Here is a 115,343-nt window from a genome sequence, read left to right on the forward strand (position 1 = left end):
ATAAACAGAGCTGACGACATATTGTAGGCAGTACTGTCTTTCTCAATCTGCTGCAATATATACATTCTTTTTTGAGCCGAAGATGCCTCATAATATTCCTTGTCTTCAATTTTCTTTATTTCCTCATATGCAAGCTTTTCTCCGGAAACTATAAAATCACTTATAGATTGTATAGTTCTAAGATTAAATATATCTTTTAAAGAGATTTTAGTGTTAAGCTCATTATATATTTTTGTCACCATTACAGTAGCTTTCAGGGAATCTCCTCCCAATTCAAAAAAATCATCATATTTATTTATTTCCTCTACACCCAGAAGTCTTTGAAATATTTTCACAAGAATTAACTCAATTTCGTCTTTCGATATTGCATTTTTAATATTTCTGTCAAGCTCTTCACCACAGTGTTGATTTTCTTCCATATAGAGCTTAGACTCTTTATTCTCTAGCTCTGGCATACCTTTTAGGTATAATTCCAAAGGATATGTGGACACTATTAATTGTGACAGAATATAGTCCGGCAAATTACTGTCCAAAATCCGCTTTAAAACCTCGATACCCTCAGTAGTAAGCATACCCGTTTCCAGATTTACCAGAGAATTACCATTTTTCAAAGACTCTACTGCCATACCAACTTCTTTCCAGCTGTCCCAATTGATAGATACCGAATATATTCCAGCCTGATTGGATTGATATTGAGAGAAAGCATCCAGAAAGCTATTTGCTGAAGAATATCCAATCTGACCGTAGGGTGCGATAATGGAATTCAATGATGAGCATAATATAAGGAAATCAAGCTTGTTGTTTTCTATAAATTTATTAATTTCCAATGCTCCATAAATTTTGGGAGCAATAACACAATCTGTTGTCGCTCTGTTTCTTAGCTGAATCATACCTCCATCAGGTAGTCCGGCACCATGAATAATTCCGTTGACTTCACCAAATCGTTCATGAATTATGGACATGGCTCTACTCATCTGATAAGTATCAGAAACATCAGCATTAATCAGTAAAACTTCTGCTCCTGATTCTTGCAGTCCTTTAATTTTAATGATTTTATCCGATAATTTACAATCCTTTTCAGAAGAGTTTAAATAGTCATCCCAATTTTCACTTGGTGGTACCTCCGTACGTCCTATTAATACCAGCTTTGCCCGTACGGTCTTAGCCAAATACTCTGACATTGCCAGACTAATGCCGCCAAGACCTCCGGTAATTACATATACACCGTTTTCCCTCAGACGTGATGGTATCCCATGGCATTCTTTTAATTGTATTGGCTTAAAGTTCTGTACCCAGCGGTATTTCCCCCTATACGCAACCAGTGGGTCATCCGTGCTGACTGTCAATTCTGAGAACAAACAATTTATAAGCTGCCGCTCCTTTATTTTATCTGTTTGAGGAAGATCGATATCAATACCTGTACACTTAATATTATGGTATTCCTTCGGTATAGTTTTTATTGGTCCAATAACAACTGATTTCTCCGGGTTAACGCTCTCTTCCCCAGTCACTATATGCATATTATTAGTTACTACTTTAATGGATACCTTTTCTAAAAAGTTTAATTCGCCAATTGCTTGGACAATGTAAATTAATCCATATAACCCCATATCAACTGCGTTTTTAACTTTACTTTTATCCAGTTTGCAAGGGGTATCATCTGTTAAAGTCCACAAATACAAGATTACATCCGGAGTAAATTTTGATTTGTCCAAATCAATAAACAAACTTTTGTAGTCTTTATCCTTCACAGGGTTAATAAAATAGCTGCAACGAGTTTCCTTGTAAAACTCAGCCCCCACCCTTACAATTCTTAAGTTACAATTTGATAACTCCATACTTTCTATCAGCTTACTGCTAAATTCAAGTGTATTTGTAAAAACCAGTATATTCTTCCCAGTGTCAACACTTATATTACTATATGGTAAATCTGTACGCTCCCAGGACGGAATAGAAAACCAGTTATTAATATCTTTCTTCTTATAGGTTTGAGTTAGTTTTTCGTAACTTTGATTATAGTCCATATCAATCCAATAACGTTTACGTTCAAAAGGATAGGTAGGTAAAGGTATACGTCGCCTTTTTTCATTTTTATAAAACTGGTTCCAATCTATTTTTACTCCCACGCACCACAATGTTCCCAATTGGTTCAAAAGAAACGCCATATCTGATGGAGCTTCCTGAATTGAATTAAACAAATTCATAATTTGACTTCTGGGAGACTGCTCTTCTACATCTTCCCTAACATGTCTTATTAGATTAACAACCGGAGTCCGGGGGGTATAGTCTTCATGCAGTCTGACCGAAGTATTCAATGTCCACCCGGCTCCCACTTCAATAAATACAGTATTATCATTTTTCAGTAATTCAGTAATCCCATCTGCAAACCTTACTGTTCCTAATATGTGTTCTGCCCAATATTCGGGGGCAGTCGCCTCCTTAGCAGTAATCCATGTACCCGTTACATTTGAAATATATGGAATCTTAGGCTTATTCAATTTTATTCTTTCTAATTTATTCAAAAAGGATGGAATCATTGATTTCATTGCGGAAGAATGAAAAGCATGTGAAACAGGCAGCCTTATTCCCTGGAGCCCCATCTCATTTAATTGTTTTTCGAACAGCTCCATAGCTTGTTTACTTCCTGATACAACGCAGACTGAGGAACTATTCACCGCTGCTAACGATATCTCCTCAGTTAAGAGTGGCCTCAGCTCTTCTTCTGAAATCATAACACTGAGCATTATTCCGGCAGGCTGTTCCTGCATAAGCTTTCCTCTTAATACAATCAAATCTAATGCATCTTCTAATGTAAACACTTCAGCCAAACAGGCAGCGACATATTCTCCTAAGCTATGGCCAATTAGAGCATCAGGTTTAACGCCCCATTTTATCAGGCTTTTAGCTAATGAATATTCCAGAATAAAATTTAAAGGTTGCGCCACCAACGTATCTGTAATACTGACATTGTTTATATTGTTGAATTTGTCCATAGGAAACAGGATATTTTTAATATCAAAATGCAACATGGGTTTTAAAACAGCAAAGCAGCGGTCCATCTCCTTCCGAAAGTATGGATCACTTTGGTAAAGTTCCAACCCTATATTTATGTATTGATATCCCTGACCCGGGAACATAAATACAACAGTATTCTGGTCTGCTTTCGCAATTTCAGCAATATATGTTTTATTTAATTCACTAATGGCACCTTTTACATTTTGGAATACCACTGCTCTTCTGTATTTGAATTGAGTTCTTCCTATCTGCATTGTATATGCAAGGTCAGGAAGGCTTATATCCGGATTTTGTTCCAGATAATAAGCCAAGTTCCCTGATAGCTTATCAAGGGCATTCTGAGTTTTTGCAGATAATGGAATCATGCACCAACTATTTTTACTTGCTGGCTCATAAAGTATTGGTGCTTCTTCAAGAATAATATGCGCATTAGTACCACCAATCCCAAATGAACTTACTCCTGCCCTTAGTGGGTATTTTTCATTTTCCCATTTGTTCAAACGTTTATTTACAAAAAAGGGACTGTTATCAAAATCAATGCTTGGGTTAGGATTTTCATAATGTAGGCTTGGCGGCAGCTCTCGATTTTTCAATGCCAGTACTGTTTTTATAAATCCGGCCACCCCCGATGCAGCATCGAGATGACCTATATTTGTCTTAAGCGCTCCAAGTGCGCAGTATTGTTTCATATCCGTATTAAAAGCAAATTTTAGTGCTTCAAGCTCTATAGGGTCACCAACCGGTGTCCCTGTTCCATGAGTTTCAATATAGCTTATGCTTTCCTCTTCCACTTCAGCCATCATCAATGAATCCCTGATAACTTCCGCTTGTCCCAAGACACTTGGGGCTGTAAATCCTACTTTTCTGTTTCCGTCATTATTAATCGCACTTCCTTTAACTACAGCATATATATGGTCACCATCATTAATAGCATCTTCCAAGGTCTTCAAAACTACAACTCCTGCTCCATTACTCATAACCGTACCTCTGGATTTTTCATCAAAGGTACGGCAATGACCGTCTGGAGATAGCGTCATACCATCCTCGTATTTATATCCGGTTATTTGAGGCAGCATTATGGAGACCCCGCCTGCCAACGCTATGCTGCATTCACCGTTTAGCAGACTTTGACATGCCATATGAATTGCCACCAACGAAGTTGAGCATGCCGTCTGTAATGTTATTGAAGGACCTTTAAAATTCAATTTATAGGCTATAAGTGTGCTCAAGCAATCTCTGTTAGATAATATAGTTTTGGTCAGCATATCTACATCCGAGTTCCCAAATAACGAAGCCCTCTGCCTCCAATGAACATTATCCGAGGCTCCTGCATATAAGCCAATTGGTTTTTTATAAGAAAAAGGATCATACCCTGCATTTTCCAAGGCTTCCCAAACACACTCAAAAAACACACGTATTTGAGGGTCCATTACTTCCGCCTCACTTGGTGTATAACCAAAGAAATATGGATCAAAATATTCCGCATTAGAAACCATACCCTTTGCTTTTACATATTCCGGGTCATTCAAACAATTAATATCAACCCCGTTTTCTATTAATTCACTATCAGAAAAGAAGGAAATGGATTCAATTCCATTTTTCAGATTGCTCCAAAATTCATTGATGTTATTTGCCCCCGGAAACCTGCCGGCTAATCCGATAACCGCAACTTCGAGCCCATTTTTATTATTAATCTCTTCCATGAATTTCGTTCCTCTTTTCTCTTTGTAGTAAAATATTCTTTTTATTCCTTCGTTTACTTACAAAATCTGATGATTCTTCATCTGTTATAGAATATTGTGCTTCATCCCGCTTAAACAAGTACCTGCTTAATGATGAAATTGTCGTATTTGCATATAAAGACACTATGGATATATCTACATTAAGCACCGCTTTTAATCTTTGCCTTAACTGAATTAAATGCAATGAATAAGCACCCAAATCAAAGAAATTATCATCACGTCCAATATCCGGATATCCTAATATTTCCTTTAAAATATCTGTGAGTTTTGACTCAATATCACTTTGTGATGTAATATCCTGTAGATTCAGACTTTCTTCCGGATTGTTACTTTCTTCCGACTTAATTTTGAACTGTTCATGTTCCATGTCCCATATCCTTTTAAGGTATGCTTCTAAAGGATATGGGGATATTAGTACTTGAGCTAAAAGATGATTGGGCAGATTACTGTTCAGGATTCTTTTGAAAACCTCAATGCCTTCTGAAATAAGCATTCCATTTTCCAAATTGTCAGAAGAATGTGCACAAGCCAAATTTACAGCCATTCCCGTTTGTTTCCAAGTATCCCAATTAATAGATGCAGTGTATGTATGCCCCTTGTTACATTGATGCTGAGAAAAGGCATCCTGAAAATTATTTGCCGAGCAATAGCCTATTTGACCAAACGGCGCAATTATAGAGCTAAGAGATGAGCAATATATCATGAAATCAAGTTTGTTGTGTTCAATAAATTTGTTAATTTCCAATGTGCCTTGAATTTTTGAAGACATGATGCTGTCTGTTGTTTCTCTGTTTCTTAGTTGAATTAATCCACCATCAGGTAATCCTGCGCTATGAATAACTCCATTAACTTCTCCAAATCGTTCATGGATTACAGACATGGCCTTACTCATCCGGTAATTGTCGGAAACATCCGCATTAATCGGCAGAACCTCTGTCCCCAATTCTTCTAGCTCTTTGATTTTCATAATTTTATAAGCTAATTTGCTATCCTTTTCAGTAGAGTTTATATAGTCATCCCAGTTTTCCCTTGGTGGTATCTCCGTACGTCCTATTAATACCAGCCTTGCCCTGACGGCTCCGGCCAGATATTCCGATATGGCCAGGCCAATACCGCCAAGGCCGCCGGTAATCACATATACACCATTTTCCCTTAGTCGCCATGGCACACCCTTGCATTCATTCAGTTGTATTTCATCAAAACTCTGTCTCCAGCGATAATTACCTCTGTACGCAACTAGTGGTTCATTATCTGTAGCTGCCATCTCCGCCAATAAACAGTTTATAAGCTGCTGTTCTTTTGCTTTATCCTCCTGAGGAACCACAATATCTATACCGGTGCATTTAATATTGGTATATTCCTTTGGTATAGTTCTAATGGGCCCGGCAATAACAGCCTTCTCAGGATTAATATTTTCTTCTCCGCTTACCATGTGCATACTGTTAGTTACAACGTTAATGGATATTTGATCAGGTATATTTAACTCCCCGATTGCCTGAGCAATATAAATCAAACCGTAAAAGCCCATATCAACCGCAGTATTGACTTTATCCCAATCCGACTCATGAAGATTATCTTCCGTTAAAGTCCACAAGTATAAGATAGTATCAGGAATATTTTGTGATTTGTACAGTTCCCTAAACAAGTTTTTATAATCATCACTTATATCAGGGTTAATAAAATAACCGGATTCAATATCCCTATCCTGGCAAAATGAAGCCCCGCTTTTTACAAATGTTAATTGCTTGCCTGCTGATTCTAAACTTCCTGCTAAATTGTTGCCAAAATCCGTTTGGTCTATAAAAACTAATATATTTTTAAAGGTTTTAAAATCTTTACTGCCATAAGATAAATTCCCACGCCTCCAGATTGGAATGAAAAACCATTCACCCACCTCTCTCCTTTTGTAATTGTCAGTGTACCTGAAATCAAGGGTCTTTAAATAACCACGGTGCTCTTTATCAATCCAATAGCGTTGCCGTTGGAATGGATAGGTGGGCAGTGGAATCCTTCTTCGTTTGCCATTCTTGTAAAACTGCTTCCAATCTATCTTTATTCCGGCACACCAAAGCCTGCCAAGTTGAGTTAAGATAAAGGACATGTCTGATGCTTCTTCGGGTAAGGATTTAAACAAAGCTGAAATATTAAGTCTCTGAGATTGTCCTCCTCTTTCCTCCTTAGAGTGCCTAATTAAATTGACAACTAAAATGTCAGGTGTACAGTCCTCGTGCAATTTCACTGATGTATTTAATGTTCGTCCCGCTCCTATTTCAATAAATACTGTAAAGTTTTTTCTAAATAATTCACCGATACCATCTGCAAATCTTACTGTACCGGTTGTGTGTTCCGCCCAATATTCCGGATTTGTGGCATCTTGAGCTGTAATCCATGTACCGGTTACATTTGAGATATAAGGTATATCAGGTTTTTTCAATTCAATTCTTTCTAACTTATCTTTAAATAATGGAAGCATTGCGCTCATTGCATTGGAATGAAAAGCATGTGAAGCCGGTACCTTCATACATTCATATCCCATTTTATTTAATTTCTCTTCCAGTAAATCTATAGACTCTTGACTACCGGATACAACACAGATCGAAGAACTGTTTACTGCTGCCAATGATACTTCTTCAATTAATAGTGGTTTCAGTTCAGTCTCAGAAATCACTACACCAAGCATTCCGCCTTTTGGCAGCTGCTGCATAAGTCTTCCCCTTAATACAATTAAGTCCAGTGCATCCTCCAAAGTGAGCACTTCCGCCAAACAGGCAGCAACATATTCACCTAAACTGTGTCCAATTAAAGCTTCCGGTTTTATTCCCCACTTTATCAAGGTTCTAGCCAACGAATATTGTATAATAAAATTTAATGGCTGAGCTACCAGCGTATCTGTAACTTCCATATTATCGGAACTGTCTTCAGGAAAAAGTATGTCTTTAATGTTAAAAGTCAGCATTGGCTCTAAAATACAAAAGCAATTATCCATCTCTTCCCGGAATGCCTGCTCGCTTTCGTAAAATTCCCTTAACATATTTACATACTGGTATCCTTGTCCTGAAAACATAAATACGACTTTACCATTATCCTGTTTTGCAATTTCAGCAGTATGGTTTTTATTTAACTGATTAACAGCATCCTGTAAATCCTGAAATACCACCACTCTTCTATACTTTAGCTGAGCCCTTCCCACCTGCATCGTATATGAGAGATCTGAAAGATTTATATCCTGGTTCCGCTGCATATACTCAGCAAATTTTCCCGACAGCTTGTCAAGAACACCCGGAGTTTTAGCCGACAAAGGCAACATATACCACCTCCCGGATTCTTGAGTACTCTCAGTTACAGGTGATTCTTCCAGGATAACATGGGCATTGGTTCCTCCTATTCCAAATGAACTAACCCCAGCACGTAAAGGATATTCTTTTCTCTCCCAGTCCCGCAATGATTCGTTTACATAAAAGGGGCTATTTTTAAAATCAATCTTTGGGTTGGGACTTTTATAATGCAGACTTGGGGGTATTTGTTTATTATATAAAGATAATACCGTTTTAATTAAACCTGTAACACCTGCAGCAGTGTCCAAATGTCCACAATTGGTTTTTACTGAACCAATTGCACAGTAATTCCTCTTTGTTGTGTTGAATGCCTTCTTTAGTGCCTCGATCTCTATTGGATCCCCTAAAGCAGTTGCCGTACCATGGGCTTCTACATAGCCGATAGTCTCAGTACTTACTTCAGCGAAATGACAAGCCTCTCTTATAACCCGGGCCTGCCCCTCAACGCTTGGCGCAGTATACCCTACTTTTCCGGCTCCATCATTATTGATTCTGCTCCCTTTTATTACTGCCCATATGTGATCTCCGTCCTTTACAGCATCTTCCAGCCGTTTTAAAACAACGACTCCGGCACCTTCTCCAGAAACGGTCCCACTGGCTTCTGCATCAAAGGACCGGCAGTGACCGTCACTTGACATTATCATTCCTTCCTGAAACAAGTACCCGTTTTTATGAGGGAAAGTTACAGATACTCCTCCCGCCAAGGCTATATCACATTCTCCTTCTAATAATTTCTGGTATGCTACATTTACTGCTACCAGTGACGTTGAACATGCAGTCTGTACAATCATGCTCGGGCCTCTCAAATTAAGCTTGTATGATATACGTGTAGTCAGGAAATCTTTATCAGCTAACTGGTAATTACTAAATAAATAAGATGTATTACTCTGATTGGTATAATCAGACACTAATGTCTGCCAGACTGTATTGTTTGATGCTCCTGCAAAAAGTCCTATTAAGCCCCCATACGAGTAAGGATCATATCCGGCGCTTTCCAGTGCTTCCCATACACATTCATGAAATATTCGAATTTGGGGATCCAAAAGTTTCGCATCACCTGGTGAGTAGTCAAAAAAAGCAGCATCAAAGTACTCAGGTTCACCTATAATTCCCTTGGCTTTAATATAATGAGGGTTTTTAAGCAAGTCCTCTTCTATTCCCTCTTCTCTAAGCTCATCATCTGTAAAATGAGTTATAGATTCTATTCCATTCTTTATATTTTCCCAGAATTCATTAACGCTAGCTGCTCCAGGGAACCTGCCGGATAAGCCAATTACCGCTACGTCTTTGTTTATCAATCTGTCGTTCTTGTTTATATTTAATTCTTCTGGATCTTCCTGCCCATTATTCAAATAATTCATTAGGGAACTGATTGTTGGGTACTGAAAAAGAGTTGTAGTAGATATTTCCCCTGCAAATTTACCCTTAAGCTTCTGATTTATGAGACTGCTCAATCTTATGATAGATAATGAGTTACCTCCTATATCAAAAAAGTTATCTGTAATTCCTATTTGCTCCCGATTCAGAACCTCCCGCCAAATATCAGCAATAACTTTTTCATAATCTGTTTTTGGAGCTATGTATTCCACTCCGGTATTAACACTGTCAGATGGCTTTGGAAGCATTTTTTTATTTATTTTCCCATTTGAAGTAAGTGGTATTTGTTCAATTTCTATAAAGTGTGAGGGTATCATATAGTCAGGCAGGCTTTTTCTTAGCCCCTCTTTTATATCTTCCATATGACATCCGGCCTGCGCTACCACATATGCACACAGGCTCCCATCCCCATTTTCGTCCTTGTTCTCCAATACCACTGCTTCCTTTATTGAAGGATTTCCAAGCAGCTGTGCTTCTATTTCACCCGGTTCTATTCTGAAGCCTCGAATTTTAACCTGATTATCCATACGTCCAAGAAATTCTATGTTGCCGTCAGGAAGCCACCGTGCCATGTCTCCGGTACGATACATTCTTTCCCCAGGCATAAATGGATTAGTCACAAATTTCTCAGCTGTAAGCTCTTGCCTGTTAATATATCCCCTTGCGAGGCCATCTCCTCCAACACACAATTCGCCACTTACCCCCATGGGTTGTAAGTTATCGTACTTGTCCAGTATATATGCAGTTGAGTTGTTTACAGGTATGCCTATTGGTATGTTTTGCTCATAAGTCTTATTTATTTTAAAACATACCGAAAATGTAGTATTCTCTGTAGGCCCATACCCATTTGTTATAATAAGCCCGGGGCATACATTTCTTACAGCATTTATGTGAGCTGGTGACAGTTTATCCCCTCCAACCAGCAGTTTTTTCAGGCCATTGAATATCTCCGGCTTTTGTGTAGAAAACTGGTTAAAAAGCGGTGAAGTAAGCCACATAGTACTTATATCGTATTTTTTTATGGCGGCGCTAAGATTTATAGGATCCAGAATAATATTCTCATCAGCTATATAAAGCTTTAATCCATTTAACAGCGCTCCCCAAAATTCAAATGTTGTAGCATCAAATGCCAACGCGCCCGTCTGTAGTATACTGTCATTTTCTTCAAAATCTATATAATTGGTGTTTTTAACAAGCCTGACCACGCTTCGGTGTTCCACCATAACGCCTTTTGGCTTTCCCGTTGACCCGGATGTGTACATTACATATGCAAGATGCTTCGGAGTACCTGTTTTATCAGGATTTAAAGTATTTCCGGCATATAGATTGCTATCGCTAAGATTTACTATGTACCCGGCAAAATCTGTTTTACCTATTAGATAATCACATGTTAGCAATATACCTGTTCCACTGTCTTTAAGCATAAAATTTATTCTTTCCTGCGGGTATCGAGGATCTATAGGAAGGTAGGCACCTCCTGCCTTCAGTATACCTGTTATGCCTATTATCATTTCTATTGAGCGTTCTGCAATTATACCAACAATCGTATCAGGTTGTACTCCTTTTTCCCTAAGCACCCATGCAAGACTATTTGACTTATCATTTAACTCCCTATAAGTAAGTTTACTTTTTTCAAACACTACTGCTATATTATCAGGAGTCTTTTCCACCTGTTCCTCAAATATTTCATGTATAGTCTTATCCTTGGGATAATCTTCCTTTGTATTATTAAATGTATATAATATTTTTTCCCTCTCTTCGTCAGTGATGATATTCAACTCTGAGAGCCTGGTATTCAAGTCCGCGGTGATGTTGCTCAGGATATTTGTGAAATGCTTTGAAAACCTTTCTATTGTTTCTTTACCAAACAATTTTGTACAGTATTCAACTTCGAAAGCAATCTTCCCATTCTGCTCCCAAGCGTTCAATGTAATATCAAATTTTGATGTCCTGTTTTCCACTGTTTGAGTTATGATCTTCAAGCCGTTAACCTGAATATCCCTGCTATTTGTATTTTGAAGAACAAACATAGTATCGAATAATGGATTCCTGCTCATATCCCTTTTTATGTTAAGCTTGTCAACCAATTCTTCAAACTGGTAATCCTGATTTCCATAGGCCTTTATGCAGCTCTCCCTTACTTCTGCCAGAAATTCATTGAAGGTCTTTTCGCCTGAAGGATAGTTTCTCATGGCAAGTGTGTTTACAAACATGCCTATTATATCCTGCAAATCCGCATGAGGCCTGCCTGCTACAGGTGATCCCACTACTATATCTTCCTGACCTGTATACCTGTACAGCAGAGCGTTATATGCTGCAAGCAGCACCATGTACAACGTCGTACCTGTTTTCTTTGCAAGGCTGTTTACTTTCTGTGATATTTCTTCATCCACTTCGAAGGCTATCCTATCCCCTTCAAAGCTTTGCACCGGTGGTCTTTGGTAATCTGTTGGCATATTCAATACAGGTACTTCATCCTCGAATTTATGCAGCCAGTATTCTTCCTGTTTCTTTATACCTCCGGTCCTTAATAGTTCATTTTGCCATTGTGAAAAGTCCTTATATTGTATCTTGAGTCCTGCCGGTTCCTGTCCTTCATACAACTGGGAAAACTCCCTTACAAGTATGTTAACTGATGTACCGTCTGATATTAAATGGTGCATATCAAACATCAACAGGTGCCTGTCATTTCCAATTTTGATAAACCCTACCCGCAAGAGCGGTGCCTTGTTCAAATCAAACGGACGGATAAATTCATTTACTATTCTGCCTGCATTATCCTCACCGGACTCAAAATAGTCTACTTTGAACTCTGCTTCTCTGTGTACCTTCTGTACCGGTTCACCATCTGACATTTCAAATGATGTTCGCAGAGTTTCATGCCTCCTTATTAGAGCTCTGAAAGCATCCTCAAATCTATTTGTATCCAGTTTGCCCTCCATTAGTATAGTACAGGGCATATTGTAGCTTTTACCTGCTCTCTCAAATTGATTCAATATATAGAGTCTCTTCTGTGCAGCAGATACAGGGTAGTATTCTTTTTCGCCTGCAGGAATTATTGATGAATATATACTCTCATCAGTACTTTTTATATATGCAGCAAGCCCCTTTACTGTGGGCAGATTAAAAATCTCCCTCAAAGGCATTTCTACGTTAAACTCTTTGTGTATCTTTGAAACAAGCAGTGTAGCCTTTAATGAATGTCCTCCAAGTTCAAAGAAATTATCATTTATACCGACCCTCTCAACTTCAAGGACCTCCTGCCATATTGTTACCAGCTCTTCTTCAATTCCATTTGTAGGAGCAATATAAGGGATGCCTGTACTTATATTGCCGTCAGGTTCCGGTAATGCCTTCCTGTCAATTTTCCCATTGTGTGATAGTGGTATATCATCAAGATGTATGAAATATGGCGGTACCATATAGTCTGGCAGTTCACCAGATAAATGGCCTCTTAACTCTTCAAGACTCAATTCGCTGTCAGACACATAATATGCACACAGGTACTTCCCGCCATCACTGTCATCTTTTGGGATTACAACTGCCTCTCTGATCTGCCGGTGCTTCAGAAGCTGTGTCTCTATTTCACCAAGTTCAATTCTGAAACCTCTTATCTTCACCTGGTGGTCCATACGTCCCAAATACTCTATGTTGCCGTCAGGAAGCCACCGTGCAAGGTCACCGGTGCGGTACATCCTTTCGCCCGGGATAAATGGATTTGGCACAAATTTTTCTTTTGTAAGCTCAGGCCTATTCAGGTATCCCCTTGCAAGCCCGTCACCGGCAATACATAGCTCACCCGGAACCCCTACAGGCAGTAAATTATTATATGCATCAACAATGTAAAGTTGAATATTGTCTATTGGCTTTCCTATAGGTATGCGCTCAAGCTTTTTATTACTTGAACAATCAAAGTATGAAACGTCTACCGTTGCCTCTGTAGGTCCGTATAAATTATGAAGCTTTGCTCCGTAGTTTTTATTTATGTATTTGTTAAATTTCTCTATCTGGCTTAAAGTTAAAGCTTCACCACTTGCATATACCTGTCTTAATCCTGACACCCTTTCAAATTCCTTAAAATGTTCAAGGTACTCTAGGAAAATTTTTAACATTGAAGGTACAAAATGTACTGTAGTTACGCTATATTTCTCTATTGCATCAGCAATTTCGCCCGGGTCTTTTTCACCTCCGGGTATCAACATACATACCCTTGCTCCGAAATGTCCCCACCAGAAAAGTTCCCAAACAGATACGTCGAATGTACATGTCGTTTTCTGTAATATCACGTCCCCGGGTCCTATCGGATACATCTTTTGCATCCAGTTCAGTCTGTTGATTACTGAATAATGTTCTATCATAACACCCTTTGGATTTCCGGTGGAGCCTGATGTATATATGACATATGCAAGATTACCGGATGTACTTGTATGACCGGGGTTGGAAATATCCCTATGATAAAGGTTTTCATCTTCTATGTTCAGAATGGTTACAGCTAAGTCTGTTTTTGCCTTAAACTTTTCCTGCATAAGTATTATCCCAGCACCACTGTCACTAATTATGTAGTTTATTCTGTCGTTGGGAAATCCGGGATCTATGGGCAGGTACGCGCCTCCGGCTTTGAGTATCGCATATATGCCTATTATCATCTCTAGTGAACGCTCTGCCATTATTCCAACGATTGCATCGGGTTTTACTCCTTTTTCTATCAGTACCCTGGCAAGACTGTTTGCCTTGTTATTCAGCTCACGGTATGTCAACTGATTGCCCCTGAATACCACAGCTATATTATCCGGAGTCCTTTCCACCTGTTCCTCAAATGCTTCATGTATAGTCTTATCCTTGTGATAGTCTGCCTTTGTATCATTAAATCTGTATAATATCTCTGCTTTTTCTTCTTGGGAAAGATAATCCAAACCTGTAACGTCTTTTGTGCCGTTCATTAACACTTCATTTATAAGATTATTAAAATGCCTGACTATGTTCTTCATAGAGAATATATTGTCAAAAACCCCCAATTGGTAATCAAAATCAATCTTAACATCATCTTCCGAATCAAATTCCCTAATAAACACAGACAAAGCATTTTTTTCATTCCAATGAGTCAATGCCTCCGAATGAGCCGGATGCCCGCAAAATATAGAATCATGGCTATGTTTTTCATATGACAGAATTATGTCAAAAACACTTTTCTTATCCTCCGTGTTCCCGCCTAGTTCATTGAGAATTTCACCAAGGCTAAGTTTCTGGTGCCTATAACATTCTTTCAAATTTTCTCTTATTTTTTGCATCAAATTAGTAAAGTTTTGTCCACTATGAATTGAGATTGTGAGAGGGATTATATTTACAAAAAGACCTATTGTGGATTTAAATTTTGAGTTTCTCCTGTTTAATATAGGTACGCCTATAACAAGCTCGTTTTTAGAACATACTCTGCCAAAATAAACAGCCAGTATCCCAAGAAAAAAATGAAATGCAGAACATTTATTAACTTTGCAAAATTCAATTATTCTGTTGTAAAGGTGTTGTTCTACAACTATTGACTCTCTGGAACTTGTAATAAGGCTGCTGTCATCTTTATTGACAATAATTTTTCTTGGTATAAGTGGTTCCGGCAATCCTTTTAACTTTTCTCTCCAGAATATTCTATCTTCCGCATTTCTATAATTGTAATCTTCAAGTATAAAATCGATATATGAGTATGTATTTTTTACAAAATCCTGTCTTTCAGATAACAGGGCAGTGTATATTTCCCTCACCCTTTTGCCTATAAGTGAGAAGCCATATCCATCTGTTATCAAATGATGTGCTTTGCAGAAAATATAATAAAGATTTTCACCTGCTTTAATCAAGCATGAAGTAAACAAAATATTATTATAAATATTATATGGCATCAGCATTTCATTAGCCATCCAATTTATACTATATTCTGACGGATTTTCTTCGTTTGAAAAATCATACACTGAAACAGCATATTCTATCTGCGTTAAAAACCTTTGATAAGGTTGTCCGGATTTCTCAAAAAATATTGTTCTTAGTGCATCATTTTCTTTCATAAGATAATCTATAGTTTCCTGAAAAATTCGTAGATTAATTTCACCTATAATCTCTGTATACCCGCCTATATTATAAAATGGCTTATCAGGATATAATATTTGTTCAATCCATATATCCTTCTGGTATGAGGTGAGTGGATATTCTTCTGTATGTATAAACATAAGCTTAATTTCGCCCCTCTCGTGTCATATTAAGTAAGATTGAGCTTTATATAGTCCGGCATTGCATTTATATTTGAAAGGTCATTCTCAAAAACTACAAAGCTGCCTTTTTCCTGAATCTCCTTAAATCCAGCAAATTTATATGTTACATACATTATTCTGTTTCGGTCAGTGGAATTAAACTCAGCATCAATACACAGTACTTGAGGAAACATATGCCTTACTTCATCCCTTTCAAACTCCTGGTCATCGACGAAGGCAATGGTGTCTATTCCTATATTTATTGACTTCGCGATGTTCTGTATAAATGAAGATTTTGTATTCCAACCTATTTGGGGATATAGAAAATATTCCGCCAAACCAAATTCCTCGAGCTTTTTCATTGCGACGTTATATTCATTTTTACTCGCAACAGACTGTAGTATTCCTCTGCTGTCCATTACTTTTATTAATTGAACAAAATCTTCATGCAATGTCACATTTTCATCCTCAAGTAATACTCCGTCCCACAGTGTATTATCCAAGTCCCAGACAACACATTTTATTTTCTTTACTTCTGTTTCACCCTCGGCCATATAACCCTCCCCCTAAACCTTGGTATTTCTAAAGGCATGGGTGGCAATCAGTACTTCGTGCATCTGAGTTGTGCCCTCGATAATCTCATTTATCCTTGCATCTCTGTAATATCTCTCAACAGGATATTCACGGGAGCAGCCATTTGCACCGTGAATTTGCACTGCATCGTTTGAGACCTTATTTACCATTTTTGAAGCAAAATATTTTGCATTCCATGTCTCCATAATAGAGTCAGGGTCTCCTACATCTTTTAAGTAGCCAGCATTAAGACACAACAGTCTTGCAGCTTTTATGTCGACAACCATTTCGGTTATCAGTTGCTGTATCAGTTGATTCTGACGTAAAGGAGCTCCAAACTGTTTTCTTTTTCTAGAGTATTCCAAGGACTCTTCAAGGCATGCATGCCCAAGTCCTACACAACCCCAAGCAACTGTATACCTTCCATAATCCAAACTATTCAATGCAACATGGGATAGACCAGTACCTATTTTCCCCACAATATTTGCTTCGGGTATACTGCATTTTTCCATAAAAAGCTCAGCTATCATCGAAGCACGGCAACCAATTAAACCTGTGATAGGGTTCGTTGAAAAACCAGGGCGTGTTCTCTCTACTATAAAGGCTGTAGCCTTGTCTTCACATTTGGCAAAAATGAGGAAAATATCTGCGACCTGTCCCATTGTCGTCCATTTCTTACGTCCGTTTAATATGTATTTGCCATCCTCACAAACCGCAGTTGTCTCAACACTTTTGGCATCACTTCCCACATTTGGCTCAGTCAGCCCGAAAGCTCCGATAACCTCACCTGAAGCCATCTTCGGTAGCCATTTTTCCCTTTGTTCGTTTGTCCCCCACCGCAGAATAGCTAAAGCAACCATTCCATGAACTGTCAGGAGACCTCTGATGGATGAACACGCCCTGCCAACTTCTTCATTCAGAAGTCCTATAGTAATCATATCCATACCCAAACCACCATACTCCTTTGGTATCATAGAACCTAAATAGCCTCTATCTGCCAATTTCTTAATCAGTTCAGGCGGAGTTCTCTCCTCCAGATCATTTTTTGCCGCATAGGGAAAAATTTCTTCAGTTGCGAAAGTGTGAAACGCCTCCTGATTGTCCAACTGATCTTTTGTCAGTTCAATTTTCATACTTTTACCCCCATAAAAATTATTTAGCTCCTATCCTTTATAACAACCATTTTGCTTACTGCTGACAAAATCGGCAATAGCCTGGATAGACCTAAAATTATTTATATCAAGATCCTCGTTTTCCACTCTTAACCCAAATTCCTTTTCCAAAAACATTACTAATTGCATCGCAAATAGAGAGTTTACAAAGCCAAGAGCAAATATGTCATCATTATCATCTAATTCATGCTTTCTAAAAAAACGATTAAGAAAAGTCCTTACTTTAATTTTTATTTCTTCCATTAATTTTTCTTGTATAATGAACACCTAAGGAAATTCATTATACTTTTCCTTTCTTTTTTTATTTTATATAATCAGTATAGACGCTGCCGATTAGTTAATTTTTCTACAGCAGCTATTTGCCTGACTATTTCCTTAGGAAACTCTAACCACGGCTCTATGTTGAGCGAAATTGTGCCTGTAGCATTTCTTGAATATAAGCACAAAGAGAATCAATGCTAGATGTAATAATAGCCGGAAACATTTTGTCCATCCTGCTAAAATCCGATTCAAATAGTATTAGTTGATTTAGTTGATTTTCCGGTAGAAATAAATACTGCTCCAATAATATTATCTATTGCAGCAGCTGGTTGTATGAATGATAGATGAAATTTTGATAAATGGAAAATGTTAAACATAACCCTGATTGGCATGTTTTCTATTATTGACCTCCTGACCTTTTATGTATTTAATTTAATTACATATGATGAAATAATAAAAATGCTTGTAGCGTTAATTCTTAATATCAGATGAGAAAACAAGATGCCACAACACAAATTAAGCCAGTTAATACCATTATATCCTCTTTATTCTTTGTGTCAACAAAACACTGCCAGATATATTTACAAATTCTTTGGTTTTTACTTATATCGAAACTTGTGTTCAATCTATAAGGATATCAGGTTTGTGCTGTCAGGAACGCATTAGGCAAAGTATGAGCTGTGCAGGATGTCTTTATGATAATGCCCCAATTAAGCACTATTACAGTAACCGGATAAATGAGAGTTGACAAACCGATATTACTTCCGTAAATTTTACTAATCAAGACAAAAAAGTGTGTACAATGTACTAATTTTTTAGTTACCATCATACACACTTCGCATTATTTTCTTGTGAAATTATACTTATATTCTAACTGGCAGCGCTCGGCATCCCTAAAGGTACCCGGCTTGCTGCATAGTCGCTCTGCCCCCTTCCGGTCGCATTGCTCCTTGCGCTGCGCAATAAACGCCTTCGCTTCTTCTGCCTTCTGGCAGCGCTCGGCGTTTATTCCCACTCAATCGTAGCCATACTTTCGCAAACCCTTTAAATACTGGGGTTTCAAATAAAACATCTTCTTTTGGTGGGGTTTATGGTGGGTATTATATCAAATTGGGGAGTATATCGAATTTGTGCTTTTACACTTTCCGATGTTGTTCCACTCAAAATAATAACGTGCCGTGGAAGAGCTTGCGGGAGTGTGTTGTTAGATGATGGTGTGTCAACTAAACTAAATTTTAGAATTATTATAAGTTGAAATACTATTACTTCTTCTTTTTTCTATTTTCTGATCATCACAAATCTCTTTTAATAACCTTGATAGTGATTTCATTTTTCTATGCTCACTATCAATTAATTCTTCTCTTATCGAAACATATAGAGATGAAAACATTATATATATTCCAATTACCATGAAAATAAATAATGTTGCAAAGATAAGTATTTCTAAAGCAGAATCAAAATCTTTAACATTTTCATATTTATATATCCAACTTAAAAAATTATTCCACAAAGAAATAAATAAGGCCGCAAAAAAAGAAGGAATTATAGGAAATTTAGTTTTTAAATTATCAGCTTCCACTAAAGCTCTATCCGATAATTCTTTTATATCATCTTCATTAACAACATCACATATATTATGTATATAATTTATTAAAAGCTCTTTTTCATGTTTTCTTATAACTCGTAATACGTCATTTGTATTCCATAAAACCCCTTTTCCCTCTACATTATAGACTCTTTTAACAGTTTTTTTTGCTTTTTTATTAACTATGATAAATAATAAAAGATACGGCAATAGTATTGAGGCAAAGAACCCAATTTCAAAATTAAGTTTATAAAAATATGAAATATATATGTAAATTGAACCACATATAAGTGGTAAAACTATTAAACAGTAAAACCAGAACTTAAAATGTTTGATAACTAAATTGTATATTCGAAGATCTTTTTTATAATAATCAAATATTTCATATAACATAAATTTTTCTCCTATCATTAATAGTTTTATTAGGTTATATCTCAATTCGACGTAGTAATTCCGTTTATATCACCTTTCATCTAACGTCCAGCACTCCCGGAGCCTGCAGCCCTAATGCTTGCACTCGGTGAGCGAGTTTGGCTGATCATAGTCTAACTTGGCTAGAAAGCACTCTCTTGTATCCAAAAAAAAATGAAAAGGCACTTGTTCTCTGAAGTGCATGTCTTTTTATAAATTTCCTTCTTCCTCTGCTGATATTGGCATTACTTCATCATTTGATTCTTTACGAATTGCCCTTAACTGAACCATCTTGCTATCTCCAAGTAAAGTTAATTTCCAATATGTTGATGTATCTTTTACACTTCTTTGTTTTTTACTCTCTGTAATTAGTCCTAAAGCTCTAAATTGAATAATACAAGTATCAATTTCAGAGTTTTTAAACTTAAAGTTAAAAAGCAGCGAATCTTTTAATTTTTCTTCTTTTAAAAATTCTTTCTTCGCAATTTCTTCAAAACAAACTTTAAAACTATGTCTAAGGTTATCTTCTGTAGTTTCACTTATCATACTTGGTGAAATAGCAGAAAATATTTGGTTCCAACTTGGTCTAAAAGTACCATTATAATTTGTTTCAACAAAACCTACTCTAGGCTTTCTTATTCTAGATTGAAAGCTACAGTGTAAATCTATTCTTTCATCATCTTGCATTAAAGCTTCAGAGCCTATTGGAGGTCTCATATTTGATTCATTTATTTCTTTCTCTAATTCACTCACTCTAGACTTTAATCTTAGAAGTTCTTCCATTGATGCTTGATTCAGCAGCTTATCTGCTCTCACCCAACCAATAGTAGGATATCTTTTTACTGCCGCTGTTAATCCAATAATAACTTTAGCTTTTAACTCATCTGCATTTGACCAGTAAACACAAGTATGTTTCTTTTCTACTTTTTCTCGGAATTCTTTTAGTTTATTCCATGCAACCTCATTTATTTCGGTCTTATCTCTCGACAATTCATCCGGATTTTTATGTAATAAAGGAATAACTGGTTTATTCGTTTTTAATGCATACTCATACTCCTTCTCAGTGTATCCAATACCTTTTTCATCTACTGATCCATAGCGACCTGCAATAATAAGAACATAATAATCAGATGCATCTATTACGTCCTTTATCAATTGCCATGCCGAGTCATCTGTAGCTGGAAAAAGTTCCATGCCAGCAGGCATATGATTTAATTCAAGTACAGATTTTAAAACAGCTTGCCTTTCTTCTTGTAAATCTCTAAAAGTTGAACTAATAAAAATTTGATATCTTTTTTCCATGATATATCCATCCTTTTTTATTTATACGTTCAAAAACTTTTATGTTGTAGTAAAACGGTCGCATTTCACATAACTATTCCTTTTACAAAATACTATGTGAAAATACCCACTGGTTTGTGTATTAGCGAAATACTTCTCAACAAACAATACCAGTATAATACAATTATACATATCCCTGTTAAGACGGACAATAGAAGAAGCGTAAAGATAGTATTAAATCGAAAGAAATTCTTTAATATAGCCACGCCTAAAAGGCTATAACACCCCCTCTCACTGTAAATGGTTCGCTACACCATTTTCCATTCGATAATATTTCGTTACACTATTTTTTCAATGATTGATTCCCATTAAAGTTGATTTTTGTTTGTTCAGCAGTTTTGATATCTACATTTCCAGTCATTAACTCGGCAATAGCAGTATCAGCTCCACTCCACATATGAGCATAATGCTTTAAAGTTATTTCAGGACTTGAATGCCCCATACGTTGCGATAAAACAAGAACTGAAACATTAAACTCGTTGATTAGATATGAAGCATGAGAATGGCGCAATCCTTTAGCTTGAATTTTCTTTACATTTGCCAATTTTGCATATCGGCTAATGATCCGAGCTATTGTTGATTTAATCATTGGCAACCCATCATAACTAAAAATAAAGTCATTTTCATTACCTAAGCCTATTTCTGATTGTCGTTTACGCCATTCTTTTAAAATGTTAATAGTATCATCATCCAGGGCAATTATTCTTTTCCCATCTTCAGTTTTAGTATACGAATTTCTTTTCCAGTCATTTCGCGTTTTAATAATTAGCATATGATGGACTCGTAACCGTTTTTTACTTAGATCAACATCATTCCAGTACAAAGCGGTACCTTCATTTACTCGAATCCCAGTCATATAATATATCCATAGCATTACAAAATTCAAATGCTCATAGAAATCGCCTATATAAATCTGATTAATTACTTTTTCAAATTCCTGTTTCGTCCAATATGGGATAACAGCCTTTCCTTTTGATATTGCTTTAACCTTTTTGGAAATATTGTATTCCAGATATTGCATTTCAACTGCCTTATCTAAACTCTTTCTAAAGACTCCAAAAATTAGGCTGGCATATGATTGAGAATATCCGGTTCCACCATTTTCTTGGCTTGATAATAACCATGTACGAAAGTTTTGTACGTTCTCAACTGAAATAGAGCGAAGGGGAATAGAGCCAAATCTATCAAGTAAAATTTCAAATGTAAATTCACGAGAAGCAAATGTACTTCCTTCAACATCAGTCTGATAGTAAGGCATATACACGGTTCTCATAAATTGCTCATAAGTCATTTTGTAGTTTCCATAACTATTGACCTTATGATATTCTCTCTTTAATCGTGTTAACTCTTTGTTAGCTTCGAATGCAGAAGAAAAAGGCTTGCCATTAGCGTCTTTTCTTCCTTTTTTTCGTATTCGCCTTCCTGTGATTCTATCAATTCCAAATTCTGATTGATAAAAATAGTTGCCCTTATCATCAACGTATACACCAGGATATTTTGTTGTTTGTTGTGTTTTATTTTCCATTAGAAATTACCCACTTCTGATGTGAGAGAAACGCCTAAAATGGATTCGACTACATCTCTCGGAACTCTGCCAAGTCTTCTGTTGTTGTAATAAGGACAACCTTTCTGAACCATGATTGCTTTTGCTTGTCTGATTAGTGATACTGCTTGATAATTTTTATAACCCAGCTTAATTAAATCATCTTTGCAAATAGTCGTACTCATCAAAACACCTCCTTTATTTTTACTAGTACTCATCTTTTCTCATGAACCAATTTTAGAGAATTGCTCCCCCCCTCCCCCTTTCCGGAAAGTCCGGCCCGGCTCCAGATTGTCGCCCATGCCTGTCGGCATGTCCGAACCGTGATGCTCCGCATCCCGGTCTTGAGGTCAGCGTCTTTGACGATGACCGATTGTGCGGAGATAAATAAATAAGCTTTTGCGCTATTTATTTATCTCCTCCTTGAGAATAGAAGTAGGATTGAAGTTACCACTTCAATCCTACCTCTATTCTCTTATTCCATCTGTGGTAACCAAAACAGCAAAAAAATTGATAAAATCGTTATATTTCGCTTGTAGGCCTGTACCAGATACAGGTGGTAAATCAGACCAGAGTGTATTTAACTACGGTTACCACCGAAACAAGTGTCTAAATGCCTCTACTAAACGAGCGAAAAAGCCAATATGCCCTGCTGACTTATAACCAAGATCGCCGTCAGAATGAACAGCAGCGAGCAGTATATATATTCAAAAACATTACCGGATGCTGTGCCGGTGCTCATAACTGAGATACACAATCTGGCATCTAAAACCTTGCATATGATTCTGTAGAAAGAAAATTTCATGAGCCTTTTATGAACTCCAATCTTTCTGAGTATGGTTGGGATTACCGATACAGGAACTCCGGTGTTTGTCAAAACATCTGCCAGGTAAATGTGACTAAAATAGCCTACTATAAATGCAGTACCCAATTGAGGAGCTTCAAAGATACCTGATATGTATACTGCAATGATCGAGTACAGAATAAAGCCTTCTATAGAGTGAAGAAATGTACGGTGCGGAAGTACTGCTGTTCCCAAAATCACTATGGCAAATATATAGAGCATTACGTGATTGCCGTTCTGAAGATTATATATTACCAATGCAATTCCGAATGTAGCATATATTATAAGAACTATAAACCTTTTTAATACTGACAATATAACATTGATAGTAGTTGAACATGTATTATAAATTATTGCAATCACAGGAATCCTATTAATAAATCTTTCACTAGCTATTCCTGCAAAAATGCAGGTAAATGCTATGAGGTAAGAAATAAAGTAAACTTGATCCATTGCTCCAAACTTCTGTATAATCCACGGTATATTATGCAAAATCAGATAACCTGACGAGAAACCAATGATAAATCTCAGTAATCTGTTCAGTATTCTTTCAAGGGAAGAAGTTATTTTTGTTACTCCAAAAGTTACAGGATTAGATTGGTTGATCATACTTCTTTCGGTATCAGAATCAACTATTAGAGCTCCCAGAGCAGCAGCTCCGATAGCGGCCAGCGAAATTTTACTGTTTCCCTTGATTATCGGCATGGAGGCCATAAACGGAAGGATGGAGAAAACCAGATAATACATAATACCAAGTCGGTAGTGGGTTTTTCCAGTCATTGTGTATCTTCCTCTCAGGTTGTATTTTATTTATTTGCCAAAATACTGCTTCAGGGCCTTTTCTATAACATCCAGAACTTGTTTTTCATTTGCATCCTTCTCAAAATACTTTGAAAAATTATTTGCCGGTAGTTTAAAATATGTAGTCTTGCTAGTTGGAGCTGAAATAAGTATGTTTTTTATCTGGATAAGATCAAGCTTTTTATTTTTGCTATAATACTTCATTTCCGCTGCCTGTGACATCTTGATATTTATGTCGTTGTCATTTAGAAATGTAGCAAGCAGCTCTTGTTCTGCCTTATTCAAGTAGCTGATCTCAACAGCAATATTAAATGCTATTTTGTTTTCATCTACCATATTTAATAAAGTCTCTATAAGGTATGTCATCCTCAGGTATCTCTGTACCTGTGAACCTGAATCACCATATTCCTGGCCAACAATATCCCTGCTCTTCAAGCCTATCGAATCATCATGCTTACCCTTACGCTGCATGGCCTCCAGCTTCATTTTATATCCATAGGCTTTTTCACTAATCAACAGGTCATCCCTTTGCTGAAAATTGCTGTCTACGACAATTATAGAAGCAGTGTCGTAATCGATATCCCTCACAATACATGGCACCTTATTCAATCCGGCTTCAATTGCTCCATTCCTTCTATTATGTCCTGATAGCGTCTGCAGCCCCTCTTTTCTGATAATCAGGGGGCTAATAATGCCAAGTAGCCTAATACTTTCAACCAGTTTTTTAAATTTGTCCCCCCTGTGGGGCTTGAAAGGATGTTCGGGAAAGTCATTTAAAGTAGTAGGTTCCAGGAACTGGATTTCAGACTCAGGATTTACACCAAGTAAATCATTTAATCCTTTGTTTGCATTTACCTTTGAAGCTAAATCAAACCTAGACATTCAAAATCTCCTCCGTTAACCCTCTGTATGCATGGGCCACTATATTATTGGGAGAATACTGAAGGACACTCATTCCTTCAATCGGTGCTTCTGCAACCTTGACCGACTTGGGTATTAGTGTTTGAAAAATTCTGATATTACAACCATAGTTCTTCTCAAGTATCTCCTTTATCTGACGGGATAAAATTGTCTGCCTGTTAAACATAGTAATAAGAATTCCTTCAATTTCAAGGGCTTTGTTAATCTGCCTCTTGATTCTGGCAATAGTTTGGACAAGTAATTCTAAACCCTTCAAACTCAAGAATTCTGCCTGAACAGGTATTATTACACTATCAGCAGCAGTCAAGCTGTTAACTGTCAGCATTCCAAGGCTTGGACAACAATCAACCAGGATATAGTCATATAAATCCCTGATACTTTCCAAGATCTCCTTGAGAACATATTCGCGGGACATAGTATTTACCAGTGCAAGTTCAACTCCGGACAAAGACATGTCTGCAGGTATTATATCTGCCTGCTCAGTCTTAATTATAAATTCCTGATTGTCCGGGATCCTGTCATTATTCATTTTTTCCAGCATTACCTCCGAAAGGGTAATCAAGCCGGCTTGCCGATCATTAATCTCCGTATCTATTCCGGAGCTCATAGTCAGATTGCCCTGAGGATCCATGTCTACCTTCAGAACCTTTTTACCCTTCTGAACCAATCCGTCTGCCAGATTGGATGCTGTTGTGGTCTTTCCCACCCCGCCCTTTTGGTTTGCAATCGCAATTATTTTACCCATTTTCATAACCTCACTTTTTAAAGAATCCTTTGCTGTGTCCTACCTCTCAGCTTTTTTGTTACAATCAAGCAAAGAGTGCCTAGTAACGGAGCTAAATACACATACATATTTGTATTTTTATAATATGCAGGATACTCAAAATACCCTAAATATACTATTGCTAAAATAAAATCATAGGGAATGTGTTTTAATGCATTTAGTGAATCCGAAAGGCTATCTGTCATTAAACTTAAGATAACAAATCCAATAATCTCAGTTATACTAAATAGAACTAGAAACATTTTGATTGTGTGTGATATACCCAAATCATTTATGAGTCTTATGTACCCCCTGACTGAATACCAGCCCAGGAACACCAACTGATAATAAAAGCTGAAATTATTCATCCCTGCGAACCCTTGCCTTCATGCCACTGTATAAAAAAGGATGCCCCAGTTCATTGCAATAAAAGTAGTAGCCGGTAACGCCACTCCTTGTGGTATGCTCCACTCTTCCTGCATACCATTCCCGGCTTTCATTGTCGAAAACCTCTAAATAGTCCCCACAACTAAACGAATAACCAATGCCTTTTCCGTTATCATTCCTTATTAATTCGAATTTATCCAGATGAGAATGTTCAAGCAGTTCACCCTCAATAGTTTGCATGGAATATCTTTTCAGCTTATATACAGCTGTGCCCATATTTTCTATAACGTTTTCAAGTATTCGATATGCCTGTTTGTTCTCAAATCCTTTATTGTCGTTTTGTCCTTCTTCCCAGAAGCTTTCAATTTCGGACTTTGCACTTTTCAATCGTTCCAATGCCTTCAGATAATTACTATTCATATTCAATCCTTCCTTTCTAATAATAATCTTTTGTGCAGCACATCCATGCACTGGAATTCCAAAACAAACAATTCCAGTACATGATCTATTGCAAAAAATAATTAGTTTTATCTCAATAAAACCTTGCCGGTTCAAACTTTAATTTTCAAGTTCCTCGCAGGGGTTTAACCTCTTGGCTCCCTCCGGTATTTTCAGCAGGAATCCATGCCCGGTATATTACCGGATTAATTTAGTGTGCATCGCTGATAAGGTAAATAAAAGAACATCTATGCAATACTCTCTACACTAAAACACAGATTTAACGGCTGTAGAACCAGCTCCATACGCTACCGAATATTTCCAATTGTATTGACTGACACTTTCAGCACCTATACAATATATTTGATAGCATATTTATGTTGTCAAGGATCATAGGGTGGGCGGCAGCACAACGTGTGTGAACAGTGTGTTGGTTGTCGCCTTCTTCGTTTTCATAAACTGCTATTGCAATTTGGAGGAAAACGCCCTATAATGAAAATATAGTGGTTGCTTTGAACGGCACCTAAACAACTTTATAGTTTTTTGTAGAAACTATCGGATACTCAGTGGTTGCGACACTGGGTATTTTTCGTTGTATGGGTCTTATAACAATTCTTCTATCAGTAACCTTTTTAAACTTGATGCTGGATACCAGCAAACCTCCAATGAAGAAGCCACCTATAAAACCAAGAATGAAAACCTGAATGACGTGTGCGGTAGTATAAAGCTGCATAGCCCCACCTCCCTTCACTTTTAGTCAAAATACTTTTACTTACTTTTGTCGGTCTCCTGTATACTATCCAATTCTTTACCTTCTTTTTGATCAGTAAGAGAATAGAACTTTGTCCAATCGTAGCCGTACTTTTTGAAATTTAATGATTTAGCAATTAATTTTGCGGTATGTGGTTTAGGTGTTCTATTTCCATTTTCAATATTAGTATAGTGAGAGCCTGATATACCTAGTTGATTAGCTAGTTTTTCACACGAATCATATCCGCTTTGCTTTCTTATCTCTCTTAGCCAGTTTCTAGTCATTAACTGTTGCTCTCCTTGTAATTCATTTTGAATTATTTATTTATATTGTAATTCTTTTCGAATTATTAGTCAACTATTATTTTCCATATAATTCATATGAGTTTCTTTTTGAATGATTTTTAATATTCAAAAAGAATGAATGTTAAAATAATACATGTGGAGGATTATCTATGAAATTTAATGAGATATTAAAAAACCTAAGATATGATATTGACTTAAATCAAAAGGAATTGGCAAATAAATTAAATATTAATCCTGCAACATATAGGAATTACGAAAATGGAAATCGTGAACCTGATTTTGAAACTCTAATTTCTATTTCAAAGTTTTTTAATGTTTCAACTGATTTTCTTTTAGGGCAATCCGATATTAGAAACTATGAAAGCTTTAGTCAAAAAAAACTTGAAGAACCTGAAATTCCAGATGATGAAAAACAACTGCTTAATTCATATAGAAAATTAAGCTCAGAGTTAAAAGCAGAAATCAGAGGGGAAATTAAGGGAATTTTGAGAACCAGCCAAGAACAATCAGCTTCTTTGGAAAGTGAAAGTAGCATCAACAAAAAAATAATTTAGTTTATATTAATATGTATAGGAAATAACGTGTGTTCAACTTGGACACACGTTTAAAAATACACTTAGGAGGAAAATTTATGAAAAAAAGAATGCTAGTTCAAATTTTAGCAGGTATTGTTATTGTCTCATCAATTCCATTAATGACATCTGGTGCATCAACCAAAAGAAAAATCGATGTAATTTATCAGGGAATTAAAGTAGTAGTTGACAATGTTGAAAAGAAAATTTCCCCAGAACCATTTATTTATAATGGAGAAGTATATGTTCCTGCAAAGGCAATCGCTGGAACTCTAAACAAAAAGTATACCTTTAAAAATAATAAAGTATACATCAGTAATACCGGTTCAGCAGTAAAAGAATACAGAGAGATTGATTTAGCAAAAAAACCATACATAAGTGCTGATTCCGGTGAACTTATCAAAGTTGAAACAATAGGTGGCAAAGTTCCATCTACCAATATCTATTATAACCCAATCGAACAAGATGGTACATATACGTTGGTATATGCATTAAACGGACTAGCTAAAAGCCTGTCTTGTAATGTTGGGCATCTTAGTCAATGGGGGAGCGACACACCAGAAATGCAATTTTCATTTTATGATGAAAATGATAAGCTTTTATACTCCACTGGCATAATGAAAAAGGGAATGGATTTGTTTCCAGTTAACTTTAATGTGATCGGTGCCCTGCAAATTAAAATTAAAATAACAGTTAGTGGTTCGGATAGTATCTATGGCTCTTACCCCGGTCTGAAGGATTTGAAAATATTAACAACAGATTATTAATCGGTATCAAAACATGTGTCCGAGTTGGACACATGTTTATTTTATATTTAGTTGGAAGGGTATTTAGAATATGACGTATTAAGCCGCCAATTAATGAGTAAATGAGGAGTTTATTGTATGAGTGTTGATATTGTTCGTTTGAGAAGATTATGTGATGAAATGGCTTTTACTATTCTTTGTTTAGATGATATTAATAATATTGATATCCATTTGCTTTCAAATGAATTTTTTAAGATATCAAAATGCTACTTAGATTATGCAAAGGAATTTGGTTCAGATGATGATTTTATTATAAGAGCTGTTAATTATCTTTCATATACACATGCTATTCCTCCTTGCGGGAAAGATACTTCTTGGTTTAGTAATGGTTTATCAATATTGTTTGAATTATCATATCCGAATACTTTACATACTAAAGAATCCTCTGCAGTAATGGCAGATATAAAAAAAGGAATAAATAATTCTTTGAATAATTTACAGTTGGAGAAATAGAAATATCCAGTTTACTTGGAAATTAATTTATTATGTGCAAAGAATACTATAAATTTTTATACATAAATAATGAATTTATATAATCACGCTTTTACTTTTTTACCGAAAACAATAATTATAAGAAATTAAGATAATTTGACTTTTCTGCATATACTCTTTGTAATAACATAAAGCAAACGTCTAAAAATAGATACGAATCGATTTAAAGTAGTTCTGTGTGAGGTGTTTTTAATGACAGAGTTTAGTTTAAAAGAATACAGAAAGAATCCCCAAAATGCTAAGGAAAAAGTGTTTTTTGAATTTTTGTTTGAAAGATTTGGCGGTTTAGCATACGATGACGAGGAATTTGATAGTGAATTATTTACTATTTTTGACGAAGAGCATTTGATAGAGAGTTTTGAATATTATATAGCAAAAAACCATATTACATCCCAACAAACAGCTGAGAATTACATTACTAATATTACAACTTTTTTTGATATGTTATCTAATGATTATAATATAAAAAATGAAATATTTGTTAACAAAGAACTATATAAAAGTTTCCTCCTAAAAACAAAGTATATAATATCCAAATTGAATGAAACTAAAAGTAAGGATGTTGCCACAAGTGAGCAATATGAAGTATTAAATTACTATATTGATAACTTTCTAAAAACGCTAAGCATAGAGGATATTTATGATGAAATCAATAAATTTTATGATAAAAAATATTCAAAGAAAAAGGTTTACATTAAATCCTATAATCGTTTTGTATCAAGCATAGCAACTAAATTAGTTATGAAATATGCACTCGCAAATAGAAATATAGCCTATTTAGAGTTAAAGGATTTAGATTTGAATTATAAAATCCTCCATGTAAATGGGTTTGAACTACCGCTTGACGACCAATTAACCAATTTATTACAAGAATACATAAAGATTAGAGAGCAAGTCTTAAACATACATTCTAAACAGAAGAGTACACTATTTATTAAGGCTGATGGAGAACAATACACATTTATTTCTCGAAATGAAGAGCATGTAGATTGTACAAGACTTTTTAAAATAATGAAAGATTGCACGGGTGGTGTTGCATCAGATTTATATGCCTCAAAGCGGATTTTAGAAATGCTTGACAAAAGAATAGATATGTCTATTGTATCTAATTTAAGTGGAAGGACCACAGATAAATGCCAAGAGTTATTTGTTAGTAACCTCAGTGGGGGAGCCGATAGATTAATTCAATTTCTTAAGCAAGAAGATGAAATTATTCCAAAGAAAGTAGCTGAAAAGCAAAGCGATTATATAAGGTGTCCTTTTTGCGGAAGAGAAAAAAATGCGATTAGTGAGGAATGGATTTTAGTCCAGTTTGAAAAAGACGGGAAAAAATATATAGCTTGTAAGGGGTGCAAAGGAAATAATGGAAAGTTCCGCTTATAAAACATTTGAATTAGAAGATGAGTTAAGTCTATATATAAATTATAATGGCGTGTTAACCCTTGCAAGTGAAAGTAGGCCGGATAGCCATAGTAATAATTTGCAAAATAATGAGGAAGAGATTGATACCCAAATAAAAAAAGACTTTCTTGATGATATATATGGTGGCTTAGATATACCAGAAAGCGAAACTCAGGAAGTACTTTATGATAGAATTAGGAGATATCAAAAAATAGTAAATAGACTTAAGTTAGAATATAATTATAAATGCCAATTATGTGGAGAAAGTTTTCTTATTGATAATGGCAATTATTATTGTGAAGCTCATCATATTAATATGTTATCTAATGGAGGCTCTCAATCACCCGAAAATGTTTTAATTCTTTGTGCAAATCACCACAGGATGTTGCATTATGCAAGTAAGTTCTGTTTTGTTGGAGAATTAATTAACGATAAACGGAGCATTAAAATTGAAACACAAGAATTCATAATACAATATAAAAAAGCGTTTTTTCACGACCAGAACATTTCAGAAAAAGACATTTAAGCATAAAAAACCTTGCTTTTTACATCGTTAGAAGACTGAATTATAGCAGGTGAATATATAAACAAAGAGACAATCCTACAAAAATATGCGATTGTTGTCTCTTTGTTTATTGAGATAATTAAAAAACCTGTCTGTACCCCATACCCTTCAAGAAAACAGTGACATATTGGAAATAGCCGAATCGGATATAACAGAACATCAATCGTTTTATAGTGCTGGGATAAAATCAAGTTGTACGACAAGGTTGTCCAGATATGTCTAAATATGCACCAGCCCCAAGGTATCCCATAAAGGGACGATCCCAAAATTGCTTTGTACACAAAAACCAATACAATCGCCTAGTATCATACATTAGTTTTTGTCGTTAATAAATTTATTATTGGCTAATAATCTGAAAGTACCCCCTGTTTATTCCTGTTATTTGGCATAGGAAATGAAGTATTGTCTTCGTTCCAGTAATAATATCATCACAGTTATTAAAGATTTTCAGTAATTCCGAATCTATAATTTTCTTTTCTTGTAAATCATATTCCATTAAAACAAAGTCAAAAAACCTTAAAATATCATAGTACCCTAATGGATTGTTCGTAATCCTCAAAACTAAATCATAAAACGCCTCAAAGTAGCTTGGTGGATTCAAGTTGAATTTGGGATTCTGCTCTGGCGGTTTAAAGTCAGGTATTTGTTTTTGAACGATACTATATGCTGTTTTAAATACTGCCTCTATAATTTCTTCTCTCTTTTTGGCTGAAATCTCACTGGATATTAATCCGTCATAAACTGTAGACTTTTTTTCTTCATCAGGAAAATAATATAGTTCTTTGCATATATTTAATAGTGCATGGACAAACAAGCTTACTAATTCATAAATCGCCCATTTTAAATTAGTAGTCTGTTCTTTTGTAAAAGAGATATCTGTTACTTGTGCAAGTTGCCTTATTGCAGTTAATGTCTTTTTAATTCTAGTATAATTATCATATGTCCAGTAATCACATCCAATAAAATCAGCTATTTTCCTAAATGGCTCATTTGATGGTGCATTCAATTTTTGGAATAATATTAATTTATTACCCTGAGTATTGGGATTCCATGAACCCCTCCAATCATTAGGCTTAATAGCATAATCTGATTCAAGTTTCTCTATCGACTGTAAATCTAATACTTGAATTCCTGATTTCCTTGCATATTGTTTTGTTGAGTTCCTTACTCCACCCTTCACAAAGATAACACTATCAACATTAATAGTATTCATAACCCCTTTAATCCAAGAAATTCTTTCAAGAGGCCTTGCCTGTCCAGACTTGCAATCTGCCCAAATTGTTCTACTTGTAAAATCTTTATGTATATACGTCCCAAATACATCTAAATCGGTTATTGTATCCGCTAGATCATCTTGTGTAGTTTTAATAAGTATGCCTACTTTAGAATAGTACCCCATAGCAAACAACAATCTCTTTATACGATACTCAAGTAGGCTACCACTACTCACTTGCAGATTATTTATATTTATATTTTTATTTTTATAATTTTTCACTTTACTGTTCTGATGTTTTTTATTTAGAGGTATTTGTCCTGAGGTTTTTACCTTACTTCCCTCAGGTACTTTTTTAGTTAAAGTAACTACTTCTGAATGCATAATATTTCTTACTTCATCTGCTTTTACCTCATTAGTGTTATTGGTATGTTCAATTAAATCTAGTTGTAAATTATCTTTGCCTTCAGTATTTTCATTTGTCATTTATCACACCTCCTACTTCTATTATAATAGTTCATCTCGTAAAACCCTACTCAAATAATCTTCTGCTTCTTTAATATGTTCAGGAGACTCACCTAACTTTATTCGTGTTTCCTCAGCAGTTATAAATGTACCCGTATCAAGTACTGAGCTAAAATCTTCAACTTCAGTATCAACTTTAATATTATAACCTGCATTCTCAATAACTTTTAGTGCTTCTAATGCAACATCCTTTCGTACAAGTTCCAAGAAATATCCCGTCCTGTATCTACCCAGGTAACTATTCCATACTGATTTATGTACAACTTTTACTATACCCTTCTTCTCGAGTAATGTGTAATCCGTCGCATTAGCATCATGAGGACCAATCTCCCCATTACGAATGAGTATATTTAAAAACTTTACTGCATCAGTTATCTTTGAATATGGAGTGTAATTCTCTCCAAATCTTATTGAAGCTAATAAAAGTTTAACATCATCAAGGATATCATCATTATATGTTAATGGTTCAAGCATATTCGGACTAAAAACAAATTCTTTTTGAATTCCTCTGCTTGAAATTATTGTTATCGGGTTTATCATTCCGGTCTTTTTTGCCAGTACTAGTAATGACTCGTCTAATGGGGGTAATTTTTCAATCGGAAATCCCTGAGTTTCCCTAACTATCTCAACTACTTCTTTAAGACTCTGCTTTTTACCTAACTCAAGACTAGACACAGCCATCGCTATTTTTTGATGATTAGGCCCCCAAACATACTCGTTGCTAATAATAGCATCCTTACTTTGGGATTTACTTAATTTTTGTATTAATTTAAACTGAGTCTGTAATGCCAGAGCTAATTCTATATCGCGTTCTGCATACCCTTGTTTTACTAAAAGTTGTATCAAGTCGTTCTGGAGATAAGGTATCTTTTTGGTTTCATCCATAGTGTTAATTGCAATTCTCTCCAGATCCGAAGGATCCTGGTTCTCAAAGACTTGTCCAGCAATTTCTAATACATCTTGGTTTGAAAATATATACTCTGATATTCCAGTAATATACCCAGAAGTATCTCTAATAATTTCTACCTTTTGGTCAGATGCCTCCTCCAGTTTGGGTAATATTACTAGATGTAATTCATTTTTCTGAATTCCCACCGATCCGGCCATTTTCTCAAGTTTTTTTATTTTATTTATCTCACGATTACCTCTTATAACTCCTAAAAAACGGCCAGATTTGCCAGCAGTACTCAAATTATCGATCTCATCTAGGTTTGAACTATCTGTTGTAAATCCTTTTATATGCTTGTGAGCTGCAATTGCCCAGTACCCAGATTTAATGTTATCCTCATTTGCCATTATTATTCCTCCAATACAAAAGCTTAAAAGCAATTTATTACCTTATTTACAATATTATACAATAATTATTATTATTTTTATATATGCTTTAGCTTTTTAAAGGTTGAAATAAATTAGATAAATTGCTAATATCGGTTACTACTCCCCATGCCTTTCACTCCCGGAACACGTGCTCACATTACTGAAAAAACTGTCAAAGTATTCCTCCGGATAGTCCCTTTGCTCAAAGTTACTCCTGTTGCTTTTCTCTGTGGCAGACTTACCTGATCTTCCCTGTGTCTGAACCATGTACCCTTGTTCTACTGCCGTAACGAAAAAGCTTTCAACACTACCTATCTTCTGTGAGCCGACAATACCGGCCCAATTTTGCAAACAGTACTGAATCTTTTCAATACCCTGCTTGTTCAGAAGCTTGTGAAGTACCTTGAGATTCACATTACCTCCGGTTGTTGAGTCAACTTCCTTTTTGAGATTATTAATATCTATACTGTCATCAACAACAACATCTGTTTTTGAATTATTTTCTGTTGTTGTTATAAAAGAATTGTTTATATTATAAAAAGACTTGTTTATATTAGTACCCGATTTTTCCGTGCACGGTAAATCCGTGCACGGAAATTTAGGGGACGGCTCCTCCTTCCCCGTACCCTGATTTTTAGGGGACGGTTCTTTGTCATGTTCAGTTACCACATTTTTATGTTTTTTGCTGCTTTTCTTTTTCTCAAGTTGTTCTACCATCTCCGGATTAGCTACCGGATGACTTGTGAGGGTGTATATGTTGCTCAAAAACGTACCCTTGCCATTTTTACGCTGTTCTACAATTATGTAGCCATATGCCTTTAAAAACCGGAGGTGCTTGTAATATGTATCTTCACTTATATCCAGATCTCCTAGAATTCTTTCAACGGACGGAAACGGCTGTGATCCTCCACCTGCATAGCTGCAAAAATATGCATATATTGCTTTTGCTTGTATTGTCAGTTTTCTGTCCAGCATTACAAGTTTTGAAATCGTGCCGAAACCCTTTGAATTTACGCCTTCGGTTATAAGTATATCTCTAAAATTATCCATAATTATCCTCCAGTTTATATTTATACGCACAACAAAAAACAGCCCGTTTTCAGGCTGTTTCAGATTTATTTAAGAAAACTCAATATTTTACTGACTCTGCACATAAATCAGATCATCCGTAGCTTTACCCCTGACATAGAAAACCAGTCTTGATGTATTACGGCTATCCCAGGTGTCGATCCATTTCTCGCTTCCATAGGTTGACGCACCTTTCTTCGTTACCAGGTCAAAGCTTACAAAGGTTTTATCATCCGTTTCCAGTGGAATAACCCACTCAAATGTATAAGTGTTTCCTGAGGTTCTTGTTAATTTAACGGTATCAGTGTGTGTTTCCCCTTTGATAATATAGTGTATTCGAAATGCCGCATAATCCGGTTCACCCTGGATATCAATCCTTCCTTTTACCTTGTAACCGGCCTTGATATATGTCCTACTGTGGCCCACCAGGGAGAAATAATTTATCGGCATTTTTATGGCAGGGATATCCGTGTTGTTTCTCCGTGGATACCTGTCGATTTTGCCATCCCGGTTATCATCAATGCCCTTGCTTGTATCAAAATAATAGGATCTCCAACCTAGATCCAGCATCATTGTAACTGCAAAACCGTATCCCTTGATACCTACGAATTTATAGTCTACATTAATTGTTTCACTCATTCCCGAAGGAAGCCATGCTTTAAATTCAGCACTTCCAAACTTACCATCCGGATATGCTCCATCAGTAATATCAAGTCTAAATTCCCATGTCTTTACCGATCCTGAATCAGATATCAGCTTTATATTTCCGGAATCCGAAGTGTATGTATGACCTTCGAATAATAATTGGGTTTTTGATACATATTGTGATGTTGTAAACTTAAATACATTTGTATCACCTGTATTTATCTGTGCTGCAGCTTCCTTGCCGTTTATATATCCTTTCAGGTTTATAGGGGTTTTTACCGTGACCGGAAAAGCTATGGTCTTGCTCTGTTCTGCATTGGCTGTTATCTTAAAGAAATAATTACCGTCTATAAGGGTATCAGGTATATTATAAGGTATACTGTTCCAACTGATGTCATTTCCGCTTTTAACGCCTGTATCTGTACTGTAGCCGATATTTTTAATACCTGACACCTGAGTTCCACTTAAATTGTACAGGGCCATTGTCAAATACGGATTTGACGGATATCTTGTCCATAAATCAAAGACTTCTAGGTCTTCACTGGCCGGTAAGGTGACAGGAGACGTTGGGTTTCTGAATACTGTTTTCAGTGCCCGAAGTTTGGCTTCAAACTGCATCGGAGGTGTATCGGATAAGGTAAATGAAGCCTCCGGGACATCTGTATAGGTTGTTCCGTTTATATCCATGGTAAAAACATCTGACCAAGTGTTTTCTATGTCCTTTACATAATATCTGATTCTATATGTACCGGGGCTCAGATTGTCGGGTATTGTATAGTTCCATTCCCCGCCTTCTTTTTTCCACATAATTCTTCTATCTGATATTCCTTTGTCAGTTTTGGCTCTGGTAATATTATGATCCAGATCATAGCTAAGATCCTTCCAGGTTGTCTTATAGGTATTTGTAACCCCATCAAAATCCCAATCCAGTACTGCCTTGGCAACAGGCTTTCTGTGTACATATATATCAACCTCTGTAGCTCCGCTGTAATAGGAGTAATTATCTCCATATGCACCGGAGGGCTTGTCTTTTACCCTTCTGTATATCCGGTACTTTCCTACATTTGAAAATGAATTTTTTATATCGTCTTTCCATCCTGAATCAGCGTTTAAAACTGTTTGGGTTCCGGATTCCTGTCCTGTGGGGTTATCAAAATAGTCCTTGTCATGTACATATTGCATTTCTCTTGAAACTATTTCATCTTTTTCAAGGTCGTCTTCGCCCACATTCAGGGTAAACTGTTGATTCTGAAGAATAAATATCTGTTCAATCTCCGGGGTTTCCTCTGAAATGTATTCCAGAGCTTCATTCAAAATCTCCTGAACTGTCTTGCTTGTTGAATCTATATATTTAGCACAGTCAGGATATTGCTTCAGTATGGCGGGTGTTCCTGCCAGAATAACCTTTGCATCTGTCTTTGCCAAAACTGAATTAAAGTCTGAAATATCCGATATATTACCATCACTTATATATATGATGTATTTACTGCTTTTCCCCCGCCACGTATCTGTGTAAGGCTGCCGTACATATTTATATATAGTACCGCTGTAGTAGCCTGTATAGTTGGCAACCCACTGCATATTGGGAACCCAGTAGGAAACTGTTCTTTTTGCAGTTCCGGAATATCCTGACCAGGATCTTGTCCAGTTAAAATATCCTTCCCCATGAGTAGGGTTTATGGGATGTCCGCAAGGAGTACTTGTGTATGTATAATTCTGAATGTACATGTTACCCGAATAACCTTCTCCATCACTGTAGGAAATGCTGGATGAAGGGGTTGAACCACCATACCCATGTCCGGAAGCATAACCACCACCTGAACTTATAGTCTTGGTCTCAATTCGGGTTTCATAATGTCCAAAATCATGATAACCGCCGTTGTCTGTTACACTTGTCCTTTGCAGCTTGCCCGAATAACCGGCACTGGTAAATGAGATTTCTTCCGAAGGGTAATTTGTTCCGGTATTGCTTGATATACTTGCAGGGGTTGAATATTCATAGGTTTTCATGTCCCATATATTGACGTTGGGAATAATATTTCTGCCCAGCAATGCATTTTCCATTGTCACTCTGTTGCTGGCAATATATTCGTATTTATCCTGTGCTAAGTCCTTATCCCTCATGATATACAAATCTACGTTAGGTCTTTCAACGGGAGCATCCACGTATATATCTGAAAGCGGTTGGTAGTTGTCTACCCAAAAATCACATTCCAGACTTGCTGACTTTTTATCCGATTCGGTAACATACTGAGATAGCGTATCCTGACCATTTACACCAACAAACTCATCCTGGGCGTATATATAGAATTTGTAGTATCCAAGCTGTGTTGGAGAATATTCTGGGAAATCACTAAGACCATTCCATCTCTGAATCAGTGTGTCGACACTGCCGTTGTCGTCACTGTCATACCACAATTCTATTCTGGCACTTGCTATTTTGTCACCATCTGTACTGTTGACGTCATAGTGCCAGGCACTTATCTGATCATTTCTTGTTACTATGCTGTCAGATAGGTTCAGCTCTATATTCGGAGCAATATCCTCAAGTACCTGGAATTCCACTGTATATGGGTCAGACCATTTTCCCAGGGTGTTTTTGCACTCCAGCGTCAAGGAGTATGAACCCGGCTCTTTATATTGCAGTTGCTTTTTTAAGTCGCTATCAGTACCTTTGTACAGTTGTGAAGTACCACCGTATGACCATCTGTATTCAACTATTGGATATTTGTCCAGAACCAGTTGTATGTTCCCGTCAGCAGAGATATTTTCAACATTTATTATCCGGTTTTGCTTCCAGGAGTTCGAGGAAAGCTTAAATTGTGCAATAGGCTTTGTGGGATATACATACACATAATCCGTTGATACATATTCAACCACGGCAGCACCAAGTATCTCCTGCTTTTTATCTTCCGGTATCCCCGTCAGTACAATCTTGCTTTTATCAAGGATGTATCTGCAGATAACTTCTGCAAAGTATCCGTTTTTATCGGAAGTAGCCGGAAAGATGTAATATCCTGAAAAGAATTGGTCATAGTCAACGGCTTCCCCATTAACGTACAATTCAGTACTCTTGACTGCTGACATATCCGTATTGTCTGTAGCGTCCCGGAATAGAACTGTGTCAAATGCCACTTCACCGATGTGATTATGTATTTCAAGTGTAGGTATATCAATTACTAAGGATTCTTTTTTTGCAAGTGCTTTAAAATTGTTTGTAAGAAATTTGTTATTGCCTTCTGCCGTCTGAGTGTGGGTATCCTTATATACTACTTTTGCAGTAGCTTCCACTGCCAATAGATATTTATCCCCTGACTTTGGCAGTTTTTTTATGTCTGCTACAGTTGTTTCTATTGTAATAGTTGCAGTACCTTGGTTGTCCGCAGCACTCTTTGGTACTATCGTAACGGCTTTCTTTTGCTCATCAGTAAGTGTAAGGCCCGGGATTTTGTCTAGGTTTAATTCCCAGTTTTTTATATCCTGTCTTGTATAAAATGCACTTCTTGTAACAGGATCTTTGTAGTAGTCACTGTCTTCCAAAACTCCCTGTACTGTAAATTGAAGTTTTACTTTTTGTTTATCCATTTCTCCGTTTTCAGGTATGCTTGGCAAGGGAGAAGCAAGTGTGACATAGCACTTTATCGGCAAGTCGTACTTGTTATTTTTCAGTATTGGTATTGAAAACGTCTGATACCAGATAGAGCCGTTTGGCCTTATGTGCCACATCTTTCCGCTGCCGGAATACTGGATTGTCGGAGCCGACTGTACATATAGGTATTGATACACATTTGGGTCGTAAACATTGTTTCCGTTGGGTATTCCCTTAAATCCGTTTACCGAAGAAAAAGTTCGGAACATCCAGTTTCTCAAGCTTTGCACTATAGTCCTTTGATAACGGTTATTTATGTTATATGCTCCATCATTGTAGGTACTTATTTTTGCTGTGAGTGCTTTTTTAACTTCATTAGAAGCACTCCAGGGCTCCTTTACCCAGTTTCTTTCTTTAAATGAAGTCTCAGTTGCAACATTTATCATCCACATATTACTGAATACTTCTCCATTTACATCGAAGCCCAGGTACTTCCACTCTCCCCGGTTGGTCTTGCAGGTATCACCATGTGTTTCAGGGTTCTGTTCCTTGCCTTTGCATGTAATTCCGTTTGGTTTTAAGAAATATCCTCCGTCATAATAAATATCAGGCTGCTTATTGTCCAGGTCACTATGTATCTGATATCCGCACTTGAAATAGTTTCCTGCCACGCACTTGTAGCTACCATATACTACAAGGTTTTTTTGTGTGAACATCCTGTAGTTGAGATAATATGTATTAGTACCCTTTTTTATTGAAAATGGCACCGCACCTCCTCCAGGAAGTGTAGGTAATTGGTTGTTCTTTTTATAACTGTCGTATGTAGTCCGGTCAAAAAACTCTATACCGCCCTTTTCATATTTCAGGGATGTATAACTTCCTGTTGCATTTATCTTGAAAATCACAGGAAAAAAAGCAATAAAAAAAGCTGTACACATTATCATGCACAGCACCTTAACTAATCTGTTATTCAATTAAATCACCTTCTCAAATTTAGTTTAGTTTAAGCATCTTATCCTTGGTTATAAAATCTTTAGCCCATACTTGAAATGTAAAAACGTTACCACTATCACCATTACCACCAACAACATATATCTGTCTACCATCAACAAGGTATACACCGCTTTTCCACTCGACTCCATTTATTGCATAACTTAAATATTGGTCATGTATTTTTTTTGCCTGCTCATAATTCTTTTGAAACCATACTTTTAATAGTTCATGGCTATAACTTTTTAAGTCTTTATTATATTCATCAACTTCATAGCTTGAAATTTCATACAGCCAGCCATTTGCATTATCATATAAGCTCTCTTCTTTTCCTTTTGGTATTTGTGTTCTTTGAGATGCCATTCCAATTCCGTTCATAGGTAAAATTAATCCGTTGAAATTATAGTTCATATACTTTTTAAAGTGATCCTCACCATTGAAATAGTTTACTGCAAAGCTTTTGTATTTCTCACTGAAAGTAAAGTCTATCTTCCCTCCTGTTATCAGGTTACAGTTCTTGTACATTGTTTGTGCTGTTTCCCATATCTCCATCATTGGGAACAAGCCTTTATAAAGGGTATATTCCTTGTTTTCATAGAAGCCTGCGGTTTCATTGTCATATGCACCGTTGTTGGCATTGCTGTTTGTCCATTTGAAGCTTTCGCTGGCTGATGGAATGCTTTCCACCCTTGCCTTCTTGTCCAAAAGCTTTATTATTATGACGGATGCCTCAGCTCTGGTAAGAGTACCCTTGGGATTGAATTTGTTGTTACTTCCTGTTAAAAGCCCTACTCGGTAGCAGTCGATGACATCCTGAAGGTATTTCCCTGTGATAGTAGGATAATCTGTCATTTTAAGCTTCTGGTAGCCTGCATATACATTGTCAAAAAAGCCTTTGTTACCCTTGGACGGGTATGGGTCGCTTCCCTTTATAAAGTAATCCTTTGGAACTGTTTCATATTTTCCTAGGGTTCTTCTTGCAAGACTTGCCGCAAGTTCACGGGTAATAGGTTTTGTATAATCCTGAATTTCGCCTTTTGACAGTATACCTTCATTTAAGGCAATATCAACGAAGGGTTTGTAGTACGGTACTCCTTGAGGTACTTCCGGTCGGTAGCCTATTGCTCTGACGAGCATCAAAATGTATTGTCCTCCCAGGAGCTTTTCATCCGGCCTGAAGCTTCTGTCCGGAAAACCTGATATTATTTCAAGTGCAGATATTTTTGATATGAAATTCCTGCCCCAGTGACTTTTAATATCCGGGTACTTAGCCAGCTCAGTATCAAGGCTTGCTTGTGTCAGGCCGTTGTATTTGTCAACAAGAGGCTTCATACGCATTGCTGTTGTTGTACTGTCTGACGGATCAGCATTTTCCGCCGTTACGGGTAAAAATGCTGATAATATAATTGCTAATACTGTTATCATACATAAAAGTTTTTTTATCATTCTCTCTATTCTCCTTTTGACTCATTTAAAATTTCGTTTGACATATGTTTACATTCGATTTGATTTTGTTATAATATATATATGGTGATTGGATATCCGCAAGATGCGGCAGTCACATTACAAAGTGTAAAGTTTAAGCTTCATCACCCTGTATTGCGAGTACAGGGTGATTTTCGTTATACCAGCTTGATTATTGTTATAATCAAGGAGAGTAACGATATGAGAAACATAGAGAACATTATCATTAAAGATATTGCTTCGTATATCTTCATACCAGCCACCTCCCTTCTTTTGTAAGATGGGAATGTGACTAACGCACCCTGCATTTATCCAATCACCAAAATTGATGATAGGATTAAGCTTTGTAATATTATACCATGTATTATTTTTCCATAGAAGTTTAATTTGTACCTGATTTGTTTTTCCCGGCCCGATATTTCTCAACTATAAGTATAAAATATAATGTTAAAACTGTTATTAATAATATTGCAATTAAGTCACATATCGTAAATGCATTCTTGTTTAAAAACAATGCAGCACAGCCAACTATAAGATTATATGTATACGCTGCAAGACTGAATAAAAACCGATTTCGAGTTTTTGCTCTGATGTTGATTGATATGACTAGCAATATCAGACCTATAAACTGAAACAGAAGAAAAATAATTTCGGCTTCAGTCATCAATACCACTGTCCTTTCTTTCTATATGCGAACCTTTAAAAGCTATAAAGGTTGCAGTTCGTTTTTTAAAAAGACCGTCTATTTCATAGTTTTTAATAAAAACCATATAACAAGGTTTTTTCTCAAATTCAGTTGTTTTTGGATTCCCATTTACGTATATGGTTTCCGAATCCGGATCGGCAGCATCCCAGAATGCCAACGAATTTGTATTTATTACGGTTTCTATGGAAGCCGGATCCGTGACACTGCCGGATATATTTTTTGAATCATTTGTTATTATGTAGTTCATGTCCGTGTCGGTTGGGTTGATTATGATTATCATCATTTTTGGTATAACTTGATCTTTTCTTATACCGGCATTTGATTCCAATGTACTGAAAAAAGCAGCAGATGCCTTTTCTGTATCTATGACAATATTATCGGTAGATATTTTCCCTGTAGACTCGTCCACACCTTCAGCATAGCCTTGTCGACTGAGCTCGGTATTATTCTCCTGGACTGCAGCCGACACTGCAAAATCAATAGCACTGGCAATACATTTTTTCTTGTATGAATATAAAGAATAATCTGCTACGTTAAGTACGATAATGGCAAGTACTAGAACTATTGCCATGCTGAAAAACATGAAGCTAAGTGTTCCCTTGCTCACTATACACCTCAATTCTACATTCTGCCCTGGCTTTATAATATAAATTCTTACTATCGTCAGCACTGATTCCGCCGTTCTGCAACCTGCTGTACATTGATATGCTTCCTGATTTGATATAAACCATGAATGCCTCACCCTTGTTTAATTTTTCTCCTATTGTGTAATTAGTCAATACTACGATTCTACCCCCAGCGTATACTCCCTTTTTTAGAATAATGCTGCTGCCAACTGAGCTAAAGTCTGCGATTTTGCCAATTTTGGTCTTGAACTCGTTATAGGCTTCAGCAGTCAGTCTACCTGTAATTTTTACCTGGTAAGCTATCAGATCAACCTGATCCTTAAGATACCTCTGCTTCAGATCATAGTCCGAAATTGCAATCCCCTTAAACATTAAAAGTGCAATAAAAGGGATAATTATCATTGCTACAAATATCTTGTTCATAAACCACCTCTTTACGGTTCAGGCACTATATTGTTATTTGTCTGCTTTACCGTCATGAAAGTCTTCTCACCTCCCGTCCTGATTTCGGTTGCAATGGGTATTATCACCGAGACAACCAAGCCTATACAAAGTGCAAATAGAATTATTGATACAATTACCTTGTTCATTAATTATCAGCTCCTTCAGTAATTAAACCGTTTGTGTTATTCCATATCCAAAAACGTTATATGATACCGGAGCACTCAACGTATTGATGTCTGTCTGAGTATCGTCCAATTTGTCCTTTGCTCCCTGCCCTGCGGATTTACCGGATTTCATAATAGGAATGATAACTGCCACTATTATTGCTACCGTAAGTGCAAATAGTATTATCGCAACCAGTACTTTGTTCAAGGTTCTCACCTCCTTCCAAGTAGAATGTTTTGACTTAAACCACCTCCTTAAAATAAAGGTCGTAATGCTATATTTCATAAAAACCCCGCATGAAGTCAATTTTGCAGGGTTTTTTGGGCATAGAAAAAAGAGTTGGAGTGAACCAACTCTTTTTTTGTTATATTTCTATTAACTTTGCTGAAAAAAAGTGTTTATCTAAAATTCAGTCCCACCCCAACCGCATACTGTACATTCAAAATCAGTCCAATAACCCAAATTACGACTATTACCACATGGACAAACATAAATTTCCTTAACTCTGGTATTTTTAAACCTGGTTGTTTTTCCGCATTCAAAACAATCGTCATTGGTATAATATACATAATCATCATTATAATAAAGAGTCCACGTAGTAACACGACTACAACTATTACAGTACATATCCATCGTTTCCGAAGATTGCCATGTTTCCATAGAAGCCGGAACTGTGAATATTAATATCAGTAAAGATACAATCCTCAATAAGTTATATGTATATATTAACATATAAGGAAATTTGTGTAAACATGTCGGTTCAATGTTTGTATCTGTCTTGCATTTATCTATACATATTTAAACGCCTCGAATACCATATCCAGCATAGGCTTAAGCATTAGGTTTGCCAGTTCATACAGCAGTGGAGTAATACCCACGAATGCAGCAATATCCAGCCAGTCCATATCCTCATCGGCCGTAATCAGTATTCCCTCTGCCTTGCTCCTACGGTTCTTGGCAAGTATATCCATAGCAAGTTTTTTATCTACGAGAGAATATATTCTGATGGTATCAACCAGCTCCGACATTTTCTTATTTTTCGTTGCAGCTCTCAAGCTTTCTACAGCAAGCCTTCTATCCGTCTGAAACAGTTCTCTGCATTCTCTCATATGTTTTCTATACCGACGTGATCCTTTAGCCATCTGCTCCAGGATATCGGTGGTCTTGAATTCCTCCATGCTGCCTAAAAGCTCAAAAATGTTCTCCAGTCTGATAACCTCTTTACGGTAAACACTGCCAAGCAGGAGCCATTTCATCAATAAAAATATTTCCGGTGAAAAGAAGGAAAGTATAGCTATAAGGATAATTTTCCAATCAAACAGATTTATTCTTTTCAATGCATACCAGGTAGAAAGGAATTTTTGGACATTATACTCTATATCTTCTTTATTGGAGGAATGAATCAATCCCGGTATGATTTCTGAAAGGTGTTCCCTTTTAAACTTGTCGTCCATTTTCTCAAAATAACCTTCATGATTCACTCTGTCCAGAATAGTATAATACAGGGAATAATTGTATCCACTGTCAGGGCTGGATTTTTGAGGGTTGAAAGTCTGCAATACGTCTATATTACTACCGGCTTTTGATATGATATTCACTTTTGTGATATCAAGATTTGTATAATTTATCACGATTATAGTGACCGTAATCACCACCATGCAAAAAAATTTCACAATATACAGGGCCTGTAAAGATAGGTTTGTTTCTGAACATTTTAGCGATACCAGTCCAAATTTATTTAAAATAAAATTTTTATCTTTTGTAATGAAGTTAAGAATGGCTTTTAAGCCTCGTATTTGTGTCAAATTTTCTAAATTGAACTCTTTAAGAGTTAGAAATCTTGACTCTCTTGGATACTTGCTCATGAAGATCCCTACCACTGCCAGAAAAAGTCCAATGACAGTCAAAATAAACATTGTTCTCATAATTCACCGTCCTATTTAAGTCTAACTACATCTTTCTGAGGACTCTGACTACAACCAGGGACAGTACCGAAAAGGCTATAACTCTGCATATTGCAAGGTTTGTGTCAGGATCAATCAGGCTTACATCATTGCCTATAATCAATCTGTTAATCCAAAGTACGGCGGGTATACTGAGGATTGATGCACATACAGCGAATATCTCGTACCATAAAAGCCTTCTGTTTTTCTTTTTTTCAATACTAAGTTGCGTGGACATTGTATTGTTTAGCTTATATAGTTGTCCGATGAGATCTCCGCCGTTTTCTTTATAGTTTTGCAGCATAACAACAAAGATACTGAACCAGATATTATCGATCCTGTCTCTCATACTTTCTAACACTTTTTGGGTATCAGAACTGTCCGCGGCCTGAAGCATCAATCTACCCATATTTTTATTCACATTTCTACTACACTCTCTTAGTGCAGGCTTTATTTTGTTGTGTTCAAGGAAAGCACTTCTGAACTCATCAATCAACTTTGGAATTTGTGTGTTCATCCTGTATTTATGCAAATCAATTAATAGTGACAAAAGGTAATATGGAAGCACAATACTCATTACAATTATCATTACCTTTACATACCATAGTTGACCGATTCTATTAAGCAGTAATATCAGGGTAATGCTAAACCCTGCCATAATAACTATCATTACATTCGAAATAGTATTAAGAACTGAATCCTTTGAGAATGCAAATTCCAGATTGGTTTGATAGTGCTTTTTAATTCTTCTGATTACCGGCAATTTCATGGCGAAGGAAAAAATATATGCGAGTCCGCCTCTGCCACGTATTGGGGCATTGCTTTTATTTAGCCTGTTACTGCTTTTTTCATATACTTCCCAAAGAAGTCCGGACAACAAAAAAATTGCACCGACTGCCAGTGCAATAATGTAATAGCTATCATATTTCAGTATTTTATCCATGGGGCTCCTCCTTTTCGTAGGAAAAGCAGTCTTCATCAGGTTTCAGTACAAACAATCCCTTCAGGTATTCCCTGTCCTCCTGAGTCATTTCAAATTCCATACATGAATTCAGGGTACTTTCGCTAATGCCATTCCTGTTAACAAGGTATTTACCGCTGACTTTATCGTAAATGAATAAATCACGTATTATATAACTCATGTCTTCTTCGTTTGCAATAATCTCCGCAAATTTGTACACGTATCTGACTCCCGTGTCCCTGTCAAGTTTGATTTGGATAACAAGGTCTATTGCATCCGCAATGTCGAAGCGTGCTTCCCTGTAATCCGTGTAGAATCCAGTCTGCATCAGCAACTTTCTCAAATCATGTACAAGTCTTGGAATACTTGATGAATGGAATGTGCACATGCTGCCTCTAGCCTGCCTCAGCATTGCATTGATCATTTCAAAGGCCTCCATATGGCTCCTGACTTCCCCGAATATTACAATATCCCGGTTCAGGCGGAAAAATATCTCCATGATATCAGTAGGCGTGTACTTATCTGCGTACTGAAGCTCAATAACGTTTTTATCCTGATACTTTCCTGATATATTCAGCTCATGTATGTTCTCTGCCAATCCTATAGCCAGATCATCATCCAAATTCTTTATTACGAGTTCATCCGCTGCGGTCGTTTTTCCTGATCCCATCTCTCCTATAATGGCAATGTTTCTGCGGCCCTTGCTGCTTAATATTTTTAGAACCTCCATCATCTTTTGATGCATAAACCTGTTGCGGTCTTTCTTGCTTAATGACTTGTAAGCAAATATGCGGATATTAACTACATAGTACCTTGACAATGGCGATCGCAGGGCTGTTACCCTGGATCCGTTTTCAAGGGTTGAGTATATAATGGGATTTCCTTTGTTCATTTCCAGATTTGCGGTAGAAACTATTCTGTCCTCAATAATTTTTGTGTATACTTCATTGCTGTAAAATCTGAATTTTGAGTTTGGCACCTTACGCTTTATACCTTTGTATTGGATCCATACGTAATCACTCCTCGTTGTGGCAACTTCGTTGAGCTCACTTTCAAATATGAGCTCATCCAGAATACTGAAACCAAATAACTCCTGATATATAATCTGTGCAAGCTTCTGGAGCTTCTTTTCAAAAGTGTCGTATGTACTTATGGAAAACTTCTGAAGATAGGCTTCGATTTCAGTATCAATCGGCTTTTTTATATTATCCTGTTTATCTCCGGTATAAATATTTTGAAAATAATTCAGATGATATTGAAAGATAATTTCATCAATATTTTTATGCGTGATTTCATCTATCTCACTTAAAATAAAGAAAACCATGTTCCTGGTAGTATCTCTGGCTTGTTCGTTTCCTTCGGTTGCTTTGATTCTAAGCTCCTGTTCCCTGTCTGTTATCCGTTGCAGCTCGGAAACTTTTTCCTTGTCGCTTGTGAAGGTCTTTTTACTGGATTTAATTTTCTCTTCAATTACCGCAATCAGTTCGTCTAATTTAATCATGGTTAAAACCTCCGTGTATCCAGTTGAACAGCTGCCTTACTTTCCTTGAAGGTGTAGTACTTATTCTGCCAGTCGTTTCCAGGTTTAAGCTTTTGAGTATAAATTCACTAATACGGCTTAATTCTTTATTGTATTCAGTCGTATACTCATGAAAAGCTACCAGTCTGTTCTTATTTTTCATTTCCAGCAATTCATTACTGTCAGGAAGCATAAAAACGTTATGGAGGTTATAAAGTTTTTTAATTTCCGTGACATCAGGATATATTTGACGATAGGCATTCACAACAAAGGCTATTTCTTTACCGGCAACGAAATTCAGGCAATCCAGGATCTCCTTATCCTGATTGATTACATTGATGATATAATCGCTGTTTTCCAGTAGCATGTTTGTAAGAATATTTTCATGTCCTGAAATGGTATCAAAAAACACGATGTCAAAATTTTGTTTGAATTCATCAATGAATTTTGCATATTCAGGGAGGTTCCTGCTGACATAAGACATGTTCGTTTTCTTACTTCCGAGAAAATAGACATTCTCAATCCGTCCCAGGATTTTCAGCAGATCAATACTATTATCTTGAGATAACTTTAAATTGACAACGTCCTCAATGTTCAATTCATTATCATCTATTCCAAAAAGTTTCAATAAATTTCCGTAGTTCAAATTACAGCAGCAAACCAATATTTTCCTACTACTGTCAAGTTGCTTTAAAAGGCTGTTTACAAGCATATACAAAAAAATGGTCTTTCCGGTTTTCTTAGCCGGTGACCACACAGATATCATTTCCCCCATAATATCGCATCCTTTACTTTTTATTTTTCTGTTTGCAGAATCCCGTTCTTTATCTCATCTGAAATATTATTAGTATTAGTAGGAATAACATAGTTTTCTTTCGAAGGCAGCTGTGTTTCATCACAGTAAAGCTCGTAAGAAAGTGTGCCTGCAAGTCTGGCAGAATATATTCTTGCTCTTTGGCTACTGTTTAGTAGCAGTTTTATAAAGCCTTTTTTACTTCCAACTTCGCTTCCTTCTGTATTAATCCCCGAATCATCAAATACCATATCAACCCTGACCTTTGATAAAACTATCTGTGGTCTTCCTGATGCCTCTTTTAGCTGGACAATGATATCTACAAGGGAACCTTTCTTTACAAGGTTTGCAACCCTGTCCTCTATTGTCGCAGGTAATACGATTGCCCTGATATCATCAGCATATATCTTGCTTTTGGATATAAGGTTATACCGGTATATGTAATCTCCTTCTTTAATTAGTCCGATGGATTTACTTCCCGTACATTCGCTTATATCAGTAACCATGTTTTCGGTTGCTGCAGATGCCTTTATTGTTTTTTTTCTGATCATGCTTTCATTGATGATTGTATTTTCATCAATTTTAGTTGATGCCGAAAGCACCGTTACATTCTTTTCTGTATCCAGCTTATATGTATTAAAAATAAAATACCAGGCTGCTGCAGACAGGATAATAAAAATGCCGGTACAAATAAGAACTGTTTTAATTACTAACCTTTTTCCCATTTTTACCTCCAAGAATTTTCTTTAAAAATATTTTTGATTTGTTGTTGTTTTTGTGACTCCCTGAAATCTTAAATATGCCAAGTAATTTTATGTACTCCTCAAGATTTCTTCCGTTTATTCTTAGGGCATATGCAGCTTTGCTGTTTCTGAACTTGCATCGTTTTTCACTGTAACTGATACATGCCATGCTCGGAAGATTCGCATTGAAATATCCCAGAAGAGCATCAGTTTTTTCGTTATACTCAAATAGAACAAAGTGAAACTTATCCTGACCAATCCCGTGATTATCCCTCATATAAATTGTATAGTTCTCTGCCTGCCTCCTGCTGATCCTGTCACCATGCATGGTCATAAGAATATGATCAGTATTTTGTAAAACAGAGATTGCACACAAATCAAGGCAGGATCCGTTGACATGAATCAGGGTTAAATCATAGTTTTTATATGCAAAATCAATTAGCTGGTTGATTGGTTTATTCACTAGTTCACTGTATTTATATTGTGAAAACTTTGGAATTAAAGAGAATACCTTGACTTTGTTCAACTTGATACAACATTGTTCCAATTTTGTTCTGTCAAGACTGCCATTATCAATAAGTTCAAAAACATCTGGCAGATTCTCCTGTTGATTTTCAATGCCCAGAGCTGCATCCATACCGGAATCAAAGAAATCAAAATCCATCAGCATAACATTTTTATCACAATGTCGTCCTGCGACCGCTGCCAGTTCTGCTGCGAGTTCTGCATTTCCGACTACAGTGATCACCTTGTTATGGAAATTAACGATTCGTTCAATTATTTTTTCTTCTTTTACTGTGACAGGCTTTTCCTTTATGATTGTTTCTGCCAATAAGCCAAAATCAAATTTCTCAGGATAAAAGATTAATACACTTTCCAAAACTTTGTTATTCAGTTTCTCAAATGTAATAAAAGCATGTACGGACAAATTAGCCAATTTGCTTACCAGAATTCTTTCTGCATAGCTTTCTATTTTCTCCGTCAGCATTACAATCTTTATATTTTTATCAAAAGCTGTATTAGCTAGTCCGATAAGCAGCTCACCTTCTGCATCATCAAGCAGCATGTTTACAATCAGAATATCTACTGATATATAGTTCAGCAGATCCATCAATTCCGTTAAATCACCCACATTATCTATCAGGGTATGATTCTCACTTAATTGAATCCTTTTATCAATTTCAGGGCTTCCTGTAGCCAGTATCACTTTCATAATATCAGTCACCTCCTCCAACATTTGTTTCTTCATGCAAAGTAATTCTGAATTGATCCAGATAGGTTACAATATTGTATGGGTTAATATAGAAACGTTCCTTTTGGCCCTCCAGTTTAATTCCAATCTGCAGGTGCAAATGAGTTATAAACATTCCGGACGTACCAGGAGGGCCGTACCCGGTATTACCGACATACCCTAAAACGTCTCCGGCCTTAACTCGATCCCCCTCATGGAAGGCTGTGTTAAATCCCCTCATGTGTGCATAGTAAAAGTAGGTATCCTTGTCAGTAAGGACACCTACTATATTTCCACCAAAATTATTCCAGTTCATATCTCTTATAACACCATCTGTAATTGAAACTATGGGGACTCCTCCATCAGTAATTATATCGTTCCCTTCATGAGCTCTGTCACCGCCGAAGGTTCTTTGTGCTCCAAAATCGTCTGAATGTGTATAAGTGTACTGTATCTCGGTTGATGTTGTTTCACGTTGCGGCTGGCCGTTTTCAGGACCGGCTTTTGTGCCGTCGGCCGGTTGTTTGCTATCATCGTTGCTTTGTTGGTTCGGAACTGTAGTTGTTATAATTTTTGATTTTGGAATTGGCCCAACTTTAAGGTCATTGTAGTATTTTGAATAGATACTGTAAATTTCCTTTGAGTTATCAGGCAGCAAATCCGGATTACTACTTTTTGCTTTTTCCAACAATTCCGGAATGATTTCATTTGTAAAGTTATCAGGGTTAAAGTTGGCTGCTTCGGCAGATAGTGTTAAAAAAAATGCAAATTCAATACCGTTTTCCGTTGCAACCTTATTTGCAATACTCAGAAACTCTGCCGGTATATCCAGGCCTTTTGCCATTACAATGGGATTGCTACTGGTACTGGAGCTTTGCATAAACATTATCAGTAGAAAAAAGACCAAGAACAATGGCATCAGGAGTACTGATCCGGTGATAATTATCTTTTTCTTTATACCCTTTTTTAGTTTGTTTAAAGAACGTTTTGGTTTCTTAGTCAATCTTATCAGCTCCCTTGCTTCTCATGGAACCTCCATTTTCCATACTTGAATTTTTAAGGCTCTGTGTCAGGTAACCCGCAGGATTCTTTATGTTTCCCTCCTTTTCCTTAACTTCCTTCATCCTGCTTAAAATCTGCCTTACATTTTGCTTCCCGTAACGCTTTATCAGATCCTCAAAAAATTTGTCATCATACTTTTTGTTGTACTTCTGGTTAAACTCATTTGTATAATCTTTTGCAGCATCTTGTACAATGATTTTGTATGCCTCCCCTCTATCAATCGACTGTTGCTGTCCGTTAACCACAAGTCCTATAACGTCTTTCGGCCTGGATTCATCTTCCGAAGATTTACTTGTTTCATTTCTGGATAGAAGCTCCTCAGGACTCCCCCCTGCATCAACGATTTTCTGTAAATTATTTGCCACCGCAATTATTTCACGTTGTTCAAACTTCGGAGCTCCCAGAGCTTCTCTTGTGTCGGCTTTTCGTACAAATGAAGAATATTCAGGCTCTTTTTGTAGTTTGTCAGCCTTATTTTCAGCCTCCATCTTAGATATCTCATATTGCTTCTGAAGAATCTCTTCGGCCTTTTTCATCAGCTGTCTGAAGTTGTTGTTGTCTTCCGTCTGATCATCATTCATTTCATTCAAAATCCCGGAATATGAGGCTTCTGTATTTGGACTGTTGCCTGAGCTACCGGTATATGACTGACCTGATCCTGATTTATCCCCGGAGCTGACTGACTTCTTTGCTTTCCTTTTCTTCGGCCCGTCACCTGCTTCACTACTTTCTTCAGCCTTTATCTTTTCTGAAGTGTCTGCCGGCTTTTTGGCATCGGACTTGCTTTTCTTCTCGTCCGGATTACCTGTTTTACCTTTTCTGAAGCCGGACATTCCCGAGCCCATAAAATTATTTATCCTTGACTCAACATTGGAATCCTTTCGGAGCTGCTTGTTTATCATAGATGGGTTGTGCGGTGTTAGTCTGATGAGTGTGAAAAGCTCCAGCAGAGCTTCCCTTTTCCATATTATGGACAACACGATAATCACCACAAGCAAAAGTGTCAATATCCATCCGTATTGATCGGACAGTTTGAAAATAGCTGTCATAAATGCAAGCATTACTCCTATACAAAAACAGATGATTACTTTTATTGATGCAAAACCTATAATTTTTGCAGCCCAATTCTGCAATATTTTCATGCCGAAAAAGGGTATCAGTGCCATTACCAGAACGAATGCTCCCAGTAGCGTGAAAAGAATGGTAAGCACCTGATAGGAAATCATAAAGAAACACATGATAGCAATCACTGCAAAAATCAGTATTAGCGGTATGGCGTATGCAATCTGCAGACCCAGTCTCTTAACTCCCCAATCAGGAGTAAAATGCTTCTCATCTTCAGCCAATTTCTTAATATATTCTTTGCGCTCTTTGCTTCCCGGAGGTAGAGACAATATTTTATTTTCTTCTCTCTTAGCCATTTCCATATTACCGAACTCAAGCATTTGCCAGGGTTGATGTACATATGCAGACCAAATATTATCAACTGCTGCCATAACTGCCGACTCAGGAGATGCACCGCTGTTGTTTGCTTTGAATGTTCCGGCCAGTACACTTTTTGATATGGCCTTTGAACCGTTGTCCACCTGTTTGAGTATCTGCATAGGGTTATTGAAAAAATATAATGCTATGGCAACAATCAAAGCGGTTTGTATTATGGCCACCCAGACCTGAGTTTTTTGATTCTGTATTACTTTAACTATAAAAAACAATCCGAGAATTAAAATAGCAATCAGCGAAAGTTCATCGAATATAGATGTCTTCATTTCATGCATGAATGTATTTACTACTTCTGAAAGCATTCCATAAATATCAAGTTCAAAGCTGTAATAAAACACTGTGATTAGCATATATGCAAAAACCACCTGAACCTGAAAAAGGACATTTGCGAATGAATTCAGCCCATTTTGAAAGGTGTCTGATAAACTGAACATACTACCATCTATTGTATCAAGGCTATAATTATCTCTATACCTTATATGGTCATTTGCATTTTTGCTGTTGAATATGTCATCCAGGGGAGACGAAAAGGCTGATGAACTGGGTGTGTCTTCAGCATGAATAGTTACCGGAGTCAAGGCTGTGAAAAGTATTATTAAAACGGAGCAAATTACTTTCCTGATCACTCCCATCCTCCTCACGCTCCTTTTTCCACCGGCGTGGTTGAAAATGCATTTATTAAATGTTCAAATACTGCATCGAACTTTAGCTTTCCAACTCTCCGGTCAAGATCCATAAACAAGCACTCTCTATTCTCCAGGTTTTGAACTTCTTTAATGTTTTCTTCCGTCACCTCCAGATCCAGGAATTCAAGAACTCTCTTAACTTCATTTATCTCTGTAGTTTTGAAACAGAACTTATAGGTTATGGCATTTTTAATTCCTTCACCCTTCAGATCATTCACGGAGTGACCAATAAATATGCAACCTGCATTAAGTGATCTACCCATACGTGCCAGGAAGTTCATGAGCTTGATTCCCATCTGTGTTGAAGATAAGGCCCATGACTCATCAAATAGTATGATTTTGAATATGCTTCGGTCACTCATTGCAAACTTCTTTGCAAAGCTTGCAATTGGGAGCATCAACACCGTAGATACCGTCTCTTCCTGAGTATAATCATCTTTGGGTGTAGAAGGATCCGGCATAACCAGATTTTGAATCTGTAGTATATTAATCCTATTCTTTATATTCAGACCTTCTTCATCTCCCGTTCCGAACAAAAGGCCTGCCATTCCGGCTTCCCTGAGTAAAGCGATACGTCTTCCCACACGTCTTGCAACATTTTTGAATTCATCAGTTTCGGGAAAGTCCATCAGTCTTCCGGCCAAGGCACTCATGGACGGCTTTTTCTGCTGCTTAGTCCACTTTATTGCTTCAAGAACTACCAGGTATTCATCGTCTTTTGGATTTAATTTATAGAGTTCCGCCAGAATATTCAGGGCAAGTTCTCCTGCTTCATCAAGGTTATCCCTATAAATGATAAAAGGATCAAGTTTGCCCCGATCCTCCTCATTTGATGACAGTGTTATGATATTTATGTATTCTTTAAGTTCAGGTAAATCATCAAGCCATTTGGATCTTTCGCCCTTGGGATCGAATATAAGTCCGCAGCCACCGTATAGCACATTTAAGTACATCAGCAAATTGGCGTTAAACGATTTACCTCCACCCAGGGTTCCCAGAAATGCGGCCGAAGCAGATCTGTCTTGCAAGCAGGCAGCTCCCATTGAAAGGAATACCCATTTTTCAAGTATTCCGGTTGTTCCGATATAGGGGCCCTCGTTATCACCAAGAAGCCTGGTTGCCCCTATCATGCCCCCTGCCAGAGTTCTTGGTGGCAATGGCTGAATGTAATCGTTCATATATCTCCCCGCACCTGGAATGAATTCCATGAACAGCTTCAGCTGATCGGCAACAGGTCTTTCAATTACAAAATTAAAGTCCTCATAAACCTCTTTTATAAAATTTGCCCGTTCTTCCAGCAACTCCTTATTATCCGCAGCAAGGCAAAACGTGATAGATGCTCTTGTAATCGGAGCTCTTGAGGCCTTCAGTTCCGATTCCAATGCATCTGCAAACTCCTTGGAATCGGACAGCTCGTCCGGAACGTCTTCATTGTTGTCCTCTATATGCTTTATCTGGCTTTGGATCTCTCTTCTTTTACCACCGATATTCCGTATACTTTGTTTGTGTTCTATAGTATCAATATGTATGCATACCTCAGTTTGAATCGGATAATCCTGAAGAACTAAAAGCCATTCACTACCAGGGAATTCAATTCCATCAGGGATATGATTAATTGCCAGAAAGGTCTGCCAGGATGCTGTGCCATCTCCGTGATCAATTTTGATACATTTTTTAAAACCTTTATAATCTACAAGTCCTTCACTTAAAGTAAGTATATCTTTTTTATGAGGTCTTATTGCCACTTCTCCATTCCGGGTTACCCTTTCTGCAAAGGGGCCCCAAGAAATTAACTCACCATTGCTTAGATTATATTTCAGTTTTACATCTCCCAGGCCACGTCTGAACATTCTCCTTATAAGCCACTGACAATCCAGAGAATCAGCCTTTTTTATTGATATTCTTTTTGATTGCTCCTTCATGTAGAAATTTGCAAGCGATGAAAATGAGTCTATTTCTCTTTTCAGGATTTCCTTTGTTTCAACAGAAAAAAGTTCTGAAAGAAATCTGGTTGGACTCTTGATAAAGAACTCAAATCCATCCTTGAGATCCTTGATGATACTATCACTACTCTTCAGCTTTGTCAGCACATAAACAACATAATCATTGCTACTGCCCTTTTTGCCTATTTTTTCTTTGAGATACACACCCGTACCTTTTGCATGTGCTTCAGCCCTTATATACAGGTTATCTTTTTTCTGCATTCTGCCAATGATGTTCTTATAGTGTTCGTCAATGTTCTGAGACATTGGAATAATCAATATTTTTGCTTCAATTCCAATATTGGCTATAAACCTTGCCAGGCTGTTCAATATTGATATTTTATTCTGATCAGATTTGTAGTCGTAATTGAATCCGTTCATTTTATACATGGCCCAGCACTCTTTATAGCTATTATTAAATATGAGGTTTTCCTCGTAATACTTTACCGGAAAATCAAACAATCATGCTCCCTCCCTTCTTTCTTTTTTCTTTTTTAGTTTTATGATTTAAGGCAGCTTCAGTCCTGTTAACAATTATTAAGTCTCTAAATACTATAGGAGTTGAAAAACAGACATTTTTGATTTTATATTCATCCACTGCCTTAAACCTTGCCAGCTTACCCGGAGACATTAGAAAAGCCACATAATCCAAGAAGAATTTATGTGGAAGCTTACCATCAAGTTTTTGCTTTGTAAAAAATTTCATAAGTCCGTACGGAATTGCAACGTACTTAAAAACAAAAGGCAGATAACTGAGAAACGGCAATATTTTAAGCAACAAATATGTAATACACAAACTTGCTATAAAGTATATTGCCTGATCCACATCAACGGGTACAAATAATTTAATACTGTCTATTGAATAAATTTTTCTTGGTATTTTCCATACCGATTTATATGTCCTAAGTATTACCCTGTTCTCATTCTCCATATTCAGCCTTCTCTCTAGTTAAATATCTTCGACCAAATAGTTGAACCTAATGATTTAAGTGCTGTCGGATCATTCACTATGTAAAGTACTATTGCTGCCAATACAAGAAACCCCGCCAGCTGCATCCACATTTTTTTCATTATGAACGGTACACATATTACAGCTACTATTAACAGTGCAATAAACCAGATTTGTGACTGAAGCCAAGTATATGCATTCTGCCCGAAATTCTCACCCGCTGCAAATACATTTACCGCAAATAGTGAAAAAACAATAACAAGTATTAAAACTGAAATTACTCTAGGCATATTTCGTTTTAAAAATAACATATTTAATTCCCCCATTTTTAATTATTAGACATTCATTTTGTCAATGTAGTATTTGTCCTCTTTTCTTACCAGATCGATTTTATACTGTTGTGGAACAGTTACCCCGTTAGTACTGTCTTTAATTGATAATTTTACAATTACATAATAGCTGCTTTCTGTATTCTGATAGACAGTTATATCATCAAGGCTTACAAACTCATATCTTCCCTCCAGTCCTTTCAGCTGCTTGGTAGAATCCAACATGTAATAGCTGATTTCTCCTGGATTACCGGTGTAATAAATTTTAAAGAAGCTTTCCATTACACTCAATATAGCCTCTTTGGTTCCTTCCGATGCTTCTTTTCCTGAATACGGCTTGGTTTCAACGTTTGCCTTATCTTCACTAGGGATAAACGCCGGGTAACCCGTGATCTGGAAATGTCCAGCCTTTTCAAGTACGGGGATCCGTAGGCATACATCCTTGATTTGATAATCTTTCATTAATTCAGTTTGTTGTGCCGGTGATTGATCAGAAGATGATGATTCTACGTTAAAATACTTTACCCTTGCCCTGACATCAACTGTAAATGTATTGTCAGAAGTCCAGGTAATCTTATAGCCATCTGCACTAAAAGCTTCTGTTCTTACATCTGCCAGGATATTCATATTAATGTCAACATCCTTTTGCATATAGCCGACAAGCCTTTTCAAATAACCTTCAGTATCCCGGCCATTCAATGTTAAATATTCCAGACAGAAGCTTTCTGCAAATGCTTTTCCCTGAAATTCAATGGTTTTTTTAGCTTCGGAGTCTTTTTCGAAGGAATCAATCAAGGTCTGGGCTGTTACTGTCTCGTCCTGTTTAAAAATCGATCCGATACCCCTTAATAACAAAAATACTACTAAAGTCCATAGTAGTATTTTTCCTATTTTTTGAGGCACGGTACTTTTTAGTTTTAAAACTTTATCTTTCAAATTCTCACCTCCTTTCATATGAAATTTTTAAAACCCCTCCAGTTCATCATCTCCTTCCTCATTATCAATGTAGCTTGGTTTTACCGGGTCTTCCGGCAATATATCATTATCAGATTCCTCGATACACTCTTCTGTTGCCACGGAGTCATCTCCGCAGGGTATATATACTCTTTCCTCGTCATCCAGTCCGTTATCCCAGTCATCAAAGTTCGTAAGCATTTCGCCCTGTTTATAATCTCCTTTTCTCAGGAACTTGTCATCAAAAGCATATGCTTGGAATTCAAAGGTATCTGCGCCTACCGAATACATAAATCTCCCACGGGTATCATCCATATCAGTGGCTTTTGTGTTGCCCAAAACCATTTCTGAGGCTTGAGGATCTACCATACGGCCTGATATTCTTATTGGCAGATTATTTTTTATCTGTCCCGGTATGACTTTGGCATCAGGTCTTTGAGTGGCAAGCAGCATATTAATACCTGTGGCTCTTGAAAGTCTGGCCAGGGTTGACAACTCTTTTTCAATCTCTTCATAGACTTTTTTATCGGCTTTGCCGAGTCCTGTTTTATCAAGCATCTCTGCTATCTCATCACAAATTATAACTATTCTGCAGAGCTTCTTTTCTGCTATGGCATTGTATTCAGGCAGGTTTTTTACTCCCATCTCCCTGAACTTATTCAGTCTGGCAGTATTTTCAGCAACAAGTTCCTTTAAAATTTCAAGTGCCCTTTGGCGTTCGGTTACAACTTCTCCGAACTGCTCATATAGCGTACCGAATTCAACACCGCCTTTGAAGTCTATCATATATGGCTTCGCACCTTTTTTAATACACTGCCAGAGCATACAGCGTAACAAAACAGACTTTCCGGATCCGGTGACACCTGCTATCAAGGCATGAGGTACTTTATTCAAATCAAATACCACATCCTCCAGCATTGCAACACCTACAACCAATTCAAAATCCTTTTCGCTTACACAATTATCCGACCATGGTATGAAATCCATTAACCCCTGATGTGTGGGTATTGTATGCAAGCTGATTATCTGTTTTGATGCTTTTGTGTGTTCCAGTTTTACAATGTTACAATCCATTACAGTCTCCAGATCAAGGCATCGGGCTTTCCATTCTGAAACAGGAATATTGCTTCTGAAGGAGTAAATGACTTTCTTACCTTCTTTCTTTCCCCCGATAAATTTGGGGTAACCTTTGCTTTCATTCCATTCACCCTTAATATTCCTTGTTTTATGCTTTCCTTTATCATAGAAGCCTATTGATTCAAATTTCTTATCGAAGGTATTTATAAAATTACGGTAGTCCTGGCCTTTCCAATATAAATAAATCAAGGGCAATGCTAGTGGAAAATATAGAGCAATATCGGCTACCTTTCTGTATTGCAAAGGTACATGGATGACTATTCTATGTTTCAAATAGAAAAATGCTGCTCCTATGGCAGCATTGATAGCAAGATAAATGAAATTACTCGTTTTCTCCGGCAGTTTCCGAATCCCCACACTAACATCAACCAAAAAGTCGAATACACCTTTTAAAAATCCTATGATAAATTCACCTAGCATTTCTACCTGCTTATCGCCTGAAGCTGACAATCATATCACTCCTTCAAATATATTTCTGTTGTGGAAACGGCTTCATGTCCGAATTCCTTCTGAATGGTCTTTTTAGCCTGTTTGGGAGTTTTTCCGTCCTTGAGTTCATCCTGAAAACGTTTTTTTGCATTATGCCTTCTGAGATCATGTGACTCAAAACCGTATTCAGCTGCTTTTTGTTTTAAATATGATCTGCTGTAAAAGAGCCTTCCACCCTGGGACTTCTCAGTAAGATTCTTTAGATGTTCATAAAGGTATAGATCATCCTGGACATGTACATCTCTTGTTTTTCGTCCCTTTCCGCTTCTTATATGTATTGTGATTTGTCCGTTATCGTCAAAAAAGATATCTTCCTTTGTAAGGTCAGATATCTCTTTAACTCGTAAACCACTTTTATGTTGAAGCCTGAATGCCAGTTTCAGTTTTTCATTTCTGATTGCATTGATTTTTCTGGCAACCGTTTCATTCGTTATTCCGGATCCGGCTACTCCCCGATTATGAGGGATCTCTTTAAAATGATTAACCAGGTCGATGTACGACTGCCCGAACAAGATTGATTTAGATTGTTTTAACACATACGTCTCATATTTTCTTATTGCGGATATATACTGGGAAAATTGTCTTTCATCCTTCAGTTTGTCAACAAGAAAAGAATTCAAAGTATTGATATCAATTTTTCCACCAGTACGCTTGCTGATCTGATTTATACAGGACAAATATTTTACTGCAGTATCTTCAGTGATCTTCTTTTTACTGACAAGCTCTTTCAGGGCCATATCATAACTCTCAATGTCTATGTGCCACATTTTTCTTCTTCCTTTTCCATATTCAATAAAAGTTCATATGCTGTTTTCTTCACTGCAACTACTTTCATTACCCTGCTATCAATCTTTTGAGTCTTCGTAAATCTGGTTCGGTCTTTATCCGTTGAAATAAGTCCCAGTATCTTATAAATGTTAAGATGTTCATCAATTTTTTTATTATATTTGCTGCTTCCGGAAATAAACCTAGATAGTGCCGTCCTGAAGGATTGAGGCTTAAATAATATGTACTCTCCTTTTTCAATATACAGCTTTTTACCACTGGGAGGTACTTTCATTAAATAGCTTATTGTTTTTGTAAATGTATTTAAAGCTTCTATGATTTTCAAATTGGAGCCTCCCCCTGAATATATTGTTTTTCTTCCGATTATCGGACATAAAAATACCGCTGTTCAGTTTCACTGAATGAGCGGTGATGGAATGATTTTTAATATATAAAGATTGTGAATTAAAGTGTTTATTTATTAGCTACTCCTGTAGCAATTAAAAAATATCCCAGTAAATTTATACTAATATCAATCTCAAATTAAGAGTTACGTCTTATATAGGAAAGTGTGTCACTCATATTATTAGCTATTTGGTCAACATGTTTATTATAATAATTTCTAGGTATTCTACCAGACGTGAAATTTATAACTATTCGCGGATTTTGTAACTCATTTGTCAGTATTATTAGTTTAAAAGTTTTTAACTTATGTTGTATTTTTCTACTCCCTGCGCTTGCAGCAATTGCCCCTATTTCGCCAGACGCTTTGCCACTTAATAAAACGTTTAAGGTATTCCCCGATATTACGTCATCCCTTTCTTCACAAAAATTATAGGAAACTAAGTCTGAAAAATTATGAATTCTTGCAGTAGTTTCTTTTGGACCCTTAACACACCACTGTTTAGAAACGTCATCTACAAATAATACATTATCCCAAAATTCAATTCGTTTACTTTCAATAAACCCAGTCTTTTTAAGCAAATCGGCAAATTTATTGTTTTTTTCTGCTACCTTTTTAGGGTATTTCAAAGATGAAATAAGCCCAATAACAGCAACAATTAGTAATATTAATGAAACTATATAATACATTCCACACTCTCCCATGTTATAAATATAGTTTAAAAATACCATAAGTACCGTATAAAAACAATAATTTTAGTACTTAAAACATACGGCGGATCTTCATATATAACAACGTTTGATTTGTTATGCGTCTTTTAATAAGCTTAATGGCATCCTGGCTCTCAATCTTCACACTAAGTAACCTTTGGTATGCTTGAGTTTTTTGTTTGCTTCGATTATGTCAGAGGGCAAACGGTTTACAAACTGTATAAGGTTTTATTACCTTTTACATTATTTCTCCAACCTGTTATATCAGAGGTTTAGTACCTATAGTCATCCACATTCCGACCAAAAACCTTTATTTTTTCATCCGATTTAATTGGCATTTATATATCACCTCTCAATGTCAGTCTTTATAGTTCGTGACATTAGTTGTTATTCTATAACCGGATGTTGCTCTTACTTTCTTAATTCATCGACATTGAACAAACAAAAAAGACAGCATAATTTTCAAGCTGCCTTAGTGGCTCAATTCTCCCGATTGAACAGAGATATTAATTTTTTAACCCTAATAGATGGGGGGACTTTTGGTGGGGAACTATTTATTTCTAACCATTTTATTGCCTTTCAAAAAAGGGGAAAGCCTTTTAATTAGGCTTTCCCCTTTCAATTTAACTTACATGTTTATTCCCACTCAATTGTAGCCGGTGGCTTCGAAGTTATATCATACACAACTCTGTTGATGTGTTTTACTTCGTTGACAATACGGGTAGAAACCTTCTCCAGAATATCGTATGGGATTCTTGCCCAGTCAGCTGTCATAAAGTCGGTAGTAGTTACCGCACGAAGAGCCAAAGTATAGTCATAAGTTCTTTCGTCACCCATTACACCAACACTTCTCATATTTGTCAAAACTGTAAAGTACTGGTTGATTTCTCTACCCAGTCCGGCAGCCTTGATTTCTTCACGGAAAATGTAGTCGGTATCTCTTAGAGTATCCAGCTTTTCTTTTGTCAAATCACCGATAACTCTGATAGCAAGTCCTGGGCCCGGGAATGGCTGTCTCCAAACCAAATCTTCAGGAATTCTCAATTCCTCTCCGGCCTTTCTTACTTCGTCCTTGAAAAGGTTTCTGAGAGGTTCGATAATCTCCTTGAAATCAACATGATCCGGCAAGCCGCCTACATTGTGATGGCTCTTAATAACGGCTGCATCGCCAAGTCCGCTTTCTATAACATCAGGATAAATTGTTCCCTGAACAAGGAAATCAACCTTCCCTATTTTCTTTGCTTCATCTTCAAATACTCTTATGAATTCCTCACCAATAATCTTTCTTTTGGTTTCAGGATCAGAAACATCTTTAAGTTTCTGCAAAAATCTGTCTTCGCAATTTACACGAATAAGATTTATATCATACTGCTTTCTGAATATCTGTTCAACCTGATCTCCTTCATGTTTTCTCAAAAGTCCATGGTCAACAAATATACAAGTCAACTGCTTACCAACAGCCTTATGAATCAAAACTGCTGCCACAGATGAATCAACACCGCCTGACAATGCACACAAAACCTTCTTATCTCCAACCTTCTCACGTATTGCTTTAATTGAGTTCTCAACAAAGGAAGACATCTTCCAGTCACCTTTACATTCGCAAATATTGTAAAGGAAGTTCCTCAGCATTTCTTTTCCTTTAGGAGTATGCATTACCTCGGGGTGGAACTGAACCGCATAGAGGTTTTTCTCAACATGCTGCATTGCACCTGTAGGACAATTTGCTGACTTTGCTATTACTTCAAAGCCCTGAGGAGGGGTATCAACAAAGTAGGTATGGCTCATCCAGCAGATTGTATTTTCGTCAACATCCTTGAACAAAGGCTGTGATTTATCAACACAAATTTCAACTTTTCCATATTCACGCTGATTGGCAGCAGTTACACTACCACCCAGCATTATGCTCATAAGCTGCATTCCGTAGCAAATACCCAAAACAGGTATTCCCAGTTCAAACACACCGGGGTCGCATTTTGGTGCTCCTTCATCTAAAACAGAATTAGGTCCCCCTGTAAAAATTATTCCTTTTGGGTTGTATGATTTTATACGTTCTAAAGATGCATTATAAGGAATTACCTCGCAATAAACATTTGCTTCTCTTACCCGGCGTGCTATCAGCTGATTGTACTGTCCGCCGAAATCAAGAACTAAGACCATTTCATTGTTCAAAACTAACCGCTCCTCTTTACTAAATTAATTTTTTATATATACATTAAAAATACTTTTTTGGCACAGTATTTTTATATTATATCGAATTTTATCTTTTATGCATAGCACAAAGTGATAAATTTAATCCTTAAACCTTTCTAATGCACTTCCGTTTAAATAGTTAAACAATCTTCCCTGATAGCTACCATTTTCCGTCATTCTCGCCTCGATTGTATCCTGAATTTTCCACCAGCTTGTTGACCAGTTGCAGAATACAGTCCGTTCTGCCGGAGCCCGCCCCATTAGTCTTTGTACAACTATTTGAGGATTCAGGTATTCCAGAAAGGCTATAGTTCTGTCAATAAACTCATCCATTGAAATGGGTGTTATTTTCCCTTGAGAATACATCTTTTCAAGAACAGTATCCTTCAAAATATATAGGGAATGACATTTAACCTGCTGAATACCTAGCGCTGATAATATTTTAGCACCTTCAATAACATCCTCAATATTATCTGTAGGCAAATCAGTAATATAATGAGCACAGGCTTCTAGGCCGTATTTTTTTATTCTTACAACCGCATCTATAAATTCAGCTAAAGTATGCCCCCTTTGGAGAATTTTCAGTGAATGGTAATTAACCGTTTGAAGACCCAGTTCAATTACGATATCAACGCCCTTCTCCTTTTTTATTTCTGCAAGGAGCTCCATATATCTGTCGTTAATACAGTCTGGCCTTGTAGAAATATATATTGCTACTATGCCTTCCTTACAGGCCTCAGTGATATTTTTCCTGAATTCTTCAAAAGGAAGATATGTGTTTGAATAATTCTGAAAGTATGCAATGAAAATATCACTTCCGTAGTTTTTGCCTATGTACCTGGCATTTTGTGAAAGCTGCTCCGATACAGACATAGTACTGGAAAGATTTTCGAAGCCCGCACCTTCTTCACCACAGAAAATACAGCCACATAGGCTGAGGCTTCCATCCCTGTTGGGACAGGTAACGGGAAGATTCAACGGAAGCTTGTACACCTTGGAGCCATTATTTTTTTTTAAGGTAATCAGAGAATTTATTGTACAGCAATATCGTAACCTTCCTGCCTATATTTTTCATTTACCAATTCATATACTTCCTTTATGGGCATACCTGTTTTGAGTGCAATACTCCTGCAATCTTCATATTCAGGTGCAAACTTCATTATGTCACCAATATTTGCAACCTTTACACGAACGTCCCCGTACTGTGTATTAACCTTTACCAGCTCCCTGTCCATGCAGAATCTTTGTGAATGGCTTATCCTGACACCAAGGGTAGAAGTTTCGCTGAAAATAATATCTGAAATCCCTTTTTCTTCTCCGCATTTTACAAGTACAGTCAGCATTGCTGAAGGCCTGTTTTTTTTCATATAAATAGGAGTGTAGTAAACGTCAAGGGCTCCGCTGTCAAGTAACTTTTCCATTGTATAACCCATAATTTCGGGAGACATATTGTCTATGTTGGTTTCTAGTATGCTTATTTCATCATTTGGTATCATATCCTGCTGATACAGACTTCCCATAACTACTCTCAGAGCATTAAACCGTCCGGTTTCCCTTTTGCCCATACCATACCCTGTTTTTTCAATGGACAAAGGAGGCATTTTACCAAACCCCGAAGATATCATTTTTATAATACCCAATCCAGTTGGAGTAACCAATTCAAAGGGGATGTCTTCTGTGATAAGAGGAATTTTACTGTTGCACAGCATTTCCAATACAGCCGGAACCGGAACAGGCAATAGTCCGTGGGCGCACTTTACAAAGCCCTTTCCTTCATGAAGCTCGGATGCAAATATCCTTTCAATCCCCAACATATCAAGGCATATACATGAGCCTACAATGTCCACAATAGAATCAACGGCTCCAACCTCATGGAAATGAACTTCACTTATATCCTTACCGTGAACCTTTGCTTCTGCTCGCGCTATCTCTCTAAAAATCTTAGTGCTCATTGACTTTACTCTCGGCCTCAGACCACTCTGATTTATAATAAGCTCAATGTCTTTAAGATTTCTCTCGGAATGGTGGTTATGGTAATGGGTATGTTCATGATAGGTGTTCTCATGAGTATGCTCATGCTCTCCATGGTGATGGTGGTCAGTATGATGTATTTCCCCATACTGATGCTCCTCACTGTTTTCATGATGCCCTGTCTCTTCCAACACTACATGTACATCAGTACCGCTTATTCCGTTTTTAATTTTCTTGTTTATCTCAATAGAATAGCCGTCAACCTTTAGTTTCTCAAGCTCTGCCAGAAATGCGGCTTTGTCAATGCCAAGGTCAAGCAATGCTCCTAAAGTCATATCTCCGCTTATGCCTGAAAAGCAGTCGAAATATAAAACCTTCATTAACTCCTCCTAATTTACATAAATAGTTTCATATGTTAAACGGGACACAAGAATATGTCCCGTTATAAGTTAAAGTTTGTTAATATTACTTGCAAGATATCCTGCCCCGAATCCATTATCGATATTCACTACTCCGATTCCGCTGGCACAGCTGTTGAGCATAGTGAGCAGTGCCGACAGTCCGCCGAAGTTTGCACCGTAGCCAACACTGGTAGGAACGGCAACAACCGGTTTGTCAACCAGTCCTCCCACAACGCTGGCTAATGCACCTTCCATTCCGGCTACAACTATAATTACGTTTGCCCGGGAAATCACATCCATTTTAGACAGAAGTCTGTGAATCCCCGCAACACCTACGTCATAAATCCTGTTAACCTTGTTTCCAAGTACTTCTGCTGTAATTGCAGCTTCCTCAGCTACAGGAATATCAGAAGTTCCTGCTGTAATCACTGCAATTTCCTTTTCTGAAACTAAAATCTTTTTCCTCTTAACAACAACAATCCTTGCATCTCTGTGGTATTCTGCATCACAGGTAATTTCGCTGATTGCGTCAAAAACCTCACGAGAAGCACGTGTAGCAAGAATATTATTATTTTTTTCCATTAGCCTTTCAACAATTTCAACTATCTGATTAATAGTTTTTCCTTCGCAGTAAATTACCTCGGGATACCCATTTCTTATAGCCCTATGGTGATCAACTTTTGCAAAGCCCAAATCCTCATAAGGTAAATCTTTGATTTCCTTATACGCATGTTCAACGTCAACAGAGCCGTTTTTAACATCTTCAAGCAACTTTTTAAGATCATTTGAATTCATATTTTCACGTCTCCTATCAAGGCTTCATAGAATTGTCGGATTTCTCCATTGAAAGGTATGCATTGATAAATCCGTCCAGTTCACCATCCATAACCGCATTAACATTTCCTTCTTCATAATTGGTTCTATGGTCTTTAACGAGAGTATAGGGACAGAATACATATGACCTTATCTGGCTTCCCCATGCTATTTCCATCTGAACTCCTTTTAAGTCCTCTATCTTTTCCTTCTGTTCACGTTCTTTCAATTCAAACAGTTTTGCTTTCAACATTTTCATTGCAGTATCCTTGTTCTGGAACTGTGAACGTTCTGTTTGACATGAAACAACTACTCCTGTTGGAATATGTGTTATTCTTATGGCTGAATCAGTCTTGTTTATATGCTGTCCTCCGGCGCCGCTGGCTCTGTAAGTATCAATTCTCAAATCATCCGGATTGATATTTATCTCTATGGTATCATCCAGTTCAGGCATTACATCTGCAGATGCAAATGAAGTATGTCTTCTTCCTGATGAATCAAAAGGAGATATCCTTACCAAACGGTGGACTCCTTTTTCAGATTTAAGATATCCATAGGCATTTTCACCTATTACATGTATGGTTACGCTCTTTATACCTGCTTCGTCGCCATCAAGGTAATCAAGTACTTTTACCTCGTATCCTTTGGTTTCTCCCCACCTTGTAAACATTCTCAAAAGCATTTGCACCCAGTCCTGGGCTTCAGTTCCACCGGCTCCCGCATGCAATGTAAGAATGGCATTATTTTTGTCATAAGGCCCTGTTAGAAGCGTTTCAAGTCGCAGTGATTCCAAATTGTGTTTAAGTAGTTGAAGGCCTTCTCCTACTTCGGGTATCACGCTTTCATCCTGCTCTTCCAGCCCAAGTTCAGACAGTGTAAATAAGTCCTCCCACTGTGAGGTTATATTATTAAATCTCTCTATCTTTGTCTTCAGAATTTTAGTCTTCTGTAGTATCTTTTGGGAATTCTCCATATCATTCCAGAATTCCGGTTCAGATGCTTTATGCTCCAACTCCGCTATCTCATCACTTATTCTAGCGATGTCAAAGTGAAGCCCTCATTTCCTCTAAATTGCTTTTCAAGCCCTGAAGCTCTAGCTTGTATTCTTCCAGTTCAAGCATTTAATCATCCCTTTCAAATTAAGTAATACTTTTATTATATCCGACATATCAAATTTCTGCTATTATTTTTAACCAAGGACGAATTTTTCTATTGCCTTGGCTACCCCATCCTCGGTATTTGATGCAGTTATATAATCAGCTGCCTCTTTTGCACAGTCTTCGGCATTTCCCATTGCAATTCCAAGGCCGGCAAAATCGAACATAGGTATATCATTTTCATTATCCCCGACGGCAATCATTTCCTGTGGCGTAATTTTCAATACCTCAGCCAAACGTTCCAGCGCCTTTCCTTTGTTGACACCCTTGTTAACAACCTCAAAATTGTTATAGTTGGAGCTTGTTACGTCAACCGTTTCAACAACAGACAGTTTCTTTCTTACTGTGGCTAACAGTTCGGAGTCATCAGAAACTGCAACAAATTTAAGGACTTTGCCATCCAGTTCCCTTAGCTTTTTTTCCATATCCGCAACTATGTCAATTTCTACCCTGTCCTTTGGAGGAAGAGCCTTGTTCCTTTCATAGTACTTTTGAGAGTTATAATCAAGTCTCTCAGTCAACATGGTTTCTCCGGCATATACATGAAAATATATGTTGTTCTCATGAAAAATATTAAGTATTCTAAGACAATCCGCTGTATTCATGAAATCAGAGTAAATTACCTTGCCATCGATATTTTCCCTTATAATTGCTCCGTTGCATGCTATTATGGGATCCATAATACCCAGCTGCTTAGCATAAATTCTTGCACCTGAATACACTCTTCCTGAACATATTACAATCTTTACGTCCTTTTCCTTTGCCATATGTATAGCAGTCTTATTTCTCTCTGAAATTTCCTTGTTAGTATCCAGCAAGGTTCCATCCAAATCAATTGCCACCAACCTGTACATTTCATCCTCCGACTCTTTTGTACCTCTGCACAAATCAATATTTATCAGCAAACTCCTTAATTCTTTTCATAGCTTCTATTATATTTTCCATTGACGAAGCATAACATGCACGCACATAGCCCTCTCCACATTCCCCGAAAGCTGTTCCCGGCACTACAAGTACTTTTTGCTCAATAAGAAGTTTTTCGCAGAAATCCTCCGAGCTAAGTCCTGTTTTCTTAATGCACGGGAAAACGTAAAATGCACCTTTAGGTTCATAGCATGAAAAACCGGCTTTTCTGAAACCGTCAATTGCTACTCTTCTTCTCCTGTTATATTCCTTTGACATCATTGTTACATCTTCTTCACTGTTTCGCAGTGCTTCAATAGCAGCATCCTGGGCCGTTGTTGGAGCACACATGATGGCATACTGATGTATTTTCTTCATTTCATTTATCAAGTCCTTATGTCCGCAGGCATATCCCAGACGCCATCCGGTCATTGCAAAGGACTTTGAAAATCCGTTTATTACAAGTGTCCTATCCTTCATTTCAGGGAAACTTGCAATGGAAGTATGCTTTCCTTCATAAGTTAACTCACAGTAGATTTCATCCGACAGAACCACTATATCCTTATTTTTTAGAACCTGCACCAGCTCATAGAGGTCATCTCTGCCCATTATTGCCCCGGTAGGGTTATTGGGAAACGGTATTATAACAACTTTGGTTTTTTCTGTTATAGCCTCCTCAAGCTGCTTTGCAGTTAATTTGAAATCATCTTCCTGCTTTAGTTCTATTGTAACGGGTGTAGCTCCGGTAAAAGCCGTACACCCCTTGTATGCCACAAAACTCGGTTCAGGAATTATTACTTCGTCTCCGGGGCCTACAAGTGCTCTTAATGCAGCATCAATTCCTTCACTTCCTCCTACCGTAACCAGAATCTCATCTTCAGGGTTATATACCAGGTCAAACTTATTGGCAAGATATTTGCTGATTTCCTCTCTCAGTTCAATAAAACCCGCATTGGAAGAATATTGTGTGTGCCCGGTTTCCAGTGAATATATTCCCGCCTCTCTGATATTCCATGGAGTAATAAAATCCGGCTCGCCTACCCCAAGAGATATAACATCTGTCATTTCATTAATCAGGTCAAAGTATTTTCTGATACCTGAAGGCGGTACCTTTTTTATTTTATCCAAAATCATGTCCTTCATTATCATAGGAATATCTGCTCCCTTCTGTCTACAACCTTCTCTTCAAAGATTGTTCCTTTGTCCTTAAACTTTTTCAGAACAAAGTGGGTTGCTGTACTAAGTACGGATTCCAGAGGGGCCAGCTTTTCTGAAACAAACAAAGCTACCTCTTTCATAGTTCGTCCCTCGATAATAACTGTAAGGTCAAATCCTCCTGACATCAGGTAGCAGGCTGTAACCTCCGGATACTTGTAAATCCGGTCGGCGATCTTATCAAACCCAAGTCCTCTTTGTGGTGTTACCTTTACCTCTATAAGAGCCGTAACCTTCTCCTTTTGAGTTTTATCCCAATTAATCAGAGTACTGTAGCCAACTATTACTTTGTCGGCCTCATATTGCTTAATCGCCGCCTCTACCTCTTCAACAGGCAGACCCAGCATAACTGCTATCTCATCTGCAGTAGCCTTGCTATTATGTTCCAAAATTTCCAGAATTTCTTCCATGAAAATCTCCCCTTTTCTTATTTTTTAGAAGCCGAGCGGCTTAATCTTTTTTTTGAAATAAAAAAAACCTGTGTCCTTGTATAAACAGGGACGAAGGTTTCCGCGGTACCACCCTAATTAATGCCATAAAGCATTCTCTTTAGTAAAGTGCGGCAACAAAGAATCTATTGCTTACACTATCAGCCTGTAACGTGGCCTCAACGTCTTTTTCTACTAACACAATACTTTTTAAATATTCTGCGTTGGAAAAGCTACTCCAGGGCTGCCTTCAGTAATACCAGTACCGGACTCTCACCTGCCGAATATTCGGCCGCCGGCTCTCTTAAATCTGATGACTACTTACTCTTCCCATTCACAGCATTTAATTTATTCATATATATATTATATTTAACCAACTCAAAAAGTTTACACTTAAAAAAGCTATTAGATAAATTATAGTTTAGTTTATTTCAATATTCAAGTTTTTTCTTCCTTGATAAAATCAGAAAGCTGACCTTCATATTTTTTCAGAGTATCAACAACCTCAACTTTAAGAACCTTTAGCTCTTGCTTGATATCTACAAGCTTTTCTTTTTCCTTCTCCACCTGTTGCTCCAGCTTTTTCTTTTCATCAACAGCTTTTTTCTTGGCTTCTTCAATTATATTTTTAGCCTGCTCCTGAGCTGTAATTAGTGCATTCGCCACTCTTTCACGGTTTTCTTTTATCTCAGCCAGGTTTGTACTGATTTCGTCATATTTGTTCTTCATATCTCTATACTGGGTTTTAATATCAACAATTTCTCTTTCTTTTATTTTTAGTTTATCTTCGTATTCTTTGTTTATTTTTTCAAGATATGAATTAACATCTTTTTTGTTGTAACCAAAAAATGAGGTTGAAAATATTTTTTCTCCTGACATAAATTTTATCCCCCCTGTATCATGGAAAATACTGTGTATATTGGTACTTATTCCATGATAACATGAATTATCCTTTATTATCCACTAATTTTTTATAAAACGAAAAACACGCCCTCAAAATCAGATAGCGTGTTTTTAATGTATATATATATAATTTTTATAGATGCTTTTGAATTAATTCTGCAAATTCGTCTTTTGACCTTGCTCCAACTATCTTCTCAACTGCTTCCCCACCCTTGAATACCATAACAGTAGGAATGCTCATTATCCTGAACTGAGCCGCAAGCTCACCCTCTTCATCAACATTAACCTTTGCTATCTGGGCTTTGCCGTCAAATTCATCTGCAAGTTCTTCCATAATTGGAGCAACCATTCTGCAAGGGCCGCACCATGATGCCCAAAAGTCAACAACGACCGGTTTATCTGATTTTAAAACATCTGATTCAAATAATTCCTTTGAAATATTAGTAATTTTATCTGACATAAATTATCCTCCATCAATATAAATAATTCTTAAAACTTAATTTAATAATACCCTATTATTCAGGAAATAAACATAGATATTTTAGTATTCCTTCAATGACGTAATATTAACTTTATTTTCATCCTTTGATACAAGAACACCTTCCAAAATCTCAATAAACTCACCTCTATATGAAGCCTTGAGATCGTTTTTCAGGTTTTTAACCCTGTTTTCGTTTTTATTATTAATGTAAAGATTTCCATTTCCTGTCACAACAATATTTTCAGGAGATGCTGTTTCTTTCATACTCATTTTTGTCCAGTTATCAGTTAGTTCACTATTGTCTTCTATCTTCTGTGAATAAATCTGGGTTACCATTCCGTTATTGTCCAATTCACCTATATACAATGTATCATTCAAATCGATTCCCAGAACGGTCACATTATTTACGTCAATGGGAACTCTGCTGTTTGCTTTTTTTATTCCGTCATATATATTTATCTGCTTTCCCTTTTCCTGATAAACAAGCTTGTTAGTATAGGTGCACTCTTTTATAACTATACTGGAATCCACAGTCATTACACGAGCGTATTGTCCCATTACATTAAACCTGATTATCCGTGCTCTTGTATCTGAAGTCTGTACCTTTGCATAAACCATATTTGTATAAGGTGAAAGCTCAATATCCTTTACCTGACTTTTGGCAGGAAGTCCCGACAACTCAGGATAATCTCTTGATGTTTCTGAATCAGCTTCATATGTGGAAACCTGAACCGTACCGTTCTGACCGTTTTTTGTATCCGAAGAGTAAATTACCATATCTCTGTCAGGGAGCCAGCGGAAATAGGTAATCTTGTCTTTTCCCGTGCCTGCTACGGTTTTACTCTTTCCTTTGTCTACATCTATTATATGCAGTTCCCCGTCATCCAAATATGCTCCAAACTTTGCATTAAAGGACAGGCTGATCATTTGTGCTCCTTCCGGCACTTTAAACTCACCTGTGGAAGGTTTTTGTTTTACAGCCGAGTTTTCAGATACACTTACGTCAACATTTGTAGATAAAAAAACATTATTCATATACAATAACACGCCGAACTGGAATATCACTGCAAGGAGTATCCATTTATACCATTTAGCTATATTTTTCACAACGTTTCCCCTTTTCTAAGGCATTACAACAAATGCCGTAGCTACTGTTCTTTCTCCTAATGCATCCGACGGGGTATTTACAACTTTTCCGTCATAGTACATGGTAGCTGATGAACCTCCATCAAGGTTTGCAGCATTTACTGCTCCATGTTCCAACATAATATCCTGAACCTCTTTTAATGTTGCTCCAAAAGACTTGAGGCTTCTTCCGTCAATAACCAGAAGCATTACCGATCCATCCTCTCTTTGACCTATTGCGGTTCTTGGAGATATGCCCCAGCCTCCGTCACCCTTGTTAATAGTAGGCTTTCCGTTTACAATCAATGGCGGGCCGAAACTTATTCCCTCTTTAATATTATATTTAGCTAATTCCGCTTGGGAATGTTTTCCTACAATCAACATACCATCTTTGGTAAAGGCTATGGTATCCCTTTTTGTATAATTATTAGTCAGCTTTCCGCTGATGTATTTACCGTCGCTTATTACAAAACCAAGTGCCACTCCTCCGGTTCCAGCCCAACCTGTATCAATGAAGCCTCCTCCGTTAATGGCAGCTACTGCCCCGTTACTCCTTGCAATACTGCTTGTGGTTTCTCCTGCCCTTGGCATTTTGCTTGAGTAACCTACCTTGATACGTGTAGGATCATCTACTATAATCATTTTCCCCTTAAAATTTCTGCTCTCAACATCAAAATATTCAAGGTTGTTGTTATGTTTTATACCGAAGTTCAACATTTTTATATCTTCAGTATTTACATTGGAGATTGCATATCCGTCACCAAGTATTTTTGCAATAGCTTTATCAGACAAAAAGGTTTTTGCTATAACCTGTTTTGTCATTGAGTTCCAGACCATTCCAGTGGCGGTTCTTTTAACATTATCAAAGGGCCCGTAGAATATAAGCAGTGGTGTTGTTATTGAAAGAAAGAAAAACTCAAAAATTAAAAAACCCAAAAGACTTCTGAGCCTGCCTTTTTTCTTTTTCTTCTTTTTGGCAGACTTCTTTTGTATCGTCTTTACCTGCTTTTCATTTAAAGAAATAGTATCGTAATTCATTAGTCCCCCTAGAATAAACTCAAGCTAAAATCGTGTTTCTAGCCTGAGAACCCCAATTTCCCAATAATTTCCCTCACAACAAAAAAGTATACACATATTAAGTGTATACTATAGTTATACTAATTTTATATTATAATCCGCAAGTGTAATATTTTCAAACATTTAATATAAATGTAATATTTAAATTTAGGTTCTTTCCTTAATTACTACTCTGTCAAGGGTTCTATGAACCCTTTCAAAAAGCAATCCGGCTATAAACCATGCAGGCGCATAGTCTATCCGCACAAGCCCCTCTATGGCAAATTTTCCATAATACCTCCAAGGATATACATGAAGAATATTCAACAATATCTTACCTGTCGAATATTCTATTCCCCAGATTATGACAACCCAAATGATACCTCTCAAAAATATATTCCAGCTTTGGATTATATCATGCAAAGGCTCCAGGAAAACAGCACTTCCATATATAAAAAACATCCAGAGGCTTGTATAAGCTTCAAGACTGGCATTACCGTGTGTCAGGGAATATAGTCCCGTCCAGACGATTTCCATGCTCCAGCCAACAATTCCATAAATAAAAAATCTCTTAATCATGCTATTATTATTTTCACAAACAGGTATTTTATTTATTATTTTTGTACTTTAGTTTATGTATTATTTTCCAGATACTTTGAAGGTTAATTTTTTTGTAAATACTACCAATAAGGTTTTCAATATGTTATGATAACAAATAAACATTTCTGGAAAAACAGTGCTTAGGTTAGGAGGATGAGTATGTATCTAGTCGGTAAAATCAACGTAATATCTACCTTACCAGAAAAATTCAAGAGATTGAATGATATCGCTTACAATTTATGGTGGACATGGAATTCGGAGGCAATCGACCTTTATAGAGAAATTGATTTGGAGTTGTGGGAGAAGGTTGACAAAAACCCTGTTCGTTTTTTACAGGAGGTAAGTCAGAAAAAACTTCAAGCTAAACTTTCGGATGAAGAATATTTGAGCCGTCTTGATAAAGTAATTGCTTCCTTTGACAGCTATATGTCTGAAAAGAATACATGGTTTTCTCAAAATCATCCGGAACTTACCGATAAAAAGGTAGCATATTTTTCGGCTGAATATGGATTAAGTGAAGTCCTTCCCATATATTCCGGCGGTCTGGGCGTTTTGTCAGGAGACCATTGCAAGTCGGCAAGTGATTTGGGTATACCATTTACAGCAATAGGACTTTTTTACAAACAAGGTTACTTCAGCCAGAGAATCAATAAAGACGGCTGGCAGGAAACCTGCTTTAACGATTTAAATATATCTCAGCTTCCCATGCTGCCCGCTCTGAATTCCAACGGGGAGCAGGTTCGTATAAACATAACCTTTGCAGGCCGCACTGTTTATGCAATCGTTTGGAAAGTACAGATTGGCAGGATAAACCTTTATCTTATGGATACTGATGTTGCTGAAAACAGCCCTGCAGACAGGTCACTGACCTCCAGACTTTATGGCGGAGACCAGGAAACAAGAATTCAACAAGAGATTTTTCTCGGTATAGGCGGTATACGTGTTCTTGATGCTCTTGGTATACAGGCAAATGTATATCATATGAACGAAGGGCACTCATCCTTCATGGGACTTGAATTAATAAGAAAACTGATTAATGAAAAACATCTTAATTTCAACGAGGCAATGGAGGTAGTGGCAAATTCCACTATATTTACTACCCATACTCCGGTTCCTGCCGGAAATGATGTTTTTCCTTTATTTATGATGGATAAATATTTTGGAGATTTCTGGGGGCAGCTTGGCCTTAGCAGATATGATTTTCTTGAACTGGGTCTTAAAAAACCGGAAGACCAGAATTTCAACATGACTGTTCTGGCACTAACCCTTGCAGGAAGGAAAAATGGTGTAAGCAGACTTCATGGGGCAGTATCCAGAAAGATATTCGGTGACGTATGGCCTGAAGTACCTGAGGATGATGTTCCGATAACCTATGTTACAAATGGAATACACACCCTTACATGGCTTTCACCAAAAATTAAAGCTTTGTATAATAAATATCTGGAAAAAGACTGGCAAAAGAGAATTTATTCCGAAGAAACCTTTACAAAAGTCAATAGTATTCCCGACGAGGAATTATGGGCTACTCATGTTGAACTTAAAAACAAGCTTATAACCTTTATAAGGGACAGATTGAAGAAACAAAAGCTTGCCAATGGAGAATCCATGGAAGCTGTAAGGCAAGTGGACAGCTTTTTGGATCCAAACGCACTTACCATTGGTTTTGCCAGAAGATTTGCCACATATAAGCGTGCTAACCTGATTTTCAGAAATCTGGCAAGAATACAGAAGATACTAAACGACCCGGAAAGGCCAATGCAGATTATTTTTGCTGGAAAAGCTCACCCTGCGGACGGTCCTGCCCATGACGTTATTAAGAACATAAATGATATTGCTAAGATGGAAGGCTTTTACGGCAAAGTAATCCTTCTTGAAAACTATAATATGACGGTAGCCAGAAACCTGGTGCAAGGTGTTGACGTTTGGATGAACAACCCCAGAAGGCCCCTTGAAGCCAGCGGTACCAGCGGTCAAAAAGTTTGTATAAACGGAGTTATAAACTTCAGTATACTGGACGGATGGTGGTGTGAGGGCTACAACGGTGAAAACGGTTGGGTAATTGGCGATGAATCCGATTTTGACAATGAGCACATACAGGACAATACAGACAGTGAATCAATTTATGATACACTTGAGCATAAGATTATACCGCTTTTCTACAATGTAAATGAAAAAGGTGTACCTACCGAGTGGGTACGCATTATGAAAAATTCCATAAGCTCGCTTGCATGGAATTACAGTACTGACAGAATGGTAAAGGAATATACCGGGAGTATGTATGTGCCGGCAATAAAAGGAAGTTCAAAAATATGTGCCGATAATTACGGTCTTGCAAGGTCTATGTGTGGGTTTAGGAGCCATTTAAATTCAAACTGGCCTAACATTCAGCTCTTTGCTGAAAAATCCGCCGGAGACCTCAAATATTACAAAACCGATTCATGTCAGGAAATATATCTCTCATCAACCGTTTGCCTTGGTTATATAGACCCGTCAAACGTAACTGTTGAGGTATACTATGGTACACTTTCAAGCGGGAAAATAGAAAATGCTCAATCAGCAGAAATGCACTGTGACGAAAAAACAGGCGAAGGTACCTACAGGTATTCGATAAATCTTAAAATCGATGATGGAGGAGAATATGGCTATACCTTCCGTATAACACCAAAACATGAACATTTAATAAACAGATTTGATACCGGGCTGATAAAATGGATTGTATAAACTGATTGCATAAAGAAACAGTCTGATATAAGTTATTAAGCTTACATCAGACTGTTTTTTATGTTATGTATTTCTATTTTCCTGTATCCTTTTTAAAAGTAATTTCGCCTGTTTTAACAAAAGTCCCTTTAAAATCATGATATTTACCTACGCTGTCTTTTTTACCTTCTAACGTTAAAACTACCTTTTCAATGCCCGGAATATTTTGAAGTGTAACAACAAACTCATATGTCAAAGCATCTGCTACTCTTTTATTTTCTTCAAGCAAAGTTGCCACTTTTTGAGGAAGGTCAGCAGTTATGCATTTATTATCCTTGTCAATTGTAGCGTTAAGCAAGGATAGCTCATCCGAAGAAAAAACTTCATTTAAAACATTTAGTGTGTCATTTTCTAACTTTTCTTTTTCAAAAACTAACAGCTCTGTTTGGGCAGGTTTATCAGTAACACCTACATCATATTTGTACAGTCTGACATTAACCTGACTTGAACCTGCTATTGCTTTTGCACTTTTACTTCCGTCCTCCACAATAATGTCATCCTTGGATTCCGAACAAGCAGATAATAAAATGAGACAAACAGTAATCAAAGTAAGAAGCACGGCCAATGTCTTTTTTTTATTTATTTTCATATGGTCCTCCTTTCAATTAAAGTTAATAATTTTATTTTATAACAAATTATGGACTTTTAAAAGTATATTTGACAACAAAATCCTTTTCACCCCGATTAATTGCTTTTTACATGGTATCCCAATGGCGACAGTACTTCCACAGATGCACATTTTACAATGCCCAGCAACGATGTTAATGCTTTTCATGTGACAGTACCCAAGGCCCAAACGGAGGATATAATTGCATATTTATTTCGTAATCCGTGGAAATGACGGACCACAATCAGCTCGTAATTTGGATGAAGCGAACGTACCGGAAAGGCATAATTAGCCGGGAAACCTTCATCTCCCGGCCAGTTTTTAAATATCTTCACTACCGTAGTCTATACGGCTGCCCCGCTCCATTTTCCGCATCTGTCACCCCAGCATGCAACCGGGTTGTTGTCCATTATTATCTGAACTATTTCACAACCGTTTGAACAGCCGTCACACTCACGGCTTTTTGCGGTATAATCTCCCATGAGTCTGTCAAAGCCCGCAAACCCCGTTTTTTCATAACTGCTTCCCAGCCCTTCATGTGCAAGTATGGCAACACCATATGCTCCCATAACATCGTGATTTTGCGGAATAACAATTTTTGTACCCAATGCCATTTCAAAGGCCTGAATAATTCCGATATTTGCAGCAACACCGCCCTGAAATACCACCGGGCCTTCAAGCTTTTTCCCTTTTCCCAGATTTGCAAGGTAATTTCTTGCAAGTGCATCACACAAGCCTCTTACAATGTCTTCACGTGAATAACCCATTTGCTGCTTATGTATCATATCACTTTCAGCAAATACGGCACATCTGCCGGCTATTCTCACAGGATTTTCAGACCTTATGGCGTATGACCCGAAATCTTCAATGGATATTCCTAATCTGGCTGCCTGTCTGTCAAGAAATGAACCTGTTCCGGCAGCACAAACTGTATTCATTGCAAAATCATGTACTACATTATTTTTTAGCAATATAATTTTTGAGTCCTGGCCGCCTATCTCAATAATTGTCCTCACATCAGGAATTTCTTTCTGGGCTGCCACCGCATGAGCGGTTATTTCATTTTTTACTACATCGGCACCCACTATAGCTGCGGCCAGCTGTCTTCCGCTGCCTGTTGTCCCTACTCCGGCTATCTCAATACTTTGACCTAATCTCCCGTACATATCCTTCAGGCCTGTCCTGATGGATTCTATAGGCTGTCCGTCTGTTCTCATATAGAGCTTTTCAATCAAATTATTGTTTTCATCAATCAAAGTTATATTTGTGCTTACGGAACCTACATCAATTCCCATAAAGCATTTTACTCTGCTCATTCAAATGTTCGTCCCTTCTCTTTTTAAGTAAATCAATAAATGCCTCAACTCTTGTTGCAAATCCTGCTTCTCCGGTCATTTCATCCCTTATTACCGTCATAATGGGTATACCGTAATCTTCCTCGATTCTGGGCAGGATTGCCTGAGATACTATCTCCGGCATACAACCCAAAGGATAAAGGTGAATTACCCCGTCATAACCGTGCAGTGCATTCAAAACACTGTTTCCAACCGTGTGCTGGGCATGTCCTCCAACCATATGAGGCATATATTTTTTTGCAGCTTCCTCATGTTTACTGTCTTTTAGAAATGGCAATCTTTTTTTAACCATTTCATTTATAATCCATCCGCTTACGGTCACAGGCCTTGTAACCATTACTCCCATTTCGCCCAGCATTTTTTCAACACTGAAATTTGCATAAGGCTCAATTGTGGTAAATATCTCACCAACAATTCCTACCCTGAGAGGTTTTAAGTCCATGTTGACATCTACCTGATTTAATGCAATCTCTATATCTTTTATAAGCTTTTCTATTTGTTCAGAACCTTTTACGTTGAGAATATCCCTTTGAAAGCCTTGATAAATCTTGTCAACGCTTCCTCTCACCCTCTGCACCGCACGCTTTTCCCTTGCAAGATGCTCCAGACTATCCAGCCTGACAGCAATATTTTTGGCGGAATTAATAACTCTGGCTATATTTAATACATTTGATGTCCCGCTTACCCTTCGGATACGTGATGCCAGCTCTTTCAATCCCTGATCTGGTACCTCCAACGTAATTAAATCCATATTTATACCAATATCTTGCGCCTGTTTTTTCAGCATCTCCCCGAAGTAGCCCAGCCTGCATGGCCCGCAGCCTCCTGTAATAAGCATGGTGTCTGCTCCCATTTCATAAGCCTGAACCATATTTCCCACAAAAAGCTTAAAAGGTAGACAATGGGCTTCTGCACAGTATTTAAGGCCTACTTCCAGAGTTTTGTCACTATTTAATGGAGGAACCACATATTCTGCCCCGAAATCATCCAGAAAGGATTTAGCAATTATATAAGTGTTTCCCAGATGTGGAAATGTAAAAATCATTATCACGCCTCCTTACAATCATATCGATAAATGCTTCAAGTCTGGTTAAAAATCCGGCTTCTGCAGAATGTTCGTCCAGTACCAGCTTCATAAACGGTATATCGCTTTCCTTCCTTATTTTATTTTCAACAAGCTCGTCTACAAAGCTGTCTACGCCGCAGCCAAAAGATGTAAGTGCCAGAATACCGTCTATTCTGCCGCTCTTAATCAACTGTACGGCACCTCCGTATGCCCTTGTGCCGTAATCCCAGAAGAACTGCTTATCCAATTCCTTACAGCTGTCCTTTGATACCAGATAATCCAGCATATCAAGTGTCACCACATCTGCACCGTATTTATTCAATTTTTTCGTAAGTTCCATATTGAGGAATGTATCATAAACAGTGTAGCTGTGACCTATTATTGCAATAGTCAATTTATTCTTTTCCGGAGTTGCACCAAACTCGGTATCTGCAAATTTCAAGGCTCTTCTTTTGCTTTTATACTCATTTAGAGCTTCCTTGTAAGCACTGCTTATTTTCTTCCTGTCCCCCGTCAAAAACTCTCCGGTGTAAAGGGCCGCATGCCATGAATTTTTGGGAGATTCCCTTAAGTTTATTTCAGTATCGATTATTTTCGGAAGTTCTTTAACTGAATTACGTATCATGTCGGTTACTCCGCAAACTTCCGGACATATATATTGCTTCTTGGCAACACTTGTGAACCTTGGCATAAATATATAATCAACTTTACCTATCAATTCCATTACGTGACCAAAATATGCCTTAATAGGAATACATGCTTCTGAAACACATGTATTTGAACCATTTGTAAGTATTTTTTTGTTGGTAGTATCAGAAACTATTACATCTGCATCGAGATTTCTAAAAAAGGCTTCCCATAGTGTAGAATATTTGTAATAATATAATCCTTTTGGTATACCCACTCTTTTCATAAAAAAACCACCTCAATACAATTATTGACGTGGTTTAAATCTGTTATACAGGGATTATTTTTTCTTCCCGTTATAATATTTTATGTTATCTTGCATTTGAATACGCCCATTTTTCAATGGCTTTACCAACGGAATTACCTATCTTAACCTGATTATCATAATCTGACAGCCACTCATACTCGGCAGGATTGGACATAAATCCTCCCTCAATAAGAATTGCAGGTGATTGGGTAACAGTACACACTGAAAGACTCTGCCATCTGTAGCCATCATCCTTTCTTTTGAGGTCAGTGACCAACTGGTCTTTGATATATCCTGCTGCTGCCTTTGAGCTGTCTTTAGAATACAGTACCAGCAACCCTGTGTGCTGTGTATAGTCAGCGGTTACATCCATTGAGTTATTATGGATTGAAACTGCAATATCAGGCTTTTCCTTCCTTATAAGATTAGCTCTGTCATTAAGGCTGACGGTCTTGTCCGTAGTCCTTGTCATAATAACCGTTGCACCAAGTGATTGAAGATATTTCCGGGCATTTAAGGTTATTGCCAGATTTACCTGCTTTTCATATAGTCCGTATTTACCCATTGGCCCCGTGGCACCTGATTCTGAACCTCCATGTCCTGCATCAAGTACTACTTTTAATCCAGTCAACGGCTTCGACCCGCTCCCGGAAATCTTGGGTGCATTTTTAAGGGAAAATACAAGTGAGCCATTTTTATATTCTGCATAATAACCAAAATAATTGTTTGCTGATTTCAACTCAAAGGTATACTGTGCTCCACCGGAAACAGCCTTGTACTTGACTGCAGAAAAAGGTGCACCGGATGGTATCGATTTACTAACGTTCACACCTGATGTATTGTAGAGTGTCAATTTAAGGTTATTAGTACCAGCCTCCACACCAAACACCGTATTGACAGGCATTTTAAAGCTAATATCAGTATAGTTGCCGTTCGAATTTAAGGATATTGCTGAAATTTTGTTGGTTGCAAGTGCCTTATCATTTACAACTTTTACATTGCTTGCAGCTGTCCACACTCCGCTCTTTAACAGGTAAAAACTGTTCTGCTGGCCTACAATGTAGTCTGTCCCACCGTTTATCAAAGGTGTTATTCTTGAATAATCCGTTGAAGGCCCGGAACGTGCCACAGCTTCTGCATCATTTGTACTAACAACAGCATATTTATAGTATTTTGACGATTGTACACTTATTGTGTTGCTTTGCAGTGAGGTAATTTTTGCACCTTTGTATTCCATTACAAAAGCAGGCTTTCCAAGACTTTTAATACGCTCCTTACCTGAAACCTGCGGCATTGTAAAGGTTCCTGAATATTTAGCAGGTGTAAGTGTTCCTTTGTTTGCGTCAACAGTGGCTGTCTGTTTCAACTCGGCCTTGTAGCCTCCGATTTCAACCCAAACCTTGGAACCCGCAGGAGCCTGACAGGAAAATGTAATCTTTTGGCCTGTCTGCATAGTCATACTCTGGGTAGGAGAAAAATAACCGTTTCTGAACTCAACCTTTGACATCTTATAAGGAATTGAGGTTGTTTTCGCATTGCGTGTTATCTTTAATACTGTTTCCTTACCTTTATGTGTGAATATAAGTTTGTTTTCTCCAACTTTCAAATCAGTATATACGGTAAAGTAACCGTTATCTGAAACCTCTATTTTATTGCCGTTAAGATATATAGGTTGTTTAGGGTCGCCGCCCCCTAAAACACTTATCTTGGTAGCTGAAGTCTTATAACCGTTAGAAGGAGAAGCTATAAACAGCTGTCTGTCCTCAGGTACGGCACTGCCGGGGTCTCTACCTGATACAAATATTCCTCTGAGCTTGTCCTTTATACCAAGTGTATTGTCTCTCAGCTTGGAGTATCCATAGAAAATGCTTCCGTCTACAGCATTGCTTTTCCTGTTATATGCAATTTGCTTTGGAATTTGCTGAGGGTCAAGCCAGTCATTTGACTGTGTTGTGTCATTTATTTTATATGCGGCATGACCAACATATAGCTTAACTTTTGTACCGCTACACACGTCTTTCCACCAGTTTACCAAGACAGAATAATCTGCAACTTTGAATCCCATATTCCAATAAATCTGAGGTGCTATGTAATCAATATATGCTTCTCTTACCCACTTTTTAGAATCTGCAAAGTGATCATAATATGTTGATATACCGCCTTGTGTACTTGAGCCTTCTATGTTTCTGTCCTTATTAGACCATATTGCAAAAGGGCTTATACCGAACTGAACCGTTTGCTTTATATTTTTTACAGTATCATAGGTACTTTTAACAAGTGTGTTTATGTTATTACGTCTCCAGTCGTCCTTGTTTTTAAAACTACCCTTATATTTTTCATAAGAAGCCGAGTCGTTAAAATCAACACCCTTACTTTCTGATTTTGAAGGATAAAAATAATCGTCAAAATGTATACCGTCAACATCATAATTCTTGACAATTTCGGCTACCCCGTCAGTTATCAGTTTTATAGCAGCGGGATTCCCCGGATCAAGATACAGCTGTCCCGTAGGAGCCGCAACAACTGCTTCAGGTATTTTTCTGGCAGGATGAGCAGCAGAAAGTACATTTACGTCTTTGTCAGGTTTAGCCGCTGTTCCCATTGAAAGTCTGAGAGGATTAATCCACGCATGAACCTGTATGCCTTCTTTATGTGCCTGTTGAATTATGTATGCCAAAGGGTCAAAACCATTATCGTTTTCTTTCCCCTGTTTTCCCGTCAAGTATTTTGACCATGGAAAAATTGAAGATTTATAAAGAGCGTCTCCCGTAGGCCTTACCTGAAAGAAAATAGCATTAAGTCCCATGTATTTGGTATCGCTTACTATTTCATCCAGTTCTTTTTTCTGCTTTTCGGCACTGATACCCGGCTTTGAAGGAAAATCTATATTGGACACTGATGCAATCCATACTCCCCTTAAATCCTCATTTTTAGATATCGTCTGTGCATTTGAGACATTTCCTTCGTAATTTTTATCTGCAAACAGCCTGTATCCGGCGATTGGCAGAATCGTTAGAAATACCAGCAAAATACATACTGCCCCGATTTTTTTATTCATTTTAACCCCCAAAAACCCCCATAGTTTAGAAATAACCAAAAATAAAACAATATTCTATATATTTCTTATAATAAATATAAAGCATTTATAGTAATATTAACAACAAATGTACCAAAATTTAATATTTTTTTAATACTTAAAAAAATATTGTAATTATCTTACACTCAATTTAACGGCCTTTTTGGGACATATTTCCTCACACTTTCCGCACAAAATACATTCCACATTGTCGATTCTTTTTTTATCACTTTTTACGATTTCGCTGACTTGTATACTCATAGGACAATTGGCGTCACACTTTTTACAATTTACACATGCCGATGAATCAGTTTTCACATGTAACGAAGGATATCCCAGTTTGCTTTTAATTTTGCTCCCCAATATCATAAACGGTGCCATCCAGCAGATGGAATGACAAAAGGATCTTTTTCCAAAACTCAAGGAAATTACAGCAATGAGAATTACTACAAACATATATATTATGCATCCCTGAAGGCTTGATGCTGAAACACCATAATCTGTCAAAAATACAGGATTGAATTCCTTTATTCCCCCGGCTGATATAAAACCCGCTATTACAGCGGTAAGCCATGGCACCCATATAAAGTATTTAATTAAATTCTGCTTTCTACTGGCAGCTTTGTTATTAATATGTACACAACAATCCTGTACAGCTCCGGCAGGACATATCCAACCACAGTAGGCTCTCCCAAAAAATAACGAAAAAAGAAACAATGTTAAAAAAAATGCTGCACTTCCCGAAACAATGCCGGCAAAGCTTCCCTGTACAATAAGATAAGGAGAGAGGTAGTTCAATGTTACCGGAAAAAGAAGCATGGAAAAAAGTAATAATGTATTTCTGATTTTGTGACGTTTCATTTTTAACACCCCTTGTCATTGTTTTGATTTATATAAATTTTTAATAATTTTTCAGCTTCATCCGCCCACTGAATATATGCTTTGTATATAAATTCTCCGAACAAGACTGTTAAAAAGTAGTATAAATGATCTTCCTCCTCCTCAATAACCTTTTCCAGATTCGACTTGTACATCTGAATCATTTTCAGATCATTAATATAACGTTCTTTGAAATTCTCAATTCTTTCAACATTCTCCCCGTAAGAAACCATATTCCCAAAGAAAAGTTTCAAAAGTATCTCATATTTTGTGTATTCCTTTGTTCCCGGTACATTAAGCCAATGTTTCAAAGCATCCCTTCCTTTTTCAGTAATAGAATAAACACTCTTTTCAGGGCCCTTTGAGTTTTCTCCTGTACGTTTTGTTACCATCCCACCTTTTTCAAGCTGTCTAAGAGTGGGATACAACTGACCGTACCCAACCTCCCAAAATCTGCTTATCATATAATCAATTTTTTTCTTTAAGTCATACCCGCTGGAATCTTCGTGATTTAATAACCCCAGTATTATAAATGAGGTTGTATTTTCCTTCGCCATAATATCCTCCATCTGTATCAACATGATATAGTTAAATTATATCATGTTGATACAGATATAACAAGGAAAACTATTAAATCCCGAATAAAAAAAAAAGCCGATTTGATTATTTGCTTTAGCAAAAAATCAAATCGGCTTTACTTACTTTTAATTTTATTTAACTATTATGCTTTACCGTCGCAACCAAGAACGTTAACTAACTTGTTCTTTACAAGACCCTTTATAGCCTCTCTAGCTGGCTTTAAATATTGTCTTGGGTCGAAGTGGTCAGGATGCTCAGCAAAGTACTTTCTGATTGAACCAGTCATAGCAAGTCTCAAGTCAGAATCGATATTGATCTTACAAACTGCCATCTTAGCAGCCTGACGGAGCATATCTTCAGGAATACCTATTGCATCAGGCATTTTTCCTCCGTTGCCGTTTATCATTTCAACAAACTCAGGAATAACTGATGATGCACCGTGGAGAACTATTGGGAAGTTAGGAAGTCTCTTTGAAACTTCTTCCAATATATCAAACCTTAACTGTGGCTTTGTTCCTGGCTTGAATTTGTAAGCGCCATGGCTGGTACCAATTGCTATTGCCAATGAATCAACACCGGTCTTTGTAACGAATTCTTCAACTTCAGCAGGGTTTGTAAATGCTGCGTCAGCATCTGATACGTTAACTGCATCTTCGATACCTGCAAGTCTACCAAGTTCAGCTTCAACAACAACTCCTCTTGCATGAGCGTACTCAACAACCTGCTTTGTAAGTGCTATGTTATCTTCAAATGAATGGTGTGAACCGTCTATCATAACGGAAGTGAATCCGCCGTCGATACATGATTTACAAAGTTCAAAACTATCACCGTGGTCAAGGTGGAGACAGATTGGCAAACCTGTTTCAATAATTGCAGCCTCAACTAATTTCATAAGATAAGTATGGTTTGCATACTTTCTTGCTCCGGCAGATACTTGAAGAATAAGAGGAGCATTTACTTCTTTTGCTGCTTCAGTTATTCCTTGTACAATTTCCATGTTATTAACATTGAAAGCTCCTATTGCATAGCCGCCTTCATACGCTTTTTTAAACATTTCGGCAGAAGTTACTAATGGCATATTTATGCACTCCTTTATAAGAATAATTTTACCTTTATATTATATATTGTTTATCCAATTATTATCAGAAAACAATAAGGTAATTCTAAAATTAACCAACATAAAAACTCACCGTTATTATTTTATGCAATATTATCTTTAAAATCAAGGGATATTTTGATATTTATTTGACAAACCTAGGTAATGTATAATTGCATTTTCCAACTTGTTATGCTATATTTTAATTTGATTGCGGATTGTAATATCAGTCCTTTTGAAGAAAGGTCTGGTAAGAGCAACGTATATATTAATACTTAATATAAATATCAGGAGGTATATAAAATGACTGTTTTAAAAGGCGCCGCTATTTTCGGACAATCAGGTGGACCAACATCAGTAATTAATGCCAGTGCTTGCGGAGTATTTCAGGAAGCATTAAAGCAAGATGCAATAACAGCTGTATATGGTGCAGCTCACGGTATCAAAGGTATTCTTGATGAAAAATTCTATGACATGAGCAAAGAAGATGCTTATGAACTTGACTTATTAAAGACTACTCCTTCTTCAGCTCTAGGTTCTGTTCGTTACAAGCTTAAATCAGTAGACGAAGACGAAACAGATTACAAGAGACTTGTTGAAGTTTTCAAGAAATATGATATCAGATATTTCTTCTATAATGGTGGAAATGATTCAATGGATACTTGCAACAAGGTTAGCAAGTACATGCAGAAGGTTGGCTATGAGTGCAGAGTAATGGGTGTTCCAAAGACTATAGACAATGACCTTTTCGGAACTGACCACTGCCCTGGATATTCAAGTGCAGCTAAGTACATCGCTACATCAACTATGGAAGTTTACCACGATGCAAGAGTTTACAATACAGGTATGATTACAATACTTGAAGTTATGGGAAGAAACGCAGGATGGCTGACAGCTGCAACTGCTCTCGCTGCTTACAAGGGTGCAGGTCCTGACTTGATATACCTCCCTGAAATTGATTTCGACATGGATCAGTTCCTTGCTGACTGTACTAGAATTTACAAGGAAAACGGAAACTGTATCGTTGCTGTTTCAGAAGGTATTAAGGACAAAAACGGTAAATACATTTCAGAATACGGCTCAAACCTTACTGATCAGAAAGACTCCTTCGGTCATGCACAGTTAGGCGGGCTTGCTGCTACTCTGGCTGCAATTGTTAAGGAAAAGACAGGAGCAAAGGTTCGTGGAATCGAATTCAGCCTTCTCCAAAGATGTGCTGCTCACTGCGGTTCTGCAAGCGACGTAAACGAATCCTACATGTCAGGTCAAATGGCAGTAAGATATGCTGTTGAAGGTATGACTGACAAGATGGTTGGCTTCAAGAGAGCTGAAGGAAGCGAATACAAATGTGAAATTCAGTTGCTTGATTTGAACGATGTTGCAAATACTGAAAAGAAGATTCCTAGAGAATGGATTAACGAAGCTGGAAATGGCTTAAAGCAAGAGTTTATTGACTACGCTTTACCATTAATTCAGGGTGAATCCACTCCTCCTAAGGAAGACGGTCTTCCTAGATTTGCAAAACTTAAAAAAGTTCTTGCAACTAAATAATATAACTTACAATCATGACCACCCGTAAAACGGGTGGTTTGTGTTAGCCCTATAAGGGCTTGTTACCGGCCAGCGCCTAAAGACGCTGGCTTTCACTTTACGTTAATTTTACCCGCTATCCCTTACTTTCCGGAGTTTGGGATTTATTTTTTTGTGTTAGAAAAGTGGCTGCACACTAATACGTGCGACAGCTCCGTAAACATACTTGGAATATTTCCAAATGAGTGAACATTTTGTATAATATAACCTGTATCTACTAAGTTCGTGAGAGCGAGGCAAAATGAAAAGGAATCTGGCATTCAACAAAACAATTCTATCGGTGATCATACTAAATGTTGCTCAGGTAGCAATATTAATCGGAATAATGGTGTTCCAGTATTTAAGGGACGCGTCCGTTTTTATCACTTTTAACAGTGAAACCATTTCATATATAACAATTGTTTTGATATCCTTTCTCAATACTTTTATCAATATAAAAGATATCCACCGTCTGGGCCAGATCAACTCCAAAAATGATATTCTTGTGCAAACACTGTCCCAGCTTGAGGAACTCAACAAAACCCTGAGAGCCCAGAGACACGACTTCATGAACCATCTGCAGGTAGTCTACGGACTTATTGAGCTGGAAGAATTCAATGACACTAAAGACTATATTGACAAGGTTTATAATGACATTCAAAAGGTAAGCCGTGTGATGCGAACATCCAATCCTGCTTTTAACGCCCTGTTACAGGCAAAAGTTCTTGCCGGAGAAAAAAGAGGAATTGAAACCAGACTAAACATAAACTCCAGATTTGATAAAATCAAGATTCCTACCTGGGAATTTTGCAGAGTCATAGGTAACATTATAGATAATGCCATTTATGTACTTCAAAACACCCACGGAAACAAATATATAGAAATTAATCTCCATGAAGACATTAAAAACTACTATTTCACTATCAAAGACAATGGTCCGGGAATCCCCCGGGACATTATAGATAAAATATTTGAAGCTGGTTTCACAACAAAAGACACTAAAGGTGAAGGTATGGGGCTGGCTATTACAAAGGAAATCCTCCTTAATTACGGCGGAAGCATAAATGTACGGGTTGACAACGGTGAAACCATATTCGAAGGGCAGATACCAAAATAAACTTTTGATGAAGCAAACCGACATTTGTGACTATTTAATGTACTTTACGGCAATTACCCGTTACTTAAAATAATTAAAACAATATAATATTCCCAAAAGCATAAATTAATATGCACGAAAGGGGGCAGTCTAATGTGGAAATATTGGATTTCATTGTACAAATAAGTTTTATTCAGGGGCTTATTCTGATAATCGGGGTTATCCTTGTAATAGTAGAGATGTTTCATCCGGGGTTTGGTGCTCCGGGAATCACAGGTGCTATTCTTATAATCATAGGAATTATTTTTATAGCATCAACCTTCCAGCAGGCTTTGATTCTGATAGTACTTGTACTGGCAATTCTGGGAATTGCACTTAGTATTATACTTCATTCGGCTACCAAAGGAAAATTGTCAAGGTCGCCGCTTATACTAAAGCACTCGCAGCAAAAATCAACCGGGTATATAGGTATGGAGGATCTGGAATTTTTTCTTGGTAAAGAAGGCATCAGCTACACTGTTTTAAGGCCTTCCGGAGTAGTGGATTTTGATGGTGTGAAAATTGATGTAGTATCTGAGGGTTCATTTATTCCCCAAGGCAAAAAGGTAAAGGTAATAAAAGTTGTCGGTAGGAGTATAGTAGTTCGTGAAGTTTAATTTAACATTATAATTTTGATCAAACAAAAAGGAGAGATTGTTATGAATTTAACAGGTTTTGTTATTATATTGTGCGCACTGGCATTGTTCTTTGCTTTGTTTTTTAGCCTGGTGCCCGTGGGTTTATGGATATCGGCTTTGGCTGCAAATGTAAAGGTTAGTATCTTCAACCTTATTGGTATGAAACTTAGAAGGGTTAAGCCCTACATGATAGTACTGCCTCTTATAAAAGCAGTCAAAGGCGGCATAGATCTAAATGTAAACCAACTGGAAGCACATTACCTCGCAGGAGGAAATGTAGATGTTGTTGTTGATGCTCTTATAGCTGCTCACAGGGCAAACATGAATCTTCCCTTTGAAAGGGCTGCAGCTATTGATCTGGCAGGTCGAAATGTACTGGAAGCAGTTAAGATGAGTGTAAACCCAAAGGTTATCGAGACACCTAATGTTTCAGCGGTTGCAAAAGACGGAATTGAACTTCTGGCAAAGGCAAGGGTAACAGTCAGGGCCAATCTTGACAGGCTCATAGGCGGTGCCGGCGAAACTACTGTTCTGGCCAGAGTCGGTGAAGGTATTGTAACAACTGTAGGCAGCTCTTTTTCGCACAAAGAGGTGCTTGAAAATCCTGATAAAATATCCCAAACAGTTCTGTCAAAGGGACTTGATGCAGGAACCGCCTTTGAAATTCTTTCAATCGATATCGCTGACGTTGATGTAGGCAGAAACATTGGTGCCCAGTTGCAAACTCTTCAGGCGGAAGCCGATAAGAACATTGCACAGGCGAAGGCTGAGGAAAGAAGAGCAATGGCTGTGGCGAAAGAACAGGAAATGAAGGCGGCGGTTCAGGAGATGAGGGCAAAGGTTGTGGAGGCCGAGGCTCTTGTACCGGATGCTATGGCTACAGCGCTCCGTGAAGGAAAAATCGGTGTAATGGATTACTACAATCTCCAGAATATAATAGCTGATACACAGATGAGAGATACTATTTCAAAGACGGGTAAACCTGAAGTTCCTGAAAATATCGATATAAAATCATAGGATACCGGGTAACTGGTATCAAAAGGAGTGAAGTGAAAATGGAACCAATTTTCAAACTAACAAATCCAAATCAGGGAATTCCTGTGAAAGCCAGCGGCTCAACGGCCGTTGGTACACCTATGGCTGGTGAGCCTGATAATAGTAATCCAACCGGGGTTCCTGATAACCTCCAAAACGGAACTTCACCAGACAGTTCTTTAGTATCAGGTAATACTGAAAAGCCTGAACCCCGGGGCACGCCCAGGCCTTCTGAAACTATTATAAAATCGGACGCACCAAAAAAATCCAGCAAAGAAGTGGGTCTGAAAATTGACTTCAGTGATAACGGCCTGGTGCAGGGATTCATCATGTCGGAAATACTTGCTCGTCCAAAAGCAATGAAACGGAGAGGAAATACCCTATGGAACTCAAGGTTCTGATTATTGATGATGATGAAGGAATGAGACTTGTTCTGAAAAAGATAATAGAAAAAACCGAGGGATTTGAGTTGGTTGGCGAGGCTGAAAGCGGAGAGACAGGCTTGGGCCTCGTTGAAACCCTCTCCCCTAACATTGTTTTTTTGGATATTGAAATGCCCGGCATGGGAGGCATTGAGTGTGCCAAAAGAATTACAGATATTGCACCCAAAACCTTTATTATTTTTGCTACTGCCCATGAGAACTACATGCCGGAAGCTTTTGAGGTATACGCATCAGACTATCTTATCAAGCCCTTTAAAATTGACAGGATACTGACTACCCTTCAACACATAAAGGAGATATTTATCAACAAGGAGTCTGTAGTAGTTCACACCTCTCAAATAACCAAGGACAGTCTTTCAAAGCTTATAATAAAGAGCAAGGAAGGCATCAGCTTCATAGACTGCAAGGATATAATATTTATTGAGCGTGAAAACCGATATACACTAATTCATACCTTGACTGAAAACGTGACTACCTCGGAAGGCTTAAGCGAAATAGAGGAACGGCTGGACAAGGCACTCTTTTTCAGAAGCCACAAGTCATATATCATAAATCTTTCAATGATATATAAAATCTATCCCTACGGGCGCTGGACCTATACTGTCAAGTTCAAAGGCACGGAAAAGGACGCTCTTCTCACACATGACAGGTATGAGCAGCTTGAGAAGCTTTTTGACGTGTAGGTCGTTTTCGGCGATTCTTATTATGGAAAGGATGGTAAAGAATCCAAATACTTTTGTAGTGCATCAAAGTATCTGCCCATATGAATTCCATCTACAAATGCATGGTGTGCCTGAACGGAAAAAGGTATTAGCACTCTTCCGCTCTCCTCAAAGTATTTGCCCCAAGACAGCCGAGGTACAGCGTCATCACTTTTGAGCGAAATTGTATGTGTCAAAGAGGTAAAAGCTACCCATGGAATACATGTTATGTAAACCAGATCATCTCTTACCTCTTCTTCCGTTACAATAAATTCTTTTTGGCTAACCGCTTTCTCTTTCGCCTTTTCTGTAAAAATCCCAATATCATTCTCCATATCAACATTAACTATCTTAAACAACTCGGAATCATCCATCAAGTCTGTAAATGATGGGTGTATGGTACTGTGCCTAATAACCTCGTTGCCTCTGATTCGATATTTGAATTCATCTATCTGATTTAACACGTTGGTAGCTGCGAAAATCATACCATAGTAAAAAGAGATATGTTTTTCCTTGATTTTTTTTAAAAAATTGGTTATATCTATATTGGCACATATGGAATACTGAGGATAATCCATTTGTCTGAAAAAATTAAAATGTGCTGTCCTCTCCCATTTATTTAAATCAATAATTTCCACGAGCAACGCCTCCTTGTATTCTTTCTTTTATTAAATATGCAGCCTGCTTTGCAGAAATATCACTGACATCAATTTTATCTGTATCAAGGCCATAATATCCGGCTATCCGGTCAATGCTCCTCTGAACCACATCGGCTGATCTGACTCCCTCAGAAATGTCTTTATCCAACCTTTCCCTTAATGCTGTCTCATGAGAAACCAAAGAAAACATTTTGACCAAACAATCAGATATGTTCAACCTGGTTAAAACATCGTCTATAATATTTTGCGTATGCATAACCCAACAAAAGATAATATTTTTATACTCAGAACATTTAATAAAGTTGTTCAAAAGATAGGTGATATTGTCAAGCACCATTGCTTTGGTTTCATCTGTGACTACAAACTGTCGCATATCCCAGCACCAGTCTCCATCTAAAAAGACATTGTTGGGTAGTATTTTTTGAAGTTCCCTGCATGTAGTTGTTTTGCCCACACCCATGGTACCATTTATTATAATTAGATTTTTCATTTCCTCAACTCCCCAGATCTGTCAGTGCGACAGTCCCCTTTTGATTATCGCCATTCTTCCCTCAGTATACCATAACTTACAGAATCATAATGCTTGTTATCTACAATCCGGGCCTTACGGTAAACAGCCTCCCTTTTCATACCCAGTTTTTCAGCCAGCTTTATCATCCGTTCGTTTCCTGACCATGTAGATACTCCAATCCTAACTAGTTCGTGTCTTTGGTCAAATATTTCGTTAATCCACATTTTCAGCGCTTTATAACCAATTCCATGTCCCCAGTACTTTTCATTGAAAATAACAATTCCAACCTCCATCCAAAGTGTTTCTTTTGATTTCCAATACCAGTTTACTTTCCCAATCAATTCATCAGTATTCTTATCTGCTATTATTTTTTGATTTGTAAGTACATTTTTATGTCCATTTAATAGAAGAACCCTCATCTCATCTATTTCTTTGATCAATTCTTCCTCATTGCTTTTCTCAAAATACGGACCATTGAACTTGTGAAATTCACTAGAAGGATGGTTCCAGTACAGATAATCTTCCAAATCCTTTAGCTCCAACTCTCGCAGGATTATTTCAAGAAAATTTTGAGTACTGCTTTTTTCGCACATTCGCACAGTGTCACTGTCTATGATCTCCCTTAGGGCTTTTATATCTTCATTGAATTCTGCATAATCTGACCCATAGTTTAAATTGAATTCATAGTCAAACCCAACCGGATTCAGGCCTTGATTGTGCTGTATAATTGTTTCCATCTTATCTAATGCCTTTACAAGCTTTGCTTCCTGAGATCCAGCTTCACTGTATTCTTTCCATAGAGAAAAAACCCGTTTACGCTGCTTGTCAGGAAGAGTGTTTGTCAGTGTTATCAACGCCCGTTCTTCCCTGTTCAGCTTCCCTTCAGGATTGGTCTCGGACTTTGCCGACACATCCCCTTCATAAATTTCACCACAATCATGAACAAGACATATTCCTAGAATTTTTGCCATATTCATATATGGAAAATATTCCGCTAAGAGCAGTGAAAACACTGCTAACCTCCATGAATGCTCCGCCACACTCTCCTGCTTTCCCTCGGATGTCCATGCGGTACGAGTTACATTCTTTAGTTTCTCTATTTCTTTAATAAAATCAATAACCCTAGTATAATCGTTCATTTTCCCTACCCGTAAAATAACTTCTATTTTTTAAAACCGACTCAATTTTTACATATTTTCCCATGTATAACTATACACAAACATGTGTTCTTTGTCAAGGTTCGAATCGGCAATTCACCTCTTGACATATCCGAAAAATATTCTATACTAAAGTTATAAACCATTTTAACAGAACAAACTGTCATACAACTGGCGGACGTGGAGATTACCACAGGGAGTATGACTTTAATAGCCGGCCGCCTGGGCATCATAACTGCCCAGGCGGTATTTATTTTGTTGTTTCCAAAAACATACAAATAAAGTGTTTCCTGGGGAGAAATTTTTCCGAGGGGGTACTAAAAATGAATCTAAGCATTTCTGATTTCAAACCGGGTAAATGGCAGAATTCTATTGACGTACAGGACTTTATCCAGACAAACTACACTCCGTATGATGGTACTGAAAGCTTTCTTTGCAGTGCCAGTTCAAAAACGAAACAACTCTGGGAAACTTGTAAAAGTCTTTTGGTTGAAGAACATTTAAACGGCGGAATTCTTGATATCGACACAGAAACCGTAGCAAGTATAACAAGTCACAAACCCGGCTTTATTGAAGAGAAATACGAAGTAATAAAGGGGCTTCAGACAGATGCTCCACTGAAAAGAGCCTTTCTTGCCAAAACCGGCTACAGAATGGCTAAACAGGCCTGCCAACAGTTTGACACTGCACCTTCACCCGACATTGATAAAATTTTCAATAAAAGCATAAAAACACATAATGATGGTGTTTTCAGCGCATACACCGAAGAAATGCGCAAGGCCAGAAGATGCGGAGTTATAACCGGTCTTCCCGATGCATATGGCAGAGGCCGTATTATAGGCGATTACAGAAGGGTTGCCCTTTACGGCACGGATTTTTTAATAAATCAAAAGCAAAAAGACCTGGACAGTCTCAGAGGCACTATGACTGATGGCGTTATAAGGCTTAGAGAAGAACTTCACGACCAGATTGCCGCACTTAACGATTTGAGCGTTCTTGGAAGTTCTTATGGCTTTAACCTGAAGCGCCCTGCACAAAATGCCTTTGAAGCTGTTCAGTGGACATATCTGGCATTTTTAGGTGCCTTAAAGGAAACCAACGGAGCTGCAAATTCTTTAGGCAGGCTCAATGTATTTTTTGATATATTCATTGAACGTGATATAAATAACGGTACCATGACAGAAGCAGATGCGCAGGAGCTGATTGACCAGTTTGTAATAAAGCTGAGGTTTATAAGACACTTGCGTACCAAAGAGTACAATGAACTTTTTGCAGGAGACCCGGTTTGGTTGACGGAATCCCTTGGCGGAATCAGCAGTGACGGAAGGCATATGGTTTCCAAAACCTCTTACAGATTCCTTCAAACCTTAAAAAATCTGGGTTCTGCACCTGAACCAAACCTTACGATTCTATGGTCTGTAAAATTACCTGAAAATTTCAAAACGTTTTGTACCCAAATGTCTATTTCTACAAGTGCGATTCAGTATGAAAACGATGATCTTATGCAGCCACAGTATGGTGACGATTATGGTATTTCCTGCTGTGTATCCGCTATGCGTCTTGGAAAGGATATGCAATTTTTTGGTGCAAGATGCAATCTTGCAAAACTGCTTTTATTATCCTTAAACGGAGGCCGTGACGAGATAAGTGGTGATCAGGTTGCACCTGAAATAAAGCCATATGAAGGCGAATACCTTCAATATGAGAAGGTTATGAAGAACTTTCTGGAGCTTCAGGGTTGGCTGACAGGTTTATATGTTAATACCATGAACATTATACATTATATGCACGATAAATACGCTTACGAGCGTCTCATGATGGCTCTTCACGACACAGACGTCAACAGACTTATGGCCTTCGGCATATCCGGACTATCAGTGCTTGTAGACTCTTTGAGTGCCATTAAGCATACTTGTGTCAGGGTAATAAGAGACGAACGTGGTATTATTACAGACTTTGAGCTAGAAGGAAGTTATCCTCAATACGGAAACAATGACGATAGAGCCGACAGTATTGCAAAAGAGGTTGTTACAAGCTTCTACGACAGTCTGAAAACTCATCCCACCTACCGCAATGCAAGGCATACTTTGTCAATCCTAACCATAACATCAAACGTTGTATACGGTAAAAAAACAGGCTCTACTCCTGACGGTCGTAAAAAAGGAGAACCTTTTGCCCCCGGTGCGAACCCAATGCACAACAGAGATAAGTCAGGAATCCTTGCAATGATGAATTCAGTGGCGAAGATACCTTATAGTGTGTGCAATGACGGAATTTCCCTTACTCTATCAGTTATTCCTAATGCTTTAGGGAAGGAAATGAATACTAAAATTTCAAATCTTTCTGCCCTGATTGACGGTTATGTTATGAGTGGCGGCCATCATATAAATGTCAATGTACTTGATAAAGAAACTCTGGAAAACGCCATGAAGGAACCTATGAAATACAATCAGCTTACAGTTCGTGTGTCGGGTTACGCAGTACATTTTATAAAGCTAACCAAGGCACAGCAGTTGGAAGTAATCTCAAGGACATTTCATAAAGCTATGTAATTTATAAAATGGAAAAGCCTTATGAAGAAAAGCCATAAGTCTGGTTTTTCTTCATAAGGCTTAGTTTTACTTCAACTAAATCTATTTTTGATTTCTCTTGAGATTCTTCTTCTTAGTTACAGAATACCCAAAATAACCCAAGGAGTTTCCTCCAAGGGGGTAATACTCACCATGTGAATAACAAATTAATTCCGCTTTCTTTAAATCCAGTTTGCCCTTTTCATCCAACAGTGATTCTTCAACATTTGTAGCTACGACTTCAGCCAAAAACAATACATGTGAACCCAGCTCTATGGACTGTTTTACTACACACTCAAGATTCAAAGGACATTCCTTTATAAGTGGAACCTGTACTTTTGAAGCAGTTTCAGCCGTCAAACCCATTGCCTCAAATTTATCAATATCTCTGCCTGACTTAACGCCACAGTAATCAGTTGCAAAAGTCAGCTTTTTTGTGGGAAGATTAATTACAAATTCACCTTTTTCTTTTATAAGTTCATAGGAATACCGTTCTTTTCTTACTGAGATTGAGACCATTGGAGGGTCAGAATTGATTGTCCCCGTCCAGGCAATAGTAATTATATTGGGCTTCCCTTCATTATCCGTACATGATACCATTACAACCGGTACAGGATTTAACATTGTTGATGGTTTCCAAACTTGTTTAGCCAAAATCGCAGCCTCCTTTAAGTCTATAATATTTCTTTTTTAGAATGTCAATACCAATATACTATGAATCACTTTTTTATTTTGATACCCGTTTAGAAATTACCTGTTTGAGTTTAAATAGCCTAAAATAAAAATTGCTGATGAATTCCAATAGGTAGCAACCTCATTAGTTGAAAAAGAATTTACATCATCTATATAACACTCCGCAGGAGATTTACCTGAGAGTTTGCTTTTTGCTACGTCATCCTCCAAAGCCGAATCCGGCCCTCCTACCATAAATCCGGGAACAGGTTTTAATGAAAGGTCAGCCGCCGATGGTCTGTGATGCGGCTTATTAACCTGATTTGAACCAAATCCGGTTATATAGCTCTGGTTAAGTGTATTTCTACCCAGTAGATAATGTGTACAATCTTCGGCTGTCCGGGTATATTTTTCATCTGTTTTAAGTCTATCGGCTATAAGCAGGTGCATTGCATGTGTTGCAACGTTCATGTTACTTCCCCAGTTATACTCCATTTTATGCATTGCAACCAGATATCCGTCTTTTTGACCCGTAGATGCAAACATATCAGCTTTGGCAAGCCAGGACTTTTTGATTTCATCAGCTTTTTCCTGATCGGTTCCAGATACATCCGAAAACATATATGCAATTGCTGCAAATCCGCTTACATTCTGCCATCCAAGTCCAAAGCCTTCAACTTGATAATTGTCTACAAAATATTCGTTGTACTTCTCAACTCCTGTGGCTCTGAAAAGTTCTGCAGCTGCCCAGGCCTTCTCATCCTTCCCCGAGCTGTCGCCATACTCGCCTGATGCCACATCTGAAGGATTCTTGAAACCGACGAAATCCTTGTTTTTTTCAAGCCATTCCCAGGCTTTTCGGGAGGCCTGCAAACAGTTTTGGGCAAATACAGGATCTATAGTCATATATATTCTTGAAGCCATTGCCGTAACTGCTGCAAAATCAGCAGTAGCATTAGTAGATATCGGCATTACAAGCTGATCGTCAACATCCTTGTCAGGCATCGTTGTCATTTCGGGAAATCCCCTTGAAGTGACCTTATGATATACTCCACCTGACTCGCTGTCTTGCATTTTGAGAAGCCACTGTATTCCGTATTTTGCTTCGTCAAGTACGTCCGGTATATTATTGCCGCTTTCGGGAATACGCGTTGTGTCAGTAAAGGCTTGTGGGTAAATTTCATATGCCAAAAGTAAACCTGCAGCTGTCACAGATGCGGGTACAACATATCTTCCGTAATCACCTGCATCATGCCAGCCTCCGCTTACGTCAATCTCTTTGGTCTCATCGTTGTACAATTTGGCTAATGCTTTGTGACAATCGGCATGACTGTATTCGCCTGCAAATTCGGTCGTCAAAGCTGTTCCGCACCGTTGATAATACAGTGCTTTTTGCATAGCGTCACCAATCTTTGTATATATATTATCATCAATTAAAAAGTCATACGATTTACCTAATCCGGATATTGAGATAAAGTACTTACCGGGTACTGTAATTTTACTAAAGTCTGCATAGCAAACAGTATCCCCACTGGATTCATCCTTTGGATTCCCAGTCAAATCTCCTGTTAAAACTGCCACTCCTGTTTTACTATCAACCACCTGAAACTTTTTATATTGTCCCTTAATAACAGCTATTTTTTTTGCAAGTAGCTTATAACCCAGCTGATCTACATGGATTTCATCACTTAATTCATTTTCAGTTATTAAATTCTTTGACACATTCGCAGCTACTGGCGTAGTTTCTTCTGAAACATCGCTGCTTACAGGCTTGGAAGCACAGGAACTCATGGTAAAAATAAAACTGCCCGTCAGAGTAAGGCTTATAATTGTATTTTTCCAACTCATTAGTAAACACTCTTTCCAATAAATAATTGTAAAACAATATCTATTATATATTATTCGGGAAGAGAATGTATTAATTTTTTATTAATTAGGCTTAAGTAAGCACAACACTAGTTATGTTTTGTCTGCGTGAACACAATATTTTTATATTTCTTTGCGGTATTTTCCAGTGAAGCAGATGAATCTTCCAACAAGTATTTGCTAAAAAATGTCAAAGTAAAATCATTTATTATTCTATGTACATCATGTGGATTATAGCCAATAGCTATTACTGGAGTAAAAAGACTTAAATCAGTATAGCTAAGATGTTGCGTGTTATTTATTAAGAGAGAATAACCTTCGTTAGCAATAGCATTATTTCTTTTTATATACATTTTTGCAAAATAGTCTTCGTATTTCTTACGTAAATCAGCCTTTATTCCACCTTTGTCCAGAGTAGTATAATCACCTTTATAAGTGTTCATAGTCATTTCAGCGTCCATAATCATAAACGGCTTTCCTAACCCCTTTTCAGAAATGGGTGAACCCACAAAAGCACCATCCATATTTATACCGGCTTTAACTCTTGAATCACGCATAACAATTTGTCCTGCTGTTGCACCTCCATAGGAGTGCCCGAACATACCTATTTTGTCCAAATCAATCTTTCCGGTAAAAATATTAAGAGGATCTTTTTTATTAATCTCTTCTATTTTATCAAGTACAAACTGTACATCTTTTACCCATATTTCATTATGACCATCCATTTTTTCAAAGTCTTCAGTGATCATTTTTTTATTATCACCGTTATATAGAGCAACTCTTCCGTTTGAAAACACTGTAGCCGCTGCATCGTAAGTATGGTCAATTCCAACAACAATATAACCATGACTTGCTAATTCTTCCACTTCAAATGTGTTTATATTTCTAGTAGCCCCAAAGCCGTGGGAAAATATCAAAAGTGGATATTTCTGTTGTTTAACGGAAAGCTTGGCACTTAAATATGAGTTACTTTTTACATATTTTAAGTGGCTAAATAGTAAAGATGGTAAACCAGTTTGCTTCTCAAACCCTTTCGCTACCTCCAGAAGCTCTTTTATATATGGTGCCCTTTTCATATTTTCAGTTTTTTCAGCAGGATACCATACCTGTACCATTAGCTCCCTTTTATCACCCGGGTCTTTTGTTGCTGCTTCTAAACGGTTTTCATCAGTCCAATCATATGTAACTGTTCCTACTTGGTATGGTCCAGTTGGTTTTTCAAGAGAAAAAACAGGCAATAGTGCTGGAAGTACAACAGCTATTAATAGGTATAGAAATGAAAATATTGACGCAAGAACAATTTTCCAGGTTTTTCTGGGCTTTTTACCTTTACGAAAGAAAATCAATACATTTAACAGAAGGCAGATGTATGCCGGCAACATTTGAATTCGGTAGCCTTCTGCAATTATTTGTATAATTGTTATTACAAATGAAATCCCAAATAAAATACTAGGTATTCTCTTGCTATTCTTTCTATTAAATAACAGCCATCCTAGCGTAAAAAAGTTACTAATAATAAGTACTATTTCAAATAACCTCAATTTTTGATCCTCCTGTAAAAAGGCAGAGTAATTAAACTCTACCTGATGTATGCATTATGTTCAAAAAACTAATTCCTTTTTGGTTCCTGCAATTTCCACATTATTATATTTAAGGGCTGCATTCTCCAAAGAAGCAGTTGAATCCTCCATAAGATATTTATTAAAGAAAGTAAGTGTAAAATCAATTATTACTCTATGTACTTTTTTCGGTTTATGTAATAAGGCCATCAACGGAGTATAAAGATATATATCGCTATAGCTTAAATGAGTCGTTTTTTTAATAATAAGGGAATAAGCTCCTCCAGCCATAGCTTTTTTCCTTCTTCTTTCGTACTCTGCATACAGTGCCAGATATTCCTTAAGTTTTTCACCCTTTATTCCGAACATTTTTAACTTCTTTTCTAATTTCACTAAATCCGTACTCATCATATACTGCTCCGAAAGCATTAATAAAAACGGCTTTTCAAGCCCTGTCTCCGGAATATCGGAACCATAAAAAGTACCATCCATGTTAATGCCTGCTTTTACTCTGGAGTCCTTCAAAAGCAGTTGAGCTGCTGTCGCTCCTCCAAAGGAATGTCCGAACACGCCAATCTTCTCCATATCAAACCTGCCTGAAAAAAGGTTATCATTATCCTTATTATTAATCTCTTCAAGTTTATCCAAAACAAATTCAACGTCCCTTACCCACGTATCGTTATTCTTATCACCAAACTCCAAAGAAAAATCGTTGCTGTTTACATCAGTACTTATTGTAGACTCTGCAACCCTGCCGTCTGAAAAAACAGTTGCTGCTGCATAGTACGGATGGTCAACTGCAACTACTATATAACCATGGCTTGCCAGTTCCTCTGACTGAAATGTATTTTGATTTCTAAACCCCGTCATGCTATGTGAAAATATCAATACTGGATACTTTTCACTTTTACTTAATACTTGTGCATTGATAAATGAATTAGTTTGCACATCTTTTAGTCTTCTTAACAGAAAAGGTTTTATAAAAAATACTTTTCAAGGCCCCTAATAATTTCCGTCGTATCTTTTAAATATGGTGCTTTTTTAAGTTCTCTGTATTTTCATTTTCTGCCGGGTACCATACCTGTACCATTAGTTCCCGTTTGGAATCACCTCCATTGCATTTCTCCTCCAGGCGTGACGTATCTGTCCAATCATACGTAGTGGTACCAACCTTATACGGTCCTGTGGGTTCTTGAAGCTCGAATAATGGCATTAGCAGAGAAAATGGGGCCTCTACCACGAATTTAATAGTTGAAAATATACTCATTTATACTTATCACCCTTCTAAATTCAATAAACTGGAATTATTTTACTATTAATTATAGTATTACTTTGTATAGTAAATCCATGGTAAAATTGTATTAAATAAGTAAATAATATAGGTGAAAGTGAATAAACCTCTTGTTAGTCTACTGCAAACCTAAGAAATTCACACTCCCACTCATAAAAGGAAGAAGAATCAGTCTTATTTTCATTAATCCTCTTTTTCAGTTCTTGTATTTCTCGTTTATCAAGGAGTTTGAACACACTTTCATATTCCCCTTCAAAGAAACATTCATTGAGAACCTCCGATAAATCATCCAGACTTTTTACACTCTGCGAAACCATTGCAATTTTATCATCTAAAAACCTGCAATCCTTGATTTCATCAATCAATACTCTTAAATCTTCGTCTTCCATTTTATTACCATCAATATATCCCGATATTAAGTTTTCATCTTCCTTTTCATATAGTGTTATAAAAACTTTGTCCAGCTTCCCCAGATTTATATTATGTTTAACTCTTGATATAATATTTTTTAAAGTTATTTTGAAATATTCAATAGTATACTGTGATTCCACTTCCATAAACGACAATACTTCATAAAAAGCTCGCTCCATTTTTTGTACAAGTACCGATTCATCGGCCTTTTTAAGTTGCATTAACAGCCATTCTCTGTCTTCCTCACTTATATCAAGTCTGTCAAGCTTATAACCTAGTATGCTTCTACCAAGTAAATTTGTAAGTACCAACTCAAATACATTTAGCAGGTCTTCTCTGAAATATTTGCTATAACCCCTCATGAGGCATTCAATACTATGTGAATCATAATGCGAACAGAAACCATTTTCCATATCAAGGTGGGTCAAATATTCATGGATATACTCTATACCTTTTAAATCCATCTCGTCATAGGAAAGAGGATAATCCAAACTACCGTTTATTTCGTGTGCAGAAAACCTGTAATCATACCAATCAAAGAATTCCTTCAGTCCAATGAAAACAGTATCGTTGTATGCCAAATTACTGATTTTCGGACCTTCTGTCTTTATTTTTATCCATAGTCTTTTTGCATCCTCAAAATAATATCTGATTAGTTCATTTCCTTTTTTAAACAATTCCTCAATACCCTCGTGTTCAAGCAATTCTGAGGCAATAACAACATTGTCCTGACACTTCAATGCCACACTTATAGAGAAACAAATTGATTTGAGCAGACTTTCAGCACTCTCAGCTGTTACGGAACTACTCTCTCCTAAAGTATACTTTTCTATTTGCTTGGAAAGCAGACCTAGCAACCCCACTTGAATTTTCTTTACCTGAGCGGAACCGATTATACCCTCTTTTGCTGCACCCTGTAAAAGAGACTGAAAGTACTCGCTCCTCACAGTTTGTATATGCTCATATCTCTGTAATGCATCCATAATAATTTGTCCTCCTTTGCTGTTATTCTAAATCATCATCGTAGGAATCAAGATACTTATACGCCTCCTGTCCGTATCTTATACTTCTGCACACATCTTCCAAGCTGGTCTCCCTCAAGTATTCAATTGAACCCTGGCACTGGTTATCAAAGCTCTTGCGCATGTAGCGTATCAGCTCGTCATCTGTAAATTCATCTAAGGATTCATTTTTAAAATAGTAAAAAATGTCCTGTAGTTCAGACAAAGTATCCATATAATTTTCTTGCCAGATAAATGGCGAGTCACAAAACTCGAAAATCAGTTTATCTAAAATTCCCTTCCCAAGTTCTACACGACCATACCTTTTTAGCGTATTATCTCTCTCTTGTGAAAGAGTTTGGATTTGCGTATTTGTAAGCACTAAGCCATATTTTGACGAGAATTCATTGCACTTTTCAATTTGATTAATTTCAGACTCGTTCTGAGATAATAGTTTTTGAATTTGTAAAAAATCCTTCATAAAAATCCTCCTTTTATTAAAAAGTCCTTGACAACCATATTCTTTTATGGTATAGTATAATTGGATAGGTTTTTATATTTACCTGAAATCGCCTAAATTTAATAATATAACTTTTAATATCTTTTGTCAATAAAAAAAGCAGAATTCAGCATGTGAATTCTGCTTTTTTATAATTTTTAGCTTATAATGTCATTTACAAATGGTATGGCTATGGCAGCGGTATTCTTAAAATCTATTACGTATTTAGTATCCTTACTGAATGCAACTGCATCGGTTAATGTTATTTTTAAAATACATGTACCGGGATCCTCTTCATTAACATGACGGTCATAAAATTTATAGAAAACCTCTTTTAGTTCTTCGCGCAATTTTGTATTTGATTTTGCCTTGGGATTTCCTAAGTTTTCACCTATACCCCTCCCACACATTAAGTCCTTACAAATTGCCACACTTGGATTTTTGTCAATTTCCCTCATTTTATGAGTACCCATATGAGTCAAAATATATATATAACCATCCTTGTAATATCCATCAACAGTTCTGACATTTACTCCGTTTTCAGTGCATGTGGCAAGAGAAATTACTACATCATAGCCTAACTGTTCCTTTAGTAAATCCAAAGCCGATTTAAACATATCCATCATTTACCTCCTAAAAAAAAGTATATGCCATAATTATACATAGTTATGGCATATATTACAAAAAAAAAGATGTCGGCACTAATATCCGGCATCTTTTTTATATTAAAATTAATTTTTACTCTTTAACAGGGTAATTTTCCCTTGCGGAATAATGTGTGTGTAAAATCTCATGTGCCTTATGGCTTCCCGGCTCTCCGAAATATTTATCATACATTTCTTTGATTACAGGGTTTTCATGTGACTTTCTAATCGGGAGACTTACATCTTCTTCATAAATAGCCTTTGCACGCTCTGCACGCAAATCAGTCCAGCTTCTTACCGAAGAAGGCTGTATCGGCTGTCCTCCTCCGTTTACACATCCACCCGGACAGGCCATTATTTCAACGAAGTCATATGATGCTTCTCCTGCCTTTATACTGTCAAGAAGCTTTCTTGCATTACCGAGACCATTTGCAACTGCTGCTTTAACTTTCATGTCACCTATTGCAACTGTTGCCTCCTTGATGCCCTCTATTCCTCTTACAGCAGCATATTCAATATCATCAAAGGATTTACCTGCAACTATTTCAGATACTGTTCTGAGAGCTGCTTCCATAACTCCCCCGGTTGCACCGAATATTACGCCGGCTCCTGTTGCATTACCCATCGGATCATCAAAATCCTTGTCTTCAAGATTGTTAAAATCAATACCTGCTTCTTTTATCATTCTTGCAAGTTCTCTGGTTGTTATAACTACATCTACATCCGGCAAGCCTGTTGCGGAAAGCTCAGGTCTTTGTGCTTCAAACTTCTTTGCAGTACATGGCATTACTGAAACTACAAATATTTTTTTAGGATCGATACCCATTTTTTCAGCATAGTAGGTTTTCAACACAGCACCGAACATTTCATGCGGTGATTTACAGGATGATAGGTTTTCAAGGAATTCAGGATAATTGTGCTCACAGAACTTTATCCAGCCCGGACTACAAGAGGTTATAACAGGAAGCTTTCCACCGTTTTTAATTCTGTTTAGCAGCTCAGTGCCTTCTTCCATTATTGTAAGATCGGCTGCAGTATCTGTGTCAAATACCTTCGCAAAGCCCATATGATTCAAAGCAGCAGCCATTTTTCCGGTAACCCTTGTTCCTATTGGAAGTCCGAATTCCTCACCCAGAGCAACACGAACAGCAGGAGCTGTCTGTACTACAACATGAAGTTCCTTGTCATCCAATGCAGACCACACCTTTTCAGTGTCATCCTTCTCCCTCAAAGCTCCAACAGGACAAACACTTATACATTGTCCGCACATTGTACATGGAACATCTGCCAACGACCTGTCGAAGGCACAGGAAATAGTTGATTTGAAGCCTCTTTCAGCTGCACTGATAACGGAAACAGTCTGAACGTTTTTACACATGCTTACACAACGTCTGCACAGTACGCATTTATTTGGATCTCTTACGATAGAAGGTGAAAAATCGTCTAAGGGTAGATTTGTAGAATCACCTTCAAATCTTATATCTTTTATATTTAGTTCCTCAGCTAAGTTTTGAAGCTCACAGTTTTTACTTCTTACACAGGTAAGGCATTTCTTGTCATGGTTGGAAAGGATAAGCTCCAAGGTTACCTTTCTTGCTTCTCTGACAGCGGGACTCTGAGTATAAATTTCAAGTCCTTCTGCTACAGGATATACACAAGATGCCTGTAATGCTCTCGCACCCTTTATCTCAACGAGACACATTCTGCATGCACCTATTTCATTGATATCCTTGAGGAAGCAAAGTGTAGGTATCTTTATACTAGCCTGTCTGGCTGCCTCTAAAATTGTTATGCCTTGTTCAACCTGAAGTTTCTTACCGTCTATTGTAATATTAACAGTTGACATTTTATTTCACTCTCCTCCCTTATCCCTTTGAAATTGCCTTGAACGGACATTTTTCCATACAGACACCGCACTTAGCACATTTTGAATTATCTATAACGTAAGGAACCTTCTTTTCACCCTTTATACAGCTCATAGGACAAACCTTTGCACAGATTCCACAGCTCTTACACTTAGTTTCATCAACAGTATATTTCATCATTGATTTGCAAACACCTGCAGGACATTTTTTGTCAAATACGTGAGCCTCATACTCGTCTCTGAAATATCTCAAAGTGCTCAAAATCGGGTTCGGAGCAGTCTGTCCAAGTCCGCACAGAGCAGATGCCTTAATATTTTTAGCCAGCAATTCAAGCATTTCAATATCTCCGGCCGCGCCCTTACCTTCAGTTATTCTTTCTAATATTTCAAGCATACGCTTTGTTCCGATTCGACATGGAGGACATTTACCGCAGGATTCATCAACTGTAAATTCAAGGAAGAACTTAGCGATATCAACCATACAGTTGTCTTCGTCCATTACTATAAGTCCGCCAGAGCCCATCATAGAACCAAGGGCAATAAGTGAATCATAGTCAATTGGTGTATCCAGATGAGATGCAGGAATACATCCTCCGGAAGGTCCACCGGTTTGTGCTGCTTTAAACTTCTTACCCTTAGGTATGCCTCCACCTATATCATAAACTACTTCTCTCAAAGTAGTACCCATAGGAACCTCAACCAATCCGGTATTGTTTATCTTTCCGCCAAGAGCGAATACTTTTGTTCCCTTACTCTTTTCAGTCCCTATTCCTGAGAACCATTCTGCACCCTTTAAAATAATTACAGGTACATTTGCATAAGTTTCTACATTGTTTAGAATTGTAGGTTTCCCCCACAGTCCTTTTACTGCCGGGAATGGAGGTCTTGGTCTTGGTTCGCCTCTGTGACCTTCTATTGAGGTCATAAGTGCAGTTTCTTCACCGCAAACAAACGCTCCCGCACCAAGTCTTATTTCAAGATTAAATTTATGTCCTGTTCCCAGTACGTTGTCTCCCAAAATTCCATATTCTATAGCCTGATCAATTGCCAGCTGCAATCTCTTAACTGCTATAGGATACTCTGCTCTTACATATATGTAACCTTGTGTTGCTCCAATGGCAAAACCTGCTATAGACATAGCCTCTATTACAGAGTGAGGATCACCTTCCAGAACACTTCTATCCATAAATGCTCCTGGGTCACCTTCGTCGGCATTACAGCATACATATTTCTGGTCAGCTGTCTGTTTTGCTGCAAAATCCCACTTCATACCTGTTGGGAAGCCTCCGCCCCCTCTTCCTCTGAGTCCTGACTTTTTCATTTCATCTATTACAGCTTCAGGAGTCATTTCAGTCAATACGTTTTCAAGTGCCTTATATCCGTCAAAAGCTATGTATTCGTTGATATCCTCAGGATTTATACGACCACAGTTTCTTAATGCAATACGCATTTGTCTATTAAAGAAATCCACACCTTCCAGTGATTTTGAAATATCCTCAGATTCCTTTTCACCAGCCAGAAGACGTTTTACTATACGTCCTTTCAGCAGATGCTCTTCAACAATTTCTTTTACATCAGAAACCTCAACTCTTGTGTACATTGCTCCTTCAGGATATACAACCACTATCGGTCCTTCAGCACAAAGGCCGAAACAACCTGTTTTAACTATTTTAACTTCACTGTCCAGCCCGTTGCTTGCAAGTAATGCTTCCATTTCATCCATAATCTTTAAGGAATTTGATGATGTACAACCTGTACCTGCACAAACCAGAACATGTGCTCTATATAATTGCATCTATAAAAACCTCCTTACAGTTATTTGAGTTATATACTAAGATTTAATTACACACCCTCCTGAGCACCTATGGTCAGGTCTGTACATACATTACCGTTTACAATATGCTCAAGCACTACTCTTTCAGCCTTCTCAGGAGTCATGTTTACGTAGGTTACCTTTTTTCCGTCTTTGTCAAGTATTTCCACAACAGGTTCCATTTTGCATACTCCGATACACCCTGTAATAGATACGGTAACATTATTCAAATTCCTTTTATTTATTTCTTCAATAAATGCCTTCATTACCGGTCTTGCTCCGGCTGCTATTCCGCAGGTTGCCATTGCAACAACCACTTTGATGCCTTTTTCATTGGATCTGATAGATAACTGGTCTAAAGTTTTCTTTCTGATCTCATCCAATTCAGCTATCGACTTCATTAAGTACACCTCCAAAAATATTCTTTATACCTTCATCAATATACTCTTTCAACCATATAAGGATATCAAACTCCGTAATACTCACATCACCAAGGGTTTTGGCCACTTCATCCGTATCAAGTCTGAAAAAGCCTTTTTCGCTATTCAAATCCAAAATAAATGAAATTTGTGGGTTTGACGATATTGCTGCTATCAAGGTTTCACCTATTTCCCCTATGGGAAGCCTGTCAATGTTATTTATTGAAAATGCAGCATATATTTTTGTTCCTCCATTTTTTTCAGAAATGATGTTGAAATTTCCATTGCATTTTCTTGCAGCTTCTTTTAATAATGGTATTCCAAGCCCTACTTTTCTTGTCTTTCTTGACGTAAAAAAGGGATCCTGCGCCTTGATTAAAATATCAGAATCCATGCCTGCTCCGTTATCACTAATATTAAGTAATAGATAATCTCTCTGGGAATCTATCGCAATATTTATTTTGATTTTTGTGGCCTGAGCAGTTATTGAATTTTGAACCATATCAAGAATATGTAGTGATAAATCCCTCATGTAAACCTCGTACTGTAGAATTATAAATCTTTGTATTTCTCCAGTATAGCATCGACATCATCAGGCACTAATCTGCCGTGAACATCATCGTTTACCATAATTACAGGTGCAAGTCCGCAAGCGCCTATACATCTGCACGCATCAAGTGAAAACTTTCCGTCTTCCGTACACTGTCCTACATCAATTCCGAGTTTTTGCTTAAATTTGTCCAGAATATCTCCTGAACCCTTTACGTAGCAGGCTGTACCCATGCAGATATTAATTTTAAATCGACCTTTTGGATTTAATGAGAATTGAGTATAGAAAGTAACTACTCCATATATTTCAGCAAGTGAAACATTAAGCTTCTCGGAAATTTCCTTTAATATATCTTCGGGCAAATAACCGTATACTTCTTGAACTTCATGGAGTACGGGAATCAAAGCACCTCTTGTTCCTTTGTACTTATCGATAATTTTTCCGAGTTTTAAGCTATTTTCATCTGTGCAGCCACAGCAGCACCTGTTTTCACTCATTAACCAAACCTCCCTTTAGTATGTGTTAATATATTCACAAAATATGTTAATATTATAACAAAACCAGACAATATATTCAACAAGATTGTTAAAAATTTAATTAATTATGGATACGGTAAAATCTGCTGAATTTTTGGCCCAAAAAAGTACCCTGTGCATTTAACAACAGGGTACTTTTTAGTGGATTATTAATTTATAATTTGAACTTTGATACAATATCATAAAGTTCTTTTGCACTATCTAAGTTTTCTACCGCTTTTTCATCAACCTCTTCTGTCTTTACAACGATTGATGATGTCTTTATGGCGATATTCTCAATTCCTCTTGCACTTTCAACTACTGTCTGTGCAACTTCATTGATTGCGGTTGATACATTCGTTATTGTAGAATTAAGTTCTTCAGAAGTATGAATAAAGTCTGACATTAATCCATTAACCAGATTGGAATCATTGTTGTATTGTTCACTGATATCTATTAATTTCTTATAGTCTGACAGTACATCCCGGTCCACAAAGGATAGTATCGAGGCTGAACTTTCATTCATATTCTTAACAGCCTGATTTACTTCCTCAATCATCCTCTGGATACCGCCTACGGTTTGTGATGATTGCTCGGCCAGTTTTCGGATTTCATCCGCAACCACTGCAAAACCTTTTCCGGATTCCCCTGCTCTTGCCGCCTCTATGGCAGCATTAAGTGCCAATAGGTTTGTCTGGTCGGTAATCTGAAGAATAGTATCTGCCAAAAGGTTTATTTGCTGCATACTCTTGGACTGTTCAATGGATTTTTCTATTTTTTGTTTTACGTCCTCATATATTGATTTTGCATTATCACTGGATATAAGAGCGTCTTCCTTGAGTTTTAGTGCTCTCTCCGTTATCTGTCTGCAAACATCAGCACCTTCTTTGGTTCTATAAGCAATTGTATTTACATTATTTTCAACTTCAATAATGGATGCTGAAATTTCTTCAGTAGATGCAGCGGACTCTTCTGCTCCTGCCGACAACTCCTGCGTGGTTGCTGAATTATCCTGTGAATTCATTTTTACGTCATTTGCCAGAGTACTTACATGCTGTGCATTATCATTTATTTTCTCAGACACTTCAATCAGTTTACCTGCCATACCACGCAAAACCTGACGCATTTCTGCAACAGCCCTGGTGATAGTTCCTATTTCATCCTTACCCTTTAGATATATTTCAAATGAGTTATCATATTTTAAATCCAACTTGGACGTGTTTTGGATAAGATGTGTTACTCTTTCTATAGGCTTTGAAATTCGCCTTGTTATAAAATATCCCACTACTGAAGCAATTAATATCATTATCAGACCTAATGTCACAATAAAGCCCTCCATTGCAGCTACAGGTGCAGTAACCTCATCTATTGTACCTGATAGCACAAGCAGCCAGCCTGTTTTAGTAATAAACTTATAGGCTGCTATTTTTTCTTTGCCATTGTATTTATAATTAATAACGTCTGATATTTTGTCCCCCGGTTTACTAATAATATTTTTTATTTCAGTAGTCTCTACCGGTTTTCCGATTTTATTCTTTTCCGGATGATATAACATGTTTCCTGTTTTGTCTAATAGAAAGACATAACTTGATTTGGTACCGAGAATCTTCTTATTCTCAAGATAACCGTTAAAAGTGTCTGTATAAACCGCTGCAGCAACATACCCTAGCAGTTTACCGGAATCATCTCTTACCGGATATGTAAATACAGAAATGTACCTATCGGTAGCCTTTGATTTAAGAACATCGCTTATTATAGGCTTTCCTTCTGATAGGGTCTGCAAAGAGTAAGCACGATCGGATATGTTTTGACCTAGTGTTTTTGAGTTCGAATCTGCAATTATCACATTTTCGGTATTAACAATAAAAACATGTTCCAAATTCCATTCTTGTTTTTCAGTATTTTTTATAAGCTTAGCACATTCCTTTTCTAACTGTTTACTTTGGTCCGTTTGTTTATCTGACTTGGATTGCTCAAGTAATTCAATAATGCTCCTCTGAGATGCCAGAGCACTTACGACTGATTTTTCCTTATCAATCAAACTAGAAATATTATCTGCAAACGCTGAACTTAAATCCTTTGCCATTGTATTTGTTTGAGTTACAATAATGTCATTGGATTTAATAAAAGAAAACAATTGTGTTACTGAAATGGAGAGAATTGCCAACCCTGCTACAAAAATAGTAAGCTTTTTCCTGATATTCATATAATCTCCTTCAAATCATAGAGTATAGTTAGGTGAGTAAAATTAATAATGGTTAACATAATTTATTACATTTTACAATACTTTTTACATTTAGGGAATATTAAAACCAAAAAAAATAGTACCACCATTGATTTAATACCCATATTGGTATAGGGTAAACATAAAAATAAAAAGGACCACAGCCTTAAAAAGCTGAAGTCCTATTTTGTCAGGGCTATCTATTTGTTTAATCTGAGCATTGACTACTCATCAAAATCGTATTCGTCTTCCATTCTGGTTTTGAATTCTTCAAATACTCTGTTAAGTTCTTCTTCGTCATCAACAGTAATAAACGAGTCTTCGCCGTCTTCGTTGTGTTCAATTTTCAGAATAACAACTTCATCTACTTCTTCGTTTTCCTGCTCTTCAAGGGGTAGCAAAATAACATACTCGTTACCGTCCATTTCTATGGTATCAAGATGCTCGAATTCGACTTCCTCTCCGTCCTCTCCTAACAGTACAACAATATCATCTCTTTCTTCATCGTTCATATATACTTCCTCCTAGTATAAGTCTTTGAATGCTCAAAAATGCATCAGAAATCTGAATGCATCAATTTTATAATAACACACATGTAGATGATTTCCAATATCAACTTTTTTTATTACCTGCTATTCTATCAAGATAACCTTGAAGAATTAATACCGCTGACATTGTATCCACAATGTCCTTCTTCTTTGAAGCTTTTATCCCCAGTTCATTCATAGTTCTGTGTGCTGATACGGTAGTAAGTCTCTCATCCCATTTTATTATATTAAACTGGCCTAAATCAGAAATCTTTTTAATAAATTCTTCCGTTCTTTCAGTTCTGGGCCCTTTAGTACCGTTCATATTGATAGGATACCCTATAACTATGTCTGTAACACCATATTCTTTTATTATTTCCGATAAACGTAAGATAGCTTTTTTTAAACTATCCTTGCTCTTAATCATTTCCAGCCCCTGTGCTGTCCAACCCATTGGGTCACTTATGGCTACACCTATTCTTGAATCTCCATAGTCAATTCCAAGTATTCTCATTCTTACCTCCGTAAGCAGATAAAATTAACAGGCACTCTCATTTGAGAGTGCCTGTTTTAATCAATTATTCAGGTACGTTATTATGATTTTCCAGGTAAAATTTAAGGACTTCTTCCAGTAACTCGTCTCTCTCAAGTCTTCGGACAATACTTCTGGCATTCTTATAATTTGTGATGTAAGTAGGATCTCCAGACAAAATATATCCAACCATCTGGTTTATAGGATTGTAGCCTTTCTCTTTTAGTGCCTGATATACAGAAACTAAGATTTCTTTTGCTTCATTCTCTTTTTCGTTATCCACTTTAAACATCATAGTCTCGTTAATTCCCATTTATATCACCTTCCCAGTTACCTCTAGTCAATATCCAACTTTTCCTAAAATTGCATAAGGCTATATACTATAATACTACCTC

At 37.3% G+C, this 115,343-nt stretch carries 96 protein-coding genes, 1 pseudogene, 1 riboswitch and 1 other annotated feature (1 of these 99 only partly in view); of the genes and pseudogenes, 13 read left to right on the plus strand and 84 right to left on the minus strand.

Annotated elements, in window-relative coordinates:
- From L323_RS40565 to L323_RS30715, 15 genes are all read right to left on the minus strand, one after another.
- Positions 1 to 4,718: the start of a hybrid non-ribosomal peptide synthetase/type I polyketide synthase gene (locus tag L323_RS40565; protein ID WP_020815481.1), read on the minus strand. 7,177 nt of this gene lie to the left of the window's left edge; 4,718 of the gene's 11,895 nt are visible here — the first part of the coding sequence; the start codon lies at positions 4,716 to 4,718; its stop codon lies beyond the left edge, outside the window.
- On the minus strand, positions 4,705 to 15,684 hold the full coding sequence (locus L323_RS30645) for a hybrid non-ribosomal peptide synthetase/type I polyketide synthase (protein WP_020815482.1): 10,980 nt from the start codon (positions 15,682 to 15,684) through the stop codon (positions 4,705 to 4,707). The genes L323_RS40565 and L323_RS30645 overlap by 14 nt, the downstream gene beginning before the upstream one ends.
- A gap of 29 nt (positions 15,685 to 15,713) precedes the next feature.
- Entirely contained in the window at positions 15,714 to 16,259 is a 546-nt protein-coding gene (locus tag L323_RS30650) for an HAD-IIIC family phosphatase (protein ID WP_020815483.1), read from the minus strand.
- Between the two features lie 12 nt (positions 16,260 to 16,271).
- Complete coding sequence (locus L323_RS30655; RefSeq protein WP_020815484.1) at positions 16,272 to 17,411, minus strand: acyl-CoA dehydrogenase family protein; 1,140 nt, start codon at positions 17,409 to 17,411, stop codon at positions 16,272 to 16,274.
- A gap of 30 nt (positions 17,412 to 17,441) precedes the next feature.
- Positions 17,442 to 17,693 carry an acyl carrier protein gene (locus L323_RS30660; RefSeq protein ID WP_020815485.1) on the minus strand — a complete coding sequence of 84 codons (252 nt, stop codon included), beginning with the start codon at positions 17,691 to 17,693 and terminating at the stop codon, positions 17,442 to 17,444.
- A 1,246-nt stretch (positions 17,694 to 18,939) separates the two neighbouring features.
- Entirely contained in the window at positions 18,940 to 19,689 is a 750-nt protein-coding gene (locus L323_RS30665; RefSeq protein ID WP_020815487.1) for a hypothetical protein, read from the minus strand.
- A 228-nt stretch (positions 19,690 to 19,917) separates the two neighbouring features.
- Positions 19,918 to 21,009, minus strand: coding sequence for a DUF4062 domain-containing protein (locus L323_RS30670; protein WP_020815488.1), 1,092 nt, complete (start codon positions 21,007 to 21,009; stop codon positions 19,918 to 19,920).
- A gap of 322 nt (positions 21,010 to 21,331) precedes the next feature.
- Positions 21,332 to 22,573 carry a tyrosine-type recombinase/integrase gene (locus L323_RS30675; RefSeq protein WP_020815489.1) on the minus strand — a complete coding sequence of 414 codons (1,242 nt, stop codon included), beginning with the start codon at positions 22,571 to 22,573 and terminating at the stop codon, positions 21,332 to 21,334.
- Positions 22,573 to 22,776 (minus strand): DUF3173 domain-containing protein, encoded by a 204-nt coding sequence (locus tag L323_RS30680; protein ID WP_004621635.1) that lies wholly within the window; start codon positions 22,774 to 22,776, stop codon positions 22,573 to 22,575. Before L323_RS30680 ends, L323_RS30675 begins: the two co-directional genes overlap by 1 nt.
- A 437-nt stretch (positions 22,777 to 23,213) precedes the next feature.
- On the minus strand, positions 23,214 to 24,215 hold the full coding sequence (locus L323_RS30685) for a metal-dependent hydrolase (protein WP_020815490.1): 1,002 nt from the start codon (positions 24,213 to 24,215) through the stop codon (positions 23,214 to 23,216).
- Positions 24,216 to 24,245: 30 nt separating this feature from the next.
- A complete protein-coding gene (locus L323_RS30690; RefSeq protein WP_020815491.1) occupies positions 24,246 to 25,118 on the minus strand; it encodes a ParB/RepB/Spo0J family partition protein in 873 nt (290 codons plus the stop codon).
- Positions 25,111 to 25,902: a ParA family protein gene (locus L323_RS30695; protein WP_020815492.1), complete on the minus strand. Its 792-nt coding sequence runs from the start codon at positions 25,900 to 25,902 to the stop codon at positions 25,111 to 25,113. The genes L323_RS30690 and L323_RS30695 overlap by 8 nt, the downstream gene beginning before the upstream one ends.
- A gap of 378 nt (positions 25,903 to 26,280) precedes the next feature.
- Positions 26,281 to 26,727, minus strand: coding sequence for a DUF5348 domain-containing protein (locus tag L323_RS30705; RefSeq protein ID WP_020815494.1), 447 nt, complete (start codon positions 26,725 to 26,727; stop codon positions 26,281 to 26,283).
- A 541-nt stretch (positions 26,728 to 27,268) separates the two neighbouring features.
- Positions 27,269 to 27,478, minus strand: coding sequence for a hypothetical protein (locus L323_RS30710; RefSeq protein ID WP_020815495.1), 210 nt, complete (start codon positions 27,476 to 27,478; stop codon positions 27,269 to 27,271).
- Between the two features lie 35 nt (positions 27,479 to 27,513).
- A complete protein-coding gene (locus tag L323_RS30715; RefSeq protein ID WP_020815496.1) occupies positions 27,514 to 27,780 on the minus strand; it encodes a helix-turn-helix domain-containing protein in 267 nt (88 codons plus the stop codon).
- 170 nt (positions 27,781 to 27,950) lie between these two features.
- Here L323_RS30715 and L323_RS30720 point away from each other — a divergent pair, with 170 nt between their 5' ends.
- From L323_RS30720 to L323_RS40570, 5 genes are all read left to right on the plus strand, one after another.
- Complete coding sequence (locus tag L323_RS30720; protein WP_020815497.1) at positions 27,951 to 28,355, plus strand: helix-turn-helix domain-containing protein; 405 nt, start codon at positions 27,951 to 27,953, stop codon at positions 28,353 to 28,355.
- 77 nt (positions 28,356 to 28,432) lie between these two features.
- The gene (locus L323_RS30725) at positions 28,433 to 29,140 is read left to right on the plus strand and encodes a hypothetical protein (protein WP_020815498.1); all 708 of its coding nucleotides are present in this window, start codon (positions 28,433 to 28,435) and stop codon (positions 29,138 to 29,140) included.
- A 117-nt stretch (positions 29,141 to 29,257) separates the two neighbouring features.
- Positions 29,258 to 29,632: a hypothetical protein gene (locus L323_RS30730; protein ID WP_020815499.1), complete on the plus strand. Its 375-nt coding sequence runs from the start codon at positions 29,258 to 29,260 to the stop codon at positions 29,630 to 29,632.
- 231 nt (positions 29,633 to 29,863) lie between these two features.
- Positions 29,864 to 31,054 carry a hypothetical protein gene (locus tag L323_RS30735; RefSeq protein ID WP_020815500.1) on the plus strand — a complete coding sequence of 397 codons (1,191 nt, stop codon included), beginning with the start codon at positions 29,864 to 29,866 and terminating at the stop codon, positions 31,052 to 31,054.
- Positions 31,035 to 31,598, plus strand: a complete 564-nt coding sequence (locus tag L323_RS40570; RefSeq protein WP_020815501.1) for an HNH endonuclease — start codon at positions 31,035 to 31,037, stop codon at positions 31,596 to 31,598. Before L323_RS30735 ends, L323_RS40570 begins: the two co-directional genes overlap by 20 nt.
- A 376-nt stretch (positions 31,599 to 31,974) precedes the next feature.
- Here the strand turns inward: L323_RS40570 and L323_RS30745 are convergent, their stop codons facing one another.
- From L323_RS30745 to L323_RS30930, 41 genes and pseudogenes are all read right to left on the minus strand, one after another.
- Positions 31,975 to 33,336, minus strand: coding sequence for a hypothetical protein (locus L323_RS30745; protein ID WP_020815502.1), 1,362 nt, complete (start codon positions 33,334 to 33,336; stop codon positions 31,975 to 31,977).
- 21 nt (positions 33,337 to 33,357) lie between these two features.
- Complete coding sequence (locus tag L323_RS30750; protein WP_020815503.1) at positions 33,358 to 34,671, minus strand: hypothetical protein; 1,314 nt, start codon at positions 34,669 to 34,671, stop codon at positions 33,358 to 33,360.
- 138 nt (positions 34,672 to 34,809) lie between these two features.
- Positions 34,810 to 35,742 (minus strand): helix-turn-helix domain-containing protein, encoded by a 933-nt coding sequence (locus L323_RS30755; protein WP_020815504.1) that lies wholly within the window; start codon positions 35,740 to 35,742, stop codon positions 34,810 to 34,812.
- Between the two features lie 87 nt (positions 35,743 to 35,829).
- A complete protein-coding gene (locus L323_RS30760; RefSeq protein WP_020815505.1) occupies positions 35,830 to 40,968 on the minus strand; it encodes an Athe_2463 domain-containing protein in 5,139 nt (1,712 codons plus the stop codon).
- Between the two features lie 19 nt (positions 40,969 to 40,987).
- Positions 40,988 to 42,430, minus strand: coding sequence for an S-layer homology domain-containing protein (locus tag L323_RS30765; protein WP_020815506.1), 1,443 nt, complete (start codon positions 42,428 to 42,430; stop codon positions 40,988 to 40,990).
- Positions 42,431 to 42,606: 176 nt separating this feature from the next.
- Entirely contained in the window at positions 42,607 to 42,702 is a 96-nt protein-coding gene (locus tag L323_RS41630) for a putative holin-like toxin (protein ID WP_242835268.1), read from the minus strand.
- 128 nt (positions 42,703 to 42,830) lie between these two features.
- On the minus strand, positions 42,831 to 43,112 hold the full coding sequence (locus L323_RS30770) for a hypothetical protein (protein WP_020815507.1): 282 nt from the start codon (positions 43,110 to 43,112) through the stop codon (positions 42,831 to 42,833).
- The gene (locus tag L323_RS30775; protein WP_020815508.1) at positions 43,105 to 43,761 is read right to left on the minus strand and encodes a hypothetical protein; all 657 of its coding nucleotides are present in this window, start codon (positions 43,759 to 43,761) and stop codon (positions 43,105 to 43,107) included. The genes L323_RS30770 and L323_RS30775 overlap by 8 nt, the downstream gene beginning before the upstream one ends.
- Positions 43,742 to 44,203 carry a hypothetical protein gene (locus L323_RS30780; RefSeq protein WP_020815509.1) on the minus strand — a complete coding sequence of 154 codons (462 nt, stop codon included), beginning with the start codon at positions 44,201 to 44,203 and terminating at the stop codon, positions 43,742 to 43,744. Before L323_RS30780 ends, L323_RS30775 begins: the two co-directional genes overlap by 20 nt.
- A gap of 11 nt (positions 44,204 to 44,214) precedes the next feature.
- Positions 44,215 to 44,370 carry a hypothetical protein gene (locus L323_RS41360; protein ID WP_004621600.1) on the minus strand — a complete coding sequence of 52 codons (156 nt, stop codon included), beginning with the start codon at positions 44,368 to 44,370 and terminating at the stop codon, positions 44,215 to 44,217.
- Positions 44,371 to 44,392: 22 nt separating this feature from the next.
- Positions 44,393 to 44,596, minus strand: coding sequence for a hypothetical protein (locus L323_RS30785; protein WP_020815510.1), 204 nt, complete (start codon positions 44,594 to 44,596; stop codon positions 44,393 to 44,395).
- Positions 44,597 to 44,791: 195 nt separating this feature from the next.
- Positions 44,792 to 45,016, minus strand: coding sequence for a hypothetical protein (locus L323_RS30790; protein WP_131451048.1), 225 nt, complete (start codon positions 45,014 to 45,016; stop codon positions 44,792 to 44,794).
- Between the two features lie 161 nt (positions 45,017 to 45,177).
- A complete protein-coding gene (locus tag L323_RS30795) occupies positions 45,178 to 46,314 on the minus strand; it encodes a hypothetical protein (protein WP_020815512.1) in 1,137 nt (378 codons plus the stop codon).
- Between the two features lie 25 nt (positions 46,315 to 46,339).
- On the minus strand, positions 46,340 to 47,275 hold the full coding sequence (locus tag L323_RS30800) for a hypothetical protein (protein ID WP_020815513.1): 936 nt from the start codon (positions 47,273 to 47,275) through the stop codon (positions 46,340 to 46,342).
- Positions 47,268 to 48,794 carry an ATPase, T2SS/T4P/T4SS family gene (locus L323_RS30805; RefSeq protein WP_020815514.1) on the minus strand — a complete coding sequence of 509 codons (1,527 nt, stop codon included), beginning with the start codon at positions 48,792 to 48,794 and terminating at the stop codon, positions 47,268 to 47,270. The genes L323_RS30800 and L323_RS30805 overlap by 8 nt, the downstream gene beginning before the upstream one ends.
- Positions 48,787 to 49,587 carry a hypothetical protein gene (locus L323_RS30810; protein WP_020815515.1) on the minus strand — a complete coding sequence of 267 codons (801 nt, stop codon included), beginning with the start codon at positions 49,585 to 49,587 and terminating at the stop codon, positions 48,787 to 48,789. Before L323_RS30810 ends, L323_RS30805 begins: the two co-directional genes overlap by 8 nt.
- A 20-nt stretch (positions 49,588 to 49,607) precedes the next feature.
- Entirely contained in the window at positions 49,608 to 50,330 is a 723-nt protein-coding gene (locus L323_RS30815; protein WP_020815516.1) for a flagellar protein FlgA, read from the minus strand.
- Positions 50,308 to 51,561, minus strand: a complete 1,254-nt coding sequence (locus tag L323_RS30820; protein WP_020815517.1) for a hypothetical protein — start codon at positions 51,559 to 51,561, stop codon at positions 50,308 to 50,310. The genes L323_RS30815 and L323_RS30820 overlap by 23 nt, the downstream gene beginning before the upstream one ends.
- 4 nt (positions 51,562 to 51,565) lie before the next feature.
- Positions 51,566 to 52,582 carry a M23 family metallopeptidase gene (locus L323_RS30825; RefSeq protein WP_020815518.1) on the minus strand — a complete coding sequence of 339 codons (1,017 nt, stop codon included), beginning with the start codon at positions 52,580 to 52,582 and terminating at the stop codon, positions 51,566 to 51,568.
- The gene (locus L323_RS30830) at positions 52,575 to 54,773 is read right to left on the minus strand and encodes a CD3337/EF1877 family mobilome membrane protein (protein WP_031342034.1); all 2,199 of its coding nucleotides are present in this window, start codon (positions 54,771 to 54,773) and stop codon (positions 52,575 to 52,577) included. Before L323_RS30830 ends, L323_RS30825 begins: the two co-directional genes overlap by 8 nt.
- A 5-nt stretch (positions 54,774 to 54,778) precedes the next feature.
- On the minus strand, positions 54,779 to 57,271 hold the full coding sequence (locus tag L323_RS30835) for an ATP-binding protein (protein ID WP_020815520.1): 2,493 nt from the start codon (positions 57,269 to 57,271) through the stop codon (positions 54,779 to 54,781).
- Positions 57,264 to 57,740, minus strand: coding sequence for a TcpE family conjugal transfer membrane protein (locus tag L323_RS30840; RefSeq protein WP_020815521.1), 477 nt, complete (start codon positions 57,738 to 57,740; stop codon positions 57,264 to 57,266). The genes L323_RS30835 and L323_RS30840 overlap by 8 nt, the downstream gene beginning before the upstream one ends.
- A 14-nt stretch (positions 57,741 to 57,754) precedes the next feature.
- A complete protein-coding gene (locus tag L323_RS30845; RefSeq protein ID WP_020815522.1) occupies positions 57,755 to 58,069 on the minus strand; it encodes a TcpD family membrane protein in 315 nt (104 codons plus the stop codon).
- A 24-nt stretch (positions 58,070 to 58,093) separates the two neighbouring features.
- Positions 58,094 to 59,023, minus strand: coding sequence for a conjugal transfer protein (locus L323_RS30850; protein WP_117406774.1), 930 nt, complete (start codon positions 59,021 to 59,023; stop codon positions 58,094 to 58,096).
- A 27-nt stretch (positions 59,024 to 59,050) separates the two neighbouring features.
- Positions 59,051 to 60,628: an FtsK/SpoIIIE domain-containing protein gene (locus L323_RS30855; protein ID WP_020815524.1), complete on the minus strand. Its 1,578-nt coding sequence runs from the start codon at positions 60,626 to 60,628 to the stop codon at positions 59,051 to 59,053.
- 5 nt (positions 60,629 to 60,633) lie between these two features.
- Positions 60,634 to 61,434: a tyrosine-type recombinase/integrase gene (locus tag L323_RS30860; protein ID WP_020815525.1), complete on the minus strand. Its 801-nt coding sequence runs from the start codon at positions 61,432 to 61,434 to the stop codon at positions 60,634 to 60,636.
- Positions 61,422 to 61,778, minus strand: a complete 357-nt coding sequence (locus L323_RS30865; protein WP_020815526.1) for a hypothetical protein — start codon at positions 61,776 to 61,778, stop codon at positions 61,422 to 61,424. Before L323_RS30865 ends, L323_RS30860 begins: the two co-directional genes overlap by 13 nt.
- A gap of 197 nt (positions 61,779 to 61,975) precedes the next feature.
- Entirely contained in the window at positions 61,976 to 62,524 is a 549-nt protein-coding gene (locus L323_RS30870) for a hypothetical protein (RefSeq protein WP_020815527.1), read from the minus strand.
- A gap of 657 nt (positions 62,525 to 63,181) precedes the next feature.
- Positions 63,182 to 64,717 (minus strand): glutamine-hydrolyzing GMP synthase, encoded by a 1,536-nt coding sequence (gene guaA / locus L323_RS30875; RefSeq protein WP_020815528.1) that lies wholly within the window; start codon positions 64,715 to 64,717, stop codon positions 63,182 to 63,184.
- 120 nt (positions 64,718 to 64,837) lie between these two features.
- A pseudogene (locus tag L323_RS30880) lies at positions 64,838 to 65,783 on the minus strand (TIGR01212 family radical SAM protein).
- Positions 65,770 to 67,089, minus strand: a complete 1,320-nt coding sequence (larC, locus tag L323_RS30885) for a nickel pincer cofactor biosynthesis protein LarC (protein ID WP_020815529.1) — start codon at positions 67,087 to 67,089, stop codon at positions 65,770 to 65,772. The pseudogene L323_RS30880 and the gene larC overlap by 14 nt, the downstream one beginning before the upstream one ends.
- Before the next feature lie 69 nt (positions 67,090 to 67,158).
- Positions 67,159 to 67,905 carry a nickel pincer cofactor biosynthesis protein LarB gene (gene larB / locus L323_RS30890; protein WP_020815530.1) on the minus strand — a complete coding sequence of 249 codons (747 nt, stop codon included), beginning with the start codon at positions 67,903 to 67,905 and terminating at the stop codon, positions 67,159 to 67,161.
- Positions 67,906 to 67,921: 16 nt separating this feature from the next.
- Positions 67,922 to 69,044, minus strand: a protein-coding gene (gene prfB, locus L323_RS0120705; protein WP_117406768.1) for a peptide chain release factor 2 whose coding sequence is annotated in 2 segments (ribosomal slippage) — positions 67,922 to 68,968 and positions 68,970 to 69,044 — 1,122 coding nt in all. Because the reading frame shifts where the segments join, the coding sequence is not laid out codon by codon here.
- Positions 69,045 to 69,112: 68 nt separating this feature from the next.
- Positions 69,113 to 69,934 carry a Cof-type HAD-IIB family hydrolase gene (locus L323_RS30895; RefSeq protein ID WP_031342037.1) on the minus strand — a complete coding sequence of 274 codons (822 nt, stop codon included), beginning with the start codon at positions 69,932 to 69,934 and terminating at the stop codon, positions 69,113 to 69,115.
- Positions 69,935 to 69,968: 34 nt separating this feature from the next.
- Positions 69,969 to 71,132: a pyridoxal phosphate-dependent aminotransferase gene (locus L323_RS30900; protein ID WP_020815532.1), complete on the minus strand. Its 1,164-nt coding sequence runs from the start codon at positions 71,130 to 71,132 to the stop codon at positions 69,969 to 69,971.
- Positions 71,129 to 71,608 (minus strand): Lrp/AsnC family transcriptional regulator, encoded by a 480-nt coding sequence (locus tag L323_RS30905; RefSeq protein WP_020815533.1) that lies wholly within the window; start codon positions 71,606 to 71,608, stop codon positions 71,129 to 71,131. Before L323_RS30905 ends, L323_RS30900 begins: the two co-directional genes overlap by 4 nt.
- Before the next feature lie 83 nt (positions 71,609 to 71,691).
- Positions 71,692 to 71,973, minus strand: a binding site (T-box leader).
- A 91-nt stretch (positions 71,974 to 72,064) separates the two neighbouring features.
- Positions 72,065 to 72,505: a DivIVA domain-containing protein gene (locus L323_RS30910; RefSeq protein ID WP_020815534.1), complete on the minus strand. Its 441-nt coding sequence runs from the start codon at positions 72,503 to 72,505 to the stop codon at positions 72,065 to 72,067.
- Positions 72,506 to 72,662: 157 nt separating this feature from the next.
- Positions 72,663 to 72,989 (minus strand): thioredoxin, encoded by a 327-nt coding sequence (gene trxA, locus L323_RS30915; RefSeq protein WP_004621572.1) that lies wholly within the window; start codon positions 72,987 to 72,989, stop codon positions 72,663 to 72,665.
- An 81-nt stretch (positions 72,990 to 73,070) separates the two neighbouring features.
- Positions 73,071 to 74,117, minus strand: coding sequence for a hypothetical protein (locus tag L323_RS30920; protein WP_020815535.1), 1,047 nt, complete (start codon positions 74,115 to 74,117; stop codon positions 73,071 to 73,073).
- 15 nt (positions 74,118 to 74,132) lie between these two features.
- Complete coding sequence (locus tag L323_RS30925; protein WP_020815536.1) at positions 74,133 to 75,173, minus strand: phosphodiester glycosidase family protein; 1,041 nt, start codon at positions 75,171 to 75,173, stop codon at positions 74,133 to 74,135.
- A 186-nt stretch (positions 75,174 to 75,359) separates the two neighbouring features.
- Positions 75,360 to 75,770 carry a putative ABC transporter permease gene (locus L323_RS30930; protein ID WP_020815537.1) on the minus strand — a complete coding sequence of 137 codons (411 nt, stop codon included), beginning with the start codon at positions 75,768 to 75,770 and terminating at the stop codon, positions 75,360 to 75,362.
- Between the two features lie 180 nt (positions 75,771 to 75,950).
- Between L323_RS30930 and glgP the strand changes: the two genes are divergently transcribed.
- Entirely contained in the window at positions 75,951 to 78,512 is a 2,562-nt protein-coding gene (glgP, locus tag L323_RS30935; RefSeq protein WP_020815538.1) for an alpha-glucan family phosphorylase, read from the plus strand.
- Positions 78,513 to 78,585: 73 nt separating this feature from the next.
- Here glgP and L323_RS30940 read toward each other — a convergent pair whose 3' ends face one another.
- The 8 genes from L323_RS30940 to fba form a co-directional block, all read right to left on the minus strand.
- Positions 78,586 to 79,140: a GerMN domain-containing protein gene (locus L323_RS30940; RefSeq protein WP_020815539.1), complete on the minus strand. Its 555-nt coding sequence runs from the start codon at positions 79,138 to 79,140 to the stop codon at positions 78,586 to 78,588.
- 362 nt (positions 79,141 to 79,502) lie between these two features.
- Positions 79,503 to 80,474, minus strand: coding sequence for an acyl-CoA dehydratase activase (locus L323_RS30945; protein ID WP_020815540.1), 972 nt, complete (start codon positions 80,472 to 80,474; stop codon positions 79,503 to 79,505).
- Complete coding sequence (locus L323_RS30950) at positions 80,443 to 81,558, minus strand: CoA enzyme activase (protein ID WP_020815541.1); 1,116 nt, start codon at positions 81,556 to 81,558, stop codon at positions 80,443 to 80,445. The genes L323_RS30945 and L323_RS30950 overlap by 32 nt, the downstream gene beginning before the upstream one ends.
- Positions 81,512 to 82,492, minus strand: coding sequence for an acyl-CoA dehydratase activase-related protein (locus L323_RS30955; RefSeq protein ID WP_020815542.1), 981 nt, complete (start codon positions 82,490 to 82,492; stop codon positions 81,512 to 81,514). The genes L323_RS30950 and L323_RS30955 overlap by 47 nt, the downstream gene beginning before the upstream one ends.
- Before the next feature lie 85 nt (positions 82,493 to 82,577).
- Positions 82,578 to 85,571, minus strand: a complete 2,994-nt coding sequence (locus tag L323_RS30960; RefSeq protein ID WP_020815543.1) for a family 10 glycosylhydrolase — start codon at positions 85,569 to 85,571, stop codon at positions 82,578 to 82,580.
- Between the two features lie 153 nt (positions 85,572 to 85,724).
- Complete coding sequence (locus tag L323_RS30965) at positions 85,725 to 86,450, minus strand: 4Fe-4S binding protein (RefSeq protein WP_020815544.1); 726 nt, start codon at positions 86,448 to 86,450, stop codon at positions 85,725 to 85,727.
- 2 nt (positions 86,451 to 86,452) lie between these two features.
- Positions 86,453 to 87,025 (minus strand): PadR family transcriptional regulator, encoded by a 573-nt coding sequence (locus tag L323_RS30970; RefSeq protein ID WP_020815545.1) that lies wholly within the window; start codon positions 87,023 to 87,025, stop codon positions 86,453 to 86,455.
- Positions 87,026 to 87,189: 164 nt separating this feature from the next.
- The gene (gene fba / locus L323_RS30975; protein WP_020815546.1) at positions 87,190 to 88,125 is read right to left on the minus strand and encodes a class II fructose-1,6-bisphosphate aldolase; all 936 of its coding nucleotides are present in this window, start codon (positions 88,123 to 88,125) and stop codon (positions 87,190 to 87,192) included.
- A gap of 321 nt (positions 88,126 to 88,446) precedes the next feature.
- Here fba and L323_RS30980 point away from each other — a divergent pair, with 321 nt between their 5' ends.
- The 6 genes from L323_RS30980 (at position 88,447) to L323_RS31005 (ending at position 93,646) form a co-directional block, all read left to right on the plus strand.
- Positions 88,447 to 89,694: a 6-phosphofructokinase gene (locus L323_RS30980; RefSeq protein ID WP_020815547.1), complete on the plus strand. Its 1,248-nt coding sequence runs from the start codon at positions 88,447 to 88,449 to the stop codon at positions 89,692 to 89,694.
- Between the two features lie 280 nt (positions 89,695 to 89,974).
- On the plus strand, positions 89,975 to 90,829 hold the full coding sequence (locus L323_RS30985; protein WP_020815548.1) for a sensor histidine kinase: 855 nt from the start codon (positions 89,975 to 89,977) through the stop codon (positions 90,827 to 90,829).
- Between the two features lie 134 nt (positions 90,830 to 90,963).
- The gene (locus L323_RS30990; RefSeq protein WP_020815549.1) at positions 90,964 to 91,464 is read left to right on the plus strand and encodes an NfeD family protein; all 501 of its coding nucleotides are present in this window, start codon (positions 90,964 to 90,966) and stop codon (positions 91,462 to 91,464) included.
- A 42-nt stretch (positions 91,465 to 91,506) separates the two neighbouring features.
- A complete protein-coding gene (gene floA / locus L323_RS30995) occupies positions 91,507 to 92,502 on the plus strand; it encodes a flotillin-like protein FloA (RefSeq protein WP_020815550.1) in 996 nt (331 codons plus the stop codon).
- A 38-nt stretch (positions 92,503 to 92,540) separates the two neighbouring features.
- Positions 92,541 to 92,921 carry a hypothetical protein gene (locus tag L323_RS31000; protein WP_020815551.1) on the plus strand — a complete coding sequence of 127 codons (381 nt, stop codon included), beginning with the start codon at positions 92,541 to 92,543 and terminating at the stop codon, positions 92,919 to 92,921.
- Positions 92,903 to 93,646, plus strand: a complete 744-nt coding sequence (locus L323_RS31005; RefSeq protein ID WP_020815552.1) for a LytR/AlgR family response regulator transcription factor — start codon at positions 92,903 to 92,905, stop codon at positions 93,644 to 93,646. Before L323_RS31000 ends, L323_RS31005 begins: the two co-directional genes overlap by 19 nt.
- 20 nt (positions 93,647 to 93,666) lie before the next feature.
- Here L323_RS31005 and L323_RS31010 read toward each other — a convergent pair whose 3' ends face one another.
- The 3 genes from L323_RS31010 to L323_RS31020 are packed head-to-tail and all read right to left on the minus strand — an operon-like array spanning position 93,667 to position 95,973.
- Complete coding sequence (locus L323_RS31010) at positions 93,667 to 94,302, minus strand: chloramphenicol acetyltransferase (protein ID WP_020815553.1); 636 nt, start codon at positions 94,300 to 94,302, stop codon at positions 93,667 to 93,669.
- Positions 94,289 to 94,813: an AAA family ATPase gene (locus L323_RS31015; protein ID WP_020815554.1), complete on the minus strand. Its 525-nt coding sequence runs from the start codon at positions 94,811 to 94,813 to the stop codon at positions 94,289 to 94,291. The genes L323_RS31010 and L323_RS31015 overlap by 14 nt, the downstream gene beginning before the upstream one ends.
- A 44-nt stretch (positions 94,814 to 94,857) precedes the next feature.
- Positions 94,858 to 95,973 carry a GNAT family N-acetyltransferase gene (locus L323_RS31020; protein WP_020815555.1) on the minus strand — a complete coding sequence of 372 codons (1,116 nt, stop codon included), beginning with the start codon at positions 95,971 to 95,973 and terminating at the stop codon, positions 94,858 to 94,860.
- Positions 95,974 to 96,148: 175 nt separating this feature from the next.
- Positions 96,149 to 96,226: riboswitch (ZMP/ZTP riboswitch) on the plus strand.
- Between the two features lie 88 nt (positions 96,227 to 96,314).
- On the opposite strand from L323_RS31020, the gene pflB reads away from it, so the two are divergent.
- Positions 96,315 to 98,543, plus strand: coding sequence for a formate C-acetyltransferase (gene pflB, locus L323_RS31025; RefSeq protein WP_020815556.1), 2,229 nt, complete (start codon positions 96,315 to 96,317; stop codon positions 98,541 to 98,543).
- 81 nt (positions 98,544 to 98,624) lie between these two features.
- Here the strand turns inward: pflB and L323_RS31030 are convergent, their stop codons facing one another.
- The 17 genes from L323_RS31030 to L323_RS31095 form a co-directional block, all read right to left on the minus strand.
- Complete coding sequence (locus L323_RS31030; RefSeq protein ID WP_020815557.1) at positions 98,625 to 99,215, minus strand: flavin reductase family protein; 591 nt, start codon at positions 99,213 to 99,215, stop codon at positions 98,625 to 98,627.
- Between the two features lie 96 nt (positions 99,216 to 99,311).
- Positions 99,312 to 101,081: a glycoside hydrolase family 9 protein gene (locus tag L323_RS31035; RefSeq protein WP_020815558.1), complete on the minus strand. Its 1,770-nt coding sequence runs from the start codon at positions 101,079 to 101,081 to the stop codon at positions 99,312 to 99,314.
- 107 nt (positions 101,082 to 101,188) lie between these two features.
- Positions 101,189 to 102,640, minus strand: a complete 1,452-nt coding sequence (locus L323_RS31040) for an alpha/beta hydrolase family protein (protein ID WP_020815559.1) — start codon at positions 102,638 to 102,640, stop codon at positions 101,189 to 101,191.
- Between the two features lie 60 nt (positions 102,641 to 102,700).
- Complete coding sequence (locus L323_RS31045; RefSeq protein WP_051153526.1) at positions 102,701 to 103,606, minus strand: alpha/beta hydrolase family protein; 906 nt, start codon at positions 103,604 to 103,606, stop codon at positions 102,701 to 102,703.
- A 76-nt stretch (positions 103,607 to 103,682) separates the two neighbouring features.
- Complete coding sequence (locus tag L323_RS40575; protein WP_051153527.1) at positions 103,683 to 103,925, minus strand: hypothetical protein; 243 nt, start codon at positions 103,923 to 103,925, stop codon at positions 103,683 to 103,685.
- A 137-nt stretch (positions 103,926 to 104,062) separates the two neighbouring features.
- A complete protein-coding gene (locus L323_RS0120715; RefSeq protein WP_031342040.1) occupies positions 104,063 to 105,343 on the minus strand; it encodes a DUF6179 domain-containing protein in 1,281 nt (426 codons plus the stop codon).
- A 22-nt stretch (positions 105,344 to 105,365) separates the two neighbouring features.
- A complete protein-coding gene (locus L323_RS31050) occupies positions 105,366 to 105,842 on the minus strand; it encodes a DUF6323 family protein (protein ID WP_020815560.1) in 477 nt (158 codons plus the stop codon).
- A gap of 176 nt (positions 105,843 to 106,018) precedes the next feature.
- On the minus strand, positions 106,019 to 106,483 hold the full coding sequence (locus L323_RS0120720) for a pyridoxamine 5'-phosphate oxidase family protein (protein WP_020815561.1): 465 nt from the start codon (positions 106,481 to 106,483) through the stop codon (positions 106,019 to 106,021).
- Between the two features lie 115 nt (positions 106,484 to 106,598).
- On the minus strand, positions 106,599 to 108,350 hold the full coding sequence (locus tag L323_RS31055; protein ID WP_020815562.1) for an NADH-dependent [FeFe] hydrogenase, group A6: 1,752 nt from the start codon (positions 108,348 to 108,350) through the stop codon (positions 106,599 to 106,601).
- 19 nt (positions 108,351 to 108,369) lie between these two features.
- Positions 108,370 to 110,163, minus strand: a complete 1,794-nt coding sequence (gene nuoF, locus L323_RS31060; RefSeq protein ID WP_020815563.1) for an NADH-quinone oxidoreductase subunit NuoF — start codon at positions 110,161 to 110,163, stop codon at positions 108,370 to 108,372.
- Positions 110,164 to 110,210: 47 nt separating this feature from the next.
- Positions 110,211 to 110,582, minus strand: coding sequence for a (2Fe-2S) ferredoxin domain-containing protein (locus L323_RS31065; protein ID WP_020815564.1), 372 nt, complete (start codon positions 110,580 to 110,582; stop codon positions 110,211 to 110,213).
- Positions 110,566 to 111,132, minus strand: a complete 567-nt coding sequence (locus tag L323_RS31070) for an ATP-binding protein (RefSeq protein WP_020815565.1) — start codon at positions 111,130 to 111,132, stop codon at positions 110,566 to 110,568. Before L323_RS31070 ends, L323_RS31065 begins: the two co-directional genes overlap by 17 nt.
- Before the next feature lie 20 nt (positions 111,133 to 111,152).
- The gene (gene nuoE / locus L323_RS31075; protein WP_020815566.1) at positions 111,153 to 111,647 is read right to left on the minus strand and encodes an NADH-quinone oxidoreductase subunit NuoE; all 495 of its coding nucleotides are present in this window, start codon (positions 111,645 to 111,647) and stop codon (positions 111,153 to 111,155) included.
- 193 nt (positions 111,648 to 111,840) lie between these two features.
- Positions 111,841 to 113,871 (minus strand): methyl-accepting chemotaxis protein, encoded by a 2,031-nt coding sequence (locus L323_RS31080; RefSeq protein ID WP_020815567.1) that lies wholly within the window; start codon positions 113,869 to 113,871, stop codon positions 111,841 to 111,843.
- Between the two features lie 242 nt (positions 113,872 to 114,113).
- Positions 114,114 to 114,401 (minus strand): DUF1292 domain-containing protein, encoded by a 288-nt coding sequence (locus L323_RS31085; RefSeq protein ID WP_020815568.1) that lies wholly within the window; start codon positions 114,399 to 114,401, stop codon positions 114,114 to 114,116.
- 100 nt (positions 114,402 to 114,501) lie between these two features.
- The gene (gene ruvX / locus L323_RS31090) at positions 114,502 to 114,930 is read right to left on the minus strand and encodes a Holliday junction resolvase RuvX (protein WP_020815569.1); all 429 of its coding nucleotides are present in this window, start codon (positions 114,928 to 114,930) and stop codon (positions 114,502 to 114,504) included.
- A gap of 64 nt (positions 114,931 to 114,994) precedes the next feature.
- A complete protein-coding gene (locus L323_RS31095) occupies positions 114,995 to 115,261 on the minus strand; it encodes an IreB family regulatory phosphoprotein (protein ID WP_014314205.1) in 267 nt (88 codons plus the stop codon).
- Between the last annotated feature and the right edge of the window lie 82 nt (positions 115,262 to 115,343).

This window comes from Ruminiclostridium papyrosolvens C7 (genome assembly GCF_000421965.1).
Classification (GTDB): domain Bacteria; phylum Bacillota; class Clostridia; order Acetivibrionales; family DSM-1351; genus Ruminiclostridium; species Ruminiclostridium papyrosolvens_A.

What these genes read in the sequence shown, in the direction of transcription:
- L323_RS31070 (WP_020815565.1), bottom strand. Translation starts at nt 111,132, where the DNA reads ATGAGGGATTTATCACTACATATTCTTGATATGGTTCAAAATTCAATA.
- L323_RS30795 (WP_020815512.1), bottom strand. Translation starts at nt 46,314, where the DNA reads ATGAGAACAATGTTTATTTTGACTGTCATTGGACTTTTTCTGGCAGTG.
- L323_RS31000 (WP_020815551.1), top strand. Translation starts at nt 92,541, where the DNA reads ATGGAACCAATTTTCAAACTAACAAATCCAAATCAGGGAATTCCTGTG.
- L323_RS30665 (WP_020815487.1), bottom strand. Translation starts at nt 19,689, where the DNA reads ATGTTATATGAAATATTTGATTATTATAAAAAAGATCTTCGAATATAC.
- L323_RS30650 (WP_020815483.1), bottom strand. Translation starts at nt 16,259, where the DNA reads ATGGCCGAGGGTGAAACAGAAGTAAAGAAAATAAAATGTGTTGTCTGG.
- L323_RS30950 (WP_020815541.1), bottom strand. Translation starts at nt 81,558, where the DNA reads ATGATTTTTACATTTCCACATCTGGGAAACACTTATATAATTGCTAAA.
- L323_RS30945 (WP_020815540.1), bottom strand. Translation starts at nt 80,474, where the DNA reads ATGAGCAGAGTAAAATGCTTTATGGGAATTGATGTAGGTTCCGTAAGC.
- L323_RS30710 (WP_020815495.1), bottom strand. Translation starts at nt 27,478, where the DNA reads ATGCAGCTTTATACTACCGCACACGTCATTCAGGTTTTCATTCTTGGT.
- L323_RS30840 (WP_020815521.1), bottom strand. Translation starts at nt 57,740, where the DNA reads ATGGAGAATGAGAACAGGGTAATACTTAGGACATATAAATCGGTATGG.
- L323_RS30695 (WP_020815492.1), bottom strand. Translation starts at nt 25,902, where the DNA reads ATGGGTAAAATAATTGCGATTGCAAACCAAAAGGGCGGGGTGGGAAAG.
- L323_RS30685 (WP_020815490.1), bottom strand. Translation starts at nt 24,215, where the DNA reads ATGACTGGAAAAACCCACTACCGACTTGGTATTATGTATTATCTGGTT.
- L323_RS30845 (WP_020815522.1), bottom strand. Translation starts at nt 58,069, where the DNA reads ATGTTATTTTTAAAACGAAATATGCCTAGAGTAATTTCAGTTTTAATA.
- L323_RS30830 (WP_031342034.1), bottom strand. Translation starts at nt 54,773, where the DNA reads ATGGGAGTGATCAGGAAAGTAATTTGCTCCGTTTTAATAATACTTTTC.
- L323_RS41360 (WP_004621600.1), bottom strand. Translation starts at nt 44,370, where the DNA reads ATGAACAAGGTAATTGTATCAATAATTCTATTTGCACTTTGTATAGGC.
- L323_RS30670 (WP_020815488.1), bottom strand. Translation starts at nt 21,009, where the DNA reads ATGGAAAAAAGATATCAAATTTTTATTAGTTCAACTTTTAGAGATTTA.
- L323_RS30925 (WP_020815536.1), bottom strand. Translation starts at nt 75,173, where the DNA reads ATGAATTACGATACTATTTCTTTAAATGAAAAGCAGGTAAAGACGATA.
- L323_RS30735 (WP_020815500.1), top strand. Translation starts at nt 29,864, where the DNA reads ATGACAGAGTTTAGTTTAAAAGAATACAGAAAGAATCCCCAAAATGCT.
- L323_RS30805 (WP_020815514.1), bottom strand. Translation starts at nt 48,794, where the DNA reads ATGATTAAATTAGACGAACTGATTGCGGTAATTGAAGAGAAAATTAAA.
- L323_RS30750 (WP_020815503.1), bottom strand. Translation starts at nt 34,671, where the DNA reads ATGGCAAATGAGGATAACATTAAATCTGGGTACTGGGCAATTGCAGCT.
- L323_RS30725 (WP_020815498.1), top strand. Translation starts at nt 28,433, where the DNA reads ATGAAAAAAAGAATGCTAGTTCAAATTTTAGCAGGTATTGTTATTGTC.
- L323_RS31065 (WP_020815564.1), bottom strand. Translation starts at nt 110,582, where the DNA reads ATGAAGTCGATAGCTGAATTGGATGAGATCAGAAAGAAAACTTTAGAC.
- L323_RS31035 (WP_020815558.1), bottom strand. Translation starts at nt 101,081, where the DNA reads ATGAGTTGGAAAAATACAATTATAAGCCTTACTCTGACGGGCAGTTTT.
- L323_RS30655 (WP_020815484.1), bottom strand. Translation starts at nt 17,411, where the DNA reads ATGAAAATTGAACTGACAAAAGATCAGTTGGACAATCAGGAGGCGTTT.
- L323_RS31085 (WP_020815568.1), bottom strand. Translation starts at nt 114,401, where the DNA reads ATGAACGATGAAGAAAGAGATGATATTGTTGTACTGTTAGGAGAGGAC.
- L323_RS30940 (WP_020815539.1), bottom strand. Translation starts at nt 79,140, where the DNA reads ATGAAAATAAATAAAAAAAAGACATTGGCCGTGCTTCTTACTTTGATT.
- L323_RS30895 (WP_031342037.1), bottom strand. Translation starts at nt 69,934, where the DNA reads ATGTACAGGTTGGTGGCAATTGATTTGGATGGAACCTTGCTGGATACT.
- L323_RS30985 (WP_020815548.1), top strand. Translation starts at nt 89,975, where the DNA reads ATGAAAAGGAATCTGGCATTCAACAAAACAATTCTATCGGTGATCATA.
- L323_RS30645 (WP_020815482.1), bottom strand. Translation starts at nt 15,684, where the DNA reads ATGTTTATACATACAGAAGAATATCCACTCACCTCATACCAGAAGGAT.
- L323_RS30715 (WP_020815496.1), bottom strand. Translation starts at nt 27,780, where the DNA reads ATGACTAGAAACTGGCTAAGAGAGATAAGAAAGCAAAGCGGATATGAT.
- L323_RS30705 (WP_020815494.1), bottom strand. Translation starts at nt 26,727, where the DNA reads ATGAATAGTAATTATCTGAAGGCATTGGAACGATTGAAAAGTGCAAAG.
- L323_RS30755 (WP_020815504.1), bottom strand. Translation starts at nt 35,742, where the DNA reads ATGGATAATTTTAGAGATATACTTATAACCGAAGGCGTAAATTCAAAG.
- L323_RS31055 (WP_020815562.1), bottom strand. Translation starts at nt 108,350, where the DNA reads ATGTCAACTGTTAATATTACAATAGACGGTAAGAAACTTCAGGTTGAA.
- L323_RS31080 (WP_020815567.1), bottom strand. Translation starts at nt 113,871, where the DNA reads ATGAATATCAGGAAAAAGCTTACTATTTTTGTAGCAGGGTTGGCAATT.
- L323_RS31095 (WP_014314205.1), bottom strand. Translation starts at nt 115,261, where the DNA reads ATGGGAATTAACGAGACTATGATGTTTAAAGTGGATAACGAAAAAGAG.
- L323_RS30960 (WP_020815543.1), bottom strand. Translation starts at nt 85,571, where the DNA reads ATGAATAAAAAAATCGGGGCAGTATGTATTTTGCTGGTATTTCTAACG.
- nuoF (WP_020815563.1), bottom strand. Translation starts at nt 110,163, where the DNA reads ATGCAATTATATAGAGCACATGTTCTGGTTTGTGCAGGTACAGGTTGT.
- L323_RS40570 (WP_020815501.1), top strand. Translation starts at nt 31,035, where the DNA reads ATGGAAAGTTCCGCTTATAAAACATTTGAATTAGAAGATGAGTTAAGT.
- L323_RS30900 (WP_020815532.1), bottom strand. Translation starts at nt 71,132, where the DNA reads ATGATAATGAAGGACATGATTTTGGATAAAATAAAAAAGGTACCGCCT.
- L323_RS30870 (WP_020815527.1), bottom strand. Translation starts at nt 62,524, where the DNA reads ATGTATTATATAGTTTCATTAATATTACTAATTGTTGCTGTTATTGGG.
- L323_RS30690 (WP_020815491.1), bottom strand. Translation starts at nt 25,118, where the DNA reads ATGTCTAGGTTTGATTTAGCTTCAAAGGTAAATGCAAACAAAGGATTA.
- L323_RS41630 (WP_242835268.1), bottom strand. Translation starts at nt 42,702, where the DNA reads ATGAAGATATACGAAGCAATATCTTTAATGATAATGTTCTCTATGTTT.
- floA (WP_020815550.1), top strand. Translation starts at nt 91,507, where the DNA reads ATGAATTTAACAGGTTTTGTTATTATATTGTGCGCACTGGCATTGTTC.
- L323_RS30860 (WP_020815525.1), bottom strand. Translation starts at nt 61,434, where the DNA reads ATGTGGCACATAGACATTGAGAGTTATGATATGGCCCTGAAAGAGCTT.
- L323_RS40575 (WP_051153527.1), bottom strand. Translation starts at nt 103,925, where the DNA reads ATGAGTATATTTTCAACTATTAAATTCGTGGTAGAGGCCCCATTTTCT.
- L323_RS30680 (WP_004621635.1), bottom strand. Translation starts at nt 22,776, where the DNA reads ATGAGTACGACTATTTGCAAAGATGATTTAATTAAGCTGGGTTATAAA.
- L323_RS30980 (WP_020815547.1), top strand. Translation starts at nt 88,447, where the DNA reads ATGACTGTTTTAAAAGGCGCCGCTATTTTCGGACAATCAGGTGGACCA.
- pflB (WP_020815556.1), top strand. Translation starts at nt 96,315, where the DNA reads ATGAATCTAAGCATTTCTGATTTCAAACCGGGTAAATGGCAGAATTCT.
- glgP (WP_020815538.1), top strand. Translation starts at nt 75,951, where the DNA reads ATGTATCTAGTCGGTAAAATCAACGTAATATCTACCTTACCAGAAAAA.
- L323_RS30965 (WP_020815544.1), bottom strand. Translation starts at nt 86,450, where the DNA reads ATGAAACGTCACAAAATCAGAAATACATTATTACTTTTTTCCATGCTT.
- L323_RS30820 (WP_020815517.1), bottom strand. Translation starts at nt 51,561, where the DNA reads ATGAAAGTGATACTGGCTACAGGAAGCCCTGAAATTGATAAAAGGATT.
- L323_RS30770 (WP_020815507.1), bottom strand. Translation starts at nt 43,112, where the DNA reads ATGACTGAAGCCGAAATTATTTTTCTTCTGTTTCAGTTTATAGGTCTG.
- L323_RS30790 (WP_131451048.1), bottom strand. Translation starts at nt 45,016, where the DNA reads ATGTACTGTAATAGTTGTAGTCGTGTTACTACGTGGACTCTTTATTAT.
- larC (WP_020815529.1), bottom strand. Translation starts at nt 67,089, where the DNA reads ATGAAGGTTTTATATTTCGACTGCTTTTCAGGCATAAGCGGAGATATG.
- nuoE (WP_020815566.1), bottom strand. Translation starts at nt 111,647, where the DNA reads ATGAGTGAAAACAGGTGCTGCTGTGGCTGCACAGATGAAAATAGCTTA.
- L323_RS30675 (WP_020815489.1), bottom strand. Translation starts at nt 22,573, where the DNA reads ATGGAAAATAAAACACAACAAACAACAAAATATCCTGGTGTATACGTT.
- L323_RS30745 (WP_020815502.1), bottom strand. Translation starts at nt 33,336, where the DNA reads ATGACAAATGAAAATACTGAAGGCAAAGATAATTTACAACTAGATTTA.
- L323_RS0120715 (WP_031342040.1), bottom strand. Translation starts at nt 105,343, where the DNA reads ATGGATGCATTACAGAGATATGAGCATATACAAACTGTGAGGAGCGAG.
- L323_RS31015 (WP_020815554.1), bottom strand. Translation starts at nt 94,813, where the DNA reads ATGAAAAATCTAATTATAATAAATGGTACCATGGGTGTGGGCAAAACA.
- L323_RS31020 (WP_020815555.1), bottom strand. Translation starts at nt 95,973, where the DNA reads ATGAACGATTATACTAGGGTTATTGATTTTATTAAAGAAATAGAGAAA.
- ruvX (WP_020815569.1), bottom strand. Translation starts at nt 114,930, where the DNA reads ATGAGAATACTTGGAATTGACTATGGAGATTCAAGAATAGGTGTAGCC.
- L323_RS30955 (WP_020815542.1), bottom strand. Translation starts at nt 82,492, where the DNA reads ATGAAAAGAGTGGGTATACCAAAAGGATTATATTATTACAAATATTCT.
- L323_RS30815 (WP_020815516.1), bottom strand. Translation starts at nt 50,330, where the DNA reads ATGGGAAAAAGGTTAGTAATTAAAACAGTTCTTATTTGTACCGGCATT.
- L323_RS30730 (WP_020815499.1), top strand. Translation starts at nt 29,258, where the DNA reads ATGAGTGTTGATATTGTTCGTTTGAGAAGATTATGTGATGAAATGGCT.
- fba (WP_020815546.1), bottom strand. Translation starts at nt 88,125, where the DNA reads ATGCCATTAGTAACTTCTGCCGAAATGTTTAAAAAAGCGTATGAAGGC.
- larB (WP_020815530.1), bottom strand. Translation starts at nt 67,905, where the DNA reads ATGAATTCAAATGATCTTAAAAAGTTGCTTGAAGATGTTAAAAACGGC.
- L323_RS31005 (WP_020815552.1), top strand. Translation starts at nt 92,903, where the DNA reads ATGGAACTCAAGGTTCTGATTATTGATGATGATGAAGGAATGAGACTT.
- trxA (WP_004621572.1), bottom strand. Translation starts at nt 72,989, where the DNA reads ATGTCAGATAAAATTACTAATATTTCAAAGGAATTATTTGAATCAGAT.
- L323_RS30800 (WP_020815513.1), bottom strand. Translation starts at nt 47,275, where the DNA reads ATGGATAAAATACTGAAATATGATAGCTATTACATTATTGCACTGGCA.
- L323_RS30970 (WP_020815545.1), bottom strand. Translation starts at nt 87,025, where the DNA reads ATGGCGAAGGAAAATACAACCTCATTTATAATACTGGGGTTATTAAAT.
- L323_RS31050 (WP_020815560.1), bottom strand. Translation starts at nt 105,842, where the DNA reads ATGAAGGATTTTTTACAAATTCAAAAACTATTATCTCAGAACGAGTCT.
- L323_RS30660 (WP_020815485.1), bottom strand. Translation starts at nt 17,693, where the DNA reads ATGGAAGAAATAAAAATTAAAGTAAGGACTTTTCTTAATCGTTTTTTT.
- L323_RS30810 (WP_020815515.1), bottom strand. Translation starts at nt 49,587, where the DNA reads ATGGGGGAAATGATATCTGTGTGGTCACCGGCTAAGAAAACCGGAAAG.
- L323_RS30720 (WP_020815497.1), top strand. Translation starts at nt 27,951, where the DNA reads ATGAAATTTAATGAGATATTAAAAAACCTAAGATATGATATTGACTTA.
- L323_RS30905 (WP_020815533.1), bottom strand. Translation starts at nt 71,608, where the DNA reads ATGGAAGAAATTCTGGAAATTTTGGAACATAATAGCAAGGCTACTGCA.
- L323_RS30780 (WP_020815509.1), bottom strand. Translation starts at nt 44,203, where the DNA reads ATGAACAAGATATTTGTAGCAATGATAATTATCCCTTTTATTGCACTT.
- L323_RS30910 (WP_020815534.1), bottom strand. Translation starts at nt 72,505, where the DNA reads ATGTCAGGAGAAAAAATATTTTCAACCTCATTTTTTGGTTACAACAAA.
- L323_RS30930 (WP_020815537.1), bottom strand. Translation starts at nt 75,770, where the DNA reads ATGATTAAGAGATTTTTTATTTATGGAATTGTTGGCTGGAGCATGGAA.
- L323_RS30765 (WP_020815506.1), bottom strand. Translation starts at nt 42,430, where the DNA reads ATGATAAAAAAACTTTTATGTATGATAACAGTATTAGCAATTATATTA.
- L323_RS0120720 (WP_020815561.1), bottom strand. Translation starts at nt 106,483, where the DNA reads ATGGATATGTTTAAATCGGCTTTGGATTTACTAAAGGAACAGTTAGGC.